This window comes from Pseudomonas sp. PA-1-6B (assembly GCF_021609545.1).
In the GTDB taxonomy this organism is placed as follows: Bacteria; Pseudomonadota; Gammaproteobacteria; order Pseudomonadales; family Pseudomonadaceae; genus Aquipseudomonas; species Aquipseudomonas fluorescens_BV.
The window spans coordinates 1-115,343 of record NZ_WJZM01000006.1 but is presented as its reverse complement, the minus strand read 5'-3'; the positions used below and the strand labels follow the sequence as shown (position 1 = coordinate 115,343).

The window sequence follows — 115,343 nt, the reverse complement described above, 5'->3', positions numbered from 1 at the left end:
GACATCAAGCGTCTGATTGCTTTCTCGTCCGTTTCCCACATGGGTTTCGTACTGATCGGTATCTACTCCGGCAGCCAACTGGCGTTGCAAGGCGCAGTGATCCAGATGTTGGCCCACGGTGTTTCGGCCGCTGCCCTCTTTATCCTCAGTGGTCAGTTGTACGAGCGCCTGCATACCCGTGACATGCGTGAGATGGGTGGCGTGTGGTCGCGCATCGCGTACCTGCCGGCAATCAGCCTGTTCTTCGCCGCCGCATCCCTGGGCTTGCCGGGTACCGGTAACTTCATCGGCGAGTTCCTGATCCTGATGGGCGCCTTTGTGCAGACACCGTGGATCAGCGCCATCGCCACCTCCGGCCTGGTGTTCGGTTCGGTCTACTCGCTGATCATGATCCACCGCGCCTATTTCGGCCCGGCCAAGTCCGACACCGTCCTGCAAGGGATGGATGCGCGTGAACTGATCATGGTGCTCGGCCTTGCGGTGTTGCTGATCTTCATCGGCGTGTACCCGCAACCGTTCCTGGACACTTCTGCCGCAACGATGCATGGCGTGCAGCAGTGGTTCGGCACCGCCTTCTCTCAACTCGCTTCGGCCCGGTAAGAGCGCTATGGAATTCACGATCCAACACTTTATCGCGCTTGCGCCGCTGCTGATTACCAGCCTCACCATCGTGGTGGTAATGCTGGCAATCGCCTGGCGCCGCAATCACTCGCAAACGTTCCTGCTGTCCTGCGCCGGGTTGAACCTGGCCCTGCTGTCGATCATCCCGGCCCTCAAGGTCGCGCCACTGGCAGTCACGCCATTGATGATGGTCGATGACTTCGCGCTGCTGTACATCGCCCTGATCCTGGTGGCGACCCTGGCCTGCGTCACCCTCGCCCACGCCTACCTCGGCGAAGGCGGCACCGGCTACCCGGGCAACCGCGAAGAGCTGTACCTGCTGATCCTGCTGGCTGCGGCCGGCGGTATCGTGCTGGTCAGCGCGCAGCACCTGGCCGGCTTGTTCATCGGCCTGGAACTGCTGTCGATCCCAACCTACGGCCTGGTGGCCTACGCCTTCTTCAACAAGCGCTCCCTGGAAGCCGGCATCAAGTACATGGTGCTGTCGGCCGCCGGTTCCGCGTTCCTGTTGTTCGGTATGGCCCTGCTCTACGCCGAAGCCGGCAGCCTGAGCTTCACCGGTATCGGCCACGCGCTGGCCGCCACCAACAGCCCGGCGCCGATTGCCCAGTTGGGCCTGGCGATGATGCTGATCGGCCTGGCGTTCAAGCTGTCGCTGGTGCCGTTCCACCTATGGACCCCGGACGTGTACGAAGGCGCCCCGGCGCCGGTGGCAGCGTTCCTGGCCACTGCGTCCAAGGTGGCCGTGTTTGCGGTGATGGTGCGCCTGTTCCAGATCTCCCCCGCCGCCAACACGGGCGTGCTGAGCAACGTGCTGACCGTGATCGCCATTGCGTCGATCCTGTTCGGTAACCTGCTGGCGCTGACCCAGAACAACCTCAAGCGTCTGCTGGGTTATTCGTCCATCGCCCACTTCGGCTACCTGCTGATCGCCCTGGTGGCGAGCAAAGGCCTGGCCGTGGAAGCCATCGGCGTGTACCTGGTCACCTACGTGATCACCAGCCTGGGTGCGTTCGGCGTCATCACCTTGATGTCGTCGCCGTACAAAGGCCGTGACGCCGACGCCCTGTACGAATACCGCGGCCTGTTCTGGCGCCGTCCGTACCTGACCGCCGTGCTCACCGTGATGATGCTGTCGTTGGCCGGCATTCCGCTGACAGCGGGCTTTATCGGCAAGTTCTACATTGTCGCGACCGGTGTCGAAGCCCACGAATGGTGGCTGGTTGCCTCGCTGGTACTGGGCAGCGCCATCGGCGTGTTCTACTACCTGCGCGTGATGGTCACCCTGTACCTGATCGAGCCAAACCTGCGCCGTGTGGATGCCGAGCTGCATTGGGAACAGAAGGCAGGCGGCGTGATGCTGCTGGCCATCGCCCTGCTCGCGTTCTTCCTGGGCGTGTACCCACAACCGTTGCTCACTCTGGTGCAGCACGCGGTGCTGGGCGTTTGATCGCTTAGGTTGATGCAGTAAACAGAACGGCGCCTTTGGGCGCCGTTTTGCGTTTCAGAGGCGAGGTATTAGAGAGGCGGTGCATTCACCATCGCCTTCGCGGGCAAGCCCGCTCCCACAGGGGAACGCGTTCCCATTGTGGGAGCGGGCTTGCCCGCGAAGGCGCCAGAACAAACACCCCAGAACTGTCTGACCCAATACAGGGTTAACCTGGGCCGACAGCCACAGGCAAAAAAACGCCCCGACTTATAGCGGGGCGTTTTTTATTCAAACCTGGGATTAGTCAAGGCCGCAACCTTAGAACGCGATACCCACCTTGAAACCATACTCATCACGCTTGAGCTTGGTGTTGTCGGCCACATAGGAGTCGTTATCGAGCTTGTACTCGGTGCGGGTGTAGTACAGGCCCGCCATCACTGGCAGGTCGCCCTTCTGGTTCATCAGCAGGCTGACTTCGGCGTAAGGGTTGGTGCGGTCCTTGAGGTCCACGCTGTCGCTGCCAACGCCGTCCACCTTGAGTTTGGCGCGGCCGTCGATGGTGTGACGGGCGCCGGCTTCAACGCGCAGGGTCATGTCATCGAACTGGTGGTTGTAGCCCAGGGCTGCCTTGGCAAACGGCGACTTGTTGGTGAGTTTCATGTCGTAGCCATTGGTGTCCGGCTCGTAGCGGGTCCAGGTGTAGCCACCGCCCACGATCACATCGACGAAGTTGCGCGCATCCAGCGCGGCACGCCAGCCGAGGTCGAGGTCGGCCTGGCCTTCCTTGAGTTTGTTATCGCTTTTTTCGCCGTACTTGGCTTCGATACCGGCCTGGTAGATAAAGCCCGACTCGGCGGTGAGCTTGTTGCCGAAGTTGTAAAACAGGCCGGCTTCGGGCATGTGGTCCTTGTCGCTTTCGCTGCCGCCTTCAAGTTTGAAGTCGTTGTAGCTGCCCATGATCCCGAACGTGGAAATCGGGTCGGTGGAAGGTGCTGCGAACACCACGCCAGGGGCAGCCACCAGGGCCAGCAACGAGGTGTTCTTGAGGAATTTTCCGAATAGTTTGGACATCGTTTTACATCTCCATTTTAAGGTGGGCAAAGTATTCAGGAATCGGTTCGAACCTTGGCGTTTGCAAAAAGTTCGAACTGATTTGCACCAAAATGGAGAAAAAACGGTTCAGCGAAGGCTCTATCTCAATACTCTTCGAGATCGGCCCTGATCAGGTGCTCAACCGCTTCGCGAAGTTGGGGCTGAGCCGGCAAACAAATGCCGAAGGTGTCGCGCAATAACGTCAGCAACTCATCAGCACTCTCCAGCTTGCGCTTCTCGCTGGGCCGATCCAGGTAATGAACCGCATAGCGGGCGTTGGCCAACGTGTGGCGCCTGCCAGGCGCAAGCAGCGCGGCTTTCAACTGCCCTACGAACGGGGAGCCTGGGTGCGTGGAGACGTACCAGTTGCCGATTTCATAGTCGATGTCGGCCTGGGTTTGCAGATCGAACACGTACAGGCCACGCCACTCCTCGCCCACCTGCGCCCACAGCGTGTAGCTGCCGTGATTGAGCGTCAGGCGATAAGGCTCATGAGCGGTGGCCTGGGGGGCGTCGTTGTCCAGTTGCAACGGGCTGCTGGGCACCATGCCGCCAAAACCGACATCGGTGATATAGCGCACGCCGTCGAGGGTCACCAGGCTCAAGCGATGGGTTCGCCCAGTGTGGGCGTCCGGTGGGCCGCCGATCACCACACGCCCGGTGATGCCGCGGGCCTCGAAGCCCAGTTCCTGCAAGAGTGCCAGGAACAGCTGGTTCAACTCGTAGCAATAGCCGCCGCGTCCCTCGTGCAGTACCTTGCGCTCAACGCTGGGAAGGTCGATCGGTACCGGTGCATGCATCAAGGTCGACAGGCTTTCAAAGGCAAAGCTGCACACATGGCGCAGTTGCAAGTCCCGCAGGGTTTGCAGGGTGGGCGGCGGTGGCGAGGCATAGCCCAGGCGTTGCAGGTACAGGCGGCTATCGGTGAGTGTGTGCATGGCGCGATCCTTGGGCGCAGGGCAAGAGCGTCACTATGCCGCGCCTCTGCCTGCGTTGTCATTTTGAATGAACCTTTTGGAGCGCCGGCCTATCCATCTATAACAGGATTGGGAGGCAGCATGAGTACCGCAAAAATCTACACCGTCCACTATCAGCTACACGGTAAACCCAAGTCTTTCGTGGTGCGCGCCGAAGTCATGAACAACGCCGAGGCCTGGCATTGGGCGGCCGTCGATGCCGACATTGCCCATGTCAGCCGCATCGGCCGCGTAGGTCACGAACAGGTGAAAAAGACCACCCGGCCCTGGGCAGAAAAATACGGTATCAGCGATGTCAGCTGGTCGCCGCCCAGGTAAACAAAGCCCCGCACAAGGGCGGGGCTCGGTTCATTGCTTCAAGTCGCCCAACGGATCGTAGGGCGGCTTTTTTTTCGCTGTCTCGTCGTCCTTTTTGTCCAACGGCGCAATAGCCGGGCCGATGGGATCGACCTGTGGGTCGGCTACATCCGGCGAATCCGGGTCGAAGCCCAGTTCGTCCTTGCCACTGGCGTGTTCGTTGGAAGAGGGGCCATCGGTAGGTTTGTTCATCATATTCTCCTGCTAAAGCGGGCGGGCTCTGTCGTGGAGGTTTTCCAGGTCTTCTTCGACGCGCTCGACATCGTTGTCCGGACCGCGCTCTTTGGGATCGTTGGGGCGCAACGCATCGTTATCACGCTCCTCCTCGCCCGGCGTACGGTTCGGATCCGGTGTACCTGGCGGTGGCTGCTTGTGTTCAGACATGATGACTGACCTCATGAGGGGTTCACCATTTTAGAGAAACCGCCCCGCGCCATCGTTCAACTTCATTACGCCAGGCGTGAGAAGATGACCGCCCTTTTTGGAGACCTGCCCGGATGTTCGAACTCAAATCCTGCGACCCCACTGCCTATCGCCAACAGACCCGCCGTAGCACGTTGATCGTAGCGGCGCTGTTCCTGGCCTTGGCCATGCTGCTGTCGAGCCTGGCGGTGATGCTGTTCGGTGAGCCTGGCGGTGACAATTTTCGCTTCAACGTCGGCGGCGTCTTCGCCGGCGTGTTGATCACGGTCGCGCTGGTGCGTGGCCCGTTCTGGAGCCAGGCCTGGTTGGCGCCAGCGGTGTATGGCTGGCAACTCAAGCGCAGCCTGATGAGCGTGACCAATGTGATGCACAAGGTCACCGAGCGGGTGCAGGCCAACGACCCGGCAGCCATCAGGCTGTTGCGCTTCTATCACTTGGGGCTGACGCAGATGCACGAGCTGGACGCCAACTCCAGCGCCCAGGCGCAACTGGTCGGCGAAATCGAAGCACACAAGGCGAAGATGCACGCACTGGGGATCGACACCGAACAAACCCGGCTCGATCCCGCGTGGCTGGAAGCGCTCAAAAGCGCTTGAGGGAGCAGGCAAAAAGGCGGTTAAAAAACCAGACTCAGGTCCAGGCGCCCTTCCCTGACAGGCGGACACCAGTAATAGCCACCGGTCAACGGCTTACTGATGCGATACAGGCCATCGACGATCCCATCCTCCAACCCGCTCATACGCCGAAGCTGGGCCTCAAACGCCTCGAAGGAATGCCCGAAGGCGAGAAACATCAACCCAGCCTGGCCATTCTCGGCCCAGGGCATCGAGCGGCGCACCACGAAGGCTTCCGGGGTAAAGCTTTCCTGGGCGGTGCGCTTGGTGTGAGCTGACTCGGGGGCGTCATCGAGTTCTTCATTATCGCTATGGCGGCGACCGATGATGTGGTCACGCTCCTGGGCAGGCAGCGCGGCGAAACCGTCAAGGTCGTGCTGCCATTGCTGGATGGCTGCGAAGCTGGCGCCGGTGTCGGTCAGCGCGGCTTGCACAGCGGCATCGTCGTGGGGGTTTTCGGTGCCGTCTTCGTAGTCGGTCAGGTCAAAGCCGGTCTTGTAGCGGAAACCTTCAGTCGATTGCACCAGGCGAAACGCCGGAGCCAGGGCTTTTTCCACGGCACGGCTGCGCAGCAACAACTCACCGCGATCCACCCCATGCAACCATACCCACAGCGCCTGCTGAGTCGACGGGTTGTGCGCGCCGGGGCCGCTAACGGCCGGGAATGAGCGCAGCCCTGGGATCTGGGCACCCAGCGCTTTTACCAGCGGCTCACCGAACCCCACCACGGCCGCCGCATCCGTCAACTGCACCAGCGCGTCCAGCGCAGCGGGCACGGCTTGCAACGAATCCAGGGCAAAAAACAAATGGCGGGCCTGCAAAGGCACCGGTGCGGCAAGAATGCCCGGCTGGTACTGACTCATGTGAACTCCTTCTGAAAAGCCGCGCAGTTTACCCGGCGTACACCGCGCTGCGAACAAGAATGCGCGCAAGCCTTGCGTTAGAGCCGCTTGTTGGGTGACTCTCTAGTCATGTTTTGCAACTATTCCAGGGGTAGCGACATGACCACCAGCAACCTGCTCGCCCAGCTGTTTCCCACCTCCACCGCGCAGATTCCCGAGCAATTTCGCCTGGCGGCGCCCATTGAGCAACGTGAATACCTGGTCGATGGCCAGTTGCAGGTGTGGAACGGCCCGCTCGCCCGCGTGCAAAGCCCCGTGCAACTGGGTGATGAGCGTGTACACATCGGCAGCACGCCGTTGCTGGATGCCGACACCGCCCTCACCGCCCTGGATGCTGCCGTGCGCGCCTACGACCGTGGCCAGGGTGCATGGCCGACGATGCGCGTGGTCGAGCGTATCCAGCACGTCGAAGCTTTTTTGCGGCGCATGCGCGAACAGCGCGATGCGGTGGTCAAGCTGCTGATGTGGGAGATCGGCAAGAACCTCAAGGACTCGCAGAAAGAATTCGACCGTACCTGCGACTACATCACCGACACCATCAATGCCCTCAAGGAACTCGACCGCCGCAGCAGTCGTTTTGAACTGGAGCAGGACACCCTCGGCCAGATCCGCCGCGTCCCCCTGGGCGTGGCGTTGTGCATGGGGCCTTACAACTACCCGTTGAACGAGACCTTCACCACGCTGATCCCGGCCTTGATCATGGGCAATACCGTGGTGTTCAAGCCGGCCAAGCTGGGTGTGCTGTTGATCCGCCCTTTGCTGGAAGCCTTCCGTGACAGCTTCCCGGCCGGGGTGATCAACGTGATCTACGGCAGCGGCCGCGAGACCGTGAGCGCGCTGATGGCCAGCGGCAAGATCGACATCTTTGCGTTTATCGGCACCAACAAGGCCGCCAGTGATTTGAAAAAGCTGCACCCCAAGCCGCACCGTTTGCGTGCTGCGCTGGGCCTGGATGCCAAGAACCCGGGGATCGTGCTGCCCGAAGTGGACTTGGACAACGCGGTGAACGAAGCCGTCACCGGTTCGCTGTCGTTCAACGGCCAGCGTTGCACCGCGTTGAAGATCCTGTTCGTGCATGAAGACGTGGTCGAGCGCTTTATCGAGAAATTCAACGCCAAGCTGGCGACGCTCAAGCCCGGCATGCCGTGGGAGGATGGCGTGGCGCTGACGCCACTGCCGGAAGTCGGCAAGGTCGATTACCTCAGCGAACTGGTGGCCGATGCGGCGCGCCATGGCGCCAAGGTCATGAACCCCGAGGGCGGCAGCAGCCGTGGTTCGTTCTTCTACCCGGCGGTGCTGTACCCGGTAAACCCGCAGATGCGCGTCTACCACGAAGAGCAATTCGGCCCCGTGGTGCCGATCGTGCCCTATCGCGACCTGGAGACCGTGATCGACTACGTGCTGGACTCGGACTTCGGCCAGCAGTTGAGCCTCTTCGGCACCGACCCCGTGGCAGTCGGACGCCTGGTGGACACCTTCGCCAACCAGGTGGGCCGTATCAATATCAACGCCCAATGCCAGCGCGGGCCGGACACCTTCCCCTTCAACGGGCGCAAGAACTCGGCCGAGGGCACGTTGTCGGTGCATGACGCCTTGCGCGTGTTCTCGATCCGCACTTTGGTGGCGACCAAGTTCCAGGAGAGTAACAAGGCGTTGGTCAGCGATATTTTGCGCAACCGCGATTCGAGCTTCCTGACCACCGACTACATCTTCTGAAGCCAACCCCGTTCCAATGTGCAGACAGGTCAGTGTGGGAGCTGGCTTGCCTGCGATGCCAGCTCCTCGGTCTTTCAGTCAGGTCGCGGTGATGCTATCGCAGGCAAGCCAGCTCCCACATTTGATCGAGCACATTCATACATTTGAGGCCACTTTAATACTGATGAACCTGCCCTTCTTTGCCCGGCGCCTGCTGCGCCCCTTGCTCGACCCCTACCGCCGCTTTCGCCATGCCAAGCTGATCCACGCCGCGCGCGTATCGGTGGGTTTGCTGGCAACCATCCTGCTGACCACCGGCCTCAACCTGCCCCACGGTGAATGGGCGTCGGTGACCATGCTGATCGTCATCGGCGGGTTGCAGCACCACGGCAATATCGGCAAGAAAGCCGTCGAGCGCGCCTACGGCACCTTGATCGGCGCCAGCGTCGGCTTGCTGCTGGTGGTGCAACAGGCGTACTTCGGCCTGCCGTTGCTCACCTATCTGTTGATGTCCGTGGTGTGCGGGTTCTTTTCCTATCACGCCATCGGCAAGGGCGGTTATATCGCGCTGCTGTCGGCGATCACGGTGTTTATCGTCGCCGGCCATGGCGACAACCCGATTTCCGATGGCCTGTGGCGCACCGTCGATATCCTCATCGGCATTGTGCTGGCCCTGGCGTTTTCCTTTGCCTTGCCGTTGTACGCCGTGTATTCGTGGCGCTACAACCTGGCCAGCGCCCTGCGTGACTGCGCGCATATTTATAGCCGGATCATCAATGGCCAGTCCGTGACTGACGATGAACACCTCAAGCTGCTCAACCGTTTGAACGGGGCGATGGTGCAACTGCGTTCGTTGATGCCGTCGGTGTCCAAAGAAGTGCGGATTTCCATGACTGAACTGGACGCGATCCAGCGTCACCTGCGCCTGTGCATCAGCACCCTGGAGATTCTGGGCAATACCCGGCCAGACCCGCGTGATGAGCAGGCCACGGCGCGGATGCAAGTCATGTTGAAGGCCGAGCATCGGCAAATCCGGGTGCAGTTGGTGGGGATGGCGCGCGCGTTGAAATCGGGGGTGACGGAGCGGTTGGAGCGTACCGGTCACGCCCATGCCAGTGAGCCTACACTGGATGCACCGGTGTACAGTGCGCTGGATGGGTATCGGTTGCTGACGGTGCAGCTGGCGGCGAATGTGGATGGGATGCGCCAGCGCCTGGCAAAGACCGCCCGGCACTGGAAGATCTGACCAATAGCGCTCAAACCATACGCAATGGTGTAGTCAGGGAATAGCGCTCGGGCAAGTTCCCGCGTTTTAGGGTGTAGTAGAGCGAAGTATCTTCACCTCGATTGGGCTCCAGATCCTGAGGCAATACGTCAAACGATACAGCAACGCCGGGAATGTTCGCCTGCTTGGGCAGGTCGATGCTGTGTACGCCCTTGATGCAGAGCGTTATCCAATCGCCGAACTCCACATCGCTGAACGGTGCGTCGATAGGCGTACCGAACGGTGACACGTTATCCAGGTGGAGTTCACCCTCAAGCTCATCTCGAACGATCGGCGCGGGCATGTCCGGCTGCAGCTCACCGATCCTCAATGATCGACGCCACGACTCACGTGGCTTTTCGCCGTCCTTGGTTGCGCGATAGAACAGGTCGGCCAAACGGCCTTTGAATCGTCTGAGGTCATCGCCTTCAAGCACCACCGTCAATTGATCCTCAGCGGCAGACAACTCACCTAGATCAATGCCGACACGGTGCTCGATAGTGCCCCCGGCATCACTGGCCAAAAGGATCAATTCCAGTGCCTGGAATGATTGCCAGCCCGGTTGGACCGGTATGTGGACCTTGACCTGCGCAAGGTCGGGATCAATCTGCCCATCGGACTCGCCCTCCACGCTGGGGGCCAACCATTGCCTGATCTCTCCGATGACAGTCACATGACGATAGTTCGAACGGGGGGCACTGCCGTGCTGGCTATCGAGTACGTAATAGACAATTGCACGCCCCCGGGCAATGGCGGCGACCACAGCATTGGGTATCTCGAAATAATAAGCCTTGGTACCGGCCAGCTCTCGCATCTCGGAATGAGGAACCGTCCCGCCATCCTCTAGAGTGCCAATCCAATAAAAGTGGACATGGGTGTAGCGATGGGCATCTTCCGATGTCAGGTAAAAACCGACCCGTACAGCGTCATTACCGATATTCGCCAAGTTGATTTCGGATTCGGTCAAGGGGTAGTCAACCCAAGGCGGCTCCGTACGCTGACTGTCGGTGTAGACCTCTACGTATGAGACCACCGACCACATTGCATCCTCATCCGGCAAATTGCCGGTGTTCCCCGTGACGGTCATTGCCACGGGGAGAATGTCGCTGTTACCCGCAGCGAGGATCATCTCGGGGGTCACAGTGATTTCAATGTCACGCCCCACCTCATTCGGCTGTACCCGATGCTCAACTTTTTCTGATCCCCAGACCAACGTGAGCAGGTCATAAGGGCCCATGTTCTCCCACTTGTGACAGGTGACCGTCACCCCATCCCGGGCTTTTTGTTCATCGACGCCTTCCAACTCCACCTGTGGCTCAAGTTTGAATACCAGCCCGCCATGGCCTTTATCCGTGGGTTCGGGAGCCTTGCCACCAGGTCTCTGCAAGTTGATCCTGAGGCGCAAGGGAGGGGTCTGCTGAGGGGGCTCATTGTCGGGGATGATTCTGCAATACATCGCGTCAGCCCAGCCCTCGAGGATCGAGTGAGCGGGCACAGTGAGTGGGAAGCGGGTGCGTGGAGGGTCGCCATCACGCACCAGGTAGAAACCTACCGGCGTTGGTCCATGCCATATCAGCTGGAATGTGGTGCCCACCGGCGCAGAAAAGGGATAGTCCACGTAAACGACAAGATCACGTGTCACATGCAGCCTGCCGATGCCGCCATCTGCGCCTTCCGCATCATCGGCAATCGGCGGATACATCAATGGAATATCGACGGGTTCCAGTACGTGCTTATCAAGGTTACGCACCATTCTTCGCTCCTTGTTCGACGCCTCGCGGTGCACCGTTTTCGATGTGCCGCGTCTTTGACGAATCAAACGCCCAAACAAAAAACTTGCCTACTGTCAGAGTTAACAGGGTGCGACGAAAGGTATTAAGCCAGCCGTAAATTTAATAGGTTCAAACTCTAATCTTTCTTACATTTTTTTCACGATTTATTCACATCAAGAGACGTACTGTGAAGCCTCATCCGTTACAAACGTTGCATATCAAGCCCGCCGCCCCAGCGGGCTTTTTTTTGCCTGTTTTCTGGCTCCGAAAAAAGGGCCAACCTCTAGAGGAGCGAGCTTGCTCGCGAAGAACGCAATGACGCCGCGGTTAGCCAGAGTGCCAGCGCTATCGTTGACGTTTTTCGCGAGCAAGCTCGCTCCTAAAGGGCGTGGTGTTCGCGTAGGGCGCGCTGGGTTTCCAGCACCTTGGCCAGTGCCGTTTCGGCTTCCTGGCTTTGCTGCGGCACCCGAATCGCCGCCGACACCAGCGTGATCAGCTTGGCCATCACCTCGGCATCCGTGGCCGGGCGGCCCAGGCTCATGGAGTTCATCAGCAGGCGCAGTTCGGTGCCTGCCATGACCCCGGAAATGGCCTTGAGAGCAAATTGCAGGCGCACCCCCAGTTCATTACGTGGCAAATCCGGCAGGGCCAGGGCGAAGGCTTCGAAGAAACGCTGGAACACCGGCTGGTAATGGACCTTGAGGTATTCCTGGATAAACGGCGAGGTGTCGCTGTAGACCCGGCCCAGGAAGCGAATGAACGAACGCCCTTCCCCGCTGGCCGGGTCGCTGCGCTCCAGGCCCATGGCCGGGGCAAACAGCACGCCCAGGAGTGTGTCGCAATCGAGCGGGCCATCGGATTCGGCTTCACAGCGCGCCAGCAGTTCCAGGCGTTGCTCGTTGAGGGGCTCCAGGCGTTGCATCAACAGGGTTTTCATCAGGGAGTCCTTGTCCCCGAAGTGGTAGTTCACCGCCGCCAGGTTGACCTGGGCACGCTCGGTTATCTGCCGTAGCAACACGGCGTCATAGCCGTACTTGATGAAAAGAGCCTCTGTCGCATCCAGCAGTCGAGTCTTGGTAACGTTTGGAGCGCTGAGTTTCTTCGCGACCATATGGGTTCCACGGCGGAAATATTGTTTTAAAAAATAATTTGATTTTTTATACCGGGGCGGCCCGTCGAAAGCAAGTAGTGACACTCCGCCATATCTTGCAAAGCCCTTATATCCGGGCTTTTGAGGCAAATCGTAGGGTTTTTACCCACCTCTGACACCCGCTGAGAAAATCGTTTCAACCGGTAAAACCGCTCTACCTCGACGGCTGGCGAAGCGTCAGGAAGGCAGTTACTATTCAAACAATATTTTAAAAACAAGAAATAAAACCAGTCCGTGACGGCTACAGGCAGCTTCTGAACTTGTTACAAGGAGTTTCGGGGAGCAAGGCGGTACCGTCGAGACTGCAGGCGTAGTCATGATGACACAGACCCCCGCGCAACCCGGCTTGATTTCCCTGCAAGGCATCGGCAAGCGCTATCAGCTCGCCGGGCAAGAATTGAGCATTCTCAATGACGTGTGCCTGTCCATCGCCAGCGGTGACAGCTGCGGCATTCTCGGTGCCTCTGGCTCCGGCAAAAGCACCCTGCTCAATATCCTCGGCCTGCTGGACCTGCCCAACTGCGGCCAGTACCACTTTGCCGGCCACGATATCTTTAACGCCACCCCCGATGAGTTGGCGGCGATCCGCAACCAGCAGATCGGTTTCGTGTTCCAGAGCTTCAACCTGCTGCCACGCCTCAGTGCCCTGGACAACGTCGCACTGCCCTTGAGTTATCGCGGCGTGTCGCGGCATGAGTCGGTGGAACACGCCCAGCGCATGCTCGCTCAAGTCGGCCTCGCCGAACGCGCCCACCATCGCCCCGCCGACCTCTCCGGAGGGCAGCGCCAACGTGTGGCCATTGCCCGCGCCTTGGTCGGCAAACCCTCGGTGATCCTGGCCGACGAACCCACCGGCAACCTCGACAGCACTACCGCCCAAGAGATCATGGACCTGCTGTTGAACCTCAACCGTGACCAACAGGTGACGCTGATCATCGTCACCCACGACCCCCACATTGCCGAGCGTCTGGAGCGCAAGATCCTGGTGTGCAACGGCGTGGTGCATGAGGCCGGGCGCCCATGAGCCTGCGGGTCGAACAGAGCCTCAGCCAGTTGCTGCACGAAGCCTTTATCAGCCTGCGCACCCTGGGCAAGCGTTCGATCCTGGCGCTCTTGGGGATCGTCATCGGCAGTTCCTCGGTGGTGGCGCTGATCAATATCGGCCACAACGCGGCGGTGGATGCGGCGATGATTTTCAAGGACATGGGTACCGACACCCTCATCGCCCAGTTCCCGGCCAAGGGCAGCAGCAATGTGCCGATGCGCACCCAGCTCGACCTGGATGCGGTACGCCGGGCAGTGCCGGGCATTGCCCATATCGGCGCGCTCAGCCTGTTCAGCGGGCCCATTGTGTTTCATGGGCGGACCGCCAATGCCAACTTTGTCGGCAGTACTGCCGGTATCCAGGACGCCATGCGCCTGGCGCTGCGTGAGGGGCGCTTCCTGTCACCCTTCGATACCAACGAAACCTACGGGGTGATCGGCGACCAGCTCGCCCAGGCCCTCGGCGCGCCAGGTGACCCGCTGCAATTGGGCGACCGCGTGCGTATCAACGATTACCTGTTTCTGGTGGTGGGCATCCTGCACAACCAACCCCGGGCCATGCTGATGCCGGTGCAGGCCAACGAATCGTTGTTTATTCCCGCCGAGGGCATGCGCCGCATCTATGCCAACCCGCAGATCAACAACGTGCTCATCCGCGCGGCGCCGGGGCAGGACATGGAACGCATAGCCAGGGACGCCGCCGCCGCGCTGCAACCCCAGCTCAGCGACCATAGCGTCGACATCACGGTGCCCCAGCAAATGATCGATGGCATGACCCGCCAAAGCCGCACCTTTGCCTATCTACTACTGGCCCTCGGCGCAATCTCCCTGGTGGGCGGCGGTGTCGGGGTGATGAACGTGATGTTGATGAACGTCTCGGAACGCCGCCGTGAGATCGGCATCCGCATGGCCCTGGGCGCGCGCCAGCGGGATATCCGCAACCTGTTTTTGCTCGAAGCGGTCACCCTCACCGCCGTGGGTGCGCTGTGCGGCGCAGTCCTGGGCATGACCGCTGCCTGGCTGTATGCGTGGCTGTCGGGCTGGGCCTTTGCGTTGGCAGTGGCTGCCCTGCCCCTGGGCGTGGGCAGTACGTTGCTGGTGGGTTTGTTCTTTGGCATCTACCCGGCGGTGTCGGCCTCACGCTTGCAGCCGGTCGAGGCCCTGCGCGATGAATAAGTACCTGCCGCTGCTCATGCTGATCAGCCTGCCGGGCATGGCCGCCGATGTGGTGATCAACCCTCAGGCACCCAGCACTACCCGCAGCGGCTACGAGCGTAGCGTCTCGCTGAATGCCCAGGCCACCACCATGACCCTGGGGGACGCGGTGTACCTGGGCCTGCGTAATAACCCGGCGATCCGCAGCGCCTACCTGCAACGGGTGGCGCAGAAATTCGACCTGCGCGTGGCCGAAGATGTGTTCAACCCCAAGCTCACCCTCAACAGCTATTACCGCAGCACCCGTGGCTCCCAAGACAATGCGCGCAACGCCAACGTCGCGCCTACCAGCAGCCTGCTCGGCGAATACGGCACGCGCTTGAGCATGGCCTGGACCCAGCAGTTGAACAACGCCAACCGCGCCGGCCGCTACCGCAGCGACGGCCTGGACCTGGCGATCATCCAACCGCTGATGCGCGGGGCCGGCTGGGATGCCACCACCGCACCGCTGCGCCTGTCGCGCCTGGCCGAGCAGGCCAACCGCCTGAACCTCAAGGCCACCGTGGCGCAGACCATCAGCCAGATCATCGCCACCTACCGCGAATTGTTGCGCGCCCAGGAACAGTTGGTGATCGTCCAGGAAGCGCTCAAACGCTCCAATACTTTACTGGAGGTGAACAAAGCGCTGATCAGCGCCGGGCGCATGGCCGAATTCGAGATCGTGCAGACCGAAGCCGATATCGCCACCCAGCAATTAGGCGTGGAAGAAGCGCGCAACCAACTCGACACCAGCCGCCTGGCGTTGCTGCGCCTGCTGGCCCTGGACCTGTCGACACCGGTGCGTGCCACCGAGGCCCTGGAAGCCACCCCCATGGAGATCGACAAGCGCCAGGCCTTCAACCTTGCGCAAAACCAGCAACCGGAATACCTCGCTGCCCTGCTCGGTAGCCAACAGGCCGACCTCGACCTGGTGATCGCCAAGGATTCCGGGCGCTGGCAGGTGGACCTGGTCGCTGGCGCCAACCAGATACGCGCCGCCACCGATAACGACAACGGCCATAACAATAACCGCACCTGGGACAGTTACGCCGGGGTGCAAGTGCAAATCCCTATTGGCGATATCAGCACGCGCCAGGCCGAAGTGCGTGCACGGGTAAATGTAGAAGACCAGGAAATCCGCATTACCGACGCCCGCCAGGAGCTGGAGCGCAACGTCAACAATGTGGTGCGTGACCTCGGCACCCGCTGGCGCCAATATGAAATATCCAAGCGCGCCGTGGAGTTGTCGCGGCGCAAGATCGAGATCGAGCGGGAAAAGCTCAGCGCCGGGCGCTCCACCAACTTTCAGGTGCTGAGCTTCGAGACCGACCTGCGCAACGCCGAAAATGCCCAGCTCAATGCGCTGATCGCTTATTTGAACGCCCAGACTCAGCTTGATCTGACCCTGGGCATGACGCTGGAAAGTTGGGAAATTGCCCTTAATGACTACTAATAAAAAATCCCTGCTGGCCGTTGCCTTGTTCCTGCTGTTGGCCGGCGCGGCCGCCGGCCTGCTCAGTCAACGCAGCGGGGCTGAGCAAGCGGGTACAGGCGAACAGTGGCTGGCCGTAAAGCCCGACCCGTTGGTGCACCAGATCGGCCTGGTGGGCAAGATCGAGCCTGACACCACCGTCGTCCTGACGGCGCCCTTCGACGGCAATGTGCTGGCCAACCTGGTCGAACAAGGCCAGCGCGTTGAGGCCGGCCAGGTCCTGTTGCGCATGGACCCGGCGACGCTTGAAGTACAGCTGCGCGACGCCCTCTCCGCGCAACTCAAGGCCCGGCGTACCGTGCAGGAAATGCAGGACTGGGGCAGCAGCCCCACCGTCAGCCGCGCCCGTCGCAGTTTACGCACCGCTGAAATGACCGCGGGCAACACCCAACGCAAACTCACCGAGAGCGAAAACCTATTCAAGCGCGGCATCATCCCGCGCAACGAACTGGATGACCTCAAACAGCAAACCCAGCAACAGCAATTGGACTTGGTGGCGGCGCGCAGTGAGCTGCAACAAGCCCTGGACCAAGGCCAGGGCGAATACCGGCAGATCGCCGAAATGGAGCTGACCAATGCCACGGTGAAGTACGAAGCCTTGCAAACACTGCTCGAAGGCAAGGAGGTCAAGGCGCCCTTCTCCGGCATCGTGGTACCGGCGCCCGGCAGCACCAGTACCGCTCAAGGTGGCGGCAATAACAACGCGCCGGTGCAGGCCGGCAGCAAGGTCAGCCAGGGCCAGGTGCTGTTCGGGCTGGCCAATATCGAACGGTTGAAAATCGTGGCCAAGGTCTCAGAGCTGGATATCAACCAGTTGCGTCAGGGCCAGACCGTTGAAGTCATGGGCGATGGCTTTGATGGCGAGCGGCTGACAGGTTCAGTCAGCGTGGTCAGCGGCCTGGCCATCGCCAGCGACAGCCAGGGCAGTGCGCAGTTTCCGGTGACCTTGTCGATCCCCACGCTGACGCCCCAGCAGTTGCAGCGGGTGCGCCTGGGCATGAGTGCGCGGTTGACGATTGTCACTTATAACAATGACCAGGCGATCGTGATTCCCAGCCAGGCGATCCAGGCGGACATGACGGTGGAGTATCGGGCGGCGATGGATAAACCGGTAGAGCGAGTGAAGGTCACCACCGGGCAATCGACGCCGCAGGGGGTTGAGGTGTTTGGGCTTGAAGCGGGGTTGGTGAGGATCGATGGAATCAATCACTGACCCTCGATCCAGATGTGGGAACGCTGCACTGTGGCGAGGGAGCTTGCTCCCGCTGGGCTGCGCAGCGGCCCCAAGATCCTGGGAGCGCTTCGCACTCCAGCGGGAGCAAGCTCCCTCGCCACAAGATTACCGGTTACTTGCATTGGGGCAATCAATGCCAGCTCCAACATTCAGCGCTGTGTCAGCCTGGCGGCCAGTGCCTTGGCCTGCAGCGCCACATCGGTCACCGCCGTACTCTCCCACCACATCCCCCGCAACGGCGGCCCCATGGCGAATAGTCGCTGGCTGACCTCGCCGTGAGCATCCAGCACCGCCCCCATTGCATCCGCTGCAATCCCCAGCGCCAGCGGCCCAGGTTGAATCAACCCGCGCTTGAGCAGTTGCCGCGGTAAAGGCCGGGCCACCCGGCGCCAGTCGTATTCGATGCCGCTGGAATTGATCAGCGCAGCGCCCAACACCTGGGTGATCACATCCTCGCCACGGTAGCGCACCGCAATGGCAACCCCCTCTTGCGACGGCACCAAGCCCTTGAACGACGCCGCCTGAATCCGCAACCGCCCTTGCCCCTGCAACCGCGCTACCAACTGCGCACTCAAGGGCGGCGAACGGTGGTGATGGCTTTCCCACCAAGGCCGTACATGCCGCACGAACTGGCGCTTCTGGGCCTCACTGGCCTGGCTCCACAGCCGCGCGATATGCCCGCGCACCGTGTCCAGCGGCGCCTGCCAGTCTGTGCCTTGCCCCAACGCGAGCTGGCATTGGCGTCGCACCTCACGCAGCAATTGTCGGGGGCTGCTCAGGCTGTGGTCAGCGGCGAGGAAGTCGTCCCAGCTCGGCGGTTGCCGGCGTACATGGGGCAACAAGCCATGGCGCGAAAATACCTCGATAGGCCCGCGATGCCCGGCCTGCTCCAGGGAGACCACGGCATCGACCATGGTCAGGCCCGAGCCGATGATCAGCACGGTCGATTGTGGGTCGAGCCGGGTCATCGCGGGTACATCCCAAGGGTCCAACGCGGCGGCATTCAATCCTGTGGACTCGGTCTGCGGAGTACGCGCCGCCGGGAACATGCCGGTGGCCAATACCGCACAGGCGCCGCGCAGTTGCTCGCCAGTATCGAGGGTCAACAACACCGAGGTGGCATCGACTTGCAGGTCTACCCCTTCGGCGCGGATGTGCTCGACGCTCGATGTAGAAAGCGCCTTGGCTTGCGCCAGACGCTGCTGCGCGTACAAGCCGAAAAGCCCCCGTGGCGGGAACAGCTCGCTGATAGGCACATGCTGTTGGTTCGACTCGGGCCATCCGCCGGCGCTGATGTAGTCGGTGAGCCATTGGGTCAGGTCGTCGGCGTTGTCCGGGTCAACGCTCATACGCGCCGCATTGCCGTTCAGCGTATGGCCCAGTTCGACCGCGCTGTAGGCTTCGCCGCGCCCCAGCTCAGCACGGGGTTCGACTATCAGGATACGCCGCGTGCCCGGCAGGCGCAGCAGTTGCACGGCCAGCATCGTGCCGCTCAGGCCACCACCGATGATCAGTACATCTGCAACGCGGGTGGATTCACTCATGCCAGTTCGCCCTTATTGCTGCTCAAATCACCACATTTCGAACAAACCGTACCGCCGCGTTCCCATCATTGCGATAAGCATGGGGCTGGTGGCTGGCGAACATAAAGAACTCTCCAGCCTCGATGAGATTTTCCTGATCACCTATCACCAGCGTCAGGCTGCCCTCGAACACAAACAGTTGTTCGCTCCACCCTTCCAAGTCAGGGTCCGGGCAATATCGATCACCGGGCTCCAGCCGCCACTCCCATAATTCGACCTCACGCCGTGCCGTAGCCTTGGCCAGCAACACCGCCTTACTGCCGACAATCTCGCCCGCCCAGGCCAGCTCATTGATACGGCTGTGGTCGCGCACATCCGGCGCCTGAATCAGATCACTGAACGCCACGTCCAACGCTTCGGCGACACGGTCCAGGGTCGACAGGCTGACGTTCTTCTCCCCTGCTTCTATCGCGACCAGCATGCGCCGGCTGACCCCGGACTTTTCCGAGAGCGCGGTCTGGCTCAGGTCGGCGGCATGGCGCAGGCGACGAACGTTCTGGCTGACGTGCTGCAGGACCGAAGCCCGTTGCGGATTTTCTTTGTGCACTATATTGCTCAATAGGTGGATGTGCGCAGTATACTGCCCAGCGTGCGGCGCATTGTGCGGTCCGTGCTTTCCCCTTGCAAGACCGAGCCGCCATGACCGCCCCGAACTCCCCTTCGCGTTTCAACCGTTTCAGTAAAGCCGAATGCATCCTGGTGGTGATCACCATGATCTGGGGCGGCACCTTTTTGCTGGTGCAGCACGCCATGGCCGTCAGCGGGCCGATGTTTTTTGTGGGGCTGCGCTTCGCGGCAGCGACGATTGTGGTGGGGTTCTTTTCCTTGCGCACCCTGCGCGACCTGACCCTGTTCGAATTGAAGGCCGGGGTGTTTATCGGGGTGGCGATCATGTTCGGCTACGGTTTGCAGACCATCGGCTTGCAGACGATCCTGAGCAGCCAGTCGGCGTTCATTACCGCGCTCTATGTACCGTTCGTGCCGCTGTTGCAGTGGCTGGTCCTGGGCCGTCGCCCCGGGTTGATGCCCAGCATCGGCATCATGCTGGCATTTGCCGGCTTGATGCTGTTGACCGGCCCGGCAGGGGCCTCGCTGAATTTCAGCGCGGGTGAAATCGCCACCTTGATCGGTGCAGTGGCGATAGCGGCCGAGATCATCTTGATCAGCGCATTTGCCGGCCAGGTGGATATTCGTCGGGTGACCGTGGTGCAACTGGCCACCGCTTCGGTGCTGTCGTTCATGATGGTGGTGCCCATGGGCGAGGCGTTGCCGGGTTTTTCCTGGCTGTTGCTGTTCAGTGCCGTGGGCCTGGGCTTGACCAGTGCGGTGATCCAGGTGGCGATGAACTGGGCACAGCAGAGTGTCTCGCCAACGCGGGCGACGTTGATTTATGCCGGTGAGCCGGTGTGGGCAGGCGTTGTGGGGCGAATCGCCGGCGAACGGTTCCCGCCGATCGCGATGTTGGGGGCGGTGCTGATTGTGGTGGCGGTGATTGTGAGTGAATTGAAGACGAAGGGGCAGAAGGCCGTTGAGCAGGCAGATGCCTTGGAACAGGAGCGTCAGGGCTGACCTGGAAACGCTGTGGTGCCAAGTCTATCGTCATCGCGGGCAAGCCCGGCTCCCACAGGGTCGGCATTTCAGTTCAGAGGGAGGTTGAAACAGTGCCAAATGGGAGGTTTCAGCCTACCTTGTAGGATCCTGCCACATCTTGCCGTTTGGTGATCATGAAAGCGGCACGTATGATGCATCCCAAACTCCCGCAGATTAGAAGCCTATGTCCCTGATAGTTCTACTGCTTCTGCCTTTTATCGGCAGCTGTCTGGCGGCCTTGCTGCCGCATAACGCACGTAACACCGAATCCCTGTTGGCCGGCCTTGTGGCACTGGTCGGTACTATTCAAGTCGCCCTGCTCTACCCTCAGATCGCCCACGGTGGCGTGATCCGCGAAGAATTCATGTGGTTGCCCAGCCTGGGGCTCAACTTCGTGTTGCGCATGGATGGGTTTGCCTGGCTGTTCTCGATGCTGGTGCTGGGCATTGGCACGCTGGTGTCGCTGTATGCGCGCTACTACATGTCGCCGGACGACCCGGTGCCGCGTTTCTTTGCATTTTTCCTGGCGTTCATGGGCGCCATGCTGGGTTTGGTGATCTCCGGCAACCTGATCCAGATCGTATTCTTCTGGGAACTGACCAGCCTGTTCTCGTTCCTGTTGATCGGCTATTGGCACCACCGTGCAGATGCGCGACGTGGTGCGTATATGGCGCTGATGGTCACTGGCGCAGGTGGGCTGTGCCTGTTGGCGGGGGTGATGCTGCTGGGGCATATCGTCGGCAGCTATGACCTGGACCAGGTGCTGGCGGCGGGCGATCAGATTCGCGCGCATTCGCTGTACCCGGTCATGCTCGCCCTGGTGCTGATCGGCGCCTTGAGCAAAAGCGCGCAGTTCCCCTTCCATTTCTGGCTGCCCCACGCCATGGCGGCGCCGACGCCGGTTTCGGCTTATCTGCACTCGGCGACGATGGTGAAGGCCGGCGTGTTCCTGCTGGCCCGCCTGTGGCCGTCGCTGTCCGGCAGCGAAGAATGGTTCTGGATCGTCGGCGGTGCCGGCGCCCTCACTCTCCTCCTCGGCGCTTACTGCGCTATGTTTCAAAACGATCTCAAGGGCCTGCTGGCCTATTCCACCATCAGCCACCTGGGGCTGATCACCCTGCTGCTGGGCCTCAACAGCCCACTGGCCGCAGTTGCCGCGGTATTCCACATTCTCAACCACGCCACCTTCAAGGCTTCGCTGTTCATGGCGGCGGGCATCATCGACCACGAAAGCGGCACGCGGGATATCCGCAAGCTCAGTGGGCTGGTGCGCCTGATCCCGTTTACTGCGACCCTGGCGATGGTCGCCAGCGCGTCCATGGCCGGGGTGCCGTTGCTCAATGGCTTCCTGTCCAAAGAGATGTTCTTTGCCGAAACCGTGTTTATCTCGTCGACCCAATGGGTGGAAATCGCCCTGCCGGTGATCGCGACCATTGCCGGTACATTCAGCGTGGCCTATGCCCTGCGTTTTACCGTGGACGTGTTCTTCGGCCCGCCCGCCACCGACTTGCCGCACACGCCCCACGAGCCGCCGCGCTGGATGCGCGCACCCGTCGAGCTGTTGGTGTTCACCTGTCTGCTGGTGGGGATTTTCCCGGCCCAGGTGGTCGGCTCGATCCTCGCCGCTGCCGCCCTGCCGGTGGTGGGCGGTACGCTACCGGAATATAGCCTGGCAATCTGGCACGGCTGGAACGCGCCGATGATCATGAGCCTGGTGGCGATGACCGGCGGCGTGGTGCTGTACCTGATGCTGCGCAAGCAACTCAAGCGTGGCCGCTTCGAATACCCGCCGCTGATCGGCTATTTCAACGGCAAGCGCGGCTTCGAGCGCTGCCTGGTGGTGATGATGCGCGGCGTGCGCCGCATCGAGAAACGCATCAGCACCAAGCGCCTGCAAACCCAGTTGTTCCTATTGGTGCTGCTGGCAGTGATCGGCGCGATGATCCCGATGATCAACAGTGGCCTCAGCTGGGGCGACCGCCCGAAAATCCCGGGCTCCATCGTCTTCGTCACCCTGTGGATGCTGGCGATTGCCTGCGCCCTTGGCGCCGCCTGGCAAGCCAAGTACCACCGGCTGGCGGCCTTGACCATGGTCAGCGTGTGCGGCCTGATGACCTGCGTCACCTTCGTGTGGTTCTCGGCGCCGGACCTGGCCCTCACCCAACTGGTGGTGGAAGTGGTCACCACCGTGCTGATCCTGCTCGGCCTGCGCTGGCTGCCAAGGCGGATCGAAGAGGTCTCGCCCCTGCCCAGCTCGCTGCGCAAGGCGCGTATCCGCCGCCTGCGTGACTTGCTGCTCTCCACTGTGGTGGGCGGCGGCATGGCGCTGCTGTCCTACGCGATGCTGACCCGCCAGACACCCAACGATATCTCCTCGTTCTACTTAAGCCGTGCCCTGCCCGAAGGCGGCGGCAGCAATGTGGTGAACGTGATGCTGGTGGACTTCCGTGGCTTCGACACCCTGGGCGAAATCACCGTACTGGGCGCTGTGGCCTTGACCGTGTACGCCTTGCTCCGTCGCTTTCGCCCGTCCAAGGAAAGCATGGAGTTGCCACCCCAACAGCGCCAACTGGCGCCGGACGTGGCCACCGACCTGGTCAACCCGCGCCAGGCCAGCGACACCGCCCTGGGCTTTATGATGGTGCCGGCGGTGCTGGTGCGCCTGCTGCTGCCGATTGCGCTGGTGGTGTCGTTTTATCTGTTCATGCGCGGCCACAACCAACCTGGGGGTGGTTTCGTCGCCGGGCTGGTGATGTCGGTGGCGTTTATCCTGCAATACATGGTCGCCGGTACCCAGTGGGTCGAGGCGCAGATGAGCCTGCGGCCCATGCGCTGGATGGGCTTCGGCCTGCTGTCGGCCACCTTGACCGGGCTGGGCGCGCTGTTCGCCGGGTACCCGTTCCTCACCACGCATACCTGGCATTTCAGCCTGCCGTTACTGGGCGATATTCATATCGCCAGTGCGCTGTTCTTTGACGTCGGCGTGTACGCCATGGTCGTGGGCTCGACCCTGTTGATGCTCACCGCCCTCGGCCACCAGTCGGTGCGCGCGCATAAACCGAGCAACCAGCCCAAAGTGGTTGCTGCAACCGAAGGAGCCGCCTGATGGAAGAAGTCATCGCAATAGCCATTGGGGTCCTGGCGGCCTCCGGCGTCTGGTTGATCCTGCGGCCACGGACGTTCCAGGTGGTCATGGGTTTGTGCCTGCTGTCCTACGGCGTCAACCTGTTCATCTTCAGCATGGGCAGCCTCTTTATCGGCAAGGAGCCGATCATCAAGGACGGCGTGCCCCAAGACCTGCTCAACTACACCGACCCACTGCCCCAGGCCCTTGTGCTCACGGCCATCGTGATCAGCTTCGCCATGACCGCGTTGTTCCTGGTGGTGCTGCTGGCATCCCGGGGCCTCACAGGCACTGACCATGTAGACGGCCGGGAGCCCAAGGAATGACGTGGATGAATCAACTGATCGTCGCGCCGATCCTGCTGCCGCTGCTCACCGCCGGGCTGATGCTGATGCTGGGCGAGAAACGCCGCCCACTCAAAGCCCAGATCAATCTGTGCTCCAGCATCGTCGGCCTGGGCGTGGCCATCCTGCTGTTGTACTGGACGCAACAAGGCGGCCCCGGCTCGATTGGTGTGTATCTGCCGGGCAACTGGCAGGTGCCGTTCGGCATCGTCCTGGTGGTGGACCAACTGTCGGCGATGATGCTGGTGCTTACCGGGGTTATCGGCGTCAGTGCGCTGCTGTTCGCCATGGCCCGCTGGGACCGTGCGGGCACCAGCTTCCACGCCCTGTTCCAGATCCAACTGATGGGGCTGTATGGCGCCTTCCTCACCGCCGACCTGTTCAACCTGTTCGTGTTCTTCGAGGTGCTGCTGGCCGCCTCCTATGGTCTGATGCTGCACGGTTCCGGCCGTGCGCGGGTGTCGTCGGGGCTGCATTACATTGCGATCAACCTGCTGGCGTCGTCGCTGTTCCTGATTGGCGCGGCGATGATCTACGGCGTCACCGGCACGCTGAACTTCGCCGACCTGGCGCTGAAGATCCCTCTGGTACCGGAGGCGGATCGCGGCCTGTTGCATGCCGGTGCGGCGATCCTGGCTACGGCGTTCCTGGCCAAGGCTGGCATGTGGCCGCTGAACTTCTGGCTGGCGCCCGCCTATTCCTCGGCCAGCGCGCCGGTGGCGGCAATGTTCGCGATCATGACCAAGGTCGGCGTGTACACCGTGCTGCGCCTGTGGACCCTGCTGTTCTCCGGCCAGGCCGGCGCCTCGGCGCTGTTTGGCGGCGACTGGCTGGTGTACGGCGGCATGGCGACCATCATTTGCGCGGCACTGGCGATGGTGGCGGCGCAGCGCCTGGAACGCATGGCCAGCCTGAGTATCCTGATGTCGGCCGGGATCCTGCTGTCAGCGGTAGGGTTTGCCCAGCCGAGCCTGACCGCGGGGGCGCTGTTCTATCTGGTCAGTTCCACCCTGGCACTGAGCGCGCTGTTTTTGCTGGCGGAGCTGATCGAGCGTTCGCGTTCGGCCAACGACCTGCCGCTGGATGAGGAGATTGATGCGCTGCCCAAAGCCATGGAATCGCTGCATCCGCGCCCGGGCGTGAACCTGGACGATGAGCAAAAAGCAGTGATCGGCCAGGTCATCCCTTGGACCATGGCCTTCCTGGGCCTGAGCTTTATCGCCTGCGCGCTGCTGATTATCGGCATGCCGCCGCTGTCCGGGTTTATCGGCAAGCTCAGCCTGTTGAGCGCGCTGATCAACCCACTGGGCCTGGGCAACGCCGTGGACGAGTCCATCCGCCCGGCGGCCTGGGGCCTGGTGGCGCTGCTGATTCTCTCTGGCCTGGCCTCGCTCATCGCTTTCGCCCGCCTCGGCATCCAGCGCTTCTGGACCCCGGAAGAACGCCCATCACCGCTGCTGCGCCGCTACGAGTGTGTGCCGATCTTCCTGCTGCTGGGGTTGAGCATCGCGCTGACCTTCAAGGCCGAGGCGCTGATGCGCTACACCCAGGCTACCGCCGAAAGCCTGAACAACCCGGAACACTACGTGATGGCAGTGCTCGCGACCCGGCCAGTGCCCAGCCCTGAAGCCAAGGCCGCCGCCCTGGAGGTGCAGCCATGAAACGTCTGTTCCCGGCTCCCTGGCTGTCGTTGGCGTTGTGGGTATTGTGGCTGGTGCTGAACTTGTCGATCAGCCCCGGCAACCTGCTGCTGGGCGCACTGTTGGGCTTTCTTGCGCCGCTGATGATGGCGCCGCTGCGCCCGCTGCCGATCCGCATCCGCCGCCCAGGGGTGATCATCCGCCTGTTCTTCCGGGTCGGCCTCGACGTGATCATCTCCAACCTGCACGTGGCCTGGGGCGTACTCACTTGCGGCTCACGCCCACCGCGCTCGCGCTTTATCAAGATCCCCCTGGACCTGCGCGACGCCAACGGCCTGGCTGTGCTGGCGATGATCACCAGCGTGACCCCCGGCACCGTCTGGTCGGAACTGGCCCTGGACCGCAGCATCCTGCTGCTGCACGTCTTCGACCTGGATGACGAGGCCTCGTTTATCCAGCAATTCAAGCACGCCTACGAACGGCCCCTGATGGAGATCTTCGAATGAGCGCCCTGCTCGCCAATGCGATCCTGTTCAGCCTGTTCCTGTTCTCCCTGGCCATGGTGCTGACCCTGGTGCGCCTGTTCAAAGGCCCCTCGGCCCAGGACCGGGTACTGGCGCTGGACTACCTGTACATCCTGGCGATGCTGATGATGCTGACCCTGGGTATTCGCTATGCCAGCGACACTTACTTTGAAGCGGCGCTATTGATCGCGCTGTTCGGCTTCGTCGGCTCGTTCGCCCTGGCCAAATTCCTGCTGCGTGGGGAGGTGATTGAATGATGCCGTTATGGGTTGAAATTATCGTGGCGGCGTTGCTGTTGCTCAGCGGCCTGTTTGCCTTGATTGGCGCGATTGGCTTGCTGCGGATGAAAGAATTTTTCCAACGCATGCACCCGCCGGCACTGGCGTCGACGTTGGGGGCGTGGAGCGTGGCGTTGGCGTCGATCATCTACTTTTCGGTGCTCAAGTCCGGGCCGGTGTTGCATGGCTGGTTGATTCCGATTTTGCTCGCGATCACCGTGCCAGTCACCACACTGCTACTGGCGCGAACGGCCCTGTTCCGCAAACGTATGGCTGGTGATGACGTCCCCGCCGAAGTCAGCAGCCGCCGCTGATTCTTCAGGCGAATTCAGTAAAAATGTGGGAGCTGGCTTGCCTGCGATAGCGGTTTATCAGTTACAGCATCATTGACTGAAACTGCGCTATCGCAGGCAAGCCAGCTCCCACCATTTGGTTTGGCGCCAGGCAAAAGAGCGGATACGCGCCGCCCATTGCGCCAGCTCAGCATCATCGGCCCGCACCAAGTCGAAATCTCAGACAAAAATCGAATAATCCTACATCCTACTCGCACGATAAAAGGCGAAACATCCGATATTTCCTATTTACATTCTTTTGTATGTTTATGGCGAATAAATCAGGATGCCAACGTCCATGGCTAACCACGGCTACATGTCCATTAACGGAAAATCTCAAGGCCTGATCTCGGCTGGTTGCTCAACCCAAGACTCCATCGGCAACAAGTGCCAGGAGGGGCACCGAGACGAAATCATGGTGATGTCCTTCAATCACAATATGCTCAATACCGGCAACATCAGAGCCTCCACGCACGGCCCGGTGGTTATTACAAAAAATATTGATAAATCTTCGCCCCTGCTGGCCGTGGCGTTATCCAATAGAGAAGAACTGAACTGCGTGATCAACTTTTATCGCATTTCACAGTTCGGCCAGCACCAAAAATACTACACCGTCGATATCAGGGGCTGCATCATTGCCAGCCTGACCGTCGATGTCCCCCACTCCGTCCTGCTGAACGATGTAGACGCACAGGAACATCTGTCGATTCGTTATCGGGAAATCATCTGGACACATCATCTAGCGGGCACCAGCGGCTATGGCTCATGGGAAACCGGGCGATGAAATCAAAGAACAAAAATCAAACACCGAGCTTTTATGACTTATGGGTCGTCAGCCAAGCCGCAGGCAACCTGACCAGCCAGGCTTGCACAATCAGCGCTCGTCATCTGCAGGACGGTGTGACTCGCTCGATATTCAATCGGGAAGTGGCCTATTACGCTCGCAGTATCGTTAACGATGTGGAGCAGGGAAAAAAGACCGTCGCAGAGGGGCTGATCGAGATAAAAAAAGAGCAGCGTAGTTTGCTGGATCAGTCAATAGCAATTGGGAGAAATGGAATTGGAGCCGTTGCAGGCGCGCTTCAAATAGCTACTGGTGCCGGAATTTGCTACGCATCGGTGGGTACCCTGTGCCTCGTCGCAGGAGTGCCATTAATGGCACATGGCGCTAATAATTTATATGAAGGTGGACACAACCTAGTAACAGGAAGATCCGATACCGTCGGTCCGGTTCGTACAGCATATCAATCAGTTGCATCCGCCGTCGGTCACGGAGAGCGGGAAGCAAACATGGCCTACGGCGCCGTTGATATTAGCCTATCTATCTACAGCACTGTAAGACATATATACAAACCAGATGCTTGGCGTTTATTTAGGTATTTGGATTCAGACCGGATACGAGCCTATAAAACCATGACACCAACTTCGCTGACAGCGGAAGCCGCAACAGATGCAATCACATTAAAGCAACTACATGAAGAGTCTAAAAAGTGATTATTATGGCTTTTCTAATACTCTCACCACTGGGGCTTTTATTCGCTTACTGGCTTAGAGTTATCTTCTCCGGCAAAGGACTTGGATATACCAAAATCTATATCAGCTTAGCAGTCAATATTTTCTTTATGATGACACATATGGAAATCGCTCAATTTGACAAATACTTATACTTCGGCACTCATCCAGAAGTCATTGAAAACTATCCAATCATTGGCTGGATCGCACTAGCGTTCTTCATACTGCATGCACTCGCACTCCCAGTTAAACGCGACTTGAACTGGTGGTGGAAACGCTAAGTGACATCGCTATTTTTTGTAAAAAAAAGCCCCGATCCAGTCGGGGCATTTTTTTATTCAGCGTGCAGCTTTCAACCGTCAGTCAGCCAACCGCCACGTCGTCCCACCCTTCCCGTCTTCCAACACCACACCCATCGCGGTCAGTTGGTCGCGGATACGGTCGGATTCCGCCCAGTCCTTGTTAGCCCGAGCAGCCAAACGCGCCTGGATCAACGCATCCACTTGCGCCGCATCCACACGCCCTTCAGCGCCCGCTTGCAGGAAGTCATCCGCTTCCATCTGCAACACGCCCAGCACGCTGGCCAGTTCTTTCAGGCGTGCTGCCAGGCCCGCCGCTGCGTCGATATCGGCCTCGCGCAAGCGGTTGATCTCACGCACCATCTCAAACAGCACTGCGCAGGCTTCCGGCGTACCAAAGTCGTCGTTCATGACTTCGGTAAAGCGTGCCACGAACGCTTCGCCACCAGCAGGCGCAACCGATGGCAAACCTTTCAACGCGTGGTAGAAACGCTCCAGGGCGCCCTTGGCGTCCTTGAGGTTGTCTTCGGAGTAGTTGATGGCGCTGCGGTAGTGGCTCGACACCAACAGGTAACGCACCACTTCCGGGTGGTACTTTTCCAGCACGTCGCGGATGGTGAAGAAGTTGTTCAAGGACTTGGACATCTTCTCGCCATTGATGCGGATCATGCCGCAGTGCATCCAGGCGTTGGCGTAGGTCTTGCCTGTGGCGGCTTCGCTCTGGGCGATTTCGTTTTCGTGGTGCGGGAACTCAAGGTCGCTGCCGCCGCCATGAATGTCAAAGGTCTCGCCCAGGCAGCAAGTGGACATCACCGAGCATTCGATGTGCCAGCCCGGACGCCCGGCGCCCCAGGGCGACTCCCAGCTCGGCTCGCCCGGCTTGGTACCTTTCCACAGTACGAAGTCGAGCGGGTCCTGCTTGGCTTCATCGACTTCGATACGCGCACCAATGCGCAGGTCTTCGATCTTTTTACGCGACAGCTTGCCGTAGCCCATGAACTTGGCGACGCGGTAGTACACGTCGCCGTTGCCTGGGGCGTAGGCGTAGCCCTTGTCGATCAAGGTCTGGATCATCGCGTGCATGCCCGGGATGTGGTCCGTGGCACGCGGTTCCATGTCCGGCTTGAGGATGTTGAGGCGCGCCTCGTCCTCGTGCATGGCGGCGATCATGCGCTCGGTCAGCGCGTCGAACGACTCGCCGTTTTCGTTGGCACGGTTGATGATCTTGTCGTCGATGTCGGTGATGTTGCGCACGTACGTCAAGTCATAGCCGCTGAAACGCAACCAGCGGGTCACCAGGTCGAAGGCAACCATGCTGCGGCCGTGGCCGATGTGGCAGTAGTCGTACACGGTCATGCCGCACACGTACATGCGCACCTTGTTGCCGTCCAGCGGCTTGAAGACTTCTTTGGTCTTGCTGAGCGTGTTGTAGATCGTTAGCACGATGTTTCCCTTAAATCACTGGCCCCACGAATCTCGCAAGGTCACGGTACGGTTGAATACCGGAGCGCCTGGTTTCGAGTCCTTGATATCCGCGCAAAAGTAGCCTTCGCGCTCGAACTGGAAACGGTCTTCCGGCTGTGCGTCGCCAAGCGATGGCTCGGCACGACAACCAGTGAGTACTTGCAGGGAATCAGGGTTGATGTTGTCGAGGAAACTCGCGCTGTCTTCAGCCTTCTCAGGGTTTGGCGAGCGGAACAGACGATCGTACAGGCGCACTTCGCATTCGATGCTGGCAGCGGCCGGCACCCAGTGGACCACACCCTTGACCTTGCGGCCTTCAGGGTTCTTGCCCAGGGTGTCCGGATCGTACGAGCAGCGCAGCTCGACGATGTTGCCGTCGGCGTCCTTGATCGCTTCGTCCGCACGGATCACGTAGCTGCCGCGCAGGCGCACTTCGCCGTTCGGCTCCAGGCGCTTGTAGCCTTTTGGCGGCTCTTCCATGAAGTCGTCACGGTCGATGTAGATCTCGCGGGCGAACGGCAATTTGCGTACGCCCAGCTCTTCTTTCTGCGGGTGACGCGGCAGTTCGAGGTTCTCGACCTGGCCTTCCGGGTAGTTGGTGATCACGACTTTCAACGGGCGCAGCACGCACATGGCACGCGGGGCGTTGGCGTCGAGGTCCTGACGGATGCTGAATTCCAGCATACCGAAATCGACCACGCCGTCGGAACGGTTGGTGCCGACCATGTCGCAGAAGTTGCGGATCGACGCCGGCGTGTAGCCACGGCGACGGAAGCCCGACAGGGTCGACATGCGCGGGTCATCCCAGCCATGCACGTGCTTTTCATCGACCAGTTGCTTGAGCTTGCGCTTGCTGGTGATGGTGTAGTTCAGGTTCAGGCGGCTGAACTCGTACTGACGCGGGTGCGCCGGTACCGGCAGGCTGTCCAGAAACCATTCGTACAGCGGGCGATGGCTTTCGAACTCCAGGGTGCAGATGGAGTGGGTGATGCCTTCGATGGCGTCCGACTGACCGTGGGTGAAGTCGTAGTTGGGGTAGATGCACCACTTGTCACCGGTCTGGTGGTGATGGGCATGGCGGATGCGGTACATGATCGGGTCACGCAGGTTCATGTTCGGCGAGGCCATGTCGATCTTGGCGCGCAGCACGCGGGCGCCGTCCGGGAATTCGCCGGCGCGCATACGGTTGAACCAGTCCAGGTTCTCTTCCACCGAACGGTCGCGGAACGGGCTGTTCTTGCCCGGCTCGGTCAGCGTGCCACGGTACTCCTTGGCCTGCTCCGGGGTCAGGTCGTCCACATAGGCCTTGCCGGCCTTGATCAGCTCGACAGCCCAGTCGAACAACTGGTCGAAATACTTGGAGGCATAGCGCACTTCACCGGACCATTCGAAGCCCAGCCACTTGATGTCGCTTTCGATGGCGTCGATGTATTCCTGGTCTTCCTTGGCCGGGTTGGTGTCGTCGAAACGCAGGTGCGTGACGCCACCGAACTCCTGGGCCAGGCCGAAGTTCACACAGATCGACTTGGCGTGGCCGATATGCAGGTAGCCGTTGGGCTCAGGTGGGAAACGGGTGACGATCTGCGTGTGCTTGCCCGAATCCAGGTCCGCCTGGATGATCGGGCGAAGGAAATTGACCGGGACGGCAGGTCCGGCCTTGGTATTCGAGGTAGGGTCGACAGTGGGCTTGCTCATAGGATCCTTGAACAGACAGGTGCGTGGCCAGGTGGGGCCAGATAAAACAAAGGGCTCATAATAGCCGAAGCAGTCAAGACACATACAGAGCGCGGCCAATTAATTGCCCGGGCGGTAAAAAACCACCTCGAAATTCCCGCAGGGCACGCTAAACTGCGCGCCTTGGCCGTCGTTTAGCCAGACAGGTAAGGTGCCCAGGCGCCCACACCCACGAATTCCCTGAAAAGAGTAGCGAACATGACTCAAGTCAAACTGACCACCAACCACGGTGACATCGTTATCGAGCTGAACGCCGAGAAAGCGCCGATCACCGTCGCCAACTTCATCGAATACGTCAAAGCCGGCCACTACGAAAACACTGTTTTCCACCGCGTCATCGGTAACTTCATGATCCAGGGCGGCGGTTTCGAGCCGGGCATGAAAGAGAAGAAAGACAAGCGTCCAAGCATCCAGAACGAAGCGGACAACGGCCTTTCCAACGACAAGTACACCGTCGCCATGGCCCGTACCATGGAGCCGCATTCGGCCTCCGCGCAGTTCTTCATCAACGTCGCCGACAACGCCTTCCTGAACCACAGCGGCAAGAACGTGCAGGGTTGGGGCTACGCGGTGTTCGGTAAAGTCACCGAAGGCACCGACGTTGTCGACAAGATCAAAGGCGTATCGACCACCTCCAAGGCCGGTCACCAGGACGTTCCAGCCGAAGACGTGATCGTCGAGAAAGCCGAGATCGTTGGGTGATATTGCTGATTTCAGATTTGCATCTGGAAGAGGAGCGCCCGGACATCACCCGGGCGTTTCTGGATCTGCTCCACGGCCGCGCCCGTGGCGCCCAGGCGTTGTACATTCTGGGGGACTTCTTCGAAGCCTGGATTGGCGACGATGGCATGACCCCCTTCCAGCGTTCCATCTGCGCGGCTCTGCGTGAGCTGAGCGACAGCGGTACCCCGATTTTCATCATGCACGGCAACCGTGATTTCCTGATCGGCAAGGCGTTCTGCAAAGCGGCAGGCGCTACCTTGCTCAAGGACCCGACGGTCGTGCAGTTGTATGGCGAGCCAGTGCTGTTGATGCACGGCGACAGCCTCTGCACCCGCGACCTCGGCTATATGAAGCTGCGGCGCATCCTGCGTAACCCGGTTGTACTGTTTATCCTGCGCCACCTGCCCTTGGGCACGCGTCACAAACTGGCGCGCAAGTTGCGCAGTGAGAGCAGCGCTCAAGTGCGCATGAAGGCCAACGACATTGTCGATGTCACCCCCGAAGAAGTGCCACGGGTGATGCAGCAGTTCGGCGTGCGCACCCTGGTCCACGGCCATACGCACCGCCCCGCCATCCATAAGTTGCAGATCGGCGACCAGGCGGCCAAGCGCATTGTGCTGGGGGACTGGGACAAGCAAGGCTGGGCGCTGCAGGTGGATGAGCAAGGGTTTCAGCTGGCGGCGTTTGACTTCGTCAACCCGCAGTTGGCGTTGCCTGGCGCCTAAACCTCTGACACAACACCGATCAACCTGTGGGAGCTGGCTTGCCTGCGATGCAGACACCTCGGTGTATCAGATGCACCGAGGTGATGCTATCGCAGGCAAGCCAGCTCCCACACAAGCCAGCTCCCACAGGGACCGCGCTGACCTTATGATCAGTGCCCCGAAGCCGCAGGCCCGGCCTTCGCCGTGAACGGCGGCTTGGCCAGCCACACCAGCAACATCAAGCCCATGAACATCCACCCCAGCAACGTGAAGTAATCCACGGTGGACATCATGTACGCCTGGCTGGTGAGAATCTGGTCCAGTTGGGTATAGGCCTTCTGCCCTGCCCCGCCCAGCGCCTGCAACGCATCGCGGGTGGTCGAGTCGTAGACGGTCATGTTCTCGCTCATGTAGGCATGGTGCTGATCGGCCCGACGGATCCAGATCCAGGTGGTCAGCGAGGCCGCGAAGCTGCCGCCCAAGGTACGCAGGAAGGTCGCCAGCCCGGCGCCGTCGGCAATCTGGTGCGGCGGCAGGTCGGACATCAGGATGCTCAAGGTCGGCATGAAGAACAGCGCCACGCCGATGCCCATGAACAGCTGCACCATGGCGATGTGGGTGAAGTCCACTTCGTTGGTGAAGCCGGCGCGCATGAAGCAGCTCAAGCCAATCGCCAGGAACGCCAGGCCCGCCAGCAGGCGCAGGTCGAACTTGTGCGCGTACTTGCCCACGAAAGGCGACATCAGCACCGGCAAAATGCCGATCGGTGCCACCGCCAGCCCGGCCCAGGTGGCGGTGTAGCCCATCTGTGTCTGCAACCATTGCGGCAGGATCAGGTTGATGCCGAAAAAGCCCGCATAACCGAGGATCAACACAATGGTGCCGATCCGGAAGTTACGGTGCGCGAACAGCCGCAGGTTGACCACCGGGTGCTTGTCGGTCATCTCCCAGATCACGAACACCGCCAGGGCAACCACCGAAATGGCCGCACCAATGATGATGAAGTTGGACTCGAACCAGTCCAGGTCATTGCCTTTGTCGAGGATGATCTGCAAGGCGCCGACCCCGACGATCAGGCTTAACAACCCGACGTAATCCATCGGCTGATAACTGGTGACCACCGGACGTTTCTTCAACTGCGAGCGCACCACCATCACGGCGAAGATACCAATGGGCACGTTGATGAAAAAGATCCACGGCCAGCTGTAGCTGTCAGTGATCCAGCCGCCGAGGATGGGACCGGCAATCGGCGCCACCACCGTGACCATCGCCAATAACGCCAGGGCCATGCCGCGCCTGGCCGGGGGATAAACCGCAATCAGCAGCGTCTGGGTCATCGGGTACAACGGCCCGGCGACCAAGCCTTGCAGCACACGAAAGCCGATCAATTCGGGCATCGAGGTGGAGATCCCGCACAGGAACGAGGCCAGCACAAACAGAATGGTCGCCCACAGGAACAGCTTCACCTCACCAAAGCGTCGGCTCAACCAGCCGGTGAGCGGCAAGGCAATGGCGTTGCTCACCGCAAACGAAGTGATCACCCAGGTGCCCTGCTCCGAACTCACCCCCAGGTTGCCGGAGATCGTCGGCAACGCCACGTTGGCGATGGTGGTGTCGAGCACCTGCATGAAGGTCGCCAGCGACAGGCCAATAGTGGCCATCAACAGGCTGGGTGGCGTGAACGAGGCGTTATTGCTCATCAGCGTTGCGCAGCCTTGGGAGCGGCGACGCTGTTGTCATGGATCAACTGGTTGATCATGGCATCGGCCTCGGCCAATTGGCGGTCATACACGTTGGTGGTGAACGAGGCTTTTTGCGGCGCCTGTTGCGCCAGCACCGGGCCGCTCTGGTCGTGCAGGTCTACGTTGACCACGGTGCTCAAGCCCACTCGCAGTGGGTGTTTGGCCAGCTCTTCGGCGTTGATATGGATGCGCACCGGTACCCGCTGCACGATCTTGATCCAGTTGCCGGTGGCGTTCTGCGCGGGCAGCAAGGCGAATGCGCTGCCCGTGCCGGCGCCAAGGCTGTCGACGGTGCCGCTGTACTTCACGTCGCTGCCGTAGATGTCGGACTCGATATCCACCGGCTGGCCGATGCGCATATCCCGCAGTTGGGTTTCCTTGAAGTTGGCATCGATCCACAGCTGGTCCAGCGGGATCACCGCCATCAGCGCGGTGCCCGGTTGGACGCGCTGGCCCAGTTGCACGGTGCGCTTGGCCACATAGCCGGTGACCGGCGCGATCAAGGTGCTGCGCGCATTGGTCAGGTACGCCTGGCGCAGTTGCGCGGCGGCCGCTTGCACATCGGGGTGGGACGAAATCACCGTGTCATCCACCAGGGCATTGGTGGTTTTGAGTTGTTGCTCAAGGTTGGTCAAGGCGTTCTTGGCGGCGGTCAGGCTGTCGCGAGCGTGGGACAGTTCTTCCTGGGAAATCGCGCCGCCCTGGGCCAGGGTCTTGCGGCGGTTGTAGTTGTCCTGGGCGGTTTGTACATCGGCCTTCTGCGCATTGACCTGGGCTTTCATGCCATCGACGTTGCTGTACAGGCCGCGTACCTGGCGCACGGTGCGGGCCAGGTTGGCCTGGGCACTTTGCAGGCCGACGGCGGCGTCGTTGGGGTCGAAGTTGATCAGCACCTGGCCTTCATGCACCAGGTCGCCATCGTCGGCGCCGATGCTGACCACGGTGCCAGTGACCAGCGGGGTGATTTCCACCACGTTACCGTTCACATAGGCGTCGTCGGTGCTTTCATTGAAGCGCCCGTAGAACTCATACCAGGCCCACACGCCCACCACACTCAGGATGACGATGAGCGCCAGGCCGATCAGCATCACTTTGCGTTTGCGGGGGTTGGTGTCTTTGGGTTGTTCGGTTGCGTTGTTGCTGTCGGCAGTGGCCATGACAAATACCTCAAATTATTCCGTGCGTGTAGCTGGGGTGGTCGCGGCCAAGCTGTTGGCGTGGTACCCGCCACCCAGGGCCTGCATCAATTGAATCGACAGGTCGATCTGCGCCGCATTCAAGGTGGCCAACTGACGCTGGGCCTGCAGCAATTGCTGCTCGATGCTGAGCACATCCAGGTAGTTACCGATGCCTGAGCTGTAGCGTTGCACCCCGGTGTCGTAGGACTGCTGCGCGATGTCGGCGGCATGTTGCTGGGCCTGGATCTGCCGCCCGGTGTCGCGCAGTTGGGACAGGCTGTTGCCGATATCGCCCAAGGCTTGCACCAGGGTTTTGTTGTACTGGGCCACGGCCAGGTCGTAGTCGGCGTCGCGGGCGTCGAGGTCGGCTCGCAGACGGCCGCCGTCGAAGATCGGCAGCGAGATGGTCGGCGCAATGTTGAAGAAGCGGCTGGCCGAACCGAACATCGCGTCGCCCAACAACGACTCGGCACCGGCGCTCGCGCTCAGGTTGAGGTTGGGGTAGAAGCGGGTCTTGCTGGCGTCGATGTTCTTGCTCGCGGCCTCTACTCGCCAGCGTGCGGCAACCAGGTCCGGGCGACGACCGAGCAGCTCGGCTGGCAACACCGCCGGCACGGCCACGGCGCTGGGTTTGAGCACCGCTGGGCGAGCCAACTCGTCACCGCGGTCCGGGCCTTTACCGAGCAACACGGCGAGGGCGATCTTGGCGCTTTGCAGCTGTTTTTCCGCGTCAATCAGTTGCGACTGGGAGCTGGCTTCCAGGCTCTCGGTCTGCTGGAACTGATACTCGCTGTCGATACCGGAACTCAGGCGGCGCTTGCTCAGGTCAAGCATCTGGCGGGTACGCTTGAGGTCATCCACGGCCAGGTCACGCACGATATGGGCCTGGCCCAGGTCGCTGTAAGCCTTGGCCACGTTCGCGGCCAGTGTCAGGCGCGCGGCCTGCTGGTCGACTTCGGCAGCACGGGCCTCGCCCAACGCCGCTTCCCAGGCGGCGCGCTGGCCGCCCCACAGGTCGAAGTTGTAATTGAAGCTGGCGCCGATGTTGCGCACCGTCGAATAGGCATCGCCCTGCCCGCGTGGGTCCTGGTCCTTGGCCAGGCGCGAACGGCTCACGCCGGCGCTGGTATCCAGGGTCGGCATACGGGCGGCGTTGGCGGCATAGGCCGCCGCTTCGGCCTGGTGGGCGCGGGCGTCGGCGACTTGCATGTCGGGGCTGTTCTGCAGGGCTTCCTGGATCAGGCCGTCAAGCTGTGGGTCGCCCAGGCTTTTCCACCAGTCAGCGGCCGGCCAGGCGGCGCTCGACAGCGTCACGCCGCTCAGGGATTTGCCGGTGTGCAGGGTATTGGCGTCGAGGCGCTGGCCCTGGGTGTCGAGGCCGCTGTAGTTGGCACAACCGGCCAACGTCATCGCCGCCAGCACCAGGCTGAATGCGCGTGTGTTCATGATCTACCTACCCGCTGGATCGTGATGGGGTCACCCGCAGCGATCAGCATTTTCTTCAGGATCCGTTCCAGGGTTTCCAGCTCGCCCGGCTCAAGCACGCCGGCCAACTGGTTAAGGGCCTTGGCGCCAATGTGCGGCAGCATGTCCGCCAGGCGCTGGCCCTCGGCGGTCAGCACCAACTGCACCTGGCGGCGATCCAGCTCGGAGCGCTTGCGGCTGAGCAGGTCTTTTTGCTCCAGCCGGTCGAGCATGCGCGTCATCGAACCGCTGTCCAGGGACAGGTTGCGGCACAGCTCCGCCGGGGTATCGACGCCGAACTGGGCCATGATGATCAACACCTTGAACTGCGCGGCCGTGATGCCGTGGGGTTCCATATGGGTGTCGATGATGCGGTCCTTGAGGATCGCGGCGCGGCCCAGCAACAGGCCGAGGTGGCAGTTGTGGAAGTTGTCAGGGGTGAAGTGAGGCATCGAAAGTCACCTTATTACTGCCTAGGCAGCGAATGTGTGACGAGATGTTACTGCTTAGGCAGCGAATGTCAAATGGAATAATTAGGTTGCTTGGTAGTTGGTCGAAGACTGGAGTGACATGAAAACCAAATGTGGGAGGGAGCTTGCTCCCGATAACAGTATGTCAGTCAACTTGTTTGTCGCTGACCCACCGCTATCGGGGGCAAGCCCCCTCCCACATTTTTACCGGATACCGGTCAGAAATCGCGCTTGTAGAAGATATCCAGGGAACTCGCTACGCCCGTGGCCACTTCCAGGTACACCTTCTTGCTCAGCAGGTAGCGCAAGGCAATGGTGTTAGCCGGTTCGAACACCCCTACCCCATAACGCAAGCTGAGCTTCTCGTTGATCTTGCCGCTGGCCACCACGGCGGTGCTGTTACCCGTACCCTGGGTGTCCAGATCAAAGTCCTGGATGCCCAGCTTATTGGCAATATCCGAGGTCACGCCAGCGCTGCCCATCAGGCCCAGGCCCAGGGCGGCTTCGGCGAGCATGTTGTTGTCTTCGCCGGTGTTGGTGCGCGAACGGCCCAGCACCAGGTATGACAACGCATCTTCCTGGGCCATGGCCGGCTCGGAGAAGATTTGCGTGGTCGGTTGTTCAGCGCTGCCGCTCAGGCGAATACCGGCGGTCACGGTGCGGGACGATTCGACCACCACGCGCACCGCCTCGATATCCAGGAACGGTTGGTCCAGCGGCCCGGCAAACAACAGGCGTGCACGGCGCACGTTGAGGCGCTGGCCGTAGGCGCGGTAGCGGCCGTCGTTGAGCCACAGCTCTCCACGGGTGTCCATGTTGTCGCCGATGTGCACGTGGCCCTGGACCTTGGCGGTGAGGCCGAAGCCGGCGAAGTTGAGCTGGTCCTCGCCCACCTCCACGTCGATATCCATGGCCATGACCATTGGCGGTTTGCCCTCTTCGGTCTGGCTGCCGATGATCACCGTGTCGTCGGAAACCTTGACGGTCGACGGCGGCAACTCGCGCACGGTGATGTCGCCACGGGGGATATGGACCTTGCCGGCGATCGCCAGCTTGTCGTCCTTGAGGCTGATTTTCAGGTCGGGCCCCACTTCCAGCTTGGCGTAGGGCTCCACGGTGACCGGCAGTTGCGAGCCTTTGAGGCTGAGGTCGACCACCAGGGCGCGGCCCCAGTCGATCTGGCCCGTAAGGCTACCCTGGCCGGCCTTGCCGCTGCGCCAGCCGCCGTTGAGCTGCACGCTTTCGCCGGCGATTTGCGCCTGCAAGTTCAGGCCTTCGAGGCTGATGGGCAGTTCCGGCCCGGAGACTTCGCCGTCCACCAGGTTAAGGTTGCCGTTGACCAGGGGCGCGAGCAAACCGCCGGAGATGCGGCCATTGCCGTTGAGTTTGCCGCTGAGTTTTTCCACCATGGGCACAAAGGGCCGCGCTACGGCGAGGTCCAGACCCGTAAGGCTGAAATTGCCGGTGATCGGCTTGTTGCTCGGCAGCGGATTGATCTGCGCCTGCAACAACAATTGGCCAAGCTTGCCGCCACGGAAATTCAGCTGGGTGTCGATGCGCTTGGGATTGAGGGTGGTTTCCAGTTTCAAGGTGTCGTAGGGGAAATCCAGCCACTGGCCCTTGTCGCGCACGCGCAAGGTGCCGCCACTGGCGTCCACCGCGACCACACCTTTTGGGCCGCTCTGAGGCAAGTCGAGTTGCACATCGGCGTTGAGCCTGCCCTGCCAGGCGAAGTCTTTGGGCAAGAACCCCGCGAGGCTGTCGAGAGGGAATTGCTTGAGGTGGTAACGCAACTTCGGCTCGGGCATCAGGCGCTGGTCTTCCCCACACAGGCTGGCGCCACCGGAGACCCAGCAGTGCGCACCGAAGGTCAGCTTGCCATCGGCCAGGCGTTCGATCTTCGCCGGGGTTTGCAGCCGCCAGTCCTGGCCACCGGCTTGCACATCGCCACTGGCCAGGCGCCCGCGCCAGTTGTCTTTATCGAGGTTGCCGTCCAGGGCCAGGGCCAGTTTTACCAGCGGGCCAGTCAGCGCCAGCTGGACTTTCTGGTTCTTGATATCGCCTTGGGCGCTGGCGGTGAGGTTGCCGACTTGCGTCTCGCCGCTTTGAATGCCGTTGGCCTTGAGGTCGAGCTTGGCGCGCTGGGCGCTATCAAGGTTGGCGTCCAGGTTGAGGGTTTGCAGACGGTTGTCGGCAAAGGCCAGTTGCTGACCCTTGAGGTCGAGCTTGCCTTGAGGGGCTTTCAAGGTGCCGGCCACCTCGACACGCCCGTTGATTTGCCCGCGCAGTTGCGGCCAGAGCTGGGCCAGGCGCGCCAGCTTGATGTCGATCTGCCCGGCCAGACGCTGTTGCAGGCTGCCGCTGCCGTTGATGCGGTTGTCGCCCAGGCGGATATCCAGGTTGGCGAGGGTCCATTGTTCGCCGGCGCCTTCGGCCTTGGCCGCCAACACAGCGGTTTGCCCGCGCAGGCGGCCCTTGAGGTCGAGGTCAGCGTTGAGCTTGAGTTGTTCGTTCTTGAACTCGCCTTTGCTGCGCAGCGGCCCGGCCAGGGTGCCGGGCAACTCTGCGACCCAGTAGGCCGGGTTCAGCGCCGACAGATCCAGGGCGGTGTCCCAGGCAATGCCGTCGGCAAATTGCAGGTTCAGGTGGCCTTCGGCCTTGCCTTGGCCGGCACTCAGTTTCAGCTCAGGCAGGAAGACCTGCTTGAGGTCGCCACTGAAGGGGGTGACCACATTGAACTTGCCCGCCGGGCCGTCGAGGTCGGCCTTGAGATTGCCCAGGTAGTTGCCGTCTTTATAGGAGATTTCACCGTTGAAGGTGCGCAAGGCCACTTGCGGTTCGTCAATGACCGGATAGAGGCGATGCCAGGGGAAGTCCAGCCAGTCGATCCTGGCGTCCGCGCTGAAGCCTTGTTGCCAGTCCAGGTTGGCACTGAGCTTGAGGCTTTGCTTGTCACCCGCCGTCAGGTCCAGGCCGGCAATCTGTGCGCCCTTGGCGTCAACCTTACCCTTGAGCAGTAAATCCACCGGGCCGTTTTCGGCCGGTAGCACGGCCTTGCCCAGCAACTGGTAGCCATTGCTCAGGTCGCCTTTAGCGTTCAAGTCCAGTTGGTTGAGTTGCAAGGTATCGGGCAGGTCTGCGCTGGGTTTGAACGACTCGGAGGTGATGTGCACCTGCGCCGGCAGGTTTTCCACCAGGGGTTGCAGCTCGCCAGTGAGCTTGGCCGGCAGGTAGCCGCTGCTGTCGGCGTCGAGCTTGAGGGTCTTGAGCAAGTCGCCCTCGAGCTTGAGGGCAATGGTCCAGGGCGCGCCCCCCGGCGCATAGGGCAAGCTCAGATTACCGGTGGCATTCAACGGCCAATCGCCGCTGGGTTGCAGCAGACCGGCGAGGTCCAGTACCAGCTCGTCGCGCTGCAGATGCACCGAGTCGATCTGCAGGCCGGCGGTAGTCCAGTGCGCCACCAGTTGCAGGCCCTTGAGTTCTTCATTGCCGTTGAACAGCAGGCTGCCAATGCGCACATCGCCCAACCGGAGAGAAACCGGCAGCTTCAGGTCGGGCAGTTGAATCGACCCGCTGTCGCTCTCTTCGGCACTGGGGGCGAATTCCAGGCTGACCTGTTCCACATCCAGTCGGTTGATGCACAGGGTCATGCGCAGCAGGCAGCCGGGCGACCAGTCAAACGTCGGTGCATTCAGCTCGACGCGGCTGCCATCCTGCTGCCACAGCAAATGATCGGCACTCCACTGCCCGCCCAGGCGCCCCTGGAAATTTTCCACGCTCAAACCTGGCACCTGGCCCAAGGCCCAGCGACTGCCCGCCTGGGTGCCAAGCACTGACCACAGCGCCAACAACAGCAAGGCGAGGATGGCAACCAACGCCAGCCCCGCGATTTTCAAACCACGCATCACAGCTCAGGCCCCATGGAAAAGTGCAAGCGAATGCCGCCCGGATCTTCGAGGGCATGGGCCAGGTCGAGGCGAATCGGCCCCACCGGCGACACCCAGCGCACGCCGACACCCACGCCGGTTTTCAGGCTGGGCAAGTCCAGGTTGTTGAAGGAGTTGCCCTGGTCGACAAAGGTCGCGATACGCCATTTATCGGTGATGGAATATTGATACTCAGCGCTCAAGGCCACCATGTAGCGGCCGCCGATACGGTCGCCGCGATCGTTCTCGGGCGATAGCGTCTGGTACTCGTAGCCGCGCACGCTCTGGTCACCACCGGCGAAGAAGCGCAAGGAAGGAGGCACGGATTTGTAGCCATTGGTGGCACTGCCGCCAAATTGCGCACGGCCCAGGAAGCGGTGGTTGTCCCACAAGGTGGTCAGGCCCTTGACCGTCGCTGTGCCGTAAAGCAGGTTGGTGTCGGACCCAAGGCCCTCTTTGGCGACCTTGGTGTCGAACATCAGGCGGTAGCCATGGTGCGGGTCGATGCGGTTGTCACTGCGCAAGTAGGAATAACTCACGCCAGGCATCAGAAGGTTACTCAGGCCCGAGTCATTGCCCAGGCGATATTCTTCGCGCTGGTACTTGAGGGAGATCACCCGCGTCCAGCCACTGGGCAACTTGCTGTGCCATTCGGGGCCGATGGTGAGCAACTTGCTCAGGGTGTCGGTGTTGGCGATCTCTTCATTTTGATAGCCGCCGGCAAAGCGCAACTTGTCGGTGAGCGGCGGGTCGAGCGGGATGTCGTACCACAGCCCGACGTTCTGCCGTGGCGCCGACAGTTCGGCTTCCCAGCCATAACTGTGGCCTTGGGGGTTGACCCAATGGCGCGTCCAATTGGCTTTGCCCCGTGGGCCGACGTCAGTGGAATAACCCAGGCCCAGGCCCATGGTGCGCGGCTTGCGGGTGTCCAGTTGCACCGCCACCGGGATCACGTCATCGGTGGCGGCGGTGGGGCTGGCGTCGACGCGCACGCCTTCGAAGAAGCCACTGGCTTGCAGGTTCTGGTTGAGTTCCGCGACGAGTTCGGAGTCATAGGGTGTGCCGGGTTTGAACGGCACCATGCGCTGCAACAGCTCTTCATCAAAGGGCGTGTCGCCGGTGAAGCTGACCTTGCCCATGCTGTAGCGTGGGCCGCTGTCGTAAATGAGTTCGATGTCGGCCACGCCCGCTTGAGGGTCTACGGCAAGTTTCTGGCTGGTGAAGCGCCCGCTGAAAAACCCGTAGCGCGAGGCCTGGTTCTGGATCAGGCGCTTGGCGTCTTCGTAATGGCCGTGATTGAGCACGGCGCCGGGCTTGAGGTCGTCGCTGGCGGGCACGCGAAACGCCTTGAGGCTCGCGGCCTGGCCATCGACCCTTATGGTGACGTCGCGCAAGTGCACCGGCTCGCCGGGGTCGATGGTGAGCGTCAGGCGCGGGTTCTTGCCGCCCTTCACCTCGCTGTTGATCTGCGGCTGATAGTAGCCCAGGGCCTGCGCGGCTTTGCGCGCCTGCTCCTCGGCGCCACGGCTGAACCGCAGCAAGGCTTCTTCATCACGATCGCCCACCCCGCCGATATAGCCTTCGATGTTGGCTTTCAGCGCGTCGTTCGAGGGTTTGATCCGCACGTCCAGTTCGCTTTGCGCCAATGCGCCACAGCTCGTGAACAGCAGAATCAAGCCGCTGGTAAATCTTCCTGGAAACTTCATAGGCGCGGATGCTACACGAGCGAGAGAGGAACTATGAACCCGGATTAGTCTGAATAATTCTGTCTCAAGCCGTTGCAGGATGTAACGCCTGGGGATTGGGATGGAAAAACACATGCTCGCGCACCGGCCCTACGGCGACTTCGCCGATTTCCTCATAGCCCTGTCGCTTGTAGAAATCGAGGTAGCGGGAGTTGCCGGTGTCGAGCACCACGCCGGATGAATGCGGGTCGTCGGCACACCAATTGTGTACCGCCTCCAGCAACTGCTCACCATGGTGCTTGCCCTGGAACTGCGGGTGAATGCCCAGCAGCGGCAGCACATGCACAGACGTGTTGGGCAGGCACGCCATGACCGCATGATGGTATTCCAGATAACGCCGCGTACCGCGCACGCCGGTGCTCAGCCACATGCGGATTTGCCAGGCCCAGCTTTCGGTGATGCCCAGGCGCCGCTGGGGCGGTGCAATCAGGGCAATGCCGATCAGCCGGTCGTTGACGAACAGGCCGATGGCCGGGAGCTTCTGGAAAAAATGCTGCTTGACCAGTTCGCGCACAGTGGCACGTACTCGCTGCTCATAGCCCGCCCGCTCGGCTTCGAAGATGTAGGCAAAGGTCGGCTCATGGCGATACGCCTGGTACAGCAGGGATCGCGCTTCACGGGAGTAGCCGCTATTGAGCAGGCGGATTTCGGCAGTGGCCGTCGAAGTGTCTGGCATAACAGTCAATCTCCCTGGGCGCCACTCAAACGTGGCGTTCTTATGGGTACGAACCTGCACAGCTCCAGTCGTTCCCAGACATTAGCAGCGCATTCATCCTGCCGCCACGCTGGCCCCCATCCGACTTGTCGGCTAGCATCGCCCTTTTGCCAGACTGGACTGCCGACCATGAAAATCGTCTCCTTCAATATCAACGGGCTGCGTGCTCGCCCTCATCAGTTGGCGGCGCTGATTGAAAAGCATCAACCGGACGTGATCGGTTTGCAGGAAACCAAGGTCCACGATGATCAGTTCCCGTTGGCCGAAGTGCAGGCCCTGGGTTATCACGTGTACTACCACGGGCAGAAAGGCCACTACGGCGTGGCCCTGCTTTCGCGCAAAGAAGCGTTGAGCGTGCACAAAGGCTTTGCCAGCGATGAAGAAGACGCCCAGCGCCGGTTTATCTGGGGCACCTTCGCCGACGAAAACGGCCACCCAGTGACCATCATGAACGGCTACTTCCCCCAGGGCGAAAGCCGCGACCACCCAACCAAGTTCCCGGCCAAGCAGCGCTTCTATGAAGACTTGCAGCAATTGCTGGAAAGCCAGTTCAGCAATGACCAGGCGCTGGTGGTGATGGGCGACGTGAACATTTCCCCTGAGGACTGCGACATCGGCATCGGCGCCGACAATGCCAAGCGCTGGCTGAAAACCGGCAAGTGCAGCTTCCTGCCGGAAGAACGCGAATGGATGGCACGCTTGAAGAACTGGGGCCTGGTGGACAGCTTCCGCCACCTCAACCCGGACGTGACCGACCGCTTCAGCTGGTTCGATTACCGCAGCCGTGGCTTTGAGGACGAGCCCAAGCGCGGGCTGCGCATTGATGTGATCATGGCATCCACCGGGTTGGTGCCACGGGTCAAGGATGCGGGGGTGGATTACGACCTGCGCGGGTTGGAGAAACCGTCGGACCATGCGCCGATCTGGTTGGAACTGAGCTGACAGTTGGCTTGGTGAAGATCTGAATGTGTGGGCTTGCCCGCGAAGGCGGTGTGTCAGTCACCGCACCTGCTGCTGCACTAATGCTTTCGCAGGCAAGCCAGCTCCCACATTTGCCTTGCAGTGTGCCTGTAATACTCCTGCTATCTGCCTGACTTAATCTCCCGGCACTCCCTTTGGCCTAAGAAGGTGCCGGCATGATGCTGCGCGTTCTGTTCCTGTGTTTTGCAATCGCACTCCCCGCCGTGGCGGCCCCTCTGCCCATTCCCGACCAAGGCCCGGCCCTGCGCATCCAGGGCTCCAACACCGTCGGCGCGGCACTCGGCCCGGCGCTGGTCAAAGGCTTGATGGAGTATCAGGGTTTGCAGGATGTGCGTGCTGAACCGGGTGCCGGGGCGAATGAACAGCGCGTGGTTGGCAAGACACGCCAAGGCAAGACGGTCACCATCGAGGTCGCGGCCCACGGTTCCAGCACCGGCTTTGCGGCGCTGAAAAACAACCGCGCCGACCTCGCCGCAGCGTCCCGCCCGATCAAAGACAGCGAGTTGGTGGACCTCGATATCCTGGGGGACTTGAAAACCCCAGGCGCCGAGCATGTGATCGCCATTGATGGCCTGGCAATCATCGTCAACCCGCGCAACCCGCTCAATAGCCTCAATACCGAGCAATTGGCGCAAATCTTCAACGGCGAGGTCAACACCTGGGAGGCACTGGGAGGTACAGGCGGGACCATTCATTTATATGCCCGGGATGATCAATCCGGCACCTTCGACACCTTCCGGGAACTGGTGCTGAGCCGCCGCGGCCAACCGCTTGCACCGTCGGCCAAGCGCTTTGAATCCAGTGAACAGCTTTCCGATGCGGTGAGCCAGGACCCCCAGGGCATCGGTTTTATCGGCCTGCCCTCTGTGCGCCAGGCCAAGGCGGTGGCGATTGCCGACGGCGACTCGCAACCGATGTTGCCGCTGACCAGCCTGATCGCCACCGAGGATTACCCGCTGTCACGTCGGCTGTTCTTCTACTTGCCGCCCTCTTCCCGCAACCCATGGGCCAAGGCGTTGGTGGAGTTTACCCAAGGCAGCAAGGGCCAGGCGATTGTGGCTGCCAATGGCTTTATCGCCCAGCAGGTGCAAGCGATCGGTGTGGCGCCGCGCCCGTCGATGCCCGACGATTACCAGGCCATCGCCCGAGACGCTCAGCGCCTGACGGTGAATTTTCGTTTCGACGAGGGCAGCGCCAGCCTCGACAATAAGGCGCGCCAGGATGTGCAGCGCGTGGTCGCCTATATCAGAAGCCACGGCAAGCTGAATAAACAGGTGACGCTGGTGGGGTTTGGCGACACCAAGAATGATCCGCAACGTGCGGCGCTGCTATCGAAGTTGCGGGCGATGGCAGTACGCCGGGAGTTGGTCAAGAGCGGCGTGGTGCTCAAGGATATTCGCGGGTTTGGCGCGCAGATGCCGGTGGCGGCCAATACTGCGGATGAAGGCCGGATCAAGAATCGGCGGGTGGAGGTTTGGGTGTACTGAGGCTTGAGTTTTGTGTGGTTGGCACTGGCCTCTTCGCGAGTAAGCCCGCTCCCACACTTGACCGATTTCCAACTTGAGAATGCGGTCGAGTGTGGGAGCGGGCTTGCTCGCGAATACAGGCGACGCGGTGTTAGTGCCCGCCGCGCATCAATTCCCGAGGCACATATTTGCCAATCTCGAACTTGCCAATCGCCGCACGGTGCACTTCGTCCGGGCCGTCGGCCAGGCGCAGGGTGCGTTGCATGGCGTACATATAGGCCAGCGGGAAGTCGTTGGACACCCCGGCACCGCCGTGCATCTGGATCGCGCGATCAATGACCTTCAAGGCCACATTCGGTGCCACCACCTTGATCTGGGCGATTTCGCTTTTCGCCACTTTGTTGCCCACGGTGTCCATCATGTACGCCGCTTTCAAGGTCAGCAGGCGGGCCATGTCAATTTCCATGCGTGAGTCGGCGATCTTGTCGATATTGCCGCCCAACCGCGCCAAAGGCTTGCCGAAGGCAGTGCGGCTGACCGAGCGTTTGCACATCAACTCCAATGCGCGTTCGGCCATACCGACCGAACGCATGCAGTGGTGGATGCGGCCTGGGCCAAGGCGCCCCTGGGCGATCTCGAAGCCACGGCCTTCGCCCAGCAACACGTTTTCATAAGGCACACGCACATTGTCGAACAGCACTTCGGCATGGCCGTGGGGCGCATCGTCGTAGCCGAATACCGGCAGCGGCCGCAGGATCTTCACGCCTGGGGTATCGACTGGCACCAGGATCATCGAGTGCTGCTGGTGACGCGGCGCATCGGGGTTGCTCAGGCCCATGAAGATCAGGATCTTGCAGCGCGGGTCGCAGGCGCCGGAGGTCCACCACTTCTTGCCGTTGATCACCCACTCGTCGCCCTGGCGTTCGGCGCGGGCGGCCATGTTGGTGGCGTCCGAGGACGCCACATCCGGTTCGGTCATGGCAAAGGCGGAACGAATCTCGCCGCGCAGCAAGGGTTCGAGCCAGCGCTGTTTCTGTTCTTCGTTGGCGTAGCGCACCAGCACTTCCATATTGCCGGTGTCGGGAGCCGAGCAGTTGAATGGCTCGGGGCCCAGCAACGAGCGGCCCATGATTTCCGCCAAGGGTGCATATTCAAGGTTGGTCAGGCCAGCGCCCAGTTCGGATTCCGGCAGGAACAGGTTCCACAAGCCCTCGGCCTTCGCCTTGGCCTTGAGTTCTTCCATGATCGCCGTGGGCTGCCAGCGATCACCTTCGCTGACTTGGCGTTCGAACACCGGTTCGGCCGGGTAGACATAAGCGTCCATGAACGCAGTGACGCGTTCACGCAGTTCCTGAACCTTGGGCGAATAGGCGAAATCCATGAGCAGCTCCCTTCTCTGAGAGGTTGTTTAGGTCATGCATTCGATGCTAGAACAGCGCTGATAATTTACCTAGCCTATTCTCGCCGTGTATTAACATTCATCACCGATATATGATCGGCGTATGAGCACCTCACAATAAGAGCGCAACGAAATGAATCTGAGCAAGGTCGATCTCAACCTCTTCATCGTCTTTGATGCGATCTACACCGAAGCCAACCTGACCCGCGCCGGGCAGATTGTCGGTATCACCCAGCCGGCGGTGTCCAACGCCCTGGCACGGTTGCGCGAAACCTTCAACGACCCGCTGTTCGTGCGCACCGCCCAAGGCATGGTGCCCACGCCCATGGCGCAGAACATCATCGGCCCGGTGCGCAATGCGTTGTCGTTGCTGCGCGTGTCGGTGCAGGAAAGCCGCATCTTCAACCCGCAGCAGGCGGCCAAGACCTACCGTATCAGCATGACCGACCTGACCGAGGCCGTGATCCTGCCGCTGCTGTTCCAGCGCCTGCGTCGCCTGGCGCCGACCGTGGTAATCGAGAGTTTCCTGTCCAAACGCCGCGAAACCACCAAGGAACTGGCCGCCGGGCGCCTGGATTTTGCCGTGGATGCGCCGCTCAACACCGACCCGCAGGTGCGTCATGTCAAGCTGATGGAAGACCGCTACGTGTGTGCCATGCGCAAGGGCCACCCGATGGCGGGCAAGGATAAATTCACGCTGGATGATTACCTGTCGCTGACCCATATCCATATCTCCAGCCGCCGCAACGGTTTGGGCTATGTGGACCTGGCCTTGGGCAAGATGGGCATTCAGCGCAAGATCGCCCTGCGTTCCCAGCATTACCTGATGGCCTCCCAGGTGCTGCAACAGACCGACATGGTGATGACCGTGCCCGAGCGTTTCGCTCGCCGTCATGAATTGCACTGGTTCCAACTGCCAGTCAACAGCGTGCCGCCGGTGGAAACCCATTTGTACTGGCACGAAAGCACCGACCAGGACCCGGCGAACCGCTGGATGCGTGAGCAGATGATCGAGTTGTGCCAGCAGGTGACGGCCCAGGAAAAGAAAGTCCTGCAGCCTTGACGTTTACGTCAACCTGCAATTAGCTTAGCGCCAAGACTTCCTTGAGCACCGCCATGAGTACCACCTACAGCATCTCCGACCTCGCCCGCGAGCTCGACATCACCACCCGCGCCATTCGTTTCTATGAAGAACAAGGCCTGCTGGCCCCCGAACGTCGGGGCCAGGAGCGCATTTACTCGGCGCGGGACAAGGTCAGCCTCAAGCTGATCCTGCGTGGCAAGCGCATCGGCTTCTCCCTGGCCGAATGCCGCGAACTGATCGAACTCTACGACCCCACCGGCGGCAACCAGATCCAACTCAACAGCATGCTGGCCAAGATCGCCGAACGCCGTGAACAGTTGGAACAGCAACTGCTGGATATCGAACAGATGAAGCTGGAACTGGACACCGCTGAAGAGCGTTGCACCCAGGCCCTGGCGCAGACCATCAGCCAAGCCGGCCATTGACCAGAAGGTAACTGCCATGTCCCTCCCCTCCCACGTACGCCTGGTTGAAGTCGGCCCGCGCGACGGTTTGCAGAACGAAGCCCAGCCCATCAGCGTGGCGGATAAAGTCCGATTGGTAGACGCCTTGAGCGCCGCTGGCTTGAGCTATATCGAAGTCGGCAGTTTTGTTTCCCCCAAGTGGGTGCCGCAAATGGCCGGCTCCGCCGAGGTATTTGCGCAGATCCAGCGCAAGCCCGGCGTGACCTATGGCGCACTGGCACCGAACCTGCGCGGGTTCGAGGATGCGCTGGCGGCCGGGGTCAAGGAAGTCGCGGTGTTTGCGGCGGCGTCCGAGGCGTTCTCCCAGCGCAATATCAATTGTTCCATCAGCGAGAGCCTGGAGCGCTTCGCACCGATCATGGCCGCCGCCAAGCAGCACGGCGTCAGCGTGCGCGGCTATGTGTCCTGTGTACTGGGTTGCCCCTATGAAGGCGATATCGCCCCGGAGCAAGTGGCGGCGGTCGCCCGCGAGCTGTATGCCATGGGCTGCTATGAAGTGTCCTTGGGCGACACCATCGGTACCGGCACGGCGGGCGCTACCCGGCGCCTGTTCGAAGTGGTCGGCGCGCAAGTGCCACGGGACAAGCTGGCCGGGCATTTCCATGACACCTACGGGCAGGCCATCGCCAACATCTATGCCAGCCTGCTGGAGGGCATCACGGTGTTCGACAGCTCAATCGCAGGCCTGGGCGGCTGCCCATACGCCAAAGGCGCCAGCGGTAACGTCGCCACCGAGGACGTGCTGTACCTGCTCAACGGCCTGGGTATCGACACGGGCATCGACCTGGAACGCTTGATTGGCGCCGGCCAGCAGATCAGCCAGGTGCTGGGACGGCCAACGGGGTCCCGCGTGGCGAAGGTGCGTAACGCCGGGTGAGTAGCACAGCTGTGACAATGTGTTACCGCACACCGACGTAACGGGTAACGCGGGAACAAAATCCGCCGTGCAGACTGAAAGAAAATACTGACCAAAAAACCAAGCAATTGATTTTAAAGGCTTTTATAAAGTTGGCACGCCTTCTGCTATCTCTATGGCATAACAAGAATAAAAAGCGCCAAACCTAATAAAAATAAGACGAAACGACTCTGACATAACAAAAACAACACGGCAGAGACGCAGCTAACAGATTTTTTTGGAGAAGATGTGCTTCCCAGGGTACGGCATGCCGCAACCCGCAACCGGATAGAGAAAAATAAAACTACCTCAGGTAGCTACCCACTGGTTGGATCGTTTACGAAGAAGCAGGTCAGCGTTCAAAAAAATACGTTTGCTCTTGACCCCGGATGGGGGTCGCCAAAAAAGCGGTACGGGCCACGGCTACCAAAAACAACAACAGGCCGCCCCTCAATAATAAGAAAAGAGCACGCAACGACAAATTAAAGGGGACCTTCGGGTCCCCTTTGTGCTTTCTGGGTTTCACTATTTTGGTGGCACAGCAGGTTCGCGGGGTATCAGGTAGATGTGGGCCGGCAGTCAGGCCGCCATCGCAGGCAAGCCAGCTCCCACAGGGGTTTGATGTTGTCAGTGCGCTTGCAGCTCCTGGATGGAAATCTCGCGCATGCGAAACTTCTGGATCTTGCCCGTCACTGTCATCGGAAACTCATCCACGAATTTGAAATGCCTGGGCGTCTTGAAATGGGCGATGCGGTCCTTGCACCAGCTCAACAACTCCAGCTCGTTGGCCACCTGACCGGGATGGAACTTGATCCAGGCAACAATCTCTTCGCCATAACGCTCATCCGGGATGCCAACGATCTGCACGTCCGCCACGGCCGGATGAGTAAAGAAAAACTCTTCCAGCTCCCGCGGGTAAACGTTCTCGCCACCGCGAATGATCATGTCCTTGTTACGCCCGGCAATGCACACGTAACCCTGCTCATCCATGGTCGCCAGGTCGCCGGTGTGCATCCAGCCAGCCTCATCAATTGCCTCGCGGGTGCCTTCAGGGTTGTTCCAGTAACCGAGCATCACGCTATAGCCTCGGGTGCATAACTCACCGATCACACCACGCGCCACAGTGTTACCGGCCTCGTCGACAATCTTGGTTTCCAGTTGCGGTTGGGTGCGGCCCACCGTGGTAACACGCCGCTCGATATCGTCATCTGCGCCGGTCTGTAGCGACACCGGGCTGGTTTCAGTCATGCCATAGGCAATCTGCACCTCCCCCATGTGCAGCTCATGGATGACCCGACGCATCACCTCGATCGGGCATGTCGCCCCGGCCATGATCCCGGTGCGCAGGCTGGACAAGTCGAACTCGGCTCGGCGTGGGTGATCAAGCAGCGCGATGAACATGGTCGGCACGCCATATAAGCCAGTGGCTTGTTCTTCGGCGACGGCGCTCAGCGTCAGCAGCGGGTCGAAGCCGTCATTGGGGTAGATCATGGTGGCGCCGTGGGTGATACAACCGAGGTTCCCCATGACCATGCCGAAGCAGTGATACAGCGGCACCGGGATCACCAGGCGGTCCCCTGCCGTCAGGCCCAGGCTTTCACCGACCATGTAACCGTTATTGAGGATGTTGTGGTGACTGAGGGTGGCGCCCTTGGGGAAGCCGGTGGTGCCGGAGGTGTACTGGATATTCACGGGTTGATCGAAATGCAGGCTGGCCTGGCGGCTGTGCAGTTGCTCGGACGGCACGCCTGCGCCAAGGGCCGCCAACTGCGACCAGGGCATGAATTCCGGCGGCGGGCTGGGGTCGAGGCTGATAAGGCCGCGCAAGTCGGGCTTCAACGCCTGGAGCATGGCGTGGTAATCGGAGCTTTTGAACGAGCCGGCGCATACCAGCCATTGGCAGCCGGATTGTTTGAGCACGTAGTCCAACTCGCTGCTGCGATAGGCCGGGTTGATATTGACCAGGATCACCCCGAGCTTGGCGCTCGCCACCTGGCAGATCAGCCACTCGGCACAGTTAGGTGCCCAGATACCCAGGCGGTCGCCGGTTTGCATGCCCAAGGCGAGGAACGCGCGGGCGTGCAGCTCAACCGTCTCGGCCAGCTGCCGCCAGGTGTAGCGCTGCTGCTGGTGGCGCACCACCAAGGCTTCGCCATCTGGATGCTGAGCGACGGTGCGATCGAATGCCTGGCCAATGGTCATGGCCAGCAAGGCCTTGTCCTGGGAGCCACGGCTGTAACTCTGGTTCGGTTGATCCATAACGACCCCTGTTATCTTTTTTGTAGGTTGACGTATACGTAAACTACGATTGACAGCGCCGCAACGCAAGCTTACGTTAACGTAAAGGTGAGCGCCCTCCTCCCGCGCCCTGCCCACACAACAACAAAGCTCACATTAAGGTGCCTGTCCATGAGTTACCCGTCCCTGAACTTCGCCCTCGGCGAGACCATCGACATGCTGCGCGACCAGGTGCAGTCCTTCGTGGCCAAGGAGATCGCACCGCGCGCGGCCCAGATCGACATCGACAACCTGTTCCCCGCCGACCTGTGGCGCAAGTTCGGCGACATGGGCCTGCTGGGCATCACTGTGCCCGAGGAATACGGCGGTGCCGGCCTCGGTTACCTGGCCCATGTGGTGAGCATGGAAGAAATCAGCCGTGGCTCGGCCTCGGTGGCGTTGTCCTACGGGGCGCACTCCAACCTGTGCGTCAACCAGATCAACCGCAACGGCAACCACGCACAAAAACTCAAGTACCTGCCCAAGCTGATCAGCGGCGAGCACATCGGTGCCCTGGCCATGAGCGAGCCGAATGCCGGTTCCGACGTGGTGTCGATGAAACTGCGCGCCGACAAGCGCGGCGACCATTACGTACTCAATGGTAGCAAGACCTGGATCACCAACGGCCCGGACGCCAACACCTATGTGATCTACGCCAAGACCGACCTGGAAAAAGGCCCTCACGGCATCACCGCCTTCATCGTCGAGCGCGACTGGAAAGGCTTCAGCCGCAGCAATAAATTCGACAAGCTGGGCATGCGCGGCTCCAACACCTGCGAGCTGTTTTTCGACGACGTCGAGGTGCCCGAAGAAAACATCCTCGGCGTGCTCAATGGCGGCGTGAAAGTGTTGATGAGCGGCCTGGACTACGAGCGCGTGGTGCTCTCCGGTGGCCCTACCGGGATCATGCAGGCATGCATGGACTTGATCGTGCCCTACATCCACGACCGCAAGCAGTTCGGCCAGAGCATCGGCGAATTCCAGTTGATCCAGGGCAAGGTCGCCGATATGTACACCCAGCTCAACGCCAGCCGCGCCTACCTCTACGCGGTGGCCCAGGCGTGCGAACGCGGCGAGACCACGCGCAAGGACGCTGCGGGCGTGATCCTCTACAGCGCCGAGCGCGCCACGCAAATGGCCCTGGATGCAATCCAGATTCTGGGCGGCAATGGCTATATCAATGAATTCCCCGCCGGGCGCCTGCTGCGTGACGCCAAGCTCTACGAAATTGGTGCGGGCACCAGTGAGATTCGGCGGATGTTGATCGGTCGCGAACTGTTCAACGAAACCCGCTGAAGGAGCACGCCCATGGCCACCCTGCACACCCAGCTCAACCCGCGCTCGGCGGAATTCGCCGCCAACCGCGCGGCGATGCTTGAACAGGTCGACGCCCTGCACAGCCTGCTCGCCCACGTCCATCAAGGTGGCGGCGCCAAGGCCCAGGAACGCCACACGTCACGCGGAAAACTGTTGCCCCGCGAGCGTATCAACCGCCTGCTCGACCCGGGCTCGCCGTTTCTCGAGCTGAGCCAACTGGCCGCCCACCAGGTATATGGCGAAGACGTCCCGGCTGCCGGGGTGATTGCCGGCATCGGCCGGGTGGAAGGCGTCGAATGCATGATTGTGGCCAACGATGCCACGGTCAAAGGCGGCTCCTACTACCCGCTGACCGTTAAAAAACACCTGCGCGCCCAGACCATCGCCGAGCAGAACCGCCTGCCGTGTATCTACCTGGTGGACTCCGGTGGCGCCAATCTGCCGCGCCAGGACGAGGTATTCCCCGACCGTGAGCACTTCGGGCGGATCTTCTTCAACCAGGCCAATATGAGCGCCCAGGGCATTCCCCAGATTGCCGTGGTGATGGGCTCGTGCACCGCCGGCGGCGCCTACGTGCCGGCCATGGCCGACGAAGCGATCATGGTGCGCCAGCAAGCCACCATCTTCCTCGCCGGCCCGCCGCTGGTGAAGGCTGCCACCGGTGAAGTGGTGAGCGCCGAAGACCTGGGCGGTGCCGATGTGCACTGCAAGGTCTCGGGCGTGGCCGACCACTATGCCGACAGCGATGAGCACGCCCTGGCGCTGGCGCGGCGCAGCGTGGCCAACCTCAATTGGCGCAAGCAGGGTGAGCTGCTGCAACGCTCGCCGGTGGCGCCGCTGTACAGCAGCGAAGAGTTGTACGGCGTGATCCCGGCGGATGCCAAGCAACCCTTTGATGTGCGCGAAGTCATCGCACGGCTGGTGGACGGCTCGGTGTTCGATGAGTTCAAGGCCCTGTTCGGCACGACCCTGGTGTGCGGCTTTGCGCACTTGCATGGCTACCCGATAGCGATCCTGGCCAACAACGGCATCCTCTTCGCCGAAGCCGCGCAAAAAGGCGCGCATTTTATCGAACTGGCCTGCCAGCGCGGGATTCCGCTGCTGTTCCTGCAAAACATCACCGGCTTCATGGTCGGCCAGAAGTACGAAGCCGGCGGTATTGCCAAGCACGGCGCCAAGCTGGTCACCGCCGTGGCGTGCGCCAAGGTGCCGAAATTCACCGTGATCATCGGTGGCAGCTTTGGTGCGGGGAACTATGGGATGTGTGGCCGCGCATACGACCCGCGCTTTTTGTGGATGTGGCCCAACGCACGCATTGGCGTGATGGGGGCCGAACAGGCCGCCGGGGTGTTGGCGCAGGTCAAGCGCGAACAGGCTGAGCGCGCCGGCAACGGTTTCAGTGCCGAGGAGGAAGCCGCGATCAAGCAGCCGATCCTCGACCAGTATGAAACCCAGGGCCATCCCTACTACTCCAGCGCGCGCTTGTGGGATGACGGCGTGATCGACCCGCTGCAGACCCGTGACGTGCTGGCCCTGGCCTTGTCCGCCGCACTGAACGCCCCCATCGAGCCGAGCCGCTTCGGCGTGTTCCGCATGTAACCTGTAGGAGCGCGCCTGTTGTGGCGAGGGAGCTTGCTCCCGCTGACTGCGCAGCAGTCCCGGCTTTTTTGGGGGCGCTGCGCACCCCAGCGCAAGCAAGCTTGCTCGCCACAACAAGCTCGCTCCTACAGGAGGCCTCTCATTATCATGGAGCTCCTTGCATGAGCGACTTCAACACCCTCGAACTGATCACTGACCGCCGTGGCTTTGCCACGCTGTGGCTCAGCCGCGAAGCCAAGAACAACGCGTTCAACGCCGAGATGATCCGCGAGCTGATCCTGGCCCTTGACCGCGTACAAGGCGACCCGTCCCTGCGCTTCCTGGTACTGCGCGGGCGCGGCAAACACTTCAGCGCCGGTGCCGACCTGGCCTGGATGCAGCAATCGGCCGAGCTGGACTACCACACCAACCTGGACGACGCCCGGGAACTGGCGGAGCTGATGTACAACCTGTCCAAACTGAAAATCCCCACGCTGGCGGTGGTGCAAGGTGCGGCCTACGGGGGCGCGCTGGGCCTGATCAGCTGCTGTGACATGGCCATCGGTGCCGATGACGCGCAGTTCTGCCTGTCGGAAGTGCGTATCGGCCTGGCGCCGGCGGTGATCAGCCCGTTCGTGGTGCAGGCCATCGGCGAACGCGCTGCCCGTCGTTATGCACTCACAGCCGAGCGGTTCGGCGGCCAACGCGCAAGGGAGATCGGCTTGCTGGCGGAAAGTTATCCCGCCGAGAGCCTGGATCAACAGGTGGACCAGTGGGTCACCAACCTGCTGCAAAACAGCCCGGCGGCCATGCGTGCCAGTAAGGATTTGCTGCGCGAAGTGGGCAACGGTGCCCTCACCCCCGCGCTGCGCCGCTATTGCGAAAACGCCATTGCGCGCATCCGGGTGAGCGCCGAGGGCCAGGAAGGTTTGCGTGCATTTCTGCAAAAACGTGCGCCAAGTTGGCAAACCCAGGAGCCGCGTTCATGAGCACACTCACCACCGTTCTGGTGGCCAACCGTGGCGAAATCGCCTGCCGGGTCATGCGTACCGCCAAGGCCATGGGGTTGACCACCGTGGCTGTGCACAGCGCCATCGACCGCGATGCCCGCCATAGCCGTGAAGCCGATATCCGCGTCGACCTGGGCGGCAGCAAGGCCACCGACAGTTACCTGCAAATCGACAAGCTGATTGCCGCCGCCCATGCCAGCGGCGCCCAGGCGATTCACCCCGGCTACGGCTTCCTCTCGGAAAACGCCGGCTTCGCCCGGGCCATCGAGGCGGCAGGCTTGATCTTCCTCGGCCCGCCCGCCTCGGCCATCGACGCCATGGGCAGCAAATCCGCGGCCAAGGCCCTGATGGAAACAGCTGGCGTACCCCTTGTGCCGGGTTATCACGGCGAGGCCCAGGACCTGGAGACCTTCCGCGCCGCCTGTGAGCGTATCGGCTACCCGGTGCTGCTCAAGGCCACGGCGGGTGGCGGTGGCAAGGGCATGAAAGTGGTCGAGGACGTCAGCCAACTGGCCGAAGCCCTGGCTTCCGCCCAGCGTGAGGCGCTGTCGTCGTTCGGCAACGGGCAGATGCTGGTGGAGAAATACCTGCTCAAGCCGCGGCATGTCGAGATCCAAGTGTTTGCCGACCAGCAGGGTCATTGCTTGTACCTCAATGAGCGCGACTGCTCGATCCAGCGGCGCCATCAGAAAGTCGTGGAAGAAGCCCCGGCACCCGGCTTGAGTGTCGAGCAGCGCCGGGCCATGGGCGAAGCGGCCGTGCGCGCTGCCCAGGCCATCGGGTATGTCGGCGCAGGTACGGTGGAGTTTTTGCTGGATGCCCGTGGCGAGTTTTTCTTCATGGAGATGAACACGCGGCTGCAAGTGGAACATCCGGTGACCGAAGCCATTACCGGCCTCGACCTGGTGGCCTGGCAGATCCGAGTTGCCCAGGGCGAGGCGCTGCCGATCACGCAAGAGCAGGTCGCGTTGAACGGTCATGCAATTGAAGTGCGGTTATATGCCGAAGACCCGGCCAATGACTTTCTGCCGGCCACCGGGCACCTGGCGCTGTACCGCGAGTCCAGCCCGGGCCCTGGACGTCGGGTGGATAGCGGCGTCGAGCAAGGCGACAGCGTGTCGCCGTTCTACGACCCGATGCTCGGCAAGTTGATTGCCTGGGGTGAAGACCGCGAACAGGCGCGCCTGCGCTTATTGAGCATGCTGGATGAGTTTGCGGTCGGCGGGCTCAAGACCAACCTGGGCTTTTTGCGGCGCATCATCGGGCACCCTGCGTTTGCCGCGGCCGAGTTGGATACCGGGTTTATCCCGCGCTATCAGGGTGAGCTGTTGCCGACGCCAGGAGCCTTGAGCGATGAGTTCTGGCAAGCGGCGGGCTCGGCGTTTATGCAGAGCTTGCCGATGGGTGACGGGCCTTGGGCCAGTCACCAGGGCTTTCGCGTGGGCCTGCCTGCCGAGGTGTCGCTGCACTTGAGCTGCAATGGGCAGGATCGGTTGGTGACACTGACCGGGCAACCGTCTCAGTTATGCGGTGAACAGTTGCTGACTGAACATCAGGGTGTGCGCCGTGCTCATCTGGCGGTGCGCAGTGAAGGCAGCCTGTACCTGCGTTGGGACGGCGAGATGCATGCCGTGAGCCTGTTCGACCCGATTGCGGCGGTCGAGGCCAGTCAATCCCATCAGGGCGGCCTCACCGCCCCCATGAACGGCAGCATCGTGCGGGTGCTCGTGGAGGTGGGCCAAACCGTTGAGGCGGGTACTCAACTGGTGGTGCTCGAAGCCATGAAGATGGAACACAGCATCCGTGCGCCCCACGCCGGGGTGGTCAAGGCGCTGTTCTGCCAGGAAGGTGAAATGGTAGCCGAAGGCAGCGCGCTGGTGGAGCTTGAAACGGCCGGCTAGAACTTCGCCGTGGCTTGCACCACCACACCCAGGAGGCGGCAGCCGTCGGTGAGCAGCACCTTGGGGTAAGTGGGGTTGAGCGGCACCAGGTAGTGCTGGCCGCTTTTTTCCTGCAATTGGCGAAAGGTGGCCCGGGGGTTACCGGCCCATTGGGCCACCACCAGCCTGCCGGGCTCGGGTGCGATGGCCGGGTCAACCAGGATCATCATGCCAGCCGCAATGCTCATGCCCGTGGGGGCGGTCATGGCGTCTCCCGTCACCGGCAACCAGAATGCCTCGCCTCGGGCGTGGTAGTCGGTCAATTCGTAGCGCTCGGCTCTATAAGGCGCACGCTCCTCACGCAGCTCGCAGGCCTGCTTCCAGTCGCTGACCGGGTAGCGGAAATACGGATTGTAGTGGGGGTCCAGTTCCGGCACTTGCGCGGCCCGTTCACGAATCTCCAGCGCCACCTCCAAATACCCCAACCCCAGTTCGGCGAGCACGCGGTTCATGTCTGCCAGGCTCGGCACACGGCGTTTATTGAGCCAATGGCCGACGCCGCCCTGGGACATGCCCAGGCGCCGCGCCAGTTCATCCTGCGTGACCTTGCGGTCTTTCATGTTGGCCTTGACCAACGCTATCCAGTTATCCATGGCGCATCACAATACGGCGCCCATTTTTGCGGGCAATAAACAGTTTGTAGTAATCCATAAAACGACAGGAATACGATACGTACTATCATCAAGCCCAAGGATTTCGACACCCACCGGAGTATTGCCGCTTATGACGACCCGCACGCACCCAACGCCCGAACTGACTGAAGTAAACGACATGTGCAACAGTGGCGCGGCCCAGCGCGCACTGGACTACTACTTGAAAGAAAATCGGTCGACGCCGGATTCGGACGGGGCCATGTTCGCGATCAAACCCGAAGTCAGCCAGGAGGAGGCCCTGATACACGCCTCGGACCTGTTGCGCAGTGCAGCGGCAACCGCCTACGAGTCGGCGTGCAGCCATCAGGGCAACCAGCGCGACCTGGCGTTTTCGGTGGTGTATTTGATCGATATGGCGAAGGCGATGGTGGAGCGGTCGTTGCAAGCGCCAAGAGCGGCGGCAAACGCTTAGCAGGTATGAAAGAAAAATATTTCTATCCCACGGATAAAAACATTTGACTTGCAAATGATAATGATTATTATTGGGCTCAACTGATCGCGAGATCAGTCGATAGACCAAGAGACCTTAGGTCGGACTCTTGGAATATCTCCTCATCAGGCTAATCACGGTTTTTGACCCGGCTCTTTGGCCGGGTCTTTTTTTTGCCAGTTTTCCTGGCATGGCTTCAGGCTAATGAAGACTGTGTGTTGCTTGATGGCGCGCATGGTAGCAAAAGACTATCGCCCAAAGAAAGTCGTCCGAGTGCTCTAGCGCGTATCTCTGCGAATTAGCGCTTGAGAATCAATCTCATAGACTCTAAGCTGCGGCGGCGTCAGGGATGACGCCCCCTCCCCCTGCAACAATTTTTGCATCCAGGTTTTACCGAACGTCTGTGTAAGATAGCCGCCACATCACTCATATTCAGGCAACCAGACTATGACCGTGGCCTTGACCTCCATCAAGATCAGCACCGACTTCGACAGCGGCAACATTCAGGTCCTGGATGCCAGCGACGCTTATCAGTTGTTGCTGGCAATCAAACCCGACACCCGCAGCGATCACTACCAATGGTTCCACTTCAAGGCCGAAGGCATGCACGCGGGGCACACCCATACCTTTCGCTTGAGCAACGCAGGGCGCTCGTCCTACAAGCATGCCTGGAGCGGCTACAACGCCGTGGCGTCCTACGACCATATCAACTGGTTCCGGGTACCGACGCGCTTTGATGGCGAGATCCTGCACATCAACCTCCAGACCCGGGAAAAGCACGCCTGGTTTGCCTACTTCGAGCCCTACAGCCGTGAACGCCATGACTGGCTGATCGAGCAAGCCCTGAAGTACGCCGGGGTCACCCTGCTGGCCACCGGCAAGAGCGCTGAAGGCCGCGATATTCAACTGCTGCGCCGAGGCAAAGGAATCGAGGGCCGGCGCAAGGTGTGGATCATCGCCCAGCAGCACCCCGGGGAACACATGGCCGAATGGTTTATGGAGGGCGTGATTGAGCGCCTGCAAAAGGACGGCGACGACGAACTGAAAAAACTGCTGGCCGTCGCCGATCTGTACCTGGTACCAAACATGAACCCGGATGGCGCCTTCCACGGCCACCTGCGCACCAACGCCATGGGCCAGGACCTGAACCGCGCCTGGCAAAGCGCCAGCCAGGAACTCAGCCCCGAAGTCCTGTTCGTCCAGCAACAGATGGAAAAGTACGGCGTGGATATGTTCCTCGACATCCACGGCGATGAAGAAATCCCCTACGTGTTCACCGCCGGCTGCGAAGGCAACCCTGGCTACACCCCGCGTATCGAAGCCCTGGAAAAACACTTCCGCAGCCATTTGAGCCACCTGACACGAGACTTCCAGACCACCCACGGCTACACCCGCGACCTGCCCGGCCAAGCCAACATGACCCTGGCCTGCAACGCGGTAGGAGAAAAATACGACTGCCTGTCCCTGACCCTGGAAATGCCCTTCAAGGACAATGACGACGCGCCTAACCTGCGAACTGGCTGGTCAGGCGATCGTTCAAAACAGTTGGGCAAGGACGTGTTGAGCAGCGTCGCTGATATCGTCGGGCGTTTGCGCTAACCCCCGAGGCGAGCTCTTTGTGGCGAGCGAGCTTGCTCGCGCCGGGCCGCATAGCGGCCCCATGAAAATCACTGCCGGATCACCTGACACACCGAGCAGGCTGTTTTGGGGCTGCTTCGCAGCCCAGCGCGAGCAAGCTCGCTCGCCACAAGAGCGGTCAATCCTTGCTGCCGGTCATGCTTTGCAAGACACCATCGCGGCGGATCAAACCGTGGAACAACGCGGCCGCCAGATGCACCAGCACGGTGAGAAACAGCAGATAGGCCAGGTAGCCGTGGGCCTTGCGCAACAGCGCGAACAACGGCGCATTCGCCCCCACCAGTGCGGGCAGTTGCAGGTTACTGCTGAGCATCACCGGGTCGCCAGCCGCTGAAATCATCGCCCAACCCAGCAGCGGCAACACCAGCATCAAGGCGTACAACAGCACATGGGAGGCCTTGGCTGCGAGCCTTTGCCACACTGGCAAATCCGCTGGCAACGGCGGTTGGCGCGTCGAGAAACGCACCGCCAGGCGCACGATCACCAGCGCCAGAATCGCAATGCCCAGCGGCTTGTGCAGGTGGATCAGCCACTCATGGCGCTCCGACACCGACGCCGCCAGACCCGCGCCGATAAACAGCATGGCGATGATCATCAACGCCATCAGCCAGTGCAGCACGCGCGCCAGGGGCGCAAAGAACCGTGGTTGAGCATTCATGGCTTCGACTCCTGAGGGGCGCTGTGCAACGGGCTGACTTCACCGGCGCGGCGCAGGTACGAACTGGCATACGCGGCCGAACGGGCGGCCAGCAAGGGGTCGTTGGAGGCTTGGATACCACTGGGCAGAATCAGCGGGTCAAAGTTGATATCGCGGCAATCACCGTCTGCCTGGGGCTGGCTGCTTTGCAGCACCAACGTGCCGGCGTTTAGGACCTTGTGCGCGCCGGTCCAGGTCTTGCTTGCGTCGGCCAGCGGGTCGCCGGGGTTGGCCAGGGTCATGTTCAACTGCCAACGCAACGGCCCGGCGGCCAGGCGTCGCACCAAGTCCTGCTCGAGGAAGTCACTGCCAGCAGGTGCGGTATCACCCGCCGCGTCCTGGCTCTGGGGCACCACCTCCCAACGCACGGCCTGACGCGTACCATCGGCAGCCACCAGGTAAAACGCGTTGATGCCGTTATAGGTTTCAGTCGCATAACTGGCCGATGGCTTGGCGGTCTTGACCCAGGCCAGGAATGGCGCTGTCTCCGGGTGTGCGGCAAAAAACGCCGGCATGCTTGACGGGTTCGGCTTGCCGGTGGCCGGGTCTGGCGCGCCGGCCTTGAGCAACTGGTAAAACGCCTCGGGCGTGCCCACCGGGAACACTGGCATGCTGTTCATCCCCGTACGCCATTGCTGGCCGTTGGCCTGGCTGAACTGCACGGCGAAACTGCGAATCGGCACACTGCTGTCCGGCGCGTAGGGGTTGCCGCTGGGCAAGGCAAAGCGGCCGATGATCGGAGTCTTGGCCTCGCTGAACACCTGGGCGTTGGAATAGGCACGGGCCTCGGTACTGCTCTCGAAATAACCCGCCACGCATACGCCCTTGGCATGGTTACGGCGAAAGCCCGGATGCACGCCGTTATTGGTTTCAAGAGCATTGACCAAGGTTTTTGGCCGCAGGCGTTGTGGGTCGAGCGTGCCATTGACGTAGGCAAATGCCCCGGCAACAACCGCAACCACGGCACCGATGCCGGCAAGTCGTGCGATCAGGCTCGCAGTGCTCAAAGGAGGACGGGGGGGTGATGAGTGATCTACCATGCAGGAACTCCAGGGCCAGAGGCCTCAGGCTGAAACATAAGGTCGGAGCATTAAGACGAACGCCGATTGGCTCTATTCCCAGGCCCTGGATTTATTTTGCGGGACGGGGAATAACCTTCAACGCCGGACGTCTCTCTAGTCCCAGCGTAGTGACCAGCCAGACGCCCATGCATGAACTCGACGAACAGTTACGTGAACTCATTCCCAGGTTGCGGCGTTTTGCCCTGTCCCTGACGCGCAACAGCAGCAGCGCCGATGACCTGGTGCAATCGACCCTGGAGCGCGCCATCGTCGCCTGGGCCGATAAACGTATCGAGGGCGATCTGCGCGCCTGGCTGTTTTCGATCCTCTACCGGCAGTTCCTCGACGCCCACCGCCGCAACCGCCGCTATGCGCGCATGCTCGAATTCTTCACCGGCCGCGATGACGTGCAACCTTCGGTGGAACGCACGGTGCTGGCCCAATCCACCCTGCAAGCCTTCGACCAACTGAACACCGAACAGCGCGCCCTGTTGCTGTGGGTGTCCGTCGAGGGCTTGAGCTACAAGGAAGTGGCCGAGATCCTCAAGGTGCCCATCGGCACCGTGATGTCACGCCTGTCCCGCGCACGCCAAGCGCTGCGTCAACTCAGCGATGGCGAAATGACCGGCCCTGCCCTGCGGAGACTCAAATGATCAGCCTGCCCCCCAGCGAACGCGATTTACACGCCTACGTCGATCACCAATTGCTCGACACTGATCGCCGTGTGCTTGAAACCTGGCTGGCCAGCCACCCCGAAGTGGCGGCCCAGGTACAGGCCTGGCAACAGGATGCGCAGCTGCTGCGTGCGTCATTGAGCGGCGCCCTGCAACAGCCGCACAACCCAGCATTGGACCCGGCGCTGATTCGCCAGCGCATCAAGAAACAGTCCCGTCGGCACCTGGCCACGGCGGCGTTGTTGCTGATCGCCGTGAGCCTCGGCGGGGTTGGCGGTTGGCACGCCCGTGAAGCCACCCAGCCGCCGCTGTTGCCGATGACCGACGCCATGCAGGCCTACCGCCTGTTTGCCCAGGACGGCATCATGCCCGCCGACTACAACGCCCAGGACCGCGGCACCATGCAGGCCTGGCTCGACCGTTACTTCAACCAGGCCCATCGCCTGCCCGACCTGAGCCAAGCCGGCTTCAAGCCGGTCAGCGGGCGCCTGCTCACCACCGACCAAGGCGCGGCAGCCATGGTGCTGTACCAGGACGCCCAAGGCCGGCGCATCAGCTTCTACATCCGCCCGCCGGGCCCGAACAACGGTTTTCTGCCTCGCGGCAGCCGCAGTGCCGATGGCTTGCAGGCCGACTACTGGTCGGGCGGCGGCTACAACTATGCGATGGTCAGCCCGGTGGATCAGGCCGCCGCGTTACAGACGCCATTCTAGAAACCGACGTCCAGTACCACGTTATCCAGGTAGGTGCCGGCCGGTGGGGTGGGCTGATCGGTGTAGACCTTGGCGTTGTAGTTGTACACCTGGCTACCGACGCCCAAGCCGTTGCCAGGGTTGACCTCGGCCGTGGAGCTGGCCCGCCGCGCCGCGCCGACACTGCCCCAGCGCGTGGTGCCGGCACTTTTGAAAATGTCATAGGCCAGGTAATTGCCGCCGGAAACCATACGTCGCCGGCCGCCGACACTCACCGGGTTCTGGCCATCGCTCAAGCCCACGGTATAGGCGCTGCCCTTGGTGCAGGCGATGTTGATGGTCTGCCCGCTCACCGCGGTAAACCCACTGACCACCGGCGCGCTGCCGAAGCTGATATTCGGGGCGGTGATCTGGCAGTCTTTGGTCACGGTCATGCTGACGGTCAGCGATGCCGTGCCACTGCCAGTGTCACGTCCCAGGCAAATGCCGCCAAGGCCGATCCCCGAGCAATAATTCCACACCCAGGCGATGCTCAATGTCTCGATGTACACCCCGGCGGCGACGTTGCTGCCGGTGATGCTGCTCAGGTACAGCGGTACGGTTTTCGCGCCGGGTCCTGCGATCAGGCCAATGCTCTGGGCGATGCCGCCAGCGCCGCCGAAATCGAATTGGCTGCCACGGGTGATGGGATAGCTGGTGCTGTTGTTGCCATAAATCGTATAGCTGATCACATCACCGGTCGGCCCGACCATGCCACTTTGCGACGATGTGATCGTGGCGTAAAAGTGGTCGGTAGACACCAGCAGCGATATCAACGCTGAGGTGCAACTCAACCCCGAATTAGTCGTAGAGCTGGTTTGCGCAGCGGTGCGCACCGTCATCGAGCTGATCGAGCCGAAACTGGCCGGCACGGTGGACACCACCGAACACGCCGCCATCGCCTGCCCGCAAAACAACAAACCTACGCCATATAACCCTACGCTGCCCCTCACCTGAACACTCCCTGTTCGATCCCTCATTGGCACACTAATGGCCCGATCAAGGGCACGTCCTGTTGCTGCTCATCAATATCGAATGTCGCCTGGCAGGTGCGGCCCTCACCGAGGGTGACCTGCAAGGTGTTGTGCGCGCTGAGGTTTTCCAGATACACCAGGCCATCCCAGCCGACCACCGCTTGGGTGTTGCTTTGCTCGTGCACTACCAGGCTGCCCAGCGGCAACTCCTGATGCTGGCGGTCCACCAGAGTGATGCTTGCAGCGAGCACCCGGCGCAGGGGGAATTCCAGCAAGTAACCGCTGCCACGGCGTACCGATACGCGCTGCTCAACATTGGGGCTTTGCACATTCGCCGGCAGGTTCAAGGGGTCGATCTCGTATTTGCCGCGGTAATAGGCACTGCTCCACGGCACCAGCAAATGGCCGTTGCGGTCGGTCTGGCCCACCAGCTGGTTTTCGTAGCACACCGGAATCCCGGCAAAGCCCTGGGTGCTCACTACCACAAAGGCGTCATTGATGCGGTTGGCGGCAAAGGTTTCGCCGCCCATCCACACCAGCGAGCCGCTGGCATCGGCCCAGCGCGTCATGGCCTCACTGCTGCCGTACACGCCGGCCTGCAACTGCACCGACTGCAAGCGCCAGGTCAGGTCGGCCTGTCGATAGCTGGGGGCATCGCCCTGGGCATAGCCGAGGTTGTAGCCCACCCCGCCTTCGCTGGGCACCGCGCGGCTGTAGTTGATGCGCTGGCGACTGGCGCCGTCCTTGCTGCGCTCGGTGCTCAAGGCCAGGCTGCCGTTGAGGTCGAACGGGATGACCAGTTGCGCTTGCATGGCCCAGTTGCTATCACCGATTTCGCGGTTGGCTGACAGATAAAAGCTGGTGTTGCGCCACAACGGTTTGCTCCAGCTCAGGTTGAGCAGGCGCGTGCGCGAGTCGTCCGCCGCCTGCACGTCGAAATAGCCCAGGCCCAGGCTGCCGAAACGTTGAAGGTTGAGGCTCAAGGTCACCTGCTCGCTGCGCTTGCTGAGGCTGGCGTATGGGGTATCGACCAGGGTCAGGTCGGCGTAGTCGTCGCGACGTTCCACCCGTTGGTACATAAAGCTGTAGCGCGTGCTGTTGTACTGGTAACCGAGGCTCAGTTGCTGGCCCGTGCGGCTGTCGAACTGGCTCTGGCTGAGGGCGGTATTGAGCACGCCGAAGTTGCCCAGGCGCAGGTTGCCGCCGAGTCCGCCGAGGCTCAGGTCGCTGGAGGCTTCGGCGTGGCTCTCCAGGGTCAGGTTATCGGAATAGCCATAGCGGAACGTGCCACTGGCCACGCCCGGTCCGTAGCCGAAGTCCCGTAGGGTGTAGTCACGGCGCAAGGTACCGGCGGCCAGCGAAAAGTCCGTCAAGCCTTGTTGCAGCAAGGTGCTGGTGACGTAGAACGGTACCGTGGTCGACACTTGGCGGCCCAGGGCATCGGTGGTGACCACCACGGCCTCGCCGGCACCGTTGATGAATGGGATGTTGGTCAGGGTGTAGGGGCCGGGTTGCAGTCGCGCGCTGTCGGATTTGTAGCCGTTGATAAACAGGTCCACCGACGAGGGCACCGCCGCCTCACCGGCAAACTGCGGCAAGGGGTACGTGACCAGGTCGGGGCGCACGGCAAAATCCCGGGACAGTTGCACCCCGCCCAGGCGCACCGAGCTACTCCACGGCAGCGCGCCACTGATCACGTCGCCGGCCTCGTAGGTCAGCAGGCGCTCATCGTCGGAAAAACGCCAGGTGGTGTCGTAACGTCGGTAACCATTGTCGAGGGTGCCGCCGCTGATTCCATCGGACAGGGTCTGGCGCAGTTGCCCGGTGTTGGACAAGGTGCCCCAGGTGTCGAACAGCCGTACTTCGTTCCAGGCCGCGAGGTAACTGCCGCCATCGTCGGTGTCATTGAAATACACGTCATAGTTGAGCAAGGCGCCGAAGCTGCTCATGGCCTGAGTACGCGGATAGGTATTGCGGTTGCCGATGAACTGTTCCTGCAGCCAGGAGGGCGGCACATCCAGCAGCAGGCGCTGGCCGTTGCTGTCGTAGTCGCTGTGCAGGCCCGGCACCTGGTCCAGGGCCACACTGCCGACGGGCTCACCGGGCAGTTTCATGCCCACATCCTGCAACGCGCTGGCCGGCACAAACAGCTGGCCGGCGCGCTGCTCGACCGCGATGACGCGGCCGGTGTCCATCTGGTTGACCACCAGTTCCAGAAACAGCTGTGCATCGGCAACTGCCTCCATGCTGCCGGGCGGCGGCGGCAAGTCGCCCGCCATCGCTGCGCCCCACAGCCCGCTTGCCACTGCCACCGACGGCCATAAAACCCGAGCCCAACCACGACTCACCATGGCGTTGTGTCCTTCAATGGACATCTCCATCCTGTGAAAACCCGGGCGTGTGCCCGTTGCGCTACATCACGGCTATCGCTTGGGCGCCAGGCTCTCCAGTTGCGGCGCGCCGTTGACCCGGACCTGCAACGGCTGGTCGGCCGACACGGCATCCGGTACCGGCCAGCGCATGCTCGCGCCCGGCAGCACATAGCCGAGCAAGCCGTCCACCAACGGCCGCGTCTGCCCGCCCTGTTTGAATGACGCATCGGTAAGCCGCGCATGCACAGCGCCCTGGTTGCGCACCTCGATGTAGTTGCGCCCTGCCACGTTGACCTTTTGCCAGCTCAACTGCGGCTTGCCCGCGCCCTTGGGGTCACGTTGGCGGGTGGCGTCGTCCTTGCTCCACAGGCCAGCGCCGTAGGCAAACAATGGCACCGAATAGCGCATCTGAAAGCGAATCGCCGCTGCCGTGTTCTTGCCCACAGGCGGCGCCGGCACCTGCAGCGCCGAGGGGATTTCGTCAATGATGATGCGATAGGCCAACTCCTGCCCCGGCGGTACCTCCCGGGTGCGGGTCAAGCGCACCAGTTGCTTCTGGCCCGGCTCAATCTTGGCCACCGGCGGGCTGCCGATCACATCGCGCTGGTTCTGGTACTGCTCGTCAAAGCCATTCTGGCTCCAGGCAAACACGCGGATCTGCAGGTTGGCGGTCTCGGTGCCACGGTTCTCCAGCCACAGCGCGCTGGCCTGTTGGTCAGCCTCCAGCACCGGGTCGATGGGCCAGATCAGCACTGAACTGGCCGCCTGTACAAACCCCGCCGAGCACAACGCCCCCAAGGCGAAACCCGCGGTCCATAACCGTCGCAAAGCACAACCCATGACACCCCTCCTTAAACCGTTAGCCCTACCACGTCAGCTGCACCTGCAGCGTGTCGCTGTACGTCCCCCCAGGCTGATTGCCCGGTAAAACCACCCGCCCGTAAATCGGCAGGCTGATGTTGCTCGCATCGCTGTAGGTCACGCTGACGCTCTGGTTGATGCCGAGGCTCTGGCTGAACGCCGCATCGCGAAACAATTGGTAAGCCACCCGCGCGCTGCCACTGTTGAGCTGCAAATTGCGTCCGGTGCTGCTGTACAGGCCGCCATCCACGCTCATGCTCAGGGCCACGCCCGGCGTGCATTGCAGGGTTACGCCGCCAGTGAGAGCCGCTGTGACCGTGCTGGTGGCCAGGGCCGAATAGCTGCCGTAGGCCAAGGTGCCGTAGTTGGCGCCGCCGCCCACGATCAGACAGCCCGGCGTGATGGTCGCACTCACCTGGAAGCTCTGGTTGACCACCGCCGACAGCGGCAACGGCATCGCCAGGCCGATGGCGAGCAACACCCTGGGCCACATTGTTAGAACGTCAGTTCCACGGCCACGGTGTCGGTGTAGGTGCCCGCCGGCAGACCCTCCTTGCCCACCGCCCGGCCGTAAAGGTTGACGGTCTGCGCCACGCCGGTACTGGTGGCGAGTGTCACCACGCCGTCAATCGCCAACAGCGCTGAACGCCCGCTGTCAGTGTAGAAATCGTAGGGCACGAAGTTACCCACGCCATCGGCCAGCGCACGAGTGCCACCGGGGGAAGCACCGTCGTGGGCGCCGGCACGCACCTTGATTGTTGGCGCGGTGCCAGCCGAACACAGGATCGACAACGCGCCGCCGGTACCGGTGCCGCCGAGCAACTGGGCGTCGGCATTGGTAAACAGGCTGTTGGTGGTACCGAAATTCAAGCTACCGAAATTCAGCCCGGTGGCCGCCCCGGAGCCATTGACCTGGCAACTGGCGATCAAGGTCAGGCTGGAACTGATCTGCCCGGTCACCGTGGTCGCCGCGTTCAGGCTGGACGCCAGCCCCAGGCCCAGGGCACAGTGGCCGATTCGCGATACAAGTACATGCATGATATCCATCCTCATGGTTTACCAATCCAGAGTCACCGTCAGGGTGTCTGTGTAGATGCCGGCCGGTAGGGCCCTGGTATTCGCCACCACGGAACCGAATACCGGGATCGGTACCTGGGAGCCCTGGGTCACGACGAAATTGCGTTGCTGGCCGATCCTGTAGGCACTGCGCCCCTGAGCATCAGCCGACAGTCGATAAGGAATGGTCTGGCGGCCATTGCTCAGGCGCCGCGTGGTGCCGTCGCCATTGGCGCCGCCGTCGATGGTTACCGTGAAACTGCTGACCACCGAGGGGTTGCAGGACACCGACAGCGGCGCCTTGTCGGCATCGGAAATCGACGCGCCCAGCGTGTTGCTCCAGGTCGGCCCCTGGCTGCCGAAATCCATTAGCGCCGTGCCGCCCTCAGGCGTGACCGGCGCGGTTTCCACGTCTTTGCTCACTTCGCAACTGGCGGTGATCACCAAACGCGCGTGGACCTGGCCGTTGACCACCGCCGCCTGCGCGTCGTCCGCCAGCAACAGCAGGCCGCCCAGGGCCGTCACGGCCAGGTAGCGGCTTACCATGTGACCGTGACCTTGAGCAGGTCGGAATAACGGCCGACAGCGGGAATGCCTTTGAGCGGTTCGATGCGGCCATACAGCGGCAAGTCGACAGAGCCGGTGTCCGGCACGCGGCCGCTGATCGGCACGTCCACCGGCAAGGGGATCAGCCGCGCGGCGTCGGCATAGATTCGATAGGGGATGGGCCGACTGGAGGGCGCCGGATTGGCGAGATAACGCACTTCGCCGACACCGCCATGCAGGCCGCCGTCAACTCGCACTTGGTAAGGCGTGTCGGGGTTACATTCCAGGCGCGGTTGGCGTTGGCTGATCAGGGCCGCACTCAGGGGGCCGGCCGGGTCATCCAGACGCGGGCCGCTGCCGAAATCCAATACGCCAAGTTGCTCGATACCTGCACTACGGGTGCTGCCCACCAACTGGCAACCCCGTTGCACGTCGATGCGCACCTGCACCTGGAGCTGCGCAGCAAACACCGTGTTGCAGAGCATCGTGCCCATGACAGCCAATACCGCCGGTCCCTTCACAGCCCCAATTCCTTATACAGGGGTGACAACTGTGTATGAGGTTAGCCAGTTAACGCGAAAGTGCCAGTTTGCATGGCTTGGGGCCCTTCCCTATTGGTCAAATGGCATCGAGCGTCCTACAGTGAACGACCACCGCAATACAGAGTGATTATTCTTGGCCGTGCTTGCCCTGCTCCAGCGCCTGCTGGGTAAAAAAACCGACGCCTCGGGCGCCTCGCCTATCCCGGCGTATTTTCAAAAAAAAGCCGTACAACAGGGCTATACCCTCAGTGATGGGCAAATCCGGGCGATTACCGCCCTGAATCGCGAGGCCCAGCACCTGCTCAACGGCCAGGCAACGCGCAGCCTGTACCTGCACGGCCCGGTGGGGCGCGGCAAAAGCTGGCTGTTGGACGGATTTTTCCAGGCACTGCCCATCGCCGAGAAACAGCGCGTGCATTTCCACACCTTCTTCGCCCGGCTGCATCAGGGCATGTTCCTGCACCGCGAGCATGACGATGCCTTGGGCGTCACTCTGGACGAGCTGCTGGCCGGCTGCCGGGTGCTGTGTTTCGACGAATTCCATGTGCACGATATCGGCGATGCGATGCTTATCAGCCGCCTGTTCAAGGCCCTGTTCCAGCGCAGCGTGCTGGTGCTGGTGACCTCCAACTACCCACCCGAAGGCTTGCTGCCCAACCCGCTGTACCACGAACGCTTCAAGCCGGTGATCGAGCTGATCGCCTCGCGCATGGAGGTGCTGGAAGTCAGTGCGCCTCAGGACTTTCGCAGCCTGGCTCAGGCCCACGCCCAACAACGCTTCACGGGCGGCCAGTATGTATGGCCAGGTACGGCAGGCCAGCGTGAAAGCCTGGGCCTGCCTGCCACAGATTGCCCGGCGCAAACCCTGAAGGTCGGCACTCGTCAGTTACAGTGCCGAGGCCTTCAGGCACGAACCATCGCATTTACCTTCAACGACCTGTGCCAACAGCTCACGGCGGTCATGGATTACCTGTTGTTGTGCCAGGACTTCGACCACTGGATCATCGACGGCCTGCCGCATCTGGCCGAATGCCCCATCGCCGTGCAACAGCGCTTTATCAACCTGGTAGACGTGCTCTACGACCAGGACAAGCAACTGACACTTATCGGTCACCAGCCCCTGGATAAATGCCTGGAAGGCCAGGCCATCGACCTCGCCCGCACCGCCAGCCGCCTGCGCCAATTGCACACGCTGTCCCCGCAACCCGCGCCCGAGCCGCTATCATGAGCGCCTTTTACGCCTCCTTCCGAGCACTGCGCCCTGCATGAATACCCTCGCCCAACTCAAGGCTGGCCAATTGGCTGGCGTTACGCGCCTGGACCTGGCCTGCGGGCTGACCGAGTTCCCCCGGGAAATCTTCGAACTGGCCGATTCGCTGGAAATCCTCAACCTCACCGGCAACGCCCTGAGCAGCCTGCCCGACGACCTGCACCGCCTGACACACCTGCGTGTGCTGTTCTGTTCGGACAACGCTTTTACCGAACTGCCCGAATGCCTGGGCCAGTGCGCCAAACTGAGCATGATCGGCTTCAAGGCCAACCAGATCAGCCAGGTAGCCGCCGCCGCCCTGCCGCCACAGTTGCGCTGGCTAATCCTCACCGACAACTGCATCAGCCAATTGCCCGATGAACTGGGTCAGCGCCCGTTACTGCAAAAATTGATGTTGGCCGGTAACCAGTTGACCGACCTGCCGCCAAGCCTGGCCCAGTGCCAAAACCTGGAGTTGATCCGTATCGCCTCCAACCGCCTCACCCACCTGCCGCAGTGGCTGCTGACCCTGCCGAGCCTGACCTGGCTGGCCTATGCCGGCAATCCGGTGGAAATGGCCGTGCAGGTAAGCGCTGACGAGGCGACGCCGAACATCGCCTGGCAGGAACTGGAAATGGGCGAAGTCCTGGGCGAAGGCGCTTCGGGGATCATTCGCAAGGCGCTGTGGAAACCCCGTGTGTTGCCAGTCGCGGTCAAGCTGTACAAGGGCACCATCACCAGCGACGGTTCACCGCTGCATGAAATGCAAGCCTGCATCGCTGCCGGGCTGCATCCCAACCTGATCAAGGTTGAAGGACGCGTCATCGGCCACCCCGACACCCAGGCCGCGCTGGTGATGGAGCTGATCGACCCGAGTTACCGTAACCTCGCAGCCCTGCCGAGCCTCGCGTCGTGCACGCGGGATGTCTACGAACCCACCATCGGTTTCAGCCTGGACGTGGCACTGCGCATGGCGCGGGGCGTTGCTTCGGTGGCGGCGCACCTGCATCGGCACGGCATTACCCATGGTGACCTGTATGGTCACAATATTTTGTGGAACGCAGCGGGTGATTGCTTGCTCGGAGACTTTGGCGCGGCGTCATTCCATGCCACGGCGGACACCCTGGAAACCCGTGCGCTGCAGCGTATTGAAGTGCGGGCGTTCGGGGTGCTGCTGGGGGAGTTGTTGGAGCGGGTTGAGGCCAGTGACGAAAGCTTGCAGGCACTGAAACAACGCTGCTGCCAGCCGGATGTACTGGCGCGACCGAGCTTCGAAGAGATCGAGGCCCTGCTGGAATCTCTGCAGCACCCCTGAACCCATGTGGGAGCGGGCTTGCTCGCGAATGCGGTGTGACAGTCAACAGATGTATTGGCTGTTCCACCGCATTCGCGAGCAAGCCCGCTCCCACATATTAACCGCGTGTACTCAGATAGAAATCAGCCCGCCAGGCCGACAAACATATCCTGCACATCATCATGGTTGTCCAGGCCTTCCAGGAACGCCTCGACTTCAGCCATCTGCTCATCGGTCAAACCGCTGACCGGGTTCTTGGAGATATAGCCCAGCTTGGCCGACAGCACGGTAAAGCCCTGCTCCGGCAAGGCTTTCTGCACGGCATCCAGGTCGGTGGTTTCGGTAATGAACAAGGTGGCGCCTTCTTCACCCTCTTCAAAGTCCTGGGCGCCGGCTTCGATGGCGGCCATTTCTGGATCGGCGTCCGGCGTGTCCGGCGATGCTTCGATCAGGCCCACATGGTTGAAATCCCAGGCCACCGAACCGGAAGCGCCCAGCTGGCCCTTGCGGAAGGCCACGCGGATTTCCGCCACGGTGCGGTTGATGTTGTCGGTCACGCACTCGACGATCAAAGGCACCTGGTGCGGCGCGAAACCTTCGTAGGTCACGCGGTGGTATTGCACGGTCTCACCGAGCAGACCGGCGCCCTTTTTGATCGCGCGGTCCAGGGTTTCCTTGGGCATCGAGGCTTTTTTGGCCTGTTCCACCACCAGGCGCAGGTGCGCGTTGGTCGCGGTATCGGCGCCGTTGCGGGCGGCGATGGTGATTTCTTTCACCAGCTTGCCGAAAATCTTGCCCTTGGCATTGGCTGCCGCTTCTTTATGTTTGACTTTCCACTGTGCGCCCATGACTCACTCTCTTATTTCCATCGCGCCGAAACGTCTACTGGCCGGCGCTTTGGGGGCAGAGTTTATAGCGCGAGAACGCTTCGTTCCACCAAAAAACCGGCCAGGGTACTCAGGTGCGCAAGGGTTTGATCACCGCATTGCGGTCCGGCACAAAATCCCCGGCCTGGGCCAGTACGGCGGGCCTGGCATTCCAGTAGGGCATCAGCACCAGCGACGAAAACAGCGCCGCACCGGCAAACACAATAAATACCGTAACGGTATCGAAATAGCCTGGCAGCAAACCACCCAGGATCGCCCCCACCGAACCGCAGCCGTTGACAAAGCCCGCAGCGGTAGCGCCGGCCTTGGCGGTGCCGAAGTCGATGGCCGCCGTGCTGCTGATCATCGAGTCCGGCCCATACAGCGTCAGCCCCATGACAAACAGCAACGTCATCACCAGCACCACACTGCCGGTGTGCAGCGCGCCCATAAACAACGCCAGGGCAACCGTCAGCGCCAACAGGCTGAGCACACAGGCGGGCATGCGCCGAGCACCGAACAGTTTGTCGGAGGCCAGGCCGATCAACACCGGCCCCAGTAAACCGGCCAGCTCAAACGCGGTGGGCACGATGGCGGCGCCGACCTTGCCCACCGACGGCATCTGCTCGTAGACGATCACCGGCCCCCACAACAGAATCGCGTAGCGCGCCGGTTTGAGCAGGAAGTACGCCAGCCCCAGGGTCAACACCGTACGGTTGCGCAGGATCGCGCGCAGGGGTTCGAGTACGCTCACGCGCTGTTCGGCGGCCAACTGCTCGGCGCTCAGCACCGGCTCGGGCTCGACTGCCGGCAAGCCCACATCCTGTGGAGTATTGCGCTGGAACATAAAGAACAGCACGGCCACCACCGCGACCACTGCGGCGCTGGAAATAAACGCCGCATGCCAGCTGCCGATCAGCGTATAAGCCCACCAACCGGCAAACGGTGACGCGACCAACCCGCCAAATGCATAACACGAACTCCACAGCCCCAGCACCCGCCCCCGCTGCTGGGCCGGGAAGAAACTACCGAGGTTCTTGCACAACCCCGACCAGCCAGTGGACTGGGCCAAGCCCTGTACCAACATGCAGGTGACAAAAATCGGCAAGGTGGCAAAGGTGCCCATCACCAGCGCCGCGCCTGCGGAAATCAACAAGCCACCGAGCACCACTACCCGTGGCCCGAAGCGGTCTGCAAGCATGCCCCAGGTGAACTGGCCCACCGCATACGCTGCGAGATAGAGGCCATCCAGGTTAGCCATCGTCATTTTGTCGAGGGGGAAACTCGGGTCGTCGCCAATCCCCAGCTTTGCCACCGAAAAGGCTTTGCGGGTGAAATAGAACGCGGCGTACGCCAGCCAGGTAATGGCGAAAATCTGCACGCGCCAACGCTTGATACTACCCATAGGGATATTCATGGTGGTTCTGACCTCAGGTGTGAGTGTGCCGGCAGAATCGAAAGAAAACGCCTGTTGTTCTTATGGTTGAGCACTGCAATGCCGGGCCTTGGATAGCGCGGTATTGGTCAGATGGGTGCGATGTGCCTGCGCCCATGGCCGCCGTGGTTGTAGGACTCAACCTACGGCGGCTGAGGTGCATCAAAACAATGGCTGACTCATAGGTAAAATCGATTTATCGTATTTCAAATATAAGCTCAGGTTTTAAGAGGACGCACCATGTCGGTTTCCCATGCCCAGCTCAAAGCCTTCCATGCGGTAGCCATTCACGGCAGTTTTACCGGGGCTGCAGAACGGCTGTTCCTGACCCAGCCTGCGATTTCCGACCAAGTGCGCAAACTTGAAGAGCGCTTCGGCGTATTGCTGTTTCACCGCAACAAGCGTTCGGTGCGCCTGACCGATCTGGGTGAACGCCTGCTGGGTATCACCCAGCGCCTGTTTGTGATCGAGGCCGAAGCCGAAGAATTGCTGCAGGATTCGCGTGCCCTGCTCACCGGAACTCTCACCCTGGCGGTGGATGCGCCCGTGCACGTCCTGCCGCAGATTGCACGCTTCTGCCAGCGCTACCCTGGGATCAGCGTGAAGATCGAAACGGGCAATACCGATGAGTCGCTGTCGCGCCTCTACAACTACCAGGCCGACCTGGCGCTGTTGGGGCGCGACGTCGATGATGTGCGCCTGTTGTCAGTGCCGCTGCCCGACGACCAACTGCTGGCTTTTGTCGCACGGGACCATGCCTGGGCCGGGCGCGAGTCGATCTGCCTGGCCGACCTCGATGACACCCCGCTGGTACTGCGGGAAACCGGCTCGGTCACCCGTCAGACCCTGGAGCAGGAAATGCGCCAGGCCGGCCTGCGCATTCGTCCGGCGATCCAGGTGGAAGGCCGCGAGGCCGCCCGTGAAGCCGTGGTGGTAGGGATTGGCGTGGGCGTGGTGTCGGCGGCAGAGTTCGGTGCCGATGCACGGGTGTACGCCATGCCGATCCGCGATTGCACCCAACGCATGAAAGAAACCCTGGTGTGCCTGAAAGAGCAGAGTTCACGCCGTGTGGTCGCGACCTTTCTGGAGATCGTGCGTGAAAGCCTTCACGCCAACTCGAAAAACGCCTGAATCAAGCGCAGCGAGCGACGGCGCTCCATGCAGCCGAGCATATGCCGGTTCAGCAGGCCATCGCCCAGAATCGGTACCGCCTGCACACGCGGGTCCGGGCTGACCTCCATCGACGACACCACGCCCACGCCCAACTCTGCCGCCACCGCCTCGGTCACAGCTTCCCGACTGTCCAGTTCCAGCAGCACTTTGGGCTGCACATTCGCCGCCAGGCAGGCGTCGTCAAAGGTGCGGCGGGTGGTGGAACTGGGCTCGCGCAGCACCATGATCACCTCATGCAACTGCGCCAGTTCAATACCGTCGGGCTGCTTGGCCCACGGGTGTGCGGCCGGCACCAAGGCGCAAATCCGTGACTGGTCCAGGGGTTGCAAGTGCAGGCCATTGCGCGGTTCCACCTCGGTGAGCACCGCCACATCCGCATGTTCGGACAGCAACGCCGCCAGGGTTTCCTGGGCATTGCCCAAACGCAGGTTCACGGTAATGCCGGGGTAGCGTGCGCGCAGGCTGGCGATCATCGGCATCACCAGATGGGGGCCGTCCGCCGCCACTTCCAGGCGCCCGGTGAGCAACTGGCGGTTGGCCTCCAGCAAGGTTTGCGCCTCGTCGACCAACCCGAAGATAGCCCGCGTGATGGCCGCCAGGCGTGCACCCTCCTCGGTCAATTCCACCCGGCGTGCGGTACGGCGCAACAGCGGGATCTGGTAGTGCTCCTCAAGCGCCTTGATATGCCCGGTCACCGCCGGCTGGCTGATAAACAGCCGAGCCGCCGCGCGGGTAAAACTGCCCTCACGGGCCACAGCATCGAATGCACGCAGTTGGAACAGATTCATAGCTATCGGCCTCACTGATAGCTCGCATAACAACAAACAATTTGATTGATGACAAGCCAAACTGCAATTTAGGCGCCGTAGCTTGAACCCCAACACCTTGCGAGGATTTGACATGCCCACTGCCGCGCCGATCCTGTTGACCCCCGGCCCCCTGACCACCTCGAACCGCACCCGCCAGGCGATGATGACGGACTGGGGCTCGTGGGACGACCGCTTCAACCAGCTCACAGCCAGTGTGTGCAGCCAGTTGCTGGCGATCCTCAACGGCGCCGACAACCACCACTGCGTGCCGTTGCAAGGCAGCGGCACCTTCGCCGTCGAAGCCGCGATCGGCACCTTGGTCCCCCGCAATGGCAAGGTGCTGGTGCTCATCAACGGCGCCTACGGCAAACGCCTGGCGAAAATCTGCGAGGTGCTTGGCCGCGAATTCAGCACCTTTGAAACCGCCGAAGACGAGCCCACCACTGCCGCCGAAGTGGATCGTCTGTTGCACGCCGACAGCGCCATCACCCATGTCGCGCTGATCCATTGCGAAACCAGTACCGGCATTCTCAACCCGTTGCCGCAGATCGCCGAGGTGGTCAAACGCCACGGCAAGCGCCTGATCATCGACGCCATGAGTTCCTTCGGCGCGCTACCGATTGATGCCCGTGAAATCCCCTTCGACGCGCTGATCGCCGCCTCGGGCAAATGCCTGGAAGGCGTACCGGGCATGGGCTTTGTCTTTGCCGAAAAAGCGGCGCTGGCTACATCCCAGGGCAACTGCCATTCCCTGGCGATGGACCTGTTCGACCAGCACACCTACATGGCCAAGACCGGACAATGGCGTTTCACCCCGCCGACGCACGTTGTTGCCGCCCTGCATGAGGCCTTGGGGCAATACGCAGAAGAAGGCGGCTTGCCTGCTCGTCATCAACGCTATGCCGACAACTGCCAGACATTACTGGACGGCATGGCCGCGCTGGGCCTGCGCAGCTTTCTGCCAGCGGCGATCCAAGCGCCGATCATCGTCACCTTCCACGCACCGCAAGACCCGCGCTACCAGTTCAAAGCGTTCTATGAGGGGGTCAAAGCCAAGGGTTTCATTCTGTACCCGGGCAAACTGACCCAGGTGGAAACCTTCCGCGTGGGCTGCATAGGCCATGTCGATACCGCTGGTATGCGCGCGGCGGTCAAGGCTATCGCCGACGTGCTGCAAGAACTGGAAGTGCTGGATATTTGATTGCCCCCAATACCCACAGGATCTGAACCATGAACTATCAAAACCCCAACACCCTCCAGGCCGTTATCCTCGACTGGGCCGGCACCGTGGTCGACTTCGGCTCCTTTGCGCCCACGCAGATTTTTGTCGAGGCCTTCGCCGAGTTCGACGTGCAGGTATCTATCGAGGAAGCCCGTGGCCCGATGGGCATGGGCAAGTGGGACCACATCCGCACCCTCTGCGACCAGCCACAAGTTGCCGAACGCTACCGCAAGGCGTTCGGCCGCACGCCTACCGACGACGACGTGACCGCCATCTACCAGCGCTTCATGCCGCTGCAGATCGAGAAAATTGCCGAGCACTCGGCCCTGATCCCCGGCGCCCTCGACACCATCGCCGCCCTGCGCGGCCAAGGCATCAAGATCGGCTCCTGCTCCGGCTACCCCAAACAGGTGATGGACAAGGTCGTGGCCCTGGCCGCCACCAACGGCTACGTCGCCGACCACGTCGTGGCCACTGACGAAGTGCCCAACGGCCGACCATGGCCGGCCCAGGCGCTGGCCAACGTGATCGCCCTGGGCATTGATGATGTGGCGGCCTGCGTGAAGGTCGACGACACCGTGCCGGGCATTCTCGAAGGTCGCCGTGCCGGCATGTGGACCGTGGCCCTGACCTGCTCGGGCAACGCGCTGGGCCTCACCTACGAGCAGTTCCGCGCCCTGGACACCGACACACTGGCCAGCGAACGCCAGCGCATCGAAGCGATGTTCGAAGCTTCACGCCCACACTACCTGATTGACACCATCACCGATCTGCCACGGGTCATCAGTGACATCAACCAGCGCCTGGCCCGCGGGGAAATGCCGCAGGCCTACTGACCGAGGTCAAGACAACGGCATTGGCAACAAGCGCAGCGCTCAGAACAGGCATAGAGTTAATGCACTCCATCGCTAAAGAATGGAGGTATGCCCTGATGAGTGAGGAACACAGCGATGCCGTGGAAAAATTCCGATACGCGCTACAGCACCATGTCGATTGCGTTGCACTGGTTGATGGTGGTGCTGCTGGCGGTGGTTTACGCCTGCATTGAACTGCGCGGCCAATTCCCCAAAGGCAGCGGCGCACGCACGCTGATTGTGGAAATGCACTTTATGCTCGGCCTTACCGTGTTTGTGCTGGTGTGGCTGCGCCTGTTCGCACGCAGCCTGGGGGTGGCGCCGAAGATCGTGCCGGCACCGCCGCAATGGCAGAATCTGCTGGCGAAGCTGATGCACTGGGCGCTGTATGCGTTGATGATCGGGTTGCCGATTGCCGGTTGGTTGATCGTCAGTGCCAAAGGGCATTCGGTGATGTTCTATGGAATGGAATTGCCGCCGCTGATCGCGCAAAACAAGGCGCTGGCCGAGGAGATTGAAGGCTGGCATGTGCTGTTCGCCCAGGTCGGTTATTGGTTGATCGGGCTTCATGCACTGGCGGGGATCTTTCATCATTACGTGATGCGCGATAACACGACGCTGCGCATGATGCCGGGTGGGAGGAGGCTTTAACCCAGCCAATTAGCTCCCCTGTGGGAGCGGGCTTGCCCGCGAAGGCGGTGTGTCAGTCACAGTACCTCTTACTGCACTACCGCTTTCGCAGGCAAGCCAGCTCCCACAAGGGGTTTGCGCCAGTCGCTGAAGCCTCGGCGGCCTTGCAGGCCGCCGGTATGGATGAAGATCAGGCGCGTGCCGGGGGCAAAGCGTCCGGCCTCGATCTGCTGTTTCAATGCCAGCAGCGCCTTGCCGGTGTAAAGCGGTTCCAGCGGTAGACCGTACGTTTGTTCGGTGCGCTGGATGAAGTCGAGCAACAGTGGATCGGCTTTGGCAAAGCCGCCGCGACTGGCGTCCAGCAATGCATAACCGTCCTGCACGATGGCACTCACGTTCTGCGCCACACCGTGGTCATCCGGCACCGCCATGGCGCCATATACCGGATGCGCGCCCGCCTCCGCCAGTGCCAGCCCGGCCAGTGTCGTGCCGGTACCCGCCGCCAACCACCAGGCGTCGTAATCGCTCCAACCGAGGCTGTCCAGTTGCGCCCGCGCCTGCTCGATCAACACGCCACAGCCCTGCGCACCGGCCAGCCCACCGCCGCCTTCGGGTATCGGATGAAAGCCAGGATACTGCTCGCGCCAAGGCAACCAGAAACCCGCTTCATGCCTCGCCCGATAACCGCCATAACCGAGCCAATGCAGTTGCATGCCAAACGCTTTGAGGTCGAGAACCGTGGGGGTGTCTTGAGGATGGCCCCGCAGCAGGCCGACCGTGGAAAAACCAAAGCGCTTGCCCGCCGCCGCCAGCGCATGCAAATGGTTGGAGTACGCACCGCCGAGACTCATCACCCCGGTGGCCCCAGCGTGTCGGGCCTGGGCCAGGTGCTCGGTGAGCTTGAACCACTTGTTGCCACTGATCAGCGGGTCGATACAGTCCAGGCGCAGCACGGCCAACTCGACTCCGCTCAGCCAGTCCAGTTGCAAAGGTTCAAGGGGCGCATGAGGAAGCCAGTCGAAAGGGCCCATCGGCAGGTATCTGAATGAAAAGGGGGCGGTAGTCTACCACCGCCCCTCTTGGCGTATTACAGCTCTGCAGCCAGGCGCGAGCCCTGGTTGATGGCGCGCTTGGCGTCCAGTTCGGCCGCCACATCGGCGCCACCGATCAGGTGCACGTTCTGGCCGGCGGCGACCAGGCCGTCGTGCAATTCGCGCAGCGGGTCCTGGCCGGCGCAGATGACGATAGTGTCTACCGCCAGGACTTGCGGCTCGCCCTCGGCGCCGATGCGGATATGCAAGCCTTCATCGTCGATCTTCAAGTACTCGACGCTGTTGAGCATCTGCACCTGCTTGTTCTTCAAACCGGTGCGGTGGATCCAGCCCGTGGTCTTGCCCAGGCCATCGCCCACCTTGGAAGCCTTGCGTTGCAGCAGGAACACTTCACGGGCCGGCGCATGGCGCTCGGGTTTGATCCCTGCCACGCCGCCACGGGCTTGCAGTTGGGTGTCGATGCCCCATTCTTTCCAGAACGCCTCGCGATCCAGGCTAGTAGATACGCCTTGGTGGACGAGAAATTCAGACACGTCAAAACCGATGCCACCGGCGCCGATCACCGCAACGCGCTTGCCCACCGACTTGCGCTCGAGGATCACGTCCAGGTAACTCAGGACCTTGGCGTTGTCGACACCGGGAATCGCCGGGGTACGCGGTGCGATGCCGGTGGCCAGGATCACTTCGTCATAACCGCCCGCTACCAGTTGCGCAACGTCGACACGGGTGTTGAGGCACAGCTCGACGTGGGTGGTCTGCAATTTGCGCTTGAAATAACGCAGGGTCTCGAAGAACTCTTCCTTGCCTGGCACGCGCTTGGCGATATTGAACTGGCCGCCGATCTCGCTGGCGGAGTCGAACAAGGTCACCTGATGCCCGCGCTCGGCGGCCACGGTAGCAGCGGCCAAACCCGCAGGGCCTGCGCCGACGACCGCGACCTTTTTGATCTGCTTGACCGGCAAGTAATTGAGCTCGGTTTCGTAGCACGCCCGCGGGTTGACCAGGCAGGTGGTGAGCTTGCCGCCAAAGGTATGGTCCAGGCATGCCTGGTTGCAGCCGATGCAGGTATTGATCTCATCGGCGCGCCCGGCGGCGGCCTTGTTGACGAACTCGGGGTCGGCGAGAAACGGCCGCGCCATCGAGACCATATCGGCGTCGCCCTCGGCCAGGATCTGCTCGGCAATTTCCGGGGTGTTGATGCGGTTGGTGGTGATCAGCGGAATCTGTACCGAACCACGCAATTTGGCCGTGACTTTACTGAACGCACCACGGGGTACCTTGGTGGCGATGGTCGGGATACGCGCTTCGTGCCAGCCGATACCGGTGTTGATGATCGTCGCACCGGCCTGTTCGATGGCCTTGGCCAACTGCACGATTTCTTCCCAGACGCTGCCGCCTTCCACCAGGTCGAGCATCGACAGGCGGAAGATGATAATGAAGTTCGGGCCTACGGCTTCGCGTACGCGGCGCACGATTTCCACCGCCAGACGCATGCGATTTTCAAAGCTGCCGCCCCAACGGTCGGTGCGATGGTTGGTATGGGCAGCGAGGAACTGGTTAATGAAGTAGCCTTCGGAGCCCATGATTTCGACGCCGTCATACTCGGCGACCTGGGCCAGCAGCGAGCAGGTGACAAAATCCTGGATCTGCTTTTCGATGCCCTCTTCATCCAGTTCCCTGGGCTTGAACGGATTGATCGGCGCCTGGATAGCGCTCGGTGCCACCTGCTTGGGGCTGTAGGCGTAACGCCCGGCGTGGAGGATCTGCATGCAGATCTTGCCACCCGCGTCGTGCACGGCTTGGGTAACGATCTTGTGCTTGCTCGCCTCTTCTTCGGTGGTCAGCTTGGCTGCACCGGCGTACACGCCGCCTTCATCATTAGGGCCAATGCCGCCAGTGACCATCAAGCCTACGCCGCCACGGGCGCGCTCGGCAAAATAGGCCGCCATACGCTCGAAACCGCCGGGCTTTTCTTCCAGGCCGGTGTGCATCGAACCCATCAGGGTACGGTTGCGCAAGGTGGTAAAACCCAGGTCCAACGGGGCCAGCAGGTGCGGGTAGGCAGCAGCGGTCATGGTACAGCTCCACAACGGATCATCACGGGACGTGGCGCACTCGAACGGCGTGCCATCGGTTTATGTCCCACAGACTAAGAGGCGGTGGACCACGGCTCAATGACTGAAACTGACAAGTTATTGATCCAAATGCACAGCGCCCCTTGGCAAGCCACGCCATGGGCCCTACCCTAGTCGCGAACCCTGCACCTGGTCTGTTGTCTGTTGCCCCATGCGTAAACTTCTAGCGTTCACCGTCATCATGGCCCTGGTTGCCTCCCTCGCCGCGTATCTGGTCTGGACCCAGGAGCGCCCTGTGGCGCATTACCTGTCCGACCTGCGCATCACCCTCGCCGTCAACGAGGGCGAACCCGCCGACCGGGGTAACCTGCTGGGTATCCAGCCGGAACTGTTCCCTGCCGATTACCAGAGCCTGGAACGCCTGCACCTGAAGCTGTCGGCCTACCTGCAAAATGCCCGGGACCTTGGGCTGATCAATGCCAAGACCGTTGTGGTGCTGCCGGAACATATCGGCACTTGGCTGATGCTCGGCGGAGAAAAGAATGAGCTGTACCAGGCCGCTCACCTCAAGGACGCCATGAACTGGCTGTCGATCAGCAACCCGCTGCAATTTGCCAAAGCCTGGATCAGCGCCACTGGCGACAACCGCATGGACGATGCGTACCTGCGCATGAAAGCCCCGGCAATGGCCCGCGACTATCAAGTGTTGTTTGGCGGCCTCGCCAAAGAATTTGGCGTGACCCTGGTGGCCGGTTCCATCGCCCTGCCCAACCCGAGCGTGATCCAGGGGCAACTGGAGATCGGCCACGGCGCGCTGTACAACGCCAGCGTGGTGTTCGCCGCCGACGGCTTGCCGCTGGGCCAGCCGCAGCGCCAGCTTTACCCGATCTACGATGAACGTGGCTTCATCGAACCTGGCGATGAGCATGTCGTCAACGTTGTCGATACCCCCGCCGGGCGCCTGGGCATTCTGGTCGGCAGCGACAGCTGGTACCCGGACAACTACCGCAAGCTCAACGAGCAAGGCGCGCAATTGATCGCGGTACCCGCTTTTGTCACCGGCCGCGATACCTGGGACCGTCCGTGGCGCGGTTTCAAGAGCGTATCTACGCCCTCAGAAGTGAGCCTCAAGCCTGAAGAAACCAGTGAGGGCGCGGCCTGGCGTCGTCTTACCTTGATCAGCCAGCCGCCTGTCAGCGAAGCCACCGCGGGCATGAGCGTCTTTCTGCGGGGGCAATTCTGGGACCTGGGCAGCGCCGGCCAGAGTTTTCTCAGCCACAATGGGCAAGTCTTCGCCGATGGCGACGCCCGTGGTGCGCGCCTGCTGAATATCTGGCTATAGCGCCTTGAAGCCGGTGCGCCTGGGGGATCTGTCGGTGGGCTTTGTGCACACCCTGGCCGACGCCATCCACAGCCACGGCCTGGACCCACAGCCCCTGCTGCTGCAATACGGCCTCGATCCAGCTCGCCTGGCTGAGGCCGGCGCACGCTTGTCGATCCCGCGCTACATGCGCCTGGGCCACGCGGCCATTCAACTGACCGGCAACCCCGGCCTGGGCCTGCGTATGGGCCAGCTCAGCCGCTTGAGCCAGGCTGGTCTTGCCGGCGTTACTGCCGCCCAAGCGCCCACCGTGCGCGAAGCAGCACGCACGCTCACACGCTTTGAAGCACTGTACGGCTCCAACTATCGCGGGCAATCAAGCTTTCATGAAGACGCCGAAGGCGCGTGGCTGAGGTTTTATTCCATCAGCCCCTACAACGCCTATAACCGCTTTGTGGTGGATTCGATCATCGCCGGCTGGCTGCAGCAATTATCTGGCCTGGCCCAACAGCCGGTGCAGGCCCAGCGGATTGAAATCGAATTCGACGCGCCGGACTACCACGACCACTACAGGGTGCTGGGAGAGGGCGTGGTCCACTTCGGCGCCGAGGTCAATCAACTGCGCCTCAGCCAACCCACCCTGGCGCTGCGCAACCCGCAGCATTGCCCAAGCACCTGGCACCTGTTGCTACAGCTGTGTGAAAGGGAACTAGAGCAGTTGACCCGCACCCGCAGCCTGCGCGAGCGCATTACCCGGTTGCTCGGGCCGATGCTCAATGGCGGCCGGGAACCCGACCTGGAGGAAGTGGCGGCACGCTTGAAGCTGCCAACCTGGACATTGCGGCGCAAACTGGCCGAGGAAGGCACGCAGTTTCGCGCGATTCTCAATGACACCCGTCGCGACCTGGCCATGACCTACATTCGCGATACGGAACTGGCGTTCGGCGAGATCGCCTACTTGCTCGGTTTTGCTTCGGCCCAAGCCTTCCAAAGGGCCTTCAGACGCTGGAACAACCAGACCCCAGGGGAATTTCGCCGCAGTCAGCGCCACTCCGCCTAAAGTCGGTGTTACAGCTCGGTGGCATCGTCGGCAGGATCCAGTGGGTCTAGCTCGAATGCCTGGTACTCCAGCAGCTCTTCCTGGTAATCGTCCATGGTGGACTCCTTTTCATGTTGAAAGCGGTTGCAGATTAATGACCTGCGAACCCAGCCTAAAGTGCCGTCATGACGAAAAAATGTCGACGTCGTGACATTCCTGCTCTCCAGGATTAAACGTAGCGGCGATCACTGGATTTAACTCAAGCGCAACCTCGGTCAAAATGTGGGAGCGGGCTTGCTCGCGAAAGCGGTGTGTCATTCAACACACTTGGCGACTGTTACACCGTATTCGCGAGCAAGCCCGCTCCCACATTAGAAGAGCATTGCGTTATTGCGCAGGCATCGGAAGCGGTGGAATCGCTTCCGTCGGCGCAGGCAAGGACGGATCAGTCGGCGCCGGTGCAACCGGAGCAGGCTCTGTCACCGGTGCAATCGGTGCAGCCTCAGGTGGCGGCGCTAGCGGCTCTGCAGCGGCAGGCGCTACAGGCACATCCTTCGGCGCCTCGACCTTCTCGGCTGCCGGAGTGGCCTTGGGCTCGGGCACGCCGAGGTCGGCCTTGGGCTGCTCGGGGATATGCTCGGCCTGCTTTACTTCCTGCGGCAGGAACACGTCCACCAACGCGAAGTAACGCTCGTAGAACTTCGGTGCAGAGACGGTCTCGCTCGCCACCTTCACCATCGAGTCGTCGGTGGAGCCAATCGGCATCGACACCGAGCCCAGCACGCCCACACCGAGGCTCGCGGAGTTGTTGACCTTCTTCAGCGCATAACGGTCCTGCAAGGCGTTGGCAAACATCGTCGAGTGATTGCTGCCCTTGCCATCAGCAGCGCACACCACATTGAAACTGATCTGCAGGTGGGTCTCGCCGGTCTGCTGGAAGCTCTTGTTGCCGGCCACCAACTTCGGATCGCTGCTGGTGATGATGTAGCCCTGGCTCAGCAGGGCACGGCGCGCAGCTTCACAGGCCGCCACATCGCTGACCGGGTAATCGCGGGAAAACGTACCGGAATCGTCGAAATTCTCATGTTCATAGATAGCGGTCTTGGGTGACGAGCAGCCCGCGGCGCCCGCCAGCACCAGCGCCAACCCGAGATTGCGCAAGTGAAATGATGTCGACATTGAAAATCCTGAAGAAAACGGTCCGGACGGTATTGTGCAACAGAACGCGACATTGAAGCGCGATTCCTGTCGGTAAAACATCTCAAGCTCAGACAGCGGCGTCAGTAGGAAAAAGCCCGGCGCACATATGATCGATAAAAGCCCGCAGCTTGGCCGAAGCATGGCGACTGGCCGGCCACAGCAACCAGAAACTGCCGCGATGTTCGAGGTGCTCATCCAGCACCCGTCGCAAACGCCCATGCTGTACGGCCTGGCTGACCATGTAGTCCGGCAGGCACGCAATGCCCAGTCCTTCTTGCACCACATGATTGAGGGACTCGATGGTGGTGCTGACCAGCGGTGCACGCAGGTTCAGTTCTGCCGCCCCCGGGACATGACGCAGCGGCCAGGGCTCCAGCTTGCCGGTGGCGCAGAATTTGTGCCGCAGGCAGGCGTGATGATTCAGGTCCTGTGGCCGATGGGGGGTGCCGTGCTGGTCGAAGTAGCCGGGCGTACCGACGAGGACCAACTGGTAATGCCCTAGATGGCGCACCATCAAGCGCGAATCTTCTGGCTTGCCGGTGCGAATCACGGCGTCGAAGCCCTCCTCTATCACGTCCACCATGCGATCGGAAAAATCCACATCCAACTCGATGTCCGGGTAGGCACGCATAAAATCGCTGATCACCGGCATCAACAAACCACGCACTTGGGGCACACTGATCCGCAGCTTGCCGCGAGGCTTGGCAGTGACCTCAGTCAATTCCTGTTCGGCCGCTTCCAGCTCCGCCAGGATGCGCCGCGAACGTTCCAGGAACAGCGCGCCCTCGCTGGTCAGAGTGATGCTGCGGGTGCTGCGATGAAACAACCTGACGCCCAGGCGCTCTTCCATTCGCGCAATGCTTTTACCCACCGCCGACGATGACACGCCCAGTGCACGGCCCGCAGCGGTGAAGCTAAGCGTTTGCGCGACCTGCACAAAAACCGAGAGGCTGCCCAGATTGTCCATGGTGATGCCTTTGCCGATTGCGGACATAAACGTCCGATAAGTTCGGAACCTTAGCCTGTTTTTCCGCGCCTCGCAGCCCCCTACCCTGGCTCCTTGACCCTTTCAAGGAGAGCCCCGATGAACGACAGCCCCCAATTGATTGATACAGCCCCCCACGCTGAACCCCTGCCACTGGCCGGTCTGCTGGCGTTGGCCTGCGCCGGCTTTATCACCATCCTCACCGAGGCAATGCCCGCCGGCTTGTTACCGCAAATCGGTGCTGGGCTTGGGGTCTCCCAGGCCCTGGTCGGGCAACTGGTGACGCTCTATGCGCTCGGCTCATTGCTCGCCGCTATTCCGCTGACATTGCTGACCCGGGGTTGGCGCCGGCGGCCGTTGCTGTTGATCGCCATCGGCGGCTTTGCATTGGTTAACAGTGTCACCGCCTTCTCCAGCCACTATGGCTTGACCTTGGCTGCACGATTTTTCGCCGGTGTGTTCGCGGGCTTGCTGTGGGCCTTGCTGGCGGGTTACGCCAGTCGTATGGTCGCACCTCATCTGCAGGGCCGGGCGATTGCCGTGGCCATGCTGGGTGCGCCGCTGGCCTTGTCCCTCGGCGTGCCCGCCGGCACCCTGCTGGGTACGCTGGTCGGATGGCGCGCCAGTTTTGCCATCATGACTGGCCTGACCCTGTTACTGCTGGTATGGGCGCGTTGGCAACTGCCGGATTTTGCCGGTGAACCGCCAAGCAAACGCCTCGGCTTACGTCAGGTACTGGCGTTGCCAGGCATCCGGCCGGTGCTCTGGGTGACCTTTACCTACGTGCTCGCGCACAACATTCTCTATACCTATATCGCCCCTTTGCTGGTGCCCGCCGGTATCGGCCGCGAGATTGATCGCGTGCTGCTGGTGTTCGGCCTGATGGCCGTGCTGAGCATTTGGCTGGTAGGCATCTGGATTGATCACCACCTGAGGCTGCTGACCCTCATCAGTTGCGCGATGTTCGCCGTTGCGGCCCTGCTGCTCGGATTATGGTTCAACTGCGTAGTCGCCATTTACGCCAGCGTGGCGTTGTGGGGGCTCGCCTTCGGTGGCCTCCCCGCACTCTTGCAAACCGCGCTGGCCAAGTCGGCTGGCAACTCGGCCGATGCCGCCCAATCGATGTTGGTCACGGTATGGAACCTGGGCATCGCCGGAGGTGGATTAGTGGGCGGGCTCTTGCTCGAACGTTGGGGCGTCGTGGCATTTCCATGGGCCGTTCTAGGATTGATTGTGTTGGCGCTGGGCGCAATCCGGGGTAAAGCGCTGCCCGCGCGATGACAAGTTTGTTTACAACTTATTCCTCACCTTCCTATCATCGCCTCTGGGTGCGTTGCTGCATAAAGCACGGCGCAGGTTAAAAGCCAAGCATTGGTCGGGCCGCCAATGGAGATTTGTCGTGCCTGATAAACACCCCGCCATCCCCCGCCCCCAGCGTTTGACTGAGGGCGCGCTGTCTGCCCTTGAGCGCTTTTCACACATCGAAGCCGTCAGCGGGATCGTGCTGCTGCTGGCCGCCATCGTCGCGCTGGTGTGGGCCAACAGCCCCGCCGCCGCGACCTACGAGCATTTCTGGAACACGCCCGTCACCCTCGGGCTGGGCGATTACAGCGTGTCGCGCTCACTGCATTTTCTGGTGAATGACGGGCTGATGACCATTTTCTTTCTGGTGGTCGGTGCCGAGATCCGCCAGGAAATCAAAGACGGCGCCCTCGCCAACCTGAAGCTGGCCACACTGCCGTTGGGCGCGGCGTTGGGCGGTGTGCTGATGCCCGCACTCATCTACACCCTGCTCAACCACGGCACCGCCGCCGCGAGTGGCTGGGCGGTCCCCACCGCGACCGACATCGCCTTTGCCGTGGGCGTGCTCGCGCTGCTGGGCAAATCGATTCCCAGTGGCGTACGCGTCCTGCTGCTGGCCTTGGCGATCATCGATGACATCGTGGCGATCCTGATCATCGCGATCTTTTTCACCGCCAGCCTCGACTACATGGGCTTGGTGATTGCTGCCGGCGGGCTGGCCCTGGTGTTGGTGTTCCAGCGCATGGGCATCAGCAAGGCGGTGATCTATCTGCTGCCAGGCGCTATCGTGTGGTTTGGCCTGCTCAAGACCGGCGTGCACCCAACGCTCGCCGGGGTGATCCTTGGCTTGATGACCCCCGTCAATTCCAAGCCCACCCGGGAACGCCCGCTGGAAACCATCGAACGCACCTTCAACGAGCTGATGGACCGGTTCTCGCAGCCAGCCGAAGGGGCCCAGCCAGTCGCCACGCCCCTCAAGCAATTGCGCGAAGCTCAAAGGGAAATACTGCCGCCGGTGCAGCGTGTTCAATCGGCGCTGCACCCCTGGGTCGCATTCGGCGTGATGCCGCTGTTTGCATTGGCCAACGCCGGTGTGAGCCTGGACGGTTTCAATCTGGATGACCCGCTGGCCCACGGTGTGTTCATGGGTGTCATCTTCGCCCTGGTGCTCGGCAAGCCTCTGGGCGTGATGCTGGCAAGCCTGGCGCTGGTCAAGCTCAACATCTGCAAGCTGCCGGACGGTGTGACCTGGACAGGCGTTGGCCTGGTCGGCCTGCTGGCGGGGATCGGTTTCACCATGTCGATCTTTATCTCGTCCCTGGCATTTTCCGACCCGGCCCTGCTGTCGGCTGCGAAGCTGAGCGTATTGGCGGCTTCAACCCTGGCGGCGGTGATCGGGTTGACGTGGGGCAAGCTCAAGTTTGCAGCTAAGAACGCCTGAAGCGCATTCAGCTCTCACTTTATCAAGGGCAAAAAAAGACCCCGGCCTTTTCAGGTCGGGGTCTTTTTATTCAGGCCGGCATCAGTACTTCTTGATGTCTGCCTGGGTTTCCAGCTGCTTGCGGTAGGCCGCAAAGTCCTGCTGGCCAATACGGGAAGCGAGGAAGCGGCGGTATTGCGCCTTTTCTTCGTCCGTAGGAGCCGCCGCTTCGTTCACGCCGTTCAAGCGCACGATCACCAGGCTGCCATCGCGCAGGGTCACGGTGGTGAAGGTCGGCTTGTCCTTGGCCGCAGGCTTGGGCATGCGGAACAAGGCTTGCAGCACGGCCGGGTCGATGGAGTCCTGACCACGGGTAGCTGCCTCAGTCACCTTCCAGGCCTGGCCGTCAACCGGCTGGTCCAGCGCGGTCTTGCCATCACGCAGGCTGGCGATCAACTCGTCGGCATGGGCTTTGGCGGCAGCGCTCGCGCGCTCCTTGGTCATCTGGGTGCGAATGGCCGCAGCGACGTTCTCCAGCGGCAACTGGGCCGGCTTGAGATGCTCTTTGGCACGCAGCACGATGATGGTTTCCGGGTCCAGCTCGATAGCGCTGCTGTTGGCACCTTCATCCAGCACTTCCGGGCTGAAGGCTGCAGTGACCACGGCACGGTTGGCCGCAACACCTTCGCCACCTTCACGGCCAAACGGCGCGGAAGTGTGGACGGTCAGCTTCAGGTCAGACGCCGGCTGGGCCAGGTCAGAGGCTTCGAATGCCGCATCTTCCAATTGCTTGGTCGCTTCGACAAAACGCTGTTCAACCTGCTGTGCCTTGAGCTCGCGGGTCAGCTTGTCTTTCAGGCTGGCGAACGATGGTACCTCAGGCGCTTCAACGCCCAGCAACTTGATCAGATGCCAACCGAAGGTAGTGCGCACTGGCGCCGACACCTGGTCTTGCTTCAAGCCGTACAGCGCGGTTTCGAAGTCCGGGTCATAAACGCCAGGGCCGGCAAAGCCGAGGTCACCGCCATTGTTGGCCGAACCCGGGTCCTGGGAGAACTCCTTGGCCAGGGCTTCGAACTTCTCACCCTTGGTCAGGCGCGCCTGGATGTCTTCGATCTTGGCCTTGGCTTGCGCCTCGGTGACCTTGTCGTTGACTTCAATCAGGATATGCGCGGCACGACGCTGTTCAGCGAGGTTGGCGGTTTCCTTCTCGTAGGCAGCCTGCAGCTCATCGTCCTTGACGCTGACCTGGTCGAAGAAGGAAGACTTCTTCAACTCCAGATAGTCGATGACCACCTGGTCCGGGGTCATGAACTCTTTGGCGTGCTGGTCGTAGTAGGCCTTGACCTCGTCGTCGGTGAGTTTCACCGCCGCAGGGTCAGCCTTGATGTTGACGGTAGCGAAGTCGCGGGTCTGTTTTTCCAGACGGGCAAATGCCAGCACCTCGGCGTCGGTCACAAAACCGCTGCCGGCGATGCCTGCGCGAACCTGGCCGATCAGCATTTCCTGGGTCAGCATCTGACGGAATTGCATGCGGCTATAGCCCAGCTGACGGATCACCTGGTCAAAGCGCTCGGCGTTGAACTTGCCGTCCACCTGGAATTCCGGCGTCTGCAGGATCACCTGGTCCAGCGCCGCTTCCGAGAAGCCGAACTTGGAATCGGCAGCACCTTGCAGCAGCAGCTTGCGGTCGATCAGGCCCTTGAGGGCAGCATCGCGCAGCAGTTTTTCGTCCAGCAGGGAAGCATCGAAATCCTTGCCCAACTGTTGCATCAGCTGGCGCCGTTGCATATCGACGGCCTGGCTCAGTTCGGTCTGGGTGATTTCTTCACCATTGACCTTGGCCACGTCCTGCTTGTTATTACCCGAAGCCTGGAAAATGGCTTCGATACCGGTGAACGCCATCAAAGCGACGATGATCCCGATAATGGTCTTGGCAATCCAGCCTTGTGAATTGTCCCTGATATTTTGCAGCATGCGTCCCCCAGAAACGGTTGAACTTCAAAAATTAGGCAACCGTGGAGCGTGGGTAGAGTCCGGATAGAAGAAAGGCGCATCCGAGGATGCGCCTTCTCGTAACTGGCGGAGCGGACGGGGGTTCGAATCTGCACCCCCGGCGTGGCGACCCGATACGTGGGTCAGCTACCGCTCCGCTGCCAGGTCAGACCTGCGTCCGACCCGGGTAAGCAAAGGCTTGAACGAAGCTTAGTTAACGGCTTCTTTCAGGGCTTTACCGGCTTTGAAACCTGGTTTTTTGGCAGCAGCGATTTGCAGTGCTTTGCCGGTCTGTGGGTTACGGCCAGTGCGAGCTGGGCGGTCAGTCACAGAGAAAGTACCGAAGCCTACCAGTACCACGGAGTCGCCGGCCTTCAGAGCGCCAGTGACGGATTCGATTACTGCGTCCAGCGCACGGCCAGCAGCAGCTTTCGGGATATCAGCGGATGCAGCGATAGCATCAATCAGTTCCGACTTGTTCACTCTAAGTCCCCTTATATATCTATTGAGTATGATTCTAAGTTTTTTGGTAAAAAGCAAAACCAGTGCTGAATGGCCTACAGACACTTAAGAGCCGCTTTATAACAAGGGCTCTAAAAAGCTGTCAAGGAAGCCCCCCAGGCTCCAACACATTAATGCGTGCTAATTCTTTCCTTGGAATCGGACTCGCGTTTTTCGTCCTTCGCGACTATCTCCGGGACCACATCCGGCAAGGGCTCCGGCGCGTATTGCAGCGCAATTTGCAGGACCTCGTCAATCCATTTAACCGGTTTAATCTGAAGATCCTGCTTGATATTGTCAGGAATTTCCTTCAAGTCGCGAACATTCTCTTCAGGAATGATCACGGTCTTGATTCCACCCCGGTGCGCAGCGAGTAATTTCTCTTTCAGACCACCGATCGCCAATACCTGACCACGCAGGGTAATTTCCCCGGTCATCGCCACATCGGCACGCACAGGAATGCCGGTCAACGCTGATACCAGCGCCGTGCACATGCCTACGCCAGCGCTAGGGCCGTCTTTGGGGGTCGCCCCTTCCGGCATGTGGATATGGGTGTCGTGCTTCTCGTGGAAGTCCAGCGGGATGCCCAGGCTGCGGGCGCGGCTGCGCACCACGGTCTGCGCGGCGGTAATGGATTCGACCATCACGTCCCCCAGGGAGCCGGTCTTGATCAATTGGCCTTTGCCCGGAATCACCGCAGCTTCGATGGTGAGCAATTCGCCACCTACCTGGGTCCACGCCAAACCAGTCACCTGGCCGACCTGATCCTGTTGCTCGGCCAGGCCGTAGCGGAATTTCTTCACGCCCAGGAAGTGTTCCAGGGAATCGGCAACTACCTTCACAGAGAAGCGTTTTTCCAGCGCGTGCTCCTTCACCGCCTTGCGGCAGATCTTCGCGATCTGGCGCTCAAGGCCCCGTACACCGGCCTCGCGGGTGTAGTAGCGCACGATGTCACGGATCGCCTCGACCTCGAATTCGATCTCGCCCTTCTTCAGGCCGTTGGCCGAAATCTGCTTGGGCGCCAGGTACTTGACGGCGATGTTGATCTTCTCGTCTTCGGTGTAGCCCGGCAGACGAATTACCTCCATCCGATCCAGCAAGGCTGGCGGAATGTTCATGGAGTTGGAGGTGCACAAGAACATTACGTCAGACAAGTCGTAGTCGACTTCCAGGTAATGGTCGTTGAAATTATGGTTCTGCTCGGGATCAAGCACTTCGAGCAAGGCCGACGCCGGGTCGCCACGCATGTCGCTGCCCATTTTGTCGATTTCATCGAGCAGGAACAGCGGGTTGCGTACACCCACTTTTGTCATCTTTTGAATCAATCTTCCTGGCATCGAACCGATGTAGGTACGGCGATGACCACGGATTTCCGCTTCGTCACGCACGCCACCCAAGGCCATGCGCACGAACTTGCGGTTAGTCGCGCTGGCAATCGATTCCGCCAGGGATGTTTTACCCACACCTGGAGGCCCGACCAGGCACAGCACAGGACCGCGGATTTTTTTCACACGCTTTTGCACGGCGAGGTACTCAAGGATGCGCTCCTTGACCTCTTCCAGGCCGTAATGGTCAGCGTCGAGGATCTCTTCAGCACGGGCCAGGTCCAGGCGCACCTTGGTCTGGGCTTTCCACGGCACTTGCACCAACCAGTCGATATACGAGCGCACCACGGTGGCTTCGGCCGACATCGGCGACATCTGCTTGAGTTTGTTCAGCTCCGCGGTGGCCTTGGTCAGGGCGTCTTTGGGCAGGCCAGCGGCATCGATACGCTTCTTCAGCTCTTCGATTTCGTTGTGGCCTTCCTCGCCGTCACCGAGTTCTTTCTGAATGGCCTTCATCTGCTCATTCAGATAGTACTCGCGCTGGCTACGCTCCATCTGCTTCTTCACACGGCCACGGATGCGTTTCTCAACCTGTAGCAGGTCGATTTCGCCATCCAGCAACGCCAGCACGTGTTCGACACGGGCCGACAGGTCGATGATTTCGAGGATGTCTTGCTTCTGCTCGATCTTCAGCGCCATGTGGGCAGCCATGGTGTCGACCAGGCGGCTTGGCTCATCAATACTGTTGAGGGACGACAGGACTTCAGCCGGAACTTTCTTGCCCAACTGCACATACTGCTCGAACTGCGAGAGCAGGCTGCGCACGAACACCTCGGACTCACGCTCCGGGGCTTCGACTTCGTCGATCAGCGCCACTTCTGCACGCAGGTGGCCATCCACCTCCATGAAACGCTCTACGGCGCCGCGCTGCTCACCTTCGACCAACACCTTGACGGTGCCATCGGGCAGTTTGAGCAATTGCAGGACAGTGGCAATGGTGCCGACGCGATACAGGGCATCTTCACCCGGATCGTCATCAGCAGGATTCTTCTGGGCCAACAGCAGGATTTGCTTGTCGCCCGTCATCGCGGCCTCGAGGGCTTCGATAGACTTCTCGCGCCCCACGAACAGCGGGATAACCATGTGCGGATAGACGACGACATCACGCAACGGCAGGAGAGGCAATTCGATGGTTGTCTTCATGATTTCGCCTCTATGACAGTTCAAAAATAAGCTTGAAACCAAGATGGGGGTTACATGCAAAAAAAACAAGCTCAATGCCAGTAGTTAAACGCATGAATACACGCGAATTTAACCACCGCTCCGAGAAAAGCCCCCAAAAAACAAGGGGCCCCTAGAGGCCCCTTGCTTGTACCGCAACTGCTGAACGCTTACGCGTCGGGTGCAGCCTTGGCAGCCGGCTCACTGTTTTCGTAGATATACAGTGGCTTGGATTTGCCTTCGATCACGCTTTCGTCGATCACCACTTTACTCACCTCGGACTGCGAGGGGATTTCGTACATGGTGTCGAGCAACACGCCTTCGAGAATAGAACGCAGGCCACGTGCACCGGTCTTGCGCTCCAGTGCCCGCTTGGCCACCGATTTCAGCGCGTCAGTACGGAACTCGAGGTCTACACCTTCCATCTCGAACAATTTGCCGTATTGCTTGGTCAGGGCGTTTTTCGGCTCGGTGAGGATCTGGATCAAAGCCGCCTCATCCAACTCGTCCAACGTCGCCAGGACCGGCAGACGGCCAACGAATTCCGGGATCAGACCGAACTTGACCAGATCGTCAGGCTCGACTTCACGCAGGGACTCCCCAACCTTCTTGCCTTCTTCCTTGCTACGCACTTCCGCACTGAAACCAATGCCGCCACGGGTGGAACGCTGCTGAATCACCTTCTCCAGACCGGAGAACGCACCGCCACAAATGAACAGGATGTTGCGCGTATCAACCTGAAGGAATTCCTGCTGCGGGTGCTTGCGGCCGCCTTGTGGCGGAACGGAAGCAACCGTGCCTTCGATCAGTTTCAACAGGGCCTGCTGCACGCCTTCACCGGAAACGTCCCGGGTGATCGACGGGTTGTCCGACTTGCGCGAGATCTTGTCGATCTCGTCGATGTAGACAATACCCATCTGGGCCTTCTCTACGTCGTAGTCGCACTTCTGCAGCAGTTTCTGAATGATGTTCTCGACATCTTCACCCACGTAGCCAGCCTCGGTGAGGGTGGTGGCGTCGGCGATGGTGAACGGAACGTTCAGCAGGCGAGCGAGGGTTTCTGCAAGCAGGGTTTTACCCGAGCCTGTAGGACCGATCAGCAAGATGTTGCTCTTGCCAAGTTCAACCTCGTCACCTTTCTTGTCACGCTGGTTCAAGCGCTTGTAGTGGTTGTACACCGCTACGGCCAGAACCTTCTTTGCACGCTCTTGACCAATGACGTACTGGTCAAGGATGCCGCTGATTTCTTTAGGCGAAGGTAATTTATGCGCACTGCTCTCGGCCTGGGCTTCCTGCACCTCCTCGCGGATGATGTCATTGCACAGGTCGACGCATTCGTCGCAGATAAACACCGAGGGGCCGGCAATCAATTTGCGCACTTCATGCTGGCTTTTGCCACAGAAGGAGCAATAGAGCAGCTTGCCGTTGTCCTCGCCGTTGCGGGTGTCAGTCATTCGTTCGATCCAAATCCGATAGGCTTGCAACACAAGATGAAGGCTTATGCGGGCTTTTTCAAGCCCGCCAGTGGTCGGACATGCCGACCAGCCCTATTTTGAGCGGCTTATATTAAGCGGGGCGCTTGTCGATCACTGCGTCGATCAACCCGTATTCCTTGGCAGCTTCAGCGCTCATGAAATTGTCACGGTTGGTATCGCGCTCGATTTCTTCCAGGGTGCGCCCGCTGTGCTTGGCCATCAGCGTGTTGAGACGCTCACGAATGAAGAGGATTTCCTTGGCGTGGATTTCGATGTCCGACGCCTGGCCCTGGAAACCGCCCAGTGGCTGGTGAATCATCACACGCGAGTTCGGCAGGCAGAAACGCTTGCCTTCGGCACCCGCGGTCAGCAGGAAGGCGCCCATGCTGCACGCCTGGCCAATACAGGTGGTCGACACGTTTGGCTTGATGAACTGCATGGTGTCGTAGATCGACATGCCCGCAGTCACCGAACCGCCCGGTGAGTTGATGTAGAGATGGATGTCCTTGTCCGGGTTTTCCGCTTCAAGGAACAGCAATTGCGCACAAATCAGGTTGGCCATGTAGTCCTCTACCGGGCCAACCAGAAAGATCACTCGCTCCTTGAGCAGGCGCGAGTAGATGTCGTAGGCGCGTTCGCCACGAGCGGACTGCTCGACAACCATCGGGACCAGGCCGCCTGCGGCCTGGATATCAGAGTTCTGCTGAATATAGGAATTACGGAACATGCTCTGCAGTTACTCCCAAATAGTCATGTCTTGAAAACGCATAAGCCAGCGCGAGGCTGGCTTATGGTTGAATTTCCAACGAGTTGGACAATCAGTCGGCTTGTGCTGCTTCCGCCGGTTTGACTGCTTCTTCGTAAGAGACCGCTTTATCGGTCACCTTAGCCTTCTGCAGAACAGTATCCACAACTTGTTCTTCCAGCACAACCGAACGTACTTCGTTCATCTGCTGCTCGTTCTTGTAGTACCAAGCCACGACCTGCTCAGGCTCCTGGTAGGCCGAAGCCATTTCCTGGATCATTTCGCGAACGCGGTCTTCGTCTGGCTTGAGGTCGAACTGCTTGACCACTTCGGCCACGATCAGGCCCAGCACAACGCGGCGCTTGGCTTGCTCTTCGAACAGCTCGGCCGGCAGTTGGTCAGGCTTGATGTTGCCACCAAACTGCTGAACCGCTTGAACGCGCAGGCGATCCACTTCGTTGGACAGCAGAGCCTTAGGCACTTCGATCGGGTTGGCGGCCAGCAGACCGTCCATGACCTGGTTCTTGACCTTGGACTTGATAGCCTGGCGCAGCTCACGCTCCATGTTCTTGCGAACTTCGGTGCGGAAGCCTTCGATGCCGGTTTCCTTGATGCCGAACTGGGCGAAGAACTCTTCGTTCAGCTCTGGCAGCTTAGGCTCGGAAACGCTGTTGACGGTAACGGTGAACTCGGCGGCTTTGCCAGCCAGGTCCAGGTTCTGGTAGTCAGCAGGGAAAGTCAGGTTCAGAACGCGCTCTTCGCCGGCTTTGGCGCCAACCAGGCCGTCTTCGAAACCAGGGATCATGCGGTTGGAACCCAGCACCAGCTGAGTGCCCTTGGAGGAGCCGCCAGCGAAGACTTCGCCGTCAACCTTGCCAACGAAATCGATGTTCAGTTGGTCTTCGTTCTGGGCGGCACGGTCGGCCACTTCGAAACGAGTGTTCTGCTTGCGCAGGATTTCCAGCATGTTGTCCAGGTCCGAATCAGCCACTTCGGCGCTCAGACGCTCGATTTCGATACCGTCGAAACCGGCCACTTCAAATTCCGGGAACACTTCGAATACGGCAACGTATTCCAGGTCCTTGCCCGCTTCCAGGGACTTGGGCTCGATCGAAGGCGAGCCAGCCGGGTTCAGCTTCTGCTCGACAACGGCTTCGTAGAAGGAAGCCTGGATCACGTCACCTACAGCTTCCTGGCGCGCATCGGCACCAAAACGACGCTTGATTTCGCTCATAGGCACTTTGCCTGGACGGAAACCAGCGATCTTGGCCTTTTGGGCAGTCTGCTGCAGACGCTTGTTGACCGCAGTCTCGATACGCTCTGCCGGCACGGTGATGCTCAGGCGGCGCTCGAGAGCAGTAGTATTTTCAACAGAAACTTGCATGGATATTCCTCGTTGCACAGACATTAGCCGGCCATTTCCGACCCCAATCAAGGGCATGCATTCTAGTGGGTCAAACTCAAGAAGTCACCCTACTGAAAACACCGCGAAAAATAGCCGGCAATTTATCGGTACGAAAGCACTGAAGTACCTCGCCCGGTGACAAATACAGCCAAATTGCGCCAGGGCTCTGCGCCGCCCCTCTCTATATATAGAAGGAACAACCATTCATCTCCCTGGCGGCCCGCCCTGCGAACAAGGCGAGCAAGCAACGCGGCATCATCGAGATACACAAATACGACGACACGCCCTGCCGGGGCAGCCCAGCACCTGCAACCACCCAATCTCAAACCGCCAAAACCAAAAAAGGCGCCAGACTGTTAAATCTGGCGCCTTTCGAATATGGGGTGGACGAAGGGGATCGAACCCTCGACAACGGGAGTCACAATCCCGTGCTCTACCAACTGAGCTACGCCCACCATATTGCGTTAACAAAGAAACCAAACCACTTCTTTGTTGAGCCCTGCCCCGCCTGACGACCGGGAAAAGCTTTAATTGGTGCGGATGAAGAGACTCGAACTCTTACGCCTCGCGGCGCTGGAACCTAAATCCAGTGTGTCTACCAATTCCACCACATCCGCGCTTGAAGCTCTTAAAGCAAAGGCGCCAGACTGTTAAATCTGGCGCCTTTCAGAATATGGGGTGGACGAAGGGGATCGAACCCTCGACAACGGGAGTCACAATCCCGTGCTCTACCAACTGAGCTACGCCCACCATATAGCGCTACTTGTGCCAAAGCTGCCTAATGGCGCACCCGGCAGGACTCGAACCTGCGACCATCCGCTTAGAAGGCGGATGCTCTATCCAGCTGAGCTACGGGCGCCTTATTAATCTGTACTCTTGGAGGATTACAAACTAAGTGCTTCCAGCCTTGCAGTACAACTATTCTGCTCGACCTTCTTAACCAGTGCTAGGCTGTGCCCGACAAGTGCGACGAATAGTATAGATGCCCTGGAAACCCGTCAAATCTTTTTTGAAAAAAACTGATTTTATTTAAGGGGTTAGGGCAATTTGCAGACCAAGCGCCTTTGCCCTCGCGCCTTGGCATGCGAGAATGCGCGCACTTTTCTTCCCCCTCTCGATGGTTAATCACGCGTAATGACTGCACAACTTATCGACGGCAAATCAATCGCCGCCAGCCTGCGCCAGCAGATCGCCAAACGAGTCACCGAGCGCAGCCAGCAAGGCCTGCGCACGCCTGGCCTCGCGGTGATCCTGGTCGGCAGCGATCCTGCCTCTCAGGTTTATGTCTCGCACAAGCGTAAAGACTGTGAAGAGGTCGGCTTTATTTCCAAGGCCTACGACTTGCCTTCGGACACCACTCAACAGGCCCTGACCGACCTGATTGACAGCCTCAACGATGACCCGGGCATGGACGGCATCCTGCTGCAGCTGCCGCTGCCTGAGCACCTGGACGCCTCCAAGCTGCTGGAGCGCATCCGCCCGGACAAGGACGTCGACGGTTTCCACCCTTATAACGTCGGCCGCCTGGCTCAACGCATTCCCCTGCTGCGTCCATGCACGCCTAAAGGCATCATGACGCTGCTGGAAAGCACCGGTGTCGACCTGTACGGCCTTGACGCTGTGGTGGTGGGCGCATCGAACATCGTCGGTCGCCCGATGGCCATGGAGCTGCTGCTGGCCGGCTGCACCGTGACCGTCACCCATCGCTTCACCAGGGACCTCGCCGGCCACGTCGGCCGCGCTGACCTGGTGGTAGTCGCCGCCGGCAAGCCGGGCCTGGTCAAGGGTGAGTGGATTAAGGAAGGTGCCATCGTCATTGACGTGGGTATCAACCGCCAGGAAGACGGCAAGTTGGTGGGCGACGTGGTGTATGAAACCGCCCTGCCCCGAGCAGGCTGGATCACGCCGGTCCCTGGCGGTGTCGGGCCGATGACCCGGGCCTGCTTGCTGGAAAACACCTTATATGCAGCGGAAACGCTGCACGGTTAATAACCAGAGGTGATGAAAAAGCCCTGCCTTAGCGCAGGGCTTTTTATTACCCGTAAAAAAACCGTTTTTTCTTAGTTTTTAGGCACTTTCGTCTGGTTCTAGAAGAACATTCGACAGTTCTTCATCCATACTCCTAAAATGTAACGTCATTTGTCTTAAGACCCGTTCTACAACGGCATTTCCTTACTTTTTAGCGAGTTCATCCGCGTGAAAATTCGTCTTTCTATTGTCAGCCTGTTTTTTGCGTTAACAGGCACCTTCGCCCACGCCGCCGAATCCACCCTGGCCCCGCGTGACGCCTCCAAGCTGCAGATCGCCTCCGGCAGTGCCATGCTGGTCGACTTGCAGACCAATAAAGTCATTTATTCCAGCAACCCTGACGTGGTGGTACCTATCGCCTCGGTGAGCAAGCTGATGACTGGCCTGATCGTCCTCGAAGCCAAGCAGAATATGGACGAGTACATCGACATCAACATCACCGACACGCCCGAGATGAAAGGCGTGTTCTCCCGGGTGAAGATCGGCAGCCAGATGCCACGTAAGGAAATGCTGCTGATCGCGCTGATGTCTTCGGAAAACCGCGCCGCCGCCAGCCTCGCCCACCACTATCCAGGTGGTTATGCGGCCTTCATTGCCGCGATGAACGCCAAGGCCAAATCCCTGGGCATGACCAGCACCCACTACGTGGAGCCCACCGGCCTGTCGATCCATAACGTGTCGACCGCCCGCGACCTGAGCAAGCTGCTGGCCTATGCGCGCAAGTTTCCGATGCTGAGCCAGTTGAGCACCACCAAGGAAAAGACCGTGTCGTTCCGCAAGCCTAATTACACCTTGGGCTTCTCCAACACCGACCATCTGATCAACCGCGCCAACTGGGATATCAAGCTGACCAAGACCGGCTTCACCAACCAGGCCGGCCATTGCCTGGTGTTGGTGACGAGCATGGGCAATCGCCCGGTGTCGCTGGTGATCCTGGATGCCTTTGGCAAGTTCACCCATTTTGCCGATGCCAGCCGTATTCGTAGCTGGGTCGAGACCGGCAAAGGCGGCGCAGTGCCGGATGTAGCGCTGCGTTACAAGGCCGATAAAAACCTCAAGAACCGAGCGACCGCTACGGAAGTACGTCGATAAGCAACGATTTTAGTGTGGGGGCGAGCAAGCCCGCTTCCACATTATTTGAGCTTCACTTCTTCTCTGCCAACACCTTGAGCGCTTGGGCCGCCGCTTGCTCCTGCCCCGCCTGCGCCGTGGCATTGGCCGCATCGCGCCAGCGCTGCACGTCCACATTGGCCGGCAGTTGGCTCGGGCGCTGGGTCAGAATGGCCCAATGGCCCGCGCTCGCCCACGCCGACTCGAAGTCGCTGAAGCTCATGATCAGCCGGCGCTCGTTGCCAGAGCGCAACAGCACCGTACTCTTCTGTTGGTTGAACCCCACCACCACGACATAGCGCGCCCCGGACCAATAACTGGCGTTGATCCGCGCCATCACCGGGTAACCCGCCGCCACCTGCGCCAGCACGGCGGTCAGCTTGGCCTCCAGTGGATACACCATCAGCCCGTATTCACGTGCCAACACTTGCATGTTGCGCTCAAGGTCCGCCTCGGCGCCGGGCAAGTGCAGCGGTTTATCAAGCAAACCCGGTGTCATGACAATGCCTTGTTGCGACAGCATGCTGGCAAGTGCCGTAGGACCGCTCTGATAAGCCTCGCTGCGAAAGGTCGGCACGCCAGTGAGTTCAACGCGCTCCGGCAAGCCTGGCAGTTTCGATGGTGTGCTGCTGGCACAGGCCGCCAGCCCAAGGGCAGCGGCGAGCAGCAATGAGGTTTTAAGGTTCGACCGTAAGCGCAATTTTTTCACTCTCTTGATCAACTGCCGGTAAAGGCCTCCGATCATAGGGCGCCCCGCCCCGCCGGTATAGCCCACTGGCTCAGTAAAGCGGCGCTGATAGAGCAAAGAAGTTGGACCGACTCGACCATTGGTCAATAGCAGGCAACCGCCAGCTGACTAGACTGTCCATTGAGAAGACTGTGTGTGCCCCAAGTGGGCGAAAGGAGGCCCGAATGAGCCTTGCGACAACGATTTTCCTGTTGATCTGTGGTTGGCTGGCCGTCGCCGCCGCCATGCTGTGGGGAGTCATGCGCGTGACGCGCCGGCATCATCACCCCCACGTCAAACCTGCTGCACCCGCAGAACCGCACAAGGCGACGGCGCATCACGCCTAGCCAGGCATGCAATTGAAGTCCTGGGTCGCGGCAATTTCCTTGCCGTGGCCGTCCTCAAGGGACGCGCGCACCGTGGTGCCCAGGCTCGACTCCACCAGGGTGTAGTGCTCACCTGCCTTGAAATGCTTGTACTCGATGCGGCCCTGGCAGTCCTGCTGGTTGTCATCACCCGGCTCGTCTTCAAATAAAGTCACGTCCAGGCGATGGTCCCCCGGGGTCACCTCAAAATAGCGCCCATCGTCCACCCGCTTGCCATCGACACGCTCGGCCATCAGGTCATTCGGCGCTTCTTCCTGCAAGCCGATCCAGGCTTCGCTGGGGTCCGCCTTGGGGATCGGGCCGGCGCAGGCCGACAGTAAACAGACAAAGCCAAGGACGGGAACTAACAACAGTGGTTTGAGTGACATGACAGGGCTCCAAAGGGCATGAATGAAAAGCTCGTATCCGATGGCTGACAAGCTTGATGAGCCGCCCTTCCTGGAACAAATGAATCCCTATGAAAGTATCTTCAGCCCTTGACTAAAACTTCCTTCACCTGGCTGAAAGGTGCGTGTTAGGTGGGTCGGTCAAGACTGCCGGGGTTTGCAATCCTGCTCTTCTCGGAGACTCACGCATGCTCGGGCTGGTAAAGACCGCACTGCACAAGCCGTACACCTTCATCGTGCTGGCTATATTCATCTGCATCATCGGGCCGATGGCGGCCCTGCGTACGCCCACGGATGTTTTTCCCGATATCGGCATTCCGGTGGTCGCCGTGGTGTGGCAGTACAACGGCCTGTCTCCGGACGCCATGGCCGGCCGGGTGATCTACACCTACGAACGCTCCCTGAGCACCACCGTCAACGACATCGAACATATCGAGTCGCAATCGTTGCCCGGCATGGGCATCGTCAAGATCTTCTTCCAGCCTGGCGTCGATATCCGTACCGCCAATGCCCAGGTCACGGCGGTGTCACAAACCGTGCTCAAGCAAATGCCACCGGGCATCACCCCGCCGCTGATCCTCAACTACAGCGCCTCCACGGTGCCGATCCTGCAAATGGCGTTCTCCAGCCCCAGCCTGTCGGAAGCCAAAATTCGCGATCTGGTGCAGAACAATATCCGCCTGCCCTTGAGCGCCCTGCCCGGCCTGGCCATGCCCACGCCAATGGGTGGCAAGCAACGGCAGATCACCCTCGACCTCGACCCTCAAGCCCTGGCCGCCAAAGGCTTGTCGGCCCAGGACGTGGGCAACGCCCTGGCGCTGCAGAACCAGATCATCCCGGTGGGCACCGCCAAGCTCGGCCCCAACGAATACACGATCCTGCTCAACAACAGCCCCAAGGCGATTGATGAGCTCAACGACTTGCCGATCAAGACCGTCGACGGTGCGCTGATCACCATCGGCCAAGTGGCCCATGTGCGCGACGGTTCACCACCGCAAACCAATATCGTGCGGGTCGACGGCCATCGCGCCGTGCTGATGCCGGCGCTGAAAAACGGCAGCATTTCCACGCTGTCGATCATCGACGGTATCCGGCAGATGCTGCCGCGCATCAACGAAACCTTGCCACCGTCGCTGAAAACCTCGCTGCTGGGCGATGCCTCGGTGTTCGTCAAGCAGTCGGTGGGCAGCGTGGCCCAGGAAGGCATCATTGCCGCACTGCTCACCAGTGCGATGATTCTGCTGTTTCTCGGCAGTTGGCGCTCGACCTTGATCATCGCCGCGTCGATTCCCCTGGCAGTGCTGTCGGCCATCGCGCTGTTGGCCGTCAGTGGGCAAACCCTCAACGTGATGACGTTGGGCGGGCTGGCGTTGGCGGTGGGCATCCTGGTGGACGACGCCACGGTGACCATCGAAAACATCAACTGGCACCTGGAGCAAGGCAAGGCGGTGAAGGCCGCGATTCTCGACGGCGCCGCGCAAATCGTCGGGCCGGCTTTCGTCTCGCTGTTGTGCATCTGCATCGTGTTCGTGCCGATGTTTTTGCTGCAAGGCATCGCCGGTTACCTGTTCCGGCCAATGGCGCTGGCGGTGATCTTTGCCATGGCCAGTTCGTTCATTCTCTCGCGTACCCTGGTGCCGACGCTGGCGATGTATTTGCTCAAACCACATAGGCCGGAGGCAGGCGCGGGGCATCATCCGGAAGATGCATTCATCAATCACCACGAGGGTGAACAGCACTTGAGGCCGCGCAATGCGTTGCTGCAATCGGTGCTGAATTTTCAACAGGGATTCGAACGGCACTTTTCCACTATCCGCGACACCTACCATGGCCTGCTGACGCTGGCGCTGGGCGCACGCAAGCGCTTCATTGTCGGGTTCCTGGCCTGCGTACTCGCGTCGTTCCTGCTGTTACCGAGCCTGGGCCAGGACTTTTTCCCGGCCACCGATGCGGGTGCCTTGGCCCTGCATGTGCGCTTGCCACTGGGCACGCGCATCGAAGAAAGCGCCGCGGCGTTCGATCGCATCGAAGCACGGATCCGCGAGGTCATCCCCGCCGAAGAACTGGACACCATCGTCGACAATATTGGCATTCCGCTCAGCGGCATCGACATGGCCTACAGCAGCAGCGGCACCATCGGCCCGCAGGATGGCGATATTCAAGTCAGCTTGAAAACGCACCACGCGCCCACCGCCGACTATGTGAAAAAACTGCGCGAAGCCCTGCCGCAAAGTTTCCCCGGCAGCCACTTTGCGTTCCTGCCCGCCGACATCAGCAGCCAGATCCTCAACTTCGGCGCTCCCGCCCCTCTGGACGTCAAAATCTCCGGGCGCAATGACGCGGAAAACCGCGCCTATGCCGTCGAGCTTGAACGGCGCTTGCAACATGTACCGGGGATTGCCGACCTGCGGATCCAGCAGTCCACCGGCTACCCCTCGCTGCAAGTAAACGTGGACCGTATGCGCGCCAATGGCCTGGGCATCACCGAGCGTGACGTCACCAACAGCATGGTCGCCTCCCTCGCCGGCAGCTCGCAAACCGCGCCGACCTTCTGGCTCAACCCGGCCAACGGCGTGTCTTACTCCATCGTCGCCGCCACCCCGCAATACCGCCTCGACAGCCTGCCGTCCCTGGAAGCGCTGCCAGTGACCGGTGCCGATGGGCAGGCGCAAATTCTCGGCGGCGTGGCAACCATCTCCCGGGTACAGAGCCCGGCCGTGGTGACCCACTACAATATCGAGCCTACCCTGGACCTGTACGCCAACGTGCAAGGCCGCGATCTGGGCGGCGTTGCCCGTGATGTGCAAAAGGTGCTGGATGACACTGCGTCCATGCGCCCCAAAGGCGCGACCATCAGCCTGCACGGGCAGATCGATGCGCTGCATGAGGCGTTCAGTGGTTTGAGCTTCGGACTGCTCGGCGCGGTGGTGCTGATCTACTTGCTGATCGTGGTCAACTTCCAGTCATGGGCCGACCCCTTTGTGATCATCACGGCGTTACCGGCAGCATTGGCGGGCATCGTGTGGATGCTGTTCCTCAGTGGCACCTCGTTGTCGGTGCCAGCACTCACCGGCGCCATCTTGTGCATGGGCGTGGCCACCGCCAACTCGATCCTGGTGGTGAGCTTCTGCCGTGAGCGCCTGGCCGAACATGGCGATGCGTTGAAAGCCGCGCTGGAAGCCGGCTATACGCGCTTTCGCCCGGTGTGCATGACTGCCTTGGCAATGATCATCGGCATGCTGCCCCTGGCCATTTCCGAGGAGCAGAACGCCCCGCTCGGCCGGGCGGTCATCGGTGGCCTGGTCTTCGCCACCATCGCCACTTTGTTGTTTGTTCCCGTGGTCTTCAGCCTGGTCCACGGTCGTCATCCTACTCGCGCAACTGCTGGAGAAACGCCCCATGTCGCCTGATCAAAAACCCTCGCGCAAGCGTCTGATGCTCCTGGGTGTCGGTGGCCTGACGTTGGCTGCCCTGTTAGTCGCCAGCGGCCTGCACGCGCGTACGCTGCACGAGCAGTCGGTCACCGCCTGGACCGAAGCCGCCGCCGTCCCCCAGGTAATGGTGTTCCAACCCAAGCCAAACGCCGGCGGTGACACCCTGCGCCTGCCCGCCCACCTGGACGCATGGAGCAAAGCGGCGATCCATGCGCGGGTCAGCGGCTACTTGAAGGACTGGAAAGTCGACATCGGTGCCCAGGTCAAGGCCGGGCAAATCCTCGCCGAAATCGACAGCCCAGACCTCGACCAACAACTGGCCCAGGCCCATGCCCGCCTGATCCAGCAACAAGCCAATGCACGCCTGGCAGCCACCACGGCGACCCGCTGGCAAAACCTGCTGGCCAGCCATTCGGTATCGCGCCAGGACGCCGATGAGAAAACCTCCAATGCCGCAGCCGCCAAGGCCAACACCGAAGCCGCGGCAGCGGACTACGCGCGACTGTGCGCCCTGGAAAGCTACAAGACCCTTCGAGCGCCATTCGCTGGCACCATCACCGCCCGCAACACGGACATCGGCCAGTTGATCAAGGCCGATAACGCCAGCGATCCGGAACTGTTCAACATTGCCGACACCCACCAATTGCGCTTGTACGTGCCGGTGCCGCAGAACTATGCAGCGGTCATTCATACGGGCCTTGAGGCCGAACTGACCGTCCCTGAGCACCCTGGCGAGCACTTCAAGGCACGTCTGATCGGAGACTCCACCGCCATCGACCGTCGCTCTGGCACCCTGCTCGCCCAGTTCGTTGCCGACAACCCCAACGGCGAACTGCTGCCAGGCGATTACGCCGAAGTCACCCTGCCGATTCCGGCCGATACCCATGGCGTGAGCATCCCGGCCAGCGCCTTGATCTTCCGCGCCCAGGGCACCCAGGTTGCGGTACTGGACGGTCGCAACCATGTGCACCTGCAAGACATTCATATTGGCCTGGACCTCGGCGAGCGCCTGGTGATCGACCAAGGCCTGAAGCCTGCTGACCGCATCATCGACAACCCGCCCGACGCCCTGCGCGAAGGCGACCCGGTGCAACTGGCCGACGCCTCGGGAGGTGCGCATGCGCCCAAGGCTTAAGCCGCTGGCGGCACTGATGGTGCTGGCGTTGCAGGGTTGCTCGATGGCGCCCACCTATACGGTGCCGTCGATTGACCTGCCCGCCCACTACCGCGAACAAACCAGCGATGGCCCCTGGCACAGCGCGCAACCGTCGGATCAACTGGCGTCCCAGTGGTGGCAGCTTTACAACGATTCGCGCCTGAACGCGCTGCAGCAGCAACTGCTCAAGGCCAACCCGGATCTGGCCGCGGCGCTGGCGCACTTCGATGCGTCCCAGGCCTACGCCAGTCAACTGCACGCGGGCCTTTTCCCGCAAATCACCGCCAGCGCGCAACCGCTGCGCCAACGTCAATCGGATTCACGACCGCTACGCGGCACTGCACAGCCGTCGGTGTACAACAGCAATACCGTTGGGTTCTCCCTGGGTTACGACCTCGACCTGTGGGGCAGAATCCGCAACCAGGTCGCTGCGGGCGATGCCCAGGCGCAAGCGTCCTTTGATGATCTGGCGGTGGTGCGCCTGAGCCTGCAACAGCAGTTGGCGAGCCTGTATGTGCAGCTCAATGGGCTGGATGCACAGGGCCGAATCCTCAACACGTCGTTGCAGGACTTCAGCCAAGCGTTGCAACTGACCCGCAGCCGTTATGAAGGCCAGATTGCGTCCGAACTGGACCTGACCCGCGCGCAAAACCAACTGGCCGAAGCCAAGGCGCAGCTGGACGAAGTGCGTGGCCAGCGCAACCTCGCCGAGCATGCCATCGGCGAATTGGTGGGCGTGACGGCCAGTGATTTTTCATTGCCGCCCAGCCCGCAGTTAATGGCGTTGCCAGGCATTCCGGCGCAGTTGCCCAGCCACTTGCTGCAGCGTCGTCCAGACATTGCCGCAGCTGAACGTCGTGTGTTTGCGGCCAACGCAACGATCGGCGTGGCCAAGGCGGCGTGGTTCCCGGATTTCAGTTTGACCGGTGTGCTGGGCGGGCAGACCCAAGGCGTTGGCAACCTGCTGTCCGCCGGCAACCGGTATTGGGCACTGGGGCCGCTGATGAACCTGCCGATCTTCGATGGCGGACGCTTGAGCGCCAACGAGCGCCAGGCCAAGGCCGAATTCGAGGAAGCCTCGGCACAGTACCGTAGCCACGTATTGAAAGCCGTGCGCGAGGTGGAAGATAACCTCGCACAACTGCGGGATTTGCAGCAGCAAGCCGAGGACGAGCAAGCGGCGGCAGAGGCGGCGCAACATACCCAGGCCTTGGCGATGAACAGCTATCAGGCCGGGGCGGTGAGTTACCTGGACGTGGTCACCGCCCAAACCGCCGCGTTGCAGGCACAGAGAACGTTGCAGGCGGTGCAGACCCGGCAGTTGCAGGCGAGTGTGGGACTTTTGACCGCACTCGGCGGCGGCTGGCAGCCGGGTTAATAGCCTGCTAATGATCGTTCCCACGCGGAGCCTGGGAACGATCAGTTCAGGCGGCTAACTTGCCGCTGGCGATGGCTGCTGAAGCGGCTACCATGGCGCGCAACAACACCGCACACCCTGCCGCCAAGTCATCCGGCGCGGCATTTTCGATTTCGTTGTGGCTGATGCCGCCTTCACACGGTACAAAGATCATCCCCGCCGGGCCCAGCTCAGCCACGAAGATCGCGTCGTGCCCTGCCCCGCTGACGATGTCCATGTTCGACAAGCCCAAGCCATTGGCGGCATCGCGCACCGCCTCCACACAGCCTTTGTCGAAGTACAGCGGCGGAAAGTCCGCCGTGGGCTGCATGTCGAAACTCAAGCCATGTTTGGCGCAGGTGTCCTCGATCACCTGACGCACCTGGGCAATCATCGAGTCCAGCCGTGCCGGTTCCAAGTGACGAAAATCCAGGGTCATGCGCACCTCACCGGGAATCACGTTGCGCGATCCCGGATACGCTTGCAGGCACCCCACCGTGCCGCATGCATGGGGCTGGTGCGCCAACGCCGCAGCGTTCACGGCGGCCACCACCGCTGCCGCGCCTACCAGGGCATCCTTGCGCAAGTGCATGGGTGTAGGGCCGGCATGGGCTTCAACACCGCGCAGCTTCAGGTCAAACCACTTTTGCCCGAGGGCGCCGAGCACCACGCCGATGGTTTTGTGTTCATCCTCCAGAATCGGCCCTTGTTCGATATGGGCCTCGAAATACGCGCCGACCTTATGCCCGCTGACCGGCCGTGTTCCGGCATAACCAATCGCGTTCAACGCATCCCCCACGCTGATGCCGTCCGTATCGACCTTGGCCAGGGTATCGGCCAGGCTGAACTTCTCGGCAAACACCCCTGAGCCCATCATGCACGGCGGGAAACGCGAGCCTTCTTCGTTGGTCCACACCACCACTTCCAGCGGCGCCTCGGTTTCCACATTCAGATCGTTGAGGGTGCGCAGCACTTCCACACCGGCCAGCACGCCGAAGCAACCGTCGAACTTGCCGCCGGTGGGCTGGGTGTCGATATGGCTGCCGGTCATCACCGGTGGCAGATCGGGATTGCGACCGGGACGGCGCGCAAAGATATTGCCGATGCCGTCGATGGTCACGGTGCAACCCGCCGCTTCACACCACTGCACGAAGAGATCGCGAGCCTTGCGGTCGAGGTCGGTAAGGGCCAGGCGACACACTCCGCCTTTGGGGGTGGCGCCGAGTTTGGCCAGGTCCATCAGCGACTGCCACAGACGGTCGCGGTTGATGTGCTGATGGGTCGATTGCAGGACGTCGAGGGCAGCGTTCATGGGGGTCTCCTCAGGCTGATTTTCTTATGAATTGACGCGGTCGAGTGTGGGAGCTGGCTTGCCTGCGATGGCGGTGTGTCAGGCGACACGGCTTTAACTGATAGTCCGCTATCGCAGGCAAGCCAGCTCCCACCTGGACCGTGTTTACAACGGGAATTTGGCGGTGAGTGGACTGCTAGCCCGCTTGGCATTGAGCCCGTAATACAACACCCCGCCCAACGCCGAGCCGGTGAACCAGCCGTAGCTGTAGAACCAGCTGAACGCATCGCTGCCCAGCGACAGCAGCGTCAGCACCACCGGTACGCCAAAGGCGATAAAGCCGCTCCAGTTCCAGGCCGGGTATACGTCGTCGCGGTACAGGCCGGCCAGGTCCAACTGTTGTTTGCGGGTGATGAAATAGTCCACCACCATGATCCCGGCAATCGGCCCCAACAGGCTTGAATAGCCCAGTAGCCAATTGGAGTACACGGTTTCCAGGCTGACGTCCGAGACGATGAGCCCGAGTTTTTTAAGCAGTTCATGGGCCATCAGCGCCAGCCCTACCAGGCCGGTGAGGATCACCGCCGTAGTGCGGTTGATCAGCTTGGGCGCGATGTTCTGGAAGTCGTTGGTGGGTGAGACGATGTTCGCCGCAGTGTTGGTGGACAAGGTGGCGACGATGATCAGCGCCATGGCGATGGCCACCCACACCGGGCTCTGGATATGACCAATCAGGCTCACCGGATCGGAGACGCTGACCCCCACCAGTTTCACCGAGGCGGCGGTCATGACCACGCCGAGGGCGGCGAACAGGAACATGGTCAGCGGCAAGCCGAAGATCTGCCCCAGAATCTGGTCTTTCTGGCTGTTGGCGTAGCGGCTGAAGTCGGGAATGTTCAGTGACAAGGTGGCCCAGAAGCCCACCATCGCCGTAAGCCCCGCCATGAAGTAACCGGTGAGGCTGGCGCCTTCGGGGCGCTTGGGTGGGATCGCCATCAGTTCGCTGAGGGACACGTTGGGCATCGCCCATACCAGCAACCCAACCCCCACCGCCACCAACAATGGCGCCGACAAGGTTTCCAGACGCTTGATCGACTCGGCGCCACGCAGCACTACCCACAGGTTCAAGCACCAGAACAGCATGAAACCGATCACCTCACCGGTACCGCCAAGGGCTTTCCAGCCGTCGAAAATCGAGCCCAGGAACAGGTGGATCGCCAGACCGCCAAACATCGTCTGGATACCAAACCAGCCGCAGGCCACCAGCGCGCGGATCAGGCACGGTACGTTGGAACCGAGGATGCCAAAGGACGAACGCAACAGCACCGGAAACGGAATGCCGTACTTGGTGCCGGGAAACGCGTTGAGGGTCAGCGGGATCAACACCACGATATTGGCCAGCAGGATCGCCATCAGCGCCTCCCCCACCGACAGCCCGAAATACGCCGTGAGCACCCCACCCAGGGTGTAGGTGGGCACGCAGATCGACATGCCGACCCACAGCGCGGTGATGTGCCATTTGTTCCAGGTACGCTCGTGTACTTTGGTAGGTGCCATGTCGTGGTTGTAGCGAGGGCTGTCGAGGACGTCGGGGCCGGCGTCGAGTTCGTACAGGCCGTTGCGCTCGATGACTTGCGATCTGTTCTGTTGCATGGCCGCTCCACGGTTTTTTTTAAATTATTGTTGCTCACCTGCACGCTAGGTTCAGGTGGCCGGAGTACCGCATCAACAACATGACATCCAGGGTTCCGGTCAACTGCCCGTGCACTCAATAACCGTGCCGACAACCGCCTCTGAACCCGCACCGCTTGTATAACTTGCTGATGTTTATCAGCTTTCCAATTGAGCCTGCGCTACTTGCCGCACGCGTCAGGCTAAACAATACGCAAGTTGCCAGAACCTGCAGGTCTCAAACTGGTGCATCACAATTATTTTTATTTCTCGACGCCGTCAAGCGGCATATCTCAAGCGCCTGATTTGCAATAAGAAATATTGATCAGATCAAGAACCTGTCAAGTGCGTCAAAACAGGGTGGGCGTGCTTCATTTTGGTGAAAATAGTATTTTTATCTTATAAATCAACTAGATAAAAACTTTAAAGGTTTGATTAAAATCTTCTTGCTCATTCGAAAAACTCGGGCTAGTTTCTATTCCTGTCACCGATGACAGGAATTAACCGACCCTCGGTACGCAGTATTACAACACTTAGAACTGGCACAAGCCGGTCAAGCCTGTGAGGAACTCGACATGTCGCTGTTGATCCGTGGCGCCACCGTTATTACCCATGATGAAAGTTACCGCGCCGATGTGTTATGCGCAGAGGGTCTAATTCGCGCCATTGGCACGAATCTGGATATTCCCACAGGCTGTGAAATACTCGATGGCAGCGGCCAATACTTGATGCCAGGCGGCATTGACCCCCATACCCATATGCAACTGCCCTTCATGGGCACCGTGGCCAGTGAAGACTTTTTCAGTGGCACGGCGGCAGGCTTGGCCGGTGGTACCACGTCGATCATCGACTTCGTGATTCCCAATCCACAGCAATCGCTGATAGAAGCTTTCCACCAGTGGCGCGGCTGGGCCGAAAAGTCTGCCGCCGACTACGGGTTTCATGTAGCGATCACTTGGTGGAGCGAGCAGGTACGCGAGGAAATGGCCGAGCTGGTCAGCCATCACGGCATCAACAGCTTCAAGCATTTCATGGCCTACAAGAACGCGATCATGGCTGCCGATGACACCTTGGTCGCCAGTTTCGAACGCTGCCTGGAACTCGGCGCGGTGCCCACGGTGCATGCCGAAAATGGCGAGCTGGTGTACCACCTGCAACGCAAGCTGATGGCCCAGGGCATCACCGGGCCGGAAGCCCATCCGCTGTCGCGCCCGTCCCAGGTGGAAGGCGAAGCGGCCAGCCGTGCCATCCGGATTGCCGAGACCATCGGCACGCCGCTGTACCTGGTGCATGTGTCGACGAAGGAAGCCCTGGATGAAATCACCTATGCCCGGGGCAAGGGCCAGGCGGTGTACGGTGAAGTGCTCGCCGGCCACCTGTTGCTCGATGACAGCGTGTACCAATACCCCGACTGGCAGACCGCCGCCGGCTATGTGATGAGCCCGCCATTCCGCCCACGCGGGCACCAAGAGGCGCTGTGGCACGGCCTGCAAGCGGGCAACCTGCACACCACCGCCACCGACCACTGCTGTTTCTGCGCCGAGCAAAAAGCCGCCGGGCGTGACGACTTCAGCAAGATCCCCAACGGTACCGCCGGCATTGAAGACCGCATGGCGCTGCTGTGGCATGAAGGCGTCAATACCGGGCGTTTGTCGATGCAGGAATTTGTCGCGCTGACCTCCACCAACACCGCGAAGATCTTCAACCTCTACCCACGCAAAGGCGCGATACGCGTAGGCGCCGATGCCGACCTGGTGCTATGGGACCCCGAGGGCACGCGGACCATTTCCGCCAAGACCCACCATCAGCAAGTGGACTTCAACATCTTCGAAGGCAAGACCGTGCGCGGCGTGCCCAGCCACACCATCAGCCAGGGCAAGCTGGTGTGGGCCGATGGTGACCTGCGCGCGGAGCGAGGGGCCGGGCGGTATGTGCAGCGGCCGGCGTATCCCTCGGTGTTCGAGCAGTTGAGCAAGCGGGCAGCGCTTTGCAAGCCAGTGGCCGTGAACCGCTGAGACCGCTTTGGGGAGCCCCCCATTTTCGACCTGTGAACACATTCAAATGTGGGAGCTGGCTTGCCTGCGATGAGGCCAGCCCAGGCCACAAAAAACCAGTGCCCGGCAGAGGCGCAGAACCGTGAGGCCAACACCGTGATCCAGACCCTGACC

At 61.0% G+C, this 115,343-nt stretch carries 99 protein-coding genes and 4 tRNA genes (1 of these 103 running past the window's edge); 52 read left to right on the top strand and 51 right to left on the bottom strand.

The window, feature by feature from the left end:
- Together nuoM and nuoN are read left to right on the top strand one after the other, a co-directional pair.
- A protein-coding gene (gene nuoM / locus GIV35_RS05740) for an NADH-quinone oxidoreductase subunit M (RefSeq protein WP_014718913.1) crosses the window boundary here: on the top strand, positions 1-600 show its end. The gene continues 933 nt to the left of window position 1, outside the view; only the last 600 of its 1,533 coding nucleotides appear in the window; its start codon lies beyond the left edge, outside the window; its stop codon occupies positions 598-600.
- 7 nt (positions 601-607) lie between these two features.
- Positions 608-2,071, top strand: a complete 1,464-nt coding sequence (nuoN, locus tag GIV35_RS05735) for an NADH-quinone oxidoreductase subunit NuoN (protein ID WP_003174731.1) — start codon at positions 608-610, stop codon at positions 2,069-2,071.
- 297 nt (positions 2,072-2,368) lie between these two features.
- On the opposite strand, the gene GIV35_RS05730 is transcribed toward nuoN, so the two are convergent.
- Both GIV35_RS05730 and GIV35_RS05725 read right to left on the bottom strand, forming a co-directional pair.
- Entirely contained in the window at positions 2,369-3,121 is a 753-nt protein-coding gene (locus tag GIV35_RS05730; RefSeq protein ID WP_034127889.1) for an outer membrane beta-barrel protein, read from the bottom strand.
- Between the two features lie 125 nt (positions 3,122-3,246).
- Positions 3,247-4,080 carry an arylamine N-acetyltransferase family protein gene (locus tag GIV35_RS05725; protein WP_105227173.1) on the bottom strand — a complete coding sequence of 278 codons (834 nt, stop codon included), beginning with the start codon at positions 4,078-4,080 and terminating at the stop codon, positions 3,247-3,249.
- A 120-nt stretch (positions 4,081-4,200) separates the two neighbouring features.
- Here GIV35_RS05725 and GIV35_RS05720 point away from each other — a divergent pair, with 120 nt between their 5' ends.
- On the top strand, positions 4,201-4,437 hold the full coding sequence (locus tag GIV35_RS05720) for a DUF6555 family protein (protein ID WP_003192128.1): 237 nt from the start codon (positions 4,201-4,203) through the stop codon (positions 4,435-4,437).
- Positions 4,438-4,467: 30 nt separating this feature from the next.
- Here the strand turns inward: GIV35_RS05720 and GIV35_RS05715 are convergent, their stop codons facing one another.
- Entirely contained in the window at positions 4,468-4,668 is a 201-nt protein-coding gene (locus tag GIV35_RS05715) for a DUF6021 family protein (RefSeq protein ID WP_032902837.1), read from the bottom strand.
- Positions 4,669-4,680: 12 nt separating this feature from the next.
- Entirely contained in the window at positions 4,681-4,860 is a 180-nt protein-coding gene (locus GIV35_RS05710) for a hypothetical protein (RefSeq protein WP_032902836.1), read from the bottom strand.
- Between the two features lie 113 nt (positions 4,861-4,973).
- Here GIV35_RS05710 and GIV35_RS05705 point away from each other — a divergent pair, with 113 nt between their 5' ends.
- A complete protein-coding gene (locus tag GIV35_RS05705; RefSeq protein ID WP_236265003.1) occupies positions 4,974-5,495 on the top strand; it encodes a DUF3087 family protein in 522 nt (173 codons plus the stop codon).
- Positions 5,496-5,515: 20 nt separating this feature from the next.
- Here the strand turns inward: GIV35_RS05705 and GIV35_RS05700 are convergent, their stop codons facing one another.
- Positions 5,516-6,376 carry a Dyp-type peroxidase gene (locus GIV35_RS05700; protein WP_236265001.1) on the bottom strand — a complete coding sequence of 287 codons (861 nt, stop codon included), beginning with the start codon at positions 6,374-6,376 and terminating at the stop codon, positions 5,516-5,518.
- Positions 6,377-6,514: 138 nt separating this feature from the next.
- Here GIV35_RS05700 and GIV35_RS05695 point away from each other — a divergent pair, with 138 nt between their 5' ends.
- Both GIV35_RS05695 and GIV35_RS05690 read left to right on the top strand, forming a co-directional pair.
- Entirely contained in the window at positions 6,515-8,131 is a 1,617-nt protein-coding gene (locus tag GIV35_RS05695; protein ID WP_034127893.1) for an NADP-dependent glyceraldehyde-3-phosphate dehydrogenase, read from the top strand.
- Between the two features lie 163 nt (positions 8,132-8,294).
- Positions 8,295-9,356: an FUSC family protein gene (locus tag GIV35_RS05690; protein WP_236265000.1), complete on the top strand. Its 1,062-nt coding sequence runs from the start codon at positions 8,295-8,297 to the stop codon at positions 9,354-9,356.
- 10 nt (positions 9,357-9,366) lie between these two features.
- On the opposite strand, the gene GIV35_RS05685 is transcribed toward GIV35_RS05690, so the two are convergent.
- Complete coding sequence (locus GIV35_RS05685; protein WP_236264998.1) at positions 9,367-11,127, bottom strand: hypothetical protein; 1,761 nt, start codon at positions 11,125-11,127, stop codon at positions 9,367-9,369.
- A 398-nt stretch (positions 11,128-11,525) separates the two neighbouring features.
- A complete protein-coding gene (locus tag GIV35_RS05675) occupies positions 11,526-12,257 on the bottom strand; it encodes a TetR/AcrR family transcriptional regulator (RefSeq protein ID WP_034127895.1) in 732 nt (243 codons plus the stop codon).
- 355 nt (positions 12,258-12,612) lie between these two features.
- Between GIV35_RS05675 and GIV35_RS05670 the strand changes: the two genes are divergently transcribed.
- The 4 genes from GIV35_RS05670 to GIV35_RS05655 are packed head-to-tail and all read left to right on the top strand — an operon-like array spanning position 12,613 to position 17,239.
- Positions 12,613-13,320 (top strand): ABC transporter ATP-binding protein, encoded by a 708-nt coding sequence (locus tag GIV35_RS05670; RefSeq protein WP_034127896.1) that lies wholly within the window; start codon positions 12,613-12,615, stop codon positions 13,318-13,320.
- On the top strand, positions 13,317-14,516 hold the full coding sequence (locus tag GIV35_RS05665) for an ABC transporter permease (RefSeq protein ID WP_223024298.1): 1,200 nt from the start codon (positions 13,317-13,319) through the stop codon (positions 14,514-14,516). The genes GIV35_RS05670 and GIV35_RS05665 overlap by 4 nt, the downstream gene beginning before the upstream one ends.
- Positions 14,509-15,987, top strand: coding sequence for a TolC family protein (locus GIV35_RS05660; RefSeq protein ID WP_057974916.1), 1,479 nt, complete (start codon positions 14,509-14,511; stop codon positions 15,985-15,987). The genes GIV35_RS05665 and GIV35_RS05660 overlap by 8 nt, the downstream gene beginning before the upstream one ends.
- Entirely contained in the window at positions 15,977-17,239 is a 1,263-nt protein-coding gene (locus GIV35_RS05655) for an efflux RND transporter periplasmic adaptor subunit (protein ID WP_105227178.1), read from the top strand. Before GIV35_RS05660 ends, GIV35_RS05655 begins: the two co-directional genes overlap by 11 nt.
- Before the next feature lie 170 nt (positions 17,240-17,409).
- Here the strand turns inward: GIV35_RS05655 and GIV35_RS05650 are convergent, their stop codons facing one another.
- Positions 17,410-18,804, bottom strand: a complete 1,395-nt coding sequence (locus tag GIV35_RS05650) for an FAD/NAD(P)-binding protein (RefSeq protein ID WP_213153767.1) — start codon at positions 18,802-18,804, stop codon at positions 17,410-17,412.
- Between the two features lie 22 nt (positions 18,805-18,826).
- Entirely contained in the window at positions 18,827-19,390 is a 564-nt protein-coding gene (locus GIV35_RS05645; protein ID WP_054897287.1) for a helix-turn-helix domain-containing protein, read from the bottom strand.
- Positions 19,391-19,482: 92 nt separating this feature from the next.
- Between GIV35_RS05645 and GIV35_RS05640 the strand changes: the two genes are divergently transcribed.
- From GIV35_RS05640 to GIV35_RS05595, 10 genes are all read left to right on the top strand, one after another.
- The gene (locus GIV35_RS05640) at positions 19,483-20,412 is read left to right on the top strand and encodes a DMT family transporter (protein WP_105227181.1); all 930 of its coding nucleotides are present in this window, start codon (positions 19,483-19,485) and stop codon (positions 20,410-20,412) included.
- A gap of 205 nt (positions 20,413-20,617) precedes the next feature.
- Complete coding sequence (locus GIV35_RS05635; protein ID WP_105227182.1) at positions 20,618-23,539, top strand: monovalent cation/H+ antiporter subunit A; 2,922 nt, start codon at positions 20,618-20,620, stop codon at positions 23,537-23,539.
- On the top strand, positions 23,539-23,883 hold the full coding sequence (locus GIV35_RS05630; RefSeq protein ID WP_003192163.1) for a Na+/H+ antiporter subunit C: 345 nt from the start codon (positions 23,539-23,541) through the stop codon (positions 23,881-23,883). Before GIV35_RS05635 ends, GIV35_RS05630 begins: the two co-directional genes overlap by 1 nt.
- Complete coding sequence (locus GIV35_RS05625) at positions 23,880-25,562, top strand: monovalent cation/H+ antiporter subunit D (protein ID WP_236265144.1); 1,683 nt, start codon at positions 23,880-23,882, stop codon at positions 25,560-25,562. Before GIV35_RS05630 ends, GIV35_RS05625 begins: the two co-directional genes overlap by 4 nt.
- On the top strand, positions 25,559-26,047 hold the full coding sequence (locus tag GIV35_RS05620) for a Na+/H+ antiporter subunit E (protein ID WP_014718934.1): 489 nt from the start codon (positions 25,559-25,561) through the stop codon (positions 26,045-26,047). Before GIV35_RS05625 ends, GIV35_RS05620 begins: the two co-directional genes overlap by 4 nt.
- Positions 26,044-26,322 carry a K+/H+ antiporter subunit F gene (locus GIV35_RS05615; protein ID WP_003192168.1) on the top strand — a complete coding sequence of 93 codons (279 nt, stop codon included), beginning with the start codon at positions 26,044-26,046 and terminating at the stop codon, positions 26,320-26,322. Before GIV35_RS05620 ends, GIV35_RS05615 begins: the two co-directional genes overlap by 4 nt.
- Entirely contained in the window at positions 26,319-26,657 is a 339-nt protein-coding gene (locus GIV35_RS05610) for a Na+/H+ antiporter subunit G (RefSeq protein WP_034127905.1), read from the top strand. The genes GIV35_RS05615 and GIV35_RS05610 overlap by 4 nt, the downstream gene beginning before the upstream one ends.
- 316 nt (positions 26,658-26,973) lie before the next feature.
- Positions 26,974-27,459, top strand: a complete 486-nt coding sequence (locus GIV35_RS05605) for an Hcp family type VI secretion system effector (RefSeq protein ID WP_198716083.1) — start codon at positions 26,974-26,976, stop codon at positions 27,457-27,459.
- The gene (locus tag GIV35_RS05600; protein ID WP_127880715.1) at positions 27,456-28,169 is read left to right on the top strand and encodes a DUF4225 domain-containing protein; all 714 of its coding nucleotides are present in this window, start codon (positions 27,456-27,458) and stop codon (positions 28,167-28,169) included. The genes GIV35_RS05605 and GIV35_RS05600 overlap by 4 nt, the downstream gene beginning before the upstream one ends.
- A gap of 5 nt (positions 28,170-28,174) precedes the next feature.
- Positions 28,175-28,468 carry a hypothetical protein gene (locus GIV35_RS05595; protein WP_232914648.1) on the top strand — a complete coding sequence of 98 codons (294 nt, stop codon included), beginning with the start codon at positions 28,175-28,177 and terminating at the stop codon, positions 28,466-28,468.
- Between the two features lie 78 nt (positions 28,469-28,546).
- On the opposite strand, the gene cysS is transcribed toward GIV35_RS05595, so the two are convergent.
- Positions 28,547-29,929 carry a cysteine--tRNA ligase gene (cysS, locus tag GIV35_RS05590; protein ID WP_236265145.1) on the bottom strand — a complete coding sequence of 461 codons (1,383 nt, stop codon included), beginning with the start codon at positions 29,927-29,929 and terminating at the stop codon, positions 28,547-28,549.
- A gap of 15 nt (positions 29,930-29,944) precedes the next feature.
- Positions 29,945-31,645, bottom strand: a complete 1,701-nt coding sequence (locus tag GIV35_RS05585) for a glutamine--tRNA ligase/YqeY domain fusion protein (protein WP_003192174.1) — start codon at positions 31,643-31,645, stop codon at positions 29,945-29,947.
- A 237-nt stretch (positions 31,646-31,882) separates the two neighbouring features.
- On the opposite strand from GIV35_RS05585, the gene GIV35_RS05580 reads away from it, so the two are divergent.
- Both GIV35_RS05580 and lpxH read left to right on the top strand, forming a co-directional pair.
- Complete coding sequence (locus GIV35_RS05580; protein ID WP_003174772.1) at positions 31,883-32,386, top strand: peptidylprolyl isomerase; 504 nt, start codon at positions 31,883-31,885, stop codon at positions 32,384-32,386.
- Positions 32,383-33,132: a UDP-2,3-diacylglucosamine diphosphatase gene (gene lpxH / locus GIV35_RS05575; RefSeq protein WP_014718941.1), complete on the top strand. Its 750-nt coding sequence runs from the start codon at positions 32,383-32,385 to the stop codon at positions 33,130-33,132. Before GIV35_RS05580 ends, lpxH begins: the two co-directional genes overlap by 4 nt.
- A gap of 149 nt (positions 33,133-33,281) precedes the next feature.
- On the opposite strand, the gene GIV35_RS05570 is transcribed toward lpxH, so the two are convergent.
- From GIV35_RS05570 to GIV35_RS05540, 7 genes are all read right to left on the bottom strand, one after another.
- Positions 33,282-34,811, bottom strand: a complete 1,530-nt coding sequence (locus GIV35_RS05570) for a DHA2 family efflux MFS transporter permease subunit (protein WP_236265146.1) — start codon at positions 34,809-34,811, stop codon at positions 33,282-33,284.
- Positions 34,811-36,010, bottom strand: a complete 1,200-nt coding sequence (locus GIV35_RS05565; protein ID WP_034127907.1) for an HlyD family secretion protein — start codon at positions 36,008-36,010, stop codon at positions 34,811-34,813. The genes GIV35_RS05570 and GIV35_RS05565 overlap by 1 nt, the downstream gene beginning before the upstream one ends.
- 15 nt (positions 36,011-36,025) lie before the next feature.
- Positions 36,026-37,477 (bottom strand): efflux transporter outer membrane subunit, encoded by a 1,452-nt coding sequence (locus tag GIV35_RS05560; protein WP_236304257.1) that lies wholly within the window; start codon positions 37,475-37,477, stop codon positions 36,026-36,028.
- The gene (locus GIV35_RS05555) at positions 37,474-37,947 is read right to left on the bottom strand and encodes a MarR family winged helix-turn-helix transcriptional regulator (protein WP_014718945.1); all 474 of its coding nucleotides are present in this window, start codon (positions 37,945-37,947) and stop codon (positions 37,474-37,476) included. The genes GIV35_RS05560 and GIV35_RS05555 overlap by 4 nt, the downstream gene beginning before the upstream one ends.
- A 236-nt stretch (positions 37,948-38,183) precedes the next feature.
- A complete protein-coding gene (locus GIV35_RS05550; RefSeq protein ID WP_236304256.1) occupies positions 38,184-41,870 on the bottom strand; it encodes a translocation/assembly module TamB domain-containing protein in 3,687 nt (1,228 codons plus the stop codon).
- The gene (locus GIV35_RS05545; protein WP_223024291.1) at positions 41,870-43,597 is read right to left on the bottom strand and encodes an autotransporter assembly complex protein TamA; all 1,728 of its coding nucleotides are present in this window, start codon (positions 43,595-43,597) and stop codon (positions 41,870-41,872) included. The genes GIV35_RS05550 and GIV35_RS05545 overlap by 1 nt, the downstream gene beginning before the upstream one ends.
- Before the next feature lie 64 nt (positions 43,598-43,661).
- Entirely contained in the window at positions 43,662-44,312 is a 651-nt protein-coding gene (locus GIV35_RS05540; protein ID WP_034127911.1) for a GNAT family N-acetyltransferase, read from the bottom strand.
- 168 nt (positions 44,313-44,480) lie between these two features.
- Here GIV35_RS05540 and xthA point away from each other — a divergent pair, with 168 nt between their 5' ends.
- Positions 44,481-45,293 carry an exodeoxyribonuclease III gene (gene xthA / locus GIV35_RS05535; RefSeq protein WP_057974927.1) on the top strand — a complete coding sequence of 271 codons (813 nt, stop codon included), beginning with the start codon at positions 44,481-44,483 and terminating at the stop codon, positions 45,291-45,293.
- 194 nt (positions 45,294-45,487) lie between these two features.
- Positions 45,488-46,819, top strand: coding sequence for a substrate-binding domain-containing protein (locus GIV35_RS05530; protein WP_236265571.1), 1,332 nt, complete (start codon positions 45,488-45,490; stop codon positions 46,817-46,819).
- A gap of 130 nt (positions 46,820-46,949) precedes the next feature.
- On the opposite strand, the gene GIV35_RS05525 is transcribed toward GIV35_RS05530, so the two are convergent.
- Positions 46,950-48,179, bottom strand: a complete 1,230-nt coding sequence (locus tag GIV35_RS05525; RefSeq protein ID WP_105227195.1) for an acyl-CoA dehydrogenase — start codon at positions 48,177-48,179, stop codon at positions 46,950-46,952.
- Between the two features lie 151 nt (positions 48,180-48,330).
- On the opposite strand from GIV35_RS05525, the gene GIV35_RS05520 reads away from it, so the two are divergent.
- The 3 genes from GIV35_RS05520 to GIV35_RS05510 are packed head-to-tail and all read left to right on the top strand — an operon-like array spanning position 48,331 to position 50,622.
- The gene (locus GIV35_RS05520) at positions 48,331-49,260 is read left to right on the top strand and encodes a LysR family transcriptional regulator (RefSeq protein WP_116665187.1); all 930 of its coding nucleotides are present in this window, start codon (positions 48,331-48,333) and stop codon (positions 49,258-49,260) included.
- A gap of 53 nt (positions 49,261-49,313) precedes the next feature.
- Positions 49,314-49,706, top strand: coding sequence for a MerR family transcriptional regulator (locus GIV35_RS05515; protein WP_003192195.1), 393 nt, complete (start codon positions 49,314-49,316; stop codon positions 49,704-49,706).
- 16 nt (positions 49,707-49,722) lie between these two features.
- A complete protein-coding gene (locus GIV35_RS05510) occupies positions 49,723-50,622 on the top strand; it encodes a hydroxymethylglutaryl-CoA lyase (protein ID WP_105227197.1) in 900 nt (299 codons plus the stop codon).
- A gap of 645 nt (positions 50,623-51,267) precedes the next feature.
- Here GIV35_RS05510 and GIV35_RS05505 read toward each other — a convergent pair.
- On the bottom strand, positions 51,268-52,899 hold the full coding sequence (locus tag GIV35_RS05505; RefSeq protein ID WP_223023456.1) for an AMP-binding protein: 1,632 nt from the start codon (positions 52,897-52,899) through the stop codon (positions 51,268-51,270).
- A 150-nt stretch (positions 52,900-53,049) separates the two neighbouring features.
- On the opposite strand from GIV35_RS05505, the gene GIV35_RS05500 reads away from it, so the two are divergent.
- The 4 genes from GIV35_RS05500 to GIV35_RS05485 all read left to right on the top strand — a co-directional run bounded on the left by GIV35_RS05500 (position 53,050) and on the right by GIV35_RS05485 (position 58,723).
- On the top strand, positions 53,050-54,213 hold the full coding sequence (locus tag GIV35_RS05500; protein WP_032896578.1) for an isovaleryl-CoA dehydrogenase: 1,164 nt from the start codon (positions 53,050-53,052) through the stop codon (positions 54,211-54,213).
- 12 nt (positions 54,214-54,225) lie between these two features.
- Positions 54,226-55,833, top strand: coding sequence for a carboxyl transferase domain-containing protein (locus GIV35_RS05495; protein ID WP_127880722.1), 1,608 nt, complete (start codon positions 54,226-54,228; stop codon positions 55,831-55,833).
- 161 nt (positions 55,834-55,994) lie between these two features.
- On the top strand, positions 55,995-56,801 hold the full coding sequence (locus GIV35_RS05490) for a gamma-carboxygeranoyl-CoA hydratase (RefSeq protein ID WP_034127920.1): 807 nt from the start codon (positions 55,995-55,997) through the stop codon (positions 56,799-56,801).
- Positions 56,798-58,723, top strand: coding sequence for an acetyl/propionyl/methylcrotonyl-CoA carboxylase subunit alpha (locus tag GIV35_RS05485; RefSeq protein WP_105227201.1), 1,926 nt, complete (start codon positions 56,798-56,800; stop codon positions 58,721-58,723). The genes GIV35_RS05490 and GIV35_RS05485 overlap by 4 nt, the downstream gene beginning before the upstream one ends.
- Here the strand turns inward: GIV35_RS05485 and GIV35_RS05480 are convergent.
- Complete coding sequence (locus tag GIV35_RS05480; protein ID WP_105227202.1) at positions 58,720-59,355, bottom strand: LexA family protein; 636 nt, start codon at positions 59,353-59,355, stop codon at positions 58,720-58,722. The genes GIV35_RS05485 and GIV35_RS05480 overlap by 4 nt on opposite strands.
- 178 nt (positions 59,356-59,533) lie before the next feature.
- Here GIV35_RS05480 and GIV35_RS05475 point away from each other — a divergent pair, with 178 nt between their 5' ends.
- Together GIV35_RS05475 and GIV35_RS05470 are read left to right on the top strand one after the other, a co-directional pair.
- The gene (locus GIV35_RS05475) at positions 59,534-59,827 is read left to right on the top strand and encodes a DUF6124 family protein (RefSeq protein WP_105229150.1); all 294 of its coding nucleotides are present in this window, start codon (positions 59,534-59,536) and stop codon (positions 59,825-59,827) included.
- Positions 59,828-60,292: 465 nt separating this feature from the next.
- Positions 60,293-61,444, top strand: coding sequence for a M14 family metallopeptidase (locus GIV35_RS05470; protein ID WP_202692027.1), 1,152 nt, complete (start codon positions 60,293-60,295; stop codon positions 61,442-61,444).
- 157 nt (positions 61,445-61,601) lie between these two features.
- Here GIV35_RS05470 and GIV35_RS05465 read toward each other — a convergent pair whose 3' ends face one another.
- On the bottom strand, positions 61,602-62,141 hold the full coding sequence (locus GIV35_RS05465) for a cytochrome b (protein ID WP_032896571.1): 540 nt from the start codon (positions 62,139-62,141) through the stop codon (positions 61,602-61,604).
- Complete coding sequence (locus GIV35_RS05460) at positions 62,138-63,220, bottom strand: catalase family peroxidase (protein ID WP_236265340.1); 1,083 nt, start codon at positions 63,218-63,220, stop codon at positions 62,138-62,140. Before GIV35_RS05460 ends, GIV35_RS05465 begins: the two co-directional genes overlap by 4 nt.
- A 167-nt stretch (positions 63,221-63,387) precedes the next feature.
- Here GIV35_RS05460 and GIV35_RS05455 point away from each other — a divergent pair, with 167 nt between their 5' ends.
- On the top strand, positions 63,388-63,894 hold the full coding sequence (locus tag GIV35_RS05455; RefSeq protein WP_054897273.1) for a sigma-70 family RNA polymerase sigma factor: 507 nt from the start codon (positions 63,388-63,390) through the stop codon (positions 63,892-63,894).
- Complete coding sequence (locus tag GIV35_RS05450) at positions 63,891-64,628, top strand: anti-sigma factor family protein (protein WP_034127926.1); 738 nt, start codon at positions 63,891-63,893, stop codon at positions 64,626-64,628. The genes GIV35_RS05455 and GIV35_RS05450 overlap by 4 nt, the downstream gene beginning before the upstream one ends.
- Here GIV35_RS05450 and GIV35_RS05445 read toward each other — a convergent pair.
- The 7 genes from GIV35_RS05445 to GIV35_RS05415 form a co-directional block, all read right to left on the bottom strand.
- On the bottom strand, positions 64,625-65,626 hold the full coding sequence (locus GIV35_RS05445) for a Csu type fimbrial protein (protein WP_236265341.1): 1,002 nt from the start codon (positions 65,624-65,626) through the stop codon (positions 64,625-64,627). The genes GIV35_RS05450 and GIV35_RS05445 overlap by 4 nt on opposite strands.
- Positions 65,623-67,971, bottom strand: coding sequence for a fimbria/pilus outer membrane usher protein (locus tag GIV35_RS05440; RefSeq protein ID WP_236265346.1), 2,349 nt, complete (start codon positions 67,969-67,971; stop codon positions 65,623-65,625). The genes GIV35_RS05445 and GIV35_RS05440 overlap by 4 nt, the downstream gene beginning before the upstream one ends.
- 72 nt (positions 67,972-68,043) lie before the next feature.
- Positions 68,044-68,832: a fimbrial biogenesis chaperone gene (locus GIV35_RS05435; RefSeq protein ID WP_198715898.1), complete on the bottom strand. Its 789-nt coding sequence runs from the start codon at positions 68,830-68,832 to the stop codon at positions 68,044-68,046.
- A 25-nt stretch (positions 68,833-68,857) separates the two neighbouring features.
- Positions 68,858-69,346: a Csu type fimbrial protein gene (locus tag GIV35_RS05430; protein WP_054897269.1), complete on the bottom strand. Its 489-nt coding sequence runs from the start codon at positions 69,344-69,346 to the stop codon at positions 68,858-68,860.
- A 2-nt stretch (positions 69,347-69,348) separates the two neighbouring features.
- Positions 69,349-69,891, bottom strand: coding sequence for a Csu type fimbrial protein (locus GIV35_RS05425; RefSeq protein WP_236265343.1), 543 nt, complete (start codon positions 69,889-69,891; stop codon positions 69,349-69,351).
- 18 nt (positions 69,892-69,909) lie between these two features.
- The gene (locus tag GIV35_RS05420; RefSeq protein ID WP_105227206.1) at positions 69,910-70,455 is read right to left on the bottom strand and encodes a spore coat protein U domain-containing protein; all 546 of its coding nucleotides are present in this window, start codon (positions 70,453-70,455) and stop codon (positions 69,910-69,912) included.
- A complete protein-coding gene (locus tag GIV35_RS05415) occupies positions 70,449-70,949 on the bottom strand; it encodes a Csu type fimbrial protein (RefSeq protein ID WP_430459279.1) in 501 nt (166 codons plus the stop codon). Before GIV35_RS05415 ends, GIV35_RS05420 begins: the two co-directional genes overlap by 7 nt.
- A gap of 181 nt (positions 70,950-71,130) precedes the next feature.
- Between GIV35_RS05415 and zapE the strand changes: the two genes are divergently transcribed.
- Both zapE and GIV35_RS05405 read left to right on the top strand, forming a co-directional pair.
- On the top strand, positions 71,131-72,225 hold the full coding sequence (gene zapE, locus GIV35_RS05410; RefSeq protein ID WP_105227207.1) for a cell division protein ZapE: 1,095 nt from the start codon (positions 71,131-71,133) through the stop codon (positions 72,223-72,225).
- 37 nt (positions 72,226-72,262) lie between these two features.
- Positions 72,263-73,561, top strand: a complete 1,299-nt coding sequence (locus GIV35_RS05405) for a protein kinase (RefSeq protein WP_236265966.1) — start codon at positions 72,263-72,265, stop codon at positions 73,559-73,561.
- Positions 73,562-73,683: 122 nt separating this feature from the next.
- Here the strand turns inward: GIV35_RS05405 and GIV35_RS05400 are convergent, their stop codons facing one another.
- Together GIV35_RS05400 and GIV35_RS05395 are read right to left on the bottom strand one after the other, a co-directional pair.
- A complete protein-coding gene (locus GIV35_RS05400; protein ID WP_003192227.1) occupies positions 73,684-74,388 on the bottom strand; it encodes a YebC/PmpR family DNA-binding transcriptional regulator in 705 nt (234 codons plus the stop codon).
- Positions 74,389-74,497: 109 nt separating this feature from the next.
- Entirely contained in the window at positions 74,498-75,823 is a 1,326-nt protein-coding gene (locus tag GIV35_RS05395) for an MFS transporter (RefSeq protein WP_054897266.1), read from the bottom strand.
- 258 nt (positions 75,824-76,081) lie between these two features.
- Here GIV35_RS05395 and GIV35_RS05390 point away from each other — a divergent pair, with 258 nt between their 5' ends.
- A complete protein-coding gene (locus GIV35_RS05390; protein ID WP_034127935.1) occupies positions 76,082-76,972 on the top strand; it encodes a LysR substrate-binding domain-containing protein in 891 nt (296 codons plus the stop codon).
- On the opposite strand, the gene GIV35_RS05385 is transcribed toward GIV35_RS05390, so the two are convergent.
- A complete protein-coding gene (locus tag GIV35_RS05385; RefSeq protein WP_105227209.1) occupies positions 76,948-77,802 on the bottom strand; it encodes a LysR substrate-binding domain-containing protein in 855 nt (284 codons plus the stop codon). The genes GIV35_RS05390 and GIV35_RS05385 overlap by 25 nt on opposite strands.
- Before the next feature lie 112 nt (positions 77,803-77,914).
- On the opposite strand from GIV35_RS05385, the gene GIV35_RS05380 reads away from it, so the two are divergent.
- From GIV35_RS05380 to GIV35_RS05370, 3 genes are all read left to right on the top strand, one after another.
- Positions 77,915-79,024: a 2-aminoethylphosphonate--pyruvate transaminase gene (locus GIV35_RS05380; protein WP_236265472.1), complete on the top strand. Its 1,110-nt coding sequence runs from the start codon at positions 77,915-77,917 to the stop codon at positions 79,022-79,024.
- 29 nt (positions 79,025-79,053) lie between these two features.
- Positions 79,054-79,881, top strand: a complete 828-nt coding sequence (phnX, locus tag GIV35_RS05375) for a phosphonoacetaldehyde hydrolase (protein ID WP_057974942.1) — start codon at positions 79,054-79,056, stop codon at positions 79,879-79,881.
- Positions 79,882-79,995: 114 nt separating this feature from the next.
- Entirely contained in the window at positions 79,996-80,550 is a 555-nt protein-coding gene (locus tag GIV35_RS05370; protein ID WP_105227211.1) for a cytochrome b, read from the top strand.
- A 68-nt stretch (positions 80,551-80,618) separates the two neighbouring features.
- Here the strand turns inward: GIV35_RS05370 and GIV35_RS05365 are convergent, their stop codons facing one another.
- Together GIV35_RS05365 and GIV35_RS05360 are read right to left on the bottom strand one after the other, a co-directional pair.
- Positions 80,619-81,560, bottom strand: coding sequence for a 1-aminocyclopropane-1-carboxylate deaminase/D-cysteine desulfhydrase (locus tag GIV35_RS05365; RefSeq protein ID WP_236304480.1), 942 nt, complete (start codon positions 81,558-81,560; stop codon positions 80,619-80,621).
- 56 nt (positions 81,561-81,616) lie between these two features.
- Positions 81,617-83,656: an NADPH-dependent 2,4-dienoyl-CoA reductase gene (locus GIV35_RS05360; protein WP_236265469.1), complete on the bottom strand. Its 2,040-nt coding sequence runs from the start codon at positions 83,654-83,656 to the stop codon at positions 81,617-81,619.
- Positions 83,657-83,867: 211 nt separating this feature from the next.
- On the opposite strand from GIV35_RS05360, the gene GIV35_RS05355 reads away from it, so the two are divergent.
- Positions 83,868-84,998 carry a carbon-nitrogen hydrolase family protein gene (locus tag GIV35_RS05355; protein WP_057974945.1) on the top strand — a complete coding sequence of 377 codons (1,131 nt, stop codon included), beginning with the start codon at positions 83,868-83,870 and terminating at the stop codon, positions 84,996-84,998.
- A 4-nt stretch (positions 84,999-85,002) separates the two neighbouring features.
- Entirely contained in the window at positions 85,003-86,037 is a 1,035-nt protein-coding gene (locus GIV35_RS05350; RefSeq protein WP_019819480.1) for an AraC family transcriptional regulator, read from the top strand.
- Positions 86,038-86,403: 366 nt separating this feature from the next.
- Here GIV35_RS05350 and GIV35_RS05345 read toward each other — a convergent pair whose 3' ends face one another.
- Positions 86,404-87,195 carry a DUF2242 domain-containing protein gene (locus tag GIV35_RS05345; protein ID WP_213153793.1) on the bottom strand — a complete coding sequence of 264 codons (792 nt, stop codon included), beginning with the start codon at positions 87,193-87,195 and terminating at the stop codon, positions 86,404-86,406.
- Positions 87,196-87,283: 88 nt separating this feature from the next.
- Positions 87,284-88,183 (bottom strand): LysR family transcriptional regulator, encoded by a 900-nt coding sequence (locus GIV35_RS05340; protein ID WP_177430953.1) that lies wholly within the window; start codon positions 88,181-88,183, stop codon positions 87,284-87,286.
- Positions 88,184-88,300: 117 nt separating this feature from the next.
- Between GIV35_RS05340 and GIV35_RS05335 the strand changes: the two genes are divergently transcribed.
- Together GIV35_RS05335 and nhaA are read left to right on the top strand one after the other, a co-directional pair.
- Positions 88,301-89,482: an MFS transporter gene (locus GIV35_RS05335; RefSeq protein WP_236264864.1), complete on the top strand. Its 1,182-nt coding sequence runs from the start codon at positions 88,301-88,303 to the stop codon at positions 89,480-89,482.
- Between the two features lie 118 nt (positions 89,483-89,600).
- On the top strand, positions 89,601-90,944 hold the full coding sequence (gene nhaA, locus GIV35_RS05330; protein ID WP_236264865.1) for a Na+/H+ antiporter NhaA: 1,344 nt from the start codon (positions 89,601-89,603) through the stop codon (positions 90,942-90,944).
- 81 nt (positions 90,945-91,025) lie between these two features.
- On the opposite strand, the gene GIV35_RS05325 is transcribed toward nhaA, so the two are convergent.
- The 10 genes from GIV35_RS05325 to GIV35_RS05280 form a co-directional block, all read right to left on the bottom strand.
- Complete coding sequence (locus tag GIV35_RS05325) at positions 91,026-92,900, bottom strand: SurA N-terminal domain-containing protein (protein ID WP_236264866.1); 1,875 nt, start codon at positions 92,898-92,900, stop codon at positions 91,026-91,028.
- Between the two features lie 228 nt (positions 92,901-93,128).
- A complete protein-coding gene (locus tag GIV35_RS05320) occupies positions 93,129-93,401 on the bottom strand; it encodes an HU family DNA-binding protein (RefSeq protein ID WP_003174819.1) in 273 nt (90 codons plus the stop codon).
- A 149-nt stretch (positions 93,402-93,550) separates the two neighbouring features.
- Positions 93,551-95,947: an endopeptidase La gene (gene lon, locus GIV35_RS05315; RefSeq protein WP_034127948.1), complete on the bottom strand. Its 2,397-nt coding sequence runs from the start codon at positions 95,945-95,947 to the stop codon at positions 93,551-93,553.
- A gap of 188 nt (positions 95,948-96,135) precedes the next feature.
- A complete protein-coding gene (gene clpX / locus GIV35_RS05310) occupies positions 96,136-97,419 on the bottom strand; it encodes an ATP-dependent Clp protease ATP-binding subunit ClpX (protein WP_003192254.1) in 1,284 nt (427 codons plus the stop codon).
- A gap of 112 nt (positions 97,420-97,531) precedes the next feature.
- Positions 97,532-98,167, bottom strand: coding sequence for an ATP-dependent Clp endopeptidase proteolytic subunit ClpP (clpP, locus tag GIV35_RS05305; protein WP_003192255.1), 636 nt, complete (start codon positions 98,165-98,167; stop codon positions 97,532-97,534).
- Positions 98,168-98,258: 91 nt separating this feature from the next.
- Complete coding sequence (tig, locus tag GIV35_RS05300) at positions 98,259-99,569, bottom strand: trigger factor (RefSeq protein ID WP_054917375.1); 1,311 nt, start codon at positions 99,567-99,569, stop codon at positions 98,259-98,261.
- A gap of 400 nt (positions 99,570-99,969) precedes the next feature.
- Positions 99,970-100,045, bottom strand: a tRNA-His gene (locus GIV35_RS05295).
- A 77-nt stretch (positions 100,046-100,122) separates the two neighbouring features.
- A tRNA-Leu gene (locus GIV35_RS05290) sits at positions 100,123-100,207 on the bottom strand.
- A gap of 57 nt (positions 100,208-100,264) precedes the next feature.
- Positions 100,265-100,340: transfer RNA gene (locus GIV35_RS05285), tRNA-His, on the bottom strand.
- A 32-nt stretch (positions 100,341-100,372) separates the two neighbouring features.
- A tRNA-Arg gene (locus GIV35_RS05280) sits at positions 100,373-100,449 on the bottom strand.
- A 275-nt stretch (positions 100,450-100,724) separates the two neighbouring features.
- On the opposite strand from GIV35_RS05280, the gene folD reads away from it, so the two are divergent.
- On the top strand, positions 100,725-101,579 hold the full coding sequence (gene folD, locus GIV35_RS05275; protein WP_236264867.1) for a bifunctional methylenetetrahydrofolate dehydrogenase/methenyltetrahydrofolate cyclohydrolase FolD: 855 nt from the start codon (positions 100,725-100,727) through the stop codon (positions 101,577-101,579).
- Between the two features lie 207 nt (positions 101,580-101,786).
- The gene (gene pbpG / locus GIV35_RS05270) at positions 101,787-102,710 is read left to right on the top strand and encodes a D-alanyl-D-alanine endopeptidase (RefSeq protein WP_057974949.1); all 924 of its coding nucleotides are present in this window, start codon (positions 101,787-101,789) and stop codon (positions 102,708-102,710) included.
- A gap of 52 nt (positions 102,711-102,762) precedes the next feature.
- Here pbpG and GIV35_RS05265 read toward each other — a convergent pair whose 3' ends face one another.
- Positions 102,763-103,428: a peptidase C39 family protein gene (locus GIV35_RS05265; RefSeq protein ID WP_127880778.1), complete on the bottom strand. Its 666-nt coding sequence runs from the start codon at positions 103,426-103,428 to the stop codon at positions 102,763-102,765.
- Between the two features lie 212 nt (positions 103,429-103,640).
- On the opposite strand from GIV35_RS05265, the gene GIV35_RS05260 reads away from it, so the two are divergent.
- Positions 103,641-103,802, top strand: coding sequence for a hypothetical protein (locus GIV35_RS05260; protein ID WP_164919344.1), 162 nt, complete (start codon positions 103,641-103,643; stop codon positions 103,800-103,802).
- Here the strand turns inward: GIV35_RS05260 and GIV35_RS05255 are convergent.
- The gene (locus tag GIV35_RS05255; protein WP_034127951.1) at positions 103,799-104,209 is read right to left on the bottom strand and encodes a PA0061/PA0062 family lipoprotein; all 411 of its coding nucleotides are present in this window, start codon (positions 104,207-104,209) and stop codon (positions 103,799-103,801) included. The two genes, GIV35_RS05260 and GIV35_RS05255, sit on opposite strands and share 4 nt — an antisense overlap.
- Positions 104,210-104,415: 206 nt before the next feature.
- Here GIV35_RS05255 and GIV35_RS05250 point away from each other — a divergent pair, with 206 nt between their 5' ends.
- From GIV35_RS05250 to GIV35_RS05240, 3 genes are read left to right on the top strand one after another with little or no spacing between them, the layout of a single operon-like run.
- Entirely contained in the window at positions 104,416-107,637 is a 3,222-nt protein-coding gene (locus GIV35_RS05250) for an efflux RND transporter permease subunit (RefSeq protein WP_236264868.1), read from the top strand.
- Positions 107,627-108,796, top strand: a complete 1,170-nt coding sequence (locus GIV35_RS05245) for an efflux RND transporter periplasmic adaptor subunit (protein ID WP_034127953.1) — start codon at positions 107,627-107,629, stop codon at positions 108,794-108,796. Before GIV35_RS05250 ends, GIV35_RS05245 begins: the two co-directional genes overlap by 11 nt.
- A complete protein-coding gene (locus tag GIV35_RS05240; protein WP_236264869.1) occupies positions 108,780-110,195 on the top strand; it encodes an efflux transporter outer membrane subunit in 1,416 nt (471 codons plus the stop codon). Before GIV35_RS05245 ends, GIV35_RS05240 begins: the two co-directional genes overlap by 17 nt.
- 46 nt (positions 110,196-110,241) lie before the next feature.
- Here GIV35_RS05240 and GIV35_RS05235 read toward each other — a convergent pair whose 3' ends face one another.
- Together GIV35_RS05235 and GIV35_RS05230 are read right to left on the bottom strand one after the other, a co-directional pair.
- Entirely contained in the window at positions 110,242-111,525 is a 1,284-nt protein-coding gene (locus tag GIV35_RS05235; RefSeq protein WP_236264870.1) for a Zn-dependent hydrolase, read from the bottom strand.
- A 144-nt stretch (positions 111,526-111,669) separates the two neighbouring features.
- Positions 111,670-113,157 (bottom strand): NCS1 family nucleobase:cation symporter-1, encoded by a 1,488-nt coding sequence (locus tag GIV35_RS05230; protein WP_236264871.1) that lies wholly within the window; start codon positions 113,155-113,157, stop codon positions 111,670-111,672.
- Between the two features lie 593 nt (positions 113,158-113,750).
- On the opposite strand from GIV35_RS05230, the gene hydA reads away from it, so the two are divergent.
- Positions 113,751-115,190 carry a dihydropyrimidinase gene (gene hydA / locus GIV35_RS05225; protein WP_236265971.1) on the top strand — a complete coding sequence of 480 codons (1,440 nt, stop codon included), beginning with the start codon at positions 113,751-113,753 and terminating at the stop codon, positions 115,188-115,190.
- The last annotated feature ends 153 nt before the right edge of the window (positions 115,191-115,343 follow it).

Coding starts and splice junctions, on each gene's coding strand:
- nuoN (WP_003174731.1), top strand. CDS start 608: ATGGAATTCACGATCCAACACTTTATCGCGCTTGCGCCGCTGCTGATT.
- GIV35_RS05730 (WP_034127889.1), bottom strand. CDS start 3,121: ATGTCCAAACTATTCGGAAAATTCCTCAAGAACACCTCGTTGCTGGCC.
- GIV35_RS05725 (WP_105227173.1), bottom strand. CDS start 4,080: ATGCACACACTCACCGATAGCCGCCTGTACCTGCAACGCCTGGGCTAT.
- GIV35_RS05720 (WP_003192128.1), top strand. CDS start 4,201: ATGAGTACCGCAAAAATCTACACCGTCCACTATCAGCTACACGGTAAA.
- GIV35_RS05715 (WP_032902837.1), bottom strand. CDS start 4,668: ATGAACAAACCTACCGATGGCCCCTCTTCCAACGAACACGCCAGTGGC.
- GIV35_RS05710 (WP_032902836.1), bottom strand. CDS start 4,860: ATGTCTGAACACAAGCAGCCACCGCCAGGTACACCGGATCCGAACCGT.
- GIV35_RS05705 (WP_236265003.1), top strand. CDS start 4,974: ATGTTCGAACTCAAATCCTGCGACCCCACTGCCTATCGCCAACAGACC.
- GIV35_RS05700 (WP_236265001.1), bottom strand. CDS start 6,376: ATGAGTCAGTACCAGCCGGGCATTCTTGCCGCACCGGTGCCTTTGCAG.
- GIV35_RS05695 (WP_034127893.1), top strand. CDS start 6,515: ATGACCACCAGCAACCTGCTCGCCCAGCTGTTTCCCACCTCCACCGCG.
- GIV35_RS05690 (WP_236265000.1), top strand. CDS start 8,295: ATGAACCTGCCCTTCTTTGCCCGGCGCCTGCTGCGCCCCTTGCTCGAC.
- GIV35_RS05685 (WP_236264998.1), bottom strand. CDS start 11,127: ATGGTGCGTAACCTTGATAAGCACGTACTGGAACCCGTCGATATTCCA.
- GIV35_RS05675 (WP_034127895.1), bottom strand. CDS start 12,257: ATGGTCGCGAAGAAACTCAGCGCTCCAAACGTTACCAAGACTCGACTG.
- GIV35_RS05670 (WP_034127896.1), top strand. CDS start 12,613: ATGATGACACAGACCCCCGCGCAACCCGGCTTGATTTCCCTGCAAGGC.
- GIV35_RS05665 (WP_223024298.1), top strand. CDS start 13,317: ATGAGCCTGCGGGTCGAACAGAGCCTCAGCCAGTTGCTGCACGAAGCC.
- GIV35_RS05660 (WP_057974916.1), top strand. CDS start 14,509: ATGAATAAGTACCTGCCGCTGCTCATGCTGATCAGCCTGCCGGGCATG.
- GIV35_RS05655 (WP_105227178.1), top strand. CDS start 15,977: ATGACTACTAATAAAAAATCCCTGCTGGCCGTTGCCTTGTTCCTGCTG.
- GIV35_RS05650 (WP_213153767.1), bottom strand. CDS start 18,804: ATGAGTGAATCCACCCGCGTTGCAGATGTACTGATCATCGGTGGTGGC.
- GIV35_RS05640 (WP_105227181.1), top strand. CDS start 19,483: ATGACCGCCCCGAACTCCCCTTCGCGTTTCAACCGTTTCAGTAAAGCC.
- GIV35_RS05635 (WP_105227182.1), top strand. CDS start 20,618: ATGTCCCTGATAGTTCTACTGCTTCTGCCTTTTATCGGCAGCTGTCTG.
- GIV35_RS05630 (WP_003192163.1), top strand. CDS start 23,539: ATGGAAGAAGTCATCGCAATAGCCATTGGGGTCCTGGCGGCCTCCGGC.
- GIV35_RS05625 (WP_236265144.1), top strand. CDS start 23,880: ATGACGTGGATGAATCAACTGATCGTCGCGCCGATCCTGCTGCCGCTG.
- GIV35_RS05620 (WP_014718934.1), top strand. CDS start 25,559: ATGAAACGTCTGTTCCCGGCTCCCTGGCTGTCGTTGGCGTTGTGGGTA.
- GIV35_RS05615 (WP_003192168.1), top strand. CDS start 26,044: ATGAGCGCCCTGCTCGCCAATGCGATCCTGTTCAGCCTGTTCCTGTTC.
- GIV35_RS05610 (WP_034127905.1), top strand. CDS start 26,319: ATGATGCCGTTATGGGTTGAAATTATCGTGGCGGCGTTGCTGTTGCTC.
- GIV35_RS05605 (WP_198716083.1), top strand. CDS start 26,974: ATGGCTAACCACGGCTACATGTCCATTAACGGAAAATCTCAAGGCCTG.
- GIV35_RS05600 (WP_127880715.1), top strand. CDS start 27,456: ATGAAATCAAAGAACAAAAATCAAACACCGAGCTTTTATGACTTATGG.
- GIV35_RS05595 (WP_232914648.1), top strand. CDS start 28,175: ATGGCTTTTCTAATACTCTCACCACTGGGGCTTTTATTCGCTTACTGG.
- GIV35_RS05585 (WP_003192174.1), bottom strand. CDS start 31,645: ATGAGCAAGCCCACTGTCGACCCTACCTCGAATACCAAGGCCGGACCT.
- GIV35_RS05580 (WP_003174772.1), top strand. CDS start 31,883: ATGACTCAAGTCAAACTGACCACCAACCACGGTGACATCGTTATCGAG.
- GIV35_RS05570 (WP_236265146.1), bottom strand. CDS start 34,811: ATGAGCAATAACGCCTCGTTCACGCCACCCAGCCTGTTGATGGCCACT.
- GIV35_RS05565 (WP_034127907.1), bottom strand. CDS start 36,010: ATGGCCACTGCCGACAGCAACAACGCAACCGAACAACCCAAAGACACC.
- GIV35_RS05560 (WP_236304257.1), bottom strand. CDS start 37,477: ATGAACACACGCGCATTCAGCCTGGTGCTGGCGGCGATGACGTTGGCC.
- GIV35_RS05555 (WP_014718945.1), bottom strand. CDS start 37,947: ATGCCTCACTTCACCCCTGACAACTTCCACAACTGCCACCTCGGCCTG.
- GIV35_RS05550 (WP_236304256.1), bottom strand. CDS start 41,870: ATGCGTGGTTTGAAAATCGCGGGGCTGGCGTTGGTTGCCATCCTCGCC.
- GIV35_RS05545 (WP_223024291.1), bottom strand. CDS start 43,597: ATGAAGTTTCCAGGAAGATTTACCAGCGGCTTGATTCTGCTGTTCACG.
- GIV35_RS05540 (WP_034127911.1), bottom strand. CDS start 44,312: ATGCCAGACACTTCGACGGCCACTGCCGAAATCCGCCTGCTCAATAGC.
- xthA (WP_057974927.1), top strand. CDS start 44,481: ATGAAAATCGTCTCCTTCAATATCAACGGGCTGCGTGCTCGCCCTCAT.
- GIV35_RS05530 (WP_236265571.1), top strand. CDS start 45,488: ATGATGCTGCGCGTTCTGTTCCTGTGTTTTGCAATCGCACTCCCCGCC.
- GIV35_RS05525 (WP_105227195.1), bottom strand. CDS start 48,179: ATGGATTTCGCCTATTCGCCCAAGGTTCAGGAACTGCGTGAACGCGTC.
- GIV35_RS05520 (WP_116665187.1), top strand. CDS start 48,331: ATGAATCTGAGCAAGGTCGATCTCAACCTCTTCATCGTCTTTGATGCG.
- GIV35_RS05515 (WP_003192195.1), top strand. CDS start 49,314: ATGAGTACCACCTACAGCATCTCCGACCTCGCCCGCGAGCTCGACATC.
- GIV35_RS05510 (WP_105227197.1), top strand. CDS start 49,723: ATGTCCCTCCCCTCCCACGTACGCCTGGTTGAAGTCGGCCCGCGCGAC.
- GIV35_RS05505 (WP_223023456.1), bottom strand. CDS start 52,899: ATGGATCAACCGAACCAGAGTTACAGCCGTGGCTCCCAGGACAAGGCC.
- GIV35_RS05500 (WP_032896578.1), top strand. CDS start 53,050: ATGAGTTACCCGTCCCTGAACTTCGCCCTCGGCGAGACCATCGACATG.
- GIV35_RS05495 (WP_127880722.1), top strand. CDS start 54,226: ATGGCCACCCTGCACACCCAGCTCAACCCGCGCTCGGCGGAATTCGCC.
- GIV35_RS05490 (WP_034127920.1), top strand. CDS start 55,995: ATGAGCGACTTCAACACCCTCGAACTGATCACTGACCGCCGTGGCTTT.
- GIV35_RS05485 (WP_105227201.1), top strand. CDS start 56,798: ATGAGCACACTCACCACCGTTCTGGTGGCCAACCGTGGCGAAATCGCC.
- GIV35_RS05480 (WP_105227202.1), bottom strand. CDS start 59,355: ATGGATAACTGGATAGCGTTGGTCAAGGCCAACATGAAAGACCGCAAG.
- GIV35_RS05475 (WP_105229150.1), top strand. CDS start 59,534: ATGTGCAACAGTGGCGCGGCCCAGCGCGCACTGGACTACTACTTGAAA.
- GIV35_RS05470 (WP_202692027.1), top strand. CDS start 60,293: ATGACCGTGGCCTTGACCTCCATCAAGATCAGCACCGACTTCGACAGC.
- GIV35_RS05465 (WP_032896571.1), bottom strand. CDS start 62,141: ATGAATGCTCAACCACGGTTCTTTGCGCCCCTGGCGCGCGTGCTGCAC.
- GIV35_RS05460 (WP_236265340.1), bottom strand. CDS start 63,220: ATGGTAGATCACTCATCACCCCCCCGTCCTCCTTTGAGCACTGCGAGC.
- GIV35_RS05455 (WP_054897273.1), top strand. CDS start 63,388: ATGCATGAACTCGACGAACAGTTACGTGAACTCATTCCCAGGTTGCGG.
- GIV35_RS05450 (WP_034127926.1), top strand. CDS start 63,891: ATGATCAGCCTGCCCCCCAGCGAACGCGATTTACACGCCTACGTCGAT.
- GIV35_RS05445 (WP_236265341.1), bottom strand. CDS start 65,626: ATGAGGGATCGAACAGGGAGTGTTCAGGTGAGGGGCAGCGTAGGGTTA.
- GIV35_RS05440 (WP_236265346.1), bottom strand. CDS start 67,971: ATGGTGAGTCGTGGTTGGGCTCGGGTTTTATGGCCGTCGGTGGCAGTG.
- GIV35_RS05435 (WP_198715898.1), bottom strand. CDS start 68,832: ATGGGTTGTGCTTTGCGACGGTTATGGACCGCGGGTTTCGCCTTGGGG.
- GIV35_RS05430 (WP_054897269.1), bottom strand. CDS start 69,346: ATGTGGCCCAGGGTGTTGCTCGCCATCGGCCTGGCGATGCCGTTGCCG.
- GIV35_RS05425 (WP_236265343.1), bottom strand. CDS start 69,891: ATGCATGTACTTGTATCGCGAATCGGCCACTGTGCCCTGGGCCTGGGG.
- GIV35_RS05420 (WP_105227206.1), bottom strand. CDS start 70,455: ATGGTAAGCCGCTACCTGGCCGTGACGGCCCTGGGCGGCCTGCTGTTG.
- GIV35_RS05415 (WP_430459279.1), bottom strand. CDS start 70,949: ATGGGCACGATGCTCTGCAACACGGTGTTTGCTGCGCAGCTCCAGGTG.
- GIV35_RS05405 (WP_236265966.1), top strand. CDS start 72,263: ATGAATACCCTCGCCCAACTCAAGGCTGGCCAATTGGCTGGCGTTACG.
- GIV35_RS05400 (WP_003192227.1), bottom strand. CDS start 74,388: ATGGGCGCACAGTGGAAAGTCAAACATAAAGAAGCGGCAGCCAATGCC.
- GIV35_RS05395 (WP_054897266.1), bottom strand. CDS start 75,823: ATGAATATCCCTATGGGTAGTATCAAGCGTTGGCGCGTGCAGATTTTC.
- GIV35_RS05390 (WP_034127935.1), top strand. CDS start 76,082: ATGTCGGTTTCCCATGCCCAGCTCAAAGCCTTCCATGCGGTAGCCATT.
- GIV35_RS05385 (WP_105227209.1), bottom strand. CDS start 77,802: ATGAATCTGTTCCAACTGCGTGCATTCGATGCTGTGGCCCGTGAGGGC.
- GIV35_RS05380 (WP_236265472.1), top strand. CDS start 77,915: ATGCCCACTGCCGCGCCGATCCTGTTGACCCCCGGCCCCCTGACCACC.
- phnX (WP_057974942.1), top strand. CDS start 79,054: ATGAACTATCAAAACCCCAACACCCTCCAGGCCGTTATCCTCGACTGG.
- GIV35_RS05370 (WP_105227211.1), top strand. CDS start 79,996: ATGCCGTGGAAAAATTCCGATACGCGCTACAGCACCATGTCGATTGCG.
- GIV35_RS05365 (WP_236304480.1), bottom strand. CDS start 81,560: ATGGGCCCTTTCGACTGGCTTCCTCATGCGCCCCTTGAACCTTTGCAA.
- GIV35_RS05360 (WP_236265469.1), bottom strand. CDS start 83,656: ATGACCGCTGCTGCCTACCCGCACCTGCTGGCCCCGTTGGACCTGGGT.
- GIV35_RS05355 (WP_057974945.1), top strand. CDS start 83,868: ATGCGTAAACTTCTAGCGTTCACCGTCATCATGGCCCTGGTTGCCTCC.
- GIV35_RS05345 (WP_213153793.1), bottom strand. CDS start 87,195: ATGTCGACATCATTTCACTTGCGCAATCTCGGGTTGGCGCTGGTGCTG.
- GIV35_RS05340 (WP_177430953.1), bottom strand. CDS start 88,183: ATGGACAATCTGGGCAGCCTCTCGGTTTTTGTGCAGGTCGCGCAAACG.
- GIV35_RS05335 (WP_236264864.1), top strand. CDS start 88,301: ATGAACGACAGCCCCCAATTGATTGATACAGCCCCCCACGCTGAACCC.
- GIV35_RS05325 (WP_236264866.1), bottom strand. CDS start 92,900: ATGCTGCAAAATATCAGGGACAATTCACAAGGCTGGATTGCCAAGACC.
- lon (WP_034127948.1), bottom strand. CDS start 95,947: ATGAAGACAACCATCGAATTGCCTCTCCTGCCGTTGCGTGATGTCGTC.
- clpX (WP_003192254.1), bottom strand. CDS start 97,419: ATGACTGACACCCGCAACGGCGAGGACAACGGCAAGCTGCTCTATTGC.
- clpP (WP_003192255.1), bottom strand. CDS start 98,167: ATGTTCCGTAATTCCTATATTCAGCAGAACTCTGATATCCAGGCCGCA.
- tig (WP_054917375.1), bottom strand. CDS start 99,569: ATGCAAGTTTCTGTTGAAAATACTACTGCTCTCGAGCGCCGCCTGAGC.
- folD (WP_236264867.1), top strand. CDS start 100,725: ATGACTGCACAACTTATCGACGGCAAATCAATCGCCGCCAGCCTGCGC.
- GIV35_RS05260 (WP_164919344.1), top strand. CDS start 103,641: ATGAGCCTTGCGACAACGATTTTCCTGTTGATCTGTGGTTGGCTGGCC.
- GIV35_RS05255 (WP_034127951.1), bottom strand. CDS start 104,209: ATGTCACTCAAACCACTGTTGTTAGTTCCCGTCCTTGGCTTTGTCTGT.
- GIV35_RS05250 (WP_236264868.1), top strand. CDS start 104,416: ATGCTCGGGCTGGTAAAGACCGCACTGCACAAGCCGTACACCTTCATC.
- GIV35_RS05245 (WP_034127953.1), top strand. CDS start 107,627: ATGTCGCCTGATCAAAAACCCTCGCGCAAGCGTCTGATGCTCCTGGGT.
- GIV35_RS05240 (WP_236264869.1), top strand. CDS start 108,780: ATGCGCCCAAGGCTTAAGCCGCTGGCGGCACTGATGGTGCTGGCGTTG.
- GIV35_RS05235 (WP_236264870.1), bottom strand. CDS start 111,525: ATGAACGCTGCCCTCGACGTCCTGCAATCGACCCATCAGCACATCAAC.
- GIV35_RS05230 (WP_236264871.1), bottom strand. CDS start 113,157: ATGCAACAGAACAGATCGCAAGTCATCGAGCGCAACGGCCTGTACGAA.
- hydA (WP_236265971.1), top strand. CDS start 113,751: ATGTCGCTGTTGATCCGTGGCGCCACCGTTATTACCCATGATGAAAGT.